Genomic DNA, 115,110 nt, shown 5'->3' with positions numbered 1-115,110 from the left:
GCCGGCCTTGTTGAACGTGAACTGCTGGGGCGTGCCCCAGACACCGCCCGCTTCGGTCGTGGGCGCCATGGCCTGGCCGTCCATCGTGTAGTAGACGTCGTACACGCTGTTGCCGGCGGCATCCGCCGGGCGCTTGACGAAGTACTGCATCACCTGGTGCGAGTTACCCAGCGAATCGAACACCGTCATGGGCGACGCGTTGGTGTAGCTGTTGGACACCGTGGGGTCGAACGGACGGCCGATTTCGGTGACGGCGGCGGTGTAGTTGACGTAGCCGGGGATCTGGCTGATGTCGCCAGAAGTGATTGCACCACCCGCCCCAATTACCACTTCATTCGGAGCCGTGCCATAAGTAGCAGCCGGCGGCACCGCGCCCGACCACACCACCGCACCCAGCGGGTCGCGGGTAAAGGTATAAGCCGTGCCGCCCAGGGACACGCTGCCGTCGACAGCCGGGGCCGTGACGGTATCAACCGGGTAGACCACCTTGGCGTTGGCGTCCAGGTTGGCCACGGTCGTGCCGGTGGCGGTGGCGCGCGGCGCCACGTTGGCCGTCGGCAGTTGCAGTTCGACCGGGTTCGCGCCGATGGCGCCGGCGGGGTAGCCCGTCAGGCGATAGCCCTGCGCGTTGACGATGAAGTTGTTCTTGTCGACCAGGAATTCGCCATTGCGCGAATACATCACCGCGCCGCTGGTGTCCGTCAGGCGGAACATGCCCTTGGCGCCGTCGATGGCGATGTCGTATTCGCCACCACCGCCCTGCACCGTACCCACGGTGAAGCGTTGGTTGATGGCGGCGACCTTGACGCCCAGGCCGACGCGCGAGCTGGCGTACACGTCAGCAAACGAGGCCGTGGCCGACTTGAAGCCGACCGTGCCCGAGTTGGCGATGTTGTTGCCGATCACGTCCAGGTTCTGCGCAGCGGCGTTCAAGCCGCTTAGTCCTTGTCCGAAGCCCATGTTTTCTCTCGCTAATTAATGATGTGGAGCCGTCGCCCGTGCGCCGGCATCGATTCAAATCCGCCCGGTTCAGGCGCCGATAACCTTGCGCACGTCCAACATGCTGGTCTGGCCTTCCAGGCCCAGGTCCAGACGCAGTCCGTTCGTCGAGTAAGCCACGCTCTTGACCTGGCCGTAGCTCAGGACTTCCGCGTTCACCTTCTTGCCGTCGCCGTCGGTTGCCAGCACGGACACGGTGTACGCGCCCGGCTCCAATGCCACGCCGCCGTCGTTCTTGCCATCCCAGTTCAGGGTGTAGACGCCAGTCTTCTGTTCGCCCATTTCAATGGTGCGCACCACGGCGCCGTTCGCGTCGGCGATACGAACCTGGACCTTCTGCGCATCGCTTTGCAGATCCAGGCCGTAGGGGGTGACGACGCGCTCGGCGGCGTTGTCGCCGTCCACGCCGACCTTGACCTTGGAACCCGGGATCAACACGCCCTTGCCGATCATCGACACGGCGTTCATCGACTGGGACACATCGATCTGGCCGCTGATGGCCAGGATGGTGCTTTTCAGGTTGGTGATACCTTCCACCGTTGCGATCTGCGCCATCTGCGAAGTCAGCTCGGCGTTTTGCATCGGGTTCAGCGGGTCCTGGTTCTGCAGCTGCGTCATCAGCAGCTTCAGGAACTGGTCTTGCAGGCCCTGCGACGTGATGGAGCTGCCGGCGCCCGCCTGGGCCAGGCCCAAGCCGGTGGTGCTGGTGTTTTGATCGACGGTGGTCATGGATTCACTCTGAGCGGAAATTAGGATTGACCGATGGTCAACGTCTTTTGCATCAAGGACTTGGCGGTGTTCAGCACTTCGACGTTCGCCTGGTACGAGCGCGACGCCGCGATCATGTTGACCGTTTCGGCCACGGGATCGACGTTGGGCATGCTGACGTAGCCCTGGGCGTCGGCCAGCGGATGCTTGGGGTCATAGATCTGCTTGAGCGGCGACGGGTCCTGGATGACGCCGGCGACGCGCACGCCGCCGATCTCCTGCCCCATGGCCTGGCCGGCGGCCGGGTTGACCTGGAATACAACCTGGCGCGCGCGGTACGGCTGGCCGTCCGGGCCCACCACGCTGTCGGCGTTGGCCAGGTTGCTGGCCGTGACGTTCATGCGCTGCGACTGCGCGCTGAGCGCCGAACCGGCGATATCGAAAATGCTCAACAAGGACATTGCCTGTTGCTCCCTTTATGGATCAATCCTGAATGGCGGTCTGCATGGTCCGGATGCGGCCGGAGATCATTTGCATCGTGCTCTGGTAGTGCAAGGTGTTGTCGGCGAACTGCACGCGTTCGATGTCCATGTCCACCGTGTTGCCGTCCATGCTGGGCTGGTAAGGCAAACGGAACAGCAGGTCCGTCGGGCCCTGCGACACGGCCTTGGCCGGAATGTGGCGCGCGGAGGTCAGCGTCAACGACGTATCGGCCAGGCGCTTGGAATCTTCCATCGCGTTCTGCATCGCCGTCTTGAAGTCGAAATCGCGGGCCTTGTAGTTCGGCGTGTCGGCGTTGGCGATGTTGGACGACAACACTTCCTGGCGCTGCGCGCGCAGTCCCAAAGCCTGCTGGTAGAACCGGAAATCTTCGTTAAGCCTGTCTAGCATCGTGGCGCCTTCGTGCGTTGCAATACGGATAGAGCACGGGACTTCGGACACACCGTTATCCCATTGGGTGACGGAATCATAGGGGCCGACGGTGAAACACAATCAGCCAAATAACCCGCCATTTCTCATCCAATTCACGTATTGCCAAGCGGCCCGGACTCTTACAATTCAGTCATCATGAAAATCTCCGCACGACTTCTCCTCGCGCGCGCAAGCGGCCTTCTTGTCCTGGCATTGGCAGGCAACGAAGCCGCGCTGGCGCAAGACGCCGCCAGCCAGCCGCCCGAGGCCATCGTCATCGCGGCGCAAGACTATCTGCTTGAACAACTGGCCGCCCTGCCCGGCCAGCCTTCGGTGGCGATCGACCCGCCCCGGGTGGACCGGCTGGCGCCCTGCGACGCGATGTCCCCGTTTATGCCGTCGGGCATGAAGCTGCGTTCGCGCATGACGGTGGGCGTGCGCTGCAATGGGCCCAAGCCCTGGACGACGTATGTGCAGGCCACTGTCAGCGTGCCCGGGTACTATTACGTCGCTTCACGCATGATCGCGGCGGGCCAGGCGCTGACGCCGGACGACCTTGCCCCCCGGGACGGCGACCTGGTGTCGCTGCCGCCCGGCGCCATCACCGACCCGCAAACCGTCGTGGGCATGTCGGCCGCCTATCGCATCAACGCCGGCCAGCCGGTGCGCGGCTCGTCGCTGCGCAACGCGCAGTCGGTCATGCGGGGCGCCAACGTGCGCATCAACGCGCGGGGCAACGGATTCGTGGTCAGTAGCGAGGGGCAGGCACTGGACAATGCAGCGCCGGGCGCCACGGTGCAGGTGCGTACCGCCAGCGGCCAGGTGGTCAGCGGCGTGGTGCGCAACGCGGGTCTGGTGGAAATACAACTGTAGGGTCTGTTACAAATCGCGCGACACCATTGGGCAAGCTGCCCTAAAGTTCCTTCCGGCCCTGTCGTTACAGAGACAATAGTAGGCGTATCCGTCGCAAACCGACCCAGGACGCCCTGCGGAGAAAACCTTGAAAATCAATTCGACCACCAACCGGCCCCTGTCGGCCGACGCCGTGAGCCAGCGCCCGGATTCCGCGGTTGCGCAAGCCTATGGCGCAAGCACTCCCTCGGGCTCCAGCAGCTCGCAAGTGGCGTTGAGTTCGGCGTCGCGCAAGATGCTGGCCCTGCAAGACGGTTCGAACGACATCAACGTCGAGCGCGTGGCCGCCATCCGTGCCGCCATTGCCTCGGGCCAGTTGAAGATCGATACCGGCCGCATTGCCGACAGCCTGATCGCCAGCGCGCGTGATCTGCTGAAGTAATCCTGTCCACCGCCCTATCCTCCTTCGAAGCATGACCATGAACCCCGTCGATTCCCTCCAGGCCTGCATGCGTCAGGAAGACGCGCTGATTACCGAGTTTTCAGCCATTCTGGAAGAAGAGACCGAGGTTCTGGTCGGGCCGGGCAACGTCGGCGCGCTGCAAGCCATCACCGAGCGAAAGTCGCGAGTGGCCCAGCAGCTGGTGGACCTGAGCGGCACGCGCGACGGCCTGTTGGCCGAAATCGGGCTGCCCATTGGCCACGCCGGCACCGAGCAGGCGGCCGTGCTGCATCCGCAGTTGTCGGGCATCTGGCACGCGCTGCTGACCAAGTCGGCTTCGGCCAACGAGATCAACCTGCGCAATGGCGCGTTGATTGATGTGCATCTGCGCTATACGCAGCAGTCGCTGGACGCGCTGCGCGACGTGAACGGCGCAGGCGGCAAGAACGCAACCTATGACGCGTACGGCCGAGGTGCACGCGGCGCGCCTAATCGCAAACCCATCGTCGCCGGCTGATCCGGCGAATAGTCCCTGGCGCGGCATGCGCGCCAACATACGTGAATTCTTGTGAAAGCGCGCGGAATCCCTGACGGGATACCGCGCGCTTTTTGTTGGACAGCAGTGCCGGGGCTTCGGCTGGGCTTGAGCCCGGCGCTGGGGCTCTGGGGCTATGGGGCTATGGGGCTATGGGGCTATGGGGCGCTGGGGCGCTGGGGCTCTGGGGCGTTGGGGCGCTGGGGCGCTGGGGCGCTGGGGCGCTGGGGCGCTGGGGCGCTGGGGCGCTGGGGCGCTGGGGCGCTGGGGCTTTGGGGCTTTGGGGCTTTGGGGCTTTGGAGCTTTGGAGCTCTGGGGCTTTGGAGCTTTGGAGCTTTGGAGCTTTCGAGCTTTGGAGCTCTGGGGCTTTGCCTTGGCTTCGGCCCTGGACTTCAGGCCCCCGCAGCCATCTCCAGCATGGCGAACATTTTCAGGATCGCCACGGGCAGCAGGCGGCCCGACAGCTTGCGTTCCGAACCCATGATGCCGGACAGCGGGCCGCGCACGACGGCGGCGGACGGCGAATGCGCCATCTGCCAGCAGGCCGCGCCCAGTTGGCCGGCCATCAATGACTGGCGCGCCAGCGTGTGGGCGCCGTCGACGGTGGGCAGCGCCTGCCACGCGTTGGCCATGTAGCGGAAGCCGGCCTTGGCTTCGTCCTGCAACACCAGCCAGCGCGCGACGGTGGCGGCGTCGGCCTGGGACGCGGGCAGGTTGGTCAGCCCGAACAGCTGTGCGGCGATCTCGCCGCTGACCGTATCGATCAGACGCGCACACACCAGACGGATGGGCGCGGTTTCGGAGCGGCCCGGCAGGGTGATTTCGGTGCCCGACGCCCACAGCGCCAGCGGCACGGCCTGGCCGCCCTGCTCGTGCGTCAGGCCGGGCATGTCGCCGGGCTGGCCCACGGGCAGATAGCCCACGCTTTTGCCGACGGCATTCAGGTTGGTCGGGCATTCGTCCTGCACCACGCGCATGCCGCCCGGGCAGCGCGCCACCCACGAGGCGCCCTGCTCGCTTAACGACTGCCACAAGGCCGACGTGCCGGCCTCCAGCAGATGCACCATCGGCAGCCGCGGCAGTTGTTCGCCCAGCCAGCGCACGCGCGCTTGCAAGGCCGGGCCGGCATCCGCCAGACCCGCCGCGCCGGGCGCGAACGAGGTCAACATGCCGTGGGCCAACGCCAGCTGCTGCGCGGGCGCGGCCAGGGCCACGCCCCGGTCGCTCATCAGCAGCGCCCCCATCAACACACCACCCGGCAAGCCCTCGCCCTTCATGCTGGTCTTGCCGTGCATGGCCAGCAGGTGGCGGTTGCAGGTGGCCGAGAATTCACGCCGCACCATGGCCAGCGGGTCGTCGCCCAAGGCCGCCAGGCTGGCGCCCGCGCCATCGCCGACATAGTCGCGCCAGGACGCCCGGGCTTGTACGCAGGCCGGGTCGCTGTCGAGCATGGCGATCGTGTCATCCAGATTCTGCGCGGCGGCGATCGACGCCGGTCCGCCTTGCGGGCGCAGGATGGCCGAGGCCAGCAATTGGCGGCGGCGGGCAGGATCAACGGCGTCGGCCTCGCGGGCGGCCGGCACCAGCGACGCCAGGTCCGCCTCGCTGGGCGTATACAGGGCGCGCGCGCGCTCGACCATGGCAAAAGCGCGGTCGATCAGCACGTCGGCGCGCGCCAGTTCCATGTGTTCGGGCACCTTCTGCCCCACCGACATGTAGTGGATGGGCAGGCGGTGGCGGATGGCCGTGTCCAGCGCCGCGCCCAGGCGGGTGGCTTCGTCCAGCTTGGTGATGATGCAGCCGGCCACGTCTTCGCCCACGCCGTTGCGGTAGGCGTGCGCCACTTCGTCCAGCGTGTCGCCCTGGCTGGCGGCGTTCAGCACCAGCAGGCGGCGCACGGGCTTGCCGGCGCTGGTCAGCATCGCGGCCTGCTCGGCCACCAGGCGGTCGCGCTGGCTGATGCCGGTGGTATCGATCAGCACGATCTTGCGGTTGCCCAGTTCGGCAAGAATGCGGCGCAGTTCGCCGGCGTCGCGCACGGAATGCGCGGGCACGCCCATCAGGCGGCCGTAAATCTGCAATTGTTCCAATGCGCCGATCCGGAACAGGTCGGTCGTCAACATCGCGACCTGGTCGCGGCCTTCGCGGGCTACGCAACGGGCGGCCAGCTTGGCCAGCGTGGTGGTCTTGCCGACGCCCGTCGGGCCGACCAGCGCGTACACGCCGCCGGCCAGGAATTCGTCTTCGGAGGCCACCACGGGCAGGTGGGTGACCAGTTCATTGCGCGCCCACGCCTGGGCGGCGTCGGACGACAGCCCTTGCGGCAGGCGGTCCACCAGCGTGCGCACCAGCTTTGTGCTGAACCCGGCATCCAGCAGGCTGCGGAACAGCGCGGCGGCGGCGGCTTCACGAGTCGCGCCGGGGCGGCCACCCCAAAGCAATCCGTCCATCCGCGTTTCCAGCGCACCGCGCAAGGCGCTGATGGCATCCTGCAAACCGGCCGTGGTGTCCGGCGGCAACGACGGCGGTGCCTGACGCAACGGCGCGTCCGGCATGCGGGCCATGGACGGCGCGGGTGCGGACGGCGCGGGTGCAGCGGCTGCGGTGACCGCGGCGCGCGCGGTGGTCGAAGACGCGGCGGGTGCATACGCGGCGGGTGCGACGGCCGGGGATGCAGCGGGCGCATAAGCAGCCGGTGCGGCGGACGATGATGCGGCGGGCGCATAAGCGGCGGTTGCGGCGGCCGAGGGCGCGGCGGGCGAATACGCGGCGGTTGCGGCGGCCGAGGACGCGGCGGGCGAATACGCGGCGGGTGCGGCGGCCGAGGACGCGGCGGGCGAATACGCGGCGGGTGCGGCGGCCGAGGACGCGGCGGGCGAATACGCGGCCGGTGCATTGGCCGACGATGCAGCATGCGCGGGGGCCGACGATGCGGGCGCATACGCGGCGGGTATCGCGGCGGAAGTCGCAGCAAGCGGCGACGCGGCAGCAAGCGGCGACGCGGCAGCCATCGACGTGGCGTGCGTCGGCGCGCCTGGACGGGCTGGTGCCAAGGCCGGCAGCTCGACGCGGGTCGCGGCGCCTACCAGCGGGGCGACCGGTGTGGAAACTGGTTGCGAAGCAATAGGTTGCGCGGCCGACGACTGCGCGGTCGCGGGTTGCAGCGGCGTCGGATACGACGCCGCCGAGGGCATCGCTGCCGAACTCGCCTCAACGGGCGAGCCGTCTTCTTCCGGCTGGGCCGACGACGCAAATGCCGATTGATACGCGGCAATCGAGCGCGACGGCGTCGTGTAGCCGGGTTGCGGCATGGCGGGCGGCGCCGCCGTGTAGGGGCGCGCTTCTTGCCGTTCGGGCGCGGCGCCATAAGCTGCGGCGGGCTGCGCGCCATAAGGTGCAGCGGGCTGCGCGCCGTAAGGTGCAGTGGGCTGCGCGCCGTAAGCCGAGGCGGGCTGCGCGCCATAAGGTGCAGTGGGCTGCGCGCCGTAAGCCGAGGCGGGCTGCGCGCCATAAGGTGCAGTGGGCTGCGCGCCGTAAGGTGAGACCGCCGGACCCTGCGGACGCGAATCCGAAGGCGCGGCAGCCGCCGCCCCGGACGCGCCAGCGCGCGACGACATGTCGCGTTGCGGCGTGTCCGACGCAGAATCCTCGAACGCGCCATCCACCGTGGCCAGTACTTCCACGCCGCCGTCCACGCTGCGGTTGGACACGATCAGCGCGTCCGGGCCCAGCGCCAGGCGCACCTGGCGCATCACGTCACGGCTGTTGGCGCCTACAAAGCGGCTTATCTTCATTACCCATTACTCCCGCCGATCAGCGCGGTCACGCGGACCATGCGCTCATCCGGTATTTCCGTATTCGACAACACGCCCAGCTGCGGCAAATGGTGGCGCAGGAAGCGCGACAGCGGCGCGCGCAAGACTGGCGATACCAGCAGCACCGGCGCATTGCCCTGCGCTTCCTGGCGCTCGACCGCCGCCTGCGTTTCGCGCAGCAGCGTGTCGGCCAGGCCGGGCTCCAGGCCGCCGCTGGTCGTCATTGCCTGCGACAGCACGCGTTCCAGCTTCACGTCCAGCCCAATGACCCGTAACTCGCCTTCGCCCGGGAACCACTGCTGCGTGATCGCGCGGCCCAGCGAGCGGCGCGTCAGCATGATCAGTTCGTTGATGTCGGGTTGACCGCCCGTGGCCGCCGCCTGCGCCGCCAGGCGCGGGCCGTGCTCGGACAGCGTATCGATAATGGTGCGCATGTCGCGGATCGGCACTTCTTCCGACAGCAAGCCTTGCAGCACCTTCTGCAACGCCGTCAACGACAGCGTCTTGGGCACCAGGTCTTCCACCAGCTTGGGCGCGTCGCGGCCAATGCGGTCCAGCAGCTGCTGCACTTCCTGGCGACCCAGCAGGTTCGAACCATGGCGGTGCATCAGGTGATTCAAGTGCGTGGCCACCACCGTGCCCGCGTCCACCACCGTGTAACCGGCCACCTGCGCCTGATCGCGCAAGCCCCCATCGATCCACAGCGCCGGCAAGCCGAACGCCGGATCGGTGGTGGGCGTGCCCTTGATCTGAATGGTGACGCCGCCCGGGTCGATGGCCAGCCACTGACCCGGCATCGCCACGCCATGGCCCACTTCCACGCCCGACAGCAAGATGCGGTAATCGTTGGGCTTCAGTTCCAGGTTGTCGCGAATGTGCACAACAGGCGGCAAAAAGCCCACGTCCTGCGCGAACTTCTTGCGCAGGCTGCGGATGCGATGCAGCAGCTCGCCGTTCTGCGCGTGGTCCACCAGCGGGATCAGGCGATAGCCCACTTCCAGCCCCAGCTGGTCCACCATGGACACATCGTCCCAACTGGCTTCGGCGGCTGCCGCCTGCGCTTGTGTGATCGCGGCCGGCGGCACCACTTCCGCGGCTTGCGCAGCAGCCAGGCGCCGCTTGTGCAAGGCCCAGCCACCGTAGCCCAGCGCGGCGGCCAGCGTCAGGAACGCCACGTGCGGCATGTTGGGGATCAGGCCCATGATGCCGATGATGCCGGCCGTCAGGAACAGCACGGCCGGGTTCGAGAACAGCTGGCTCATGATCTGCTGGCCAACGTCCTGGTCGGTCGACACGCGCGACACCACCACGCCGGCCGCCGTCGAAATCACCAGCGCCGGAATCTGCGCGACCAGGCCGTCGCCGATGGTCAGCAGCGTGTAGACGCGGCCCGACTCGGCCATCGACATATCGTGCTGGGCCACGCCCACGATCAGGCCGCCAATTACGTTGATCACCATGATCAGCAGGCCGGCGATGGCGTCACCGCGCACGAACTTGCTGGCGCCGTCCATCGACCCGAAGAAGTCGGATTCCTGGGACACTTCGGCGCGGCGCTTGCGCGCTTCGTCTTCGCCGATCAGGCCCGCGTTCAGGTCGGCGTCGATGGCCATCTGCTTGCCGGGCATCGCGTCCAGGGTGAAGCGCGCGCCCACTTCGGCGATACGGCCCGCACCCTTGGTGATAACGATGAAGTTGATGATGGTCAGGATCACGAACACGATGATCCCGACCGCAAAGTTGCCTCCCACCAGGAAGTGGCCAAACGCCTCGATCACCTTGCCCGCCGCGTCGGGGCCGGTGTGGCCGTGCAGCAGCACGACGCGGGTGGACGCCACGTTCAGCGACAGGCGCAGCAACGTTGCAAACAGCAGCACGGCCGGAAAGGCGGCAAAGTCCAGCGGCTTGCGCGTGAACATGGCCACCAGCAGGATCATCACCGACAGCGCAATGTTGAAGGTGAACAGCAGGTCGAGCAGGAACGTGGGCAGGGGCAGCACCATCATGCCCAGCACCATCACGATCAGGACCGGGCCTGCCAGAAGCCGCGCATGGCCGGCCCCGCTACTCTTCAACATGGTGAGCAAAGCGCTCATACCTTAGACTCCTTGTGCTGCGGTTTTTGCTTGCGGGTCCAGCTCGGCGGGCACGGCCAGACGGGTCGGGGCCGTCGGTTGGACGCCCCATCCCGACCGCCACGAACGCAGCTGGAAGACCCACGCCAGCACTTCCGCCACCGCGGTATATAGCTCGGCCGGGATTTCCTTACCCAGGTCGACGTGTTGATGCAATGCGCGCGCCAACGGCGGCGCTTCCAATGTGGGAATACGGTTTTCGGCAGCCAGCTCGCGGATCTTGGCAGCGATCAGGCCGGTGCCCTTGGCAATCACGCGCGGGGCGCCGCTTTTTTCCTCGTCGTACTTCAACGCCACGGCGTAGTGGGTCGGGTTGGTCACGACCACATCCGCCTTGGGCACCTCCGACATCATCCGGCGCCGCGCCGCCTGGCGCTGCTGCTGCCGGATACGCGCCTTCACGTGCGGATCGCCTTCGCTTTCCTTGTGTTCCTGGCGCACATCCTCTTTGGACATGCGCAGCTTTTTCAAATGGCTCCAGATCTGCCATGGCACATCCAGCAGCACAATCACCAGCAGCGAGGACACGATCAACGCGCAGCAGATCGCCACCAGCGACAGCGCCTTGATCAGCGCGGCCGACGGGGCCACGTGCATCAGGCCCAGCATGTCGTCGTGGTAGCGCCAGATGACCCAGACGGCCACCCCACCCACCAGCAACGCCTTGGCCAGCGCCTTGATCAGTTCGACCACCGTCTGCGACGAGAACATCCGCTTCAGGCCGGCGAACAGGCTCAGCTTCGAAAAGTTGGCTTGCAAGGGCTTGCCGGAAATCACGATGCCGCCCAGCAACACGCTGGACAGCACGGCCACCACCGCCAGGACGCCGAATACGGGCAGCAAGGCGGTCAGGGCGTGGCCGAAGCCGATCACGGCCTGCTCCACCATCACGCCCGGGTCCGTCACGATGCGCTGGTCGAACGCCAGGCCGTTGTGCAGCACGCCGCTCATGCCCTGGTACAGCGAACCGCCCAGCGCCCAGATCACCCCGACACCGGCGGCCAGCATCATGAACGTTCCCAGTTCGCGGGAACGCGCAATCTGCCCCTCCTCGCGCGCCTTTTCCAGGCGCCTGGGAGAGGCTGCTTCTGATTTCTCGAGGTCGCTTTCTTCAGCCATGCTCTGCGGTGTCGTTGCGGCTCGCGGATTTTCGGATTACGAGCCGCCCGCCGAGATTCTAGGATTGCCCGGGGTTGGGCGATAAGCCAAGAAGCGGGAAGAAAGCGGCGCTATTCGCCGTTGCGCGCGATAGCGGGTGCGCGGGCGCCGTCCAGCGCCGCCTGGAAGCGCACGTAGTCCAGCCCGATACGGACGGCGCCCCAGTGTTCCGACCCCAAATAAAGCGGGACAGAAATGTCGTTGACGATCTCGCCGGTATCGCGCGAATAGGTCTGGAACAGCATCGCCCCGGTATTGGCCGCCAGCCGCGCACCAACCGGATCGTCAAAGATGCGCTTGTGCCGCGCCCGCGCAATGTCCTGTTGCGGGTCGCCGGTGGGCGGATGCGAAAAGCGCCCGTTATGGGCGGGCGCATAGCCGCGCGCATCCACCACCAAGGTGTAGATGCCGCCCGGCACGGCGTCCAGCACCTCGTCCAGCAGTTGCGTCAGGGCGTCGTCGATGGCCCGGTCGTAACGCGTGTGATAGCGCGGCGGTTCGCTGCCCGCGATGCGCTGGTAGTGGCGGTCGAACACGTCCACGCCCCGGCGCCGGGCATCGTCCAGCAGGCGCGTCGCCGCATCGCGAAAACTCTCGACCACCTCGCACAGCTGGTCGAAGGCGGTACGGCCGGTGCGCACGTCCGCCAGCACCTCCTGCACGCTTTCCGTCTGGCGGCGGATGCGATCGATCTCGTCCGACATGCTGCCGACGCGGCCCAGCACATCGGCGCTCAAGGCGGCGATGCGGCCCACTTCCTGGCTCATGCCGTGGTTGGTGGCGTCAACGTCGCCAATGGCCTGCACGACCTCGTTCACTTGCAGGTTCATGCTGCCGAAATCGCGCACGAAGCGCTCGAAGTCGGTGCAAGTGCGACCCAGCACGGCGCCGGATGCATCCACGTCTTCGCGCAGCGTGCCGGTTTGCCGCTGGGTGGTGTCCACCAGGTCCAGCATTTCAACCGTATGCCGGCCGATATCGTTGGTCGCGGCGTTCACGCGTTCGGCCAGCCGCCCCACTTCGCTGGCCACCACCGCAAAGCCCCGCCCCGCGTCCCCTGCCCTGGCCGCTTCCACGCCGGCATTCAAGGCCAGCAGCTGGGTTTGCAGCGCAATGTCCTTGATGAGCTTGCTGATGTCCGCCACCGAGCGCGCGCGCACGGTCAGTTGACCCACCACTTCGGTAAACGCGGCCATTTCGCGCGTCATCCGATCGACCCGGGATTTGACGTCGGACAGCTCGTCCAGCGCCGCTTCGGCCGCATGCAGGTTCTTGCCGGATACGTCGGCAATCTGGCGTGCATGTTCGGACGTGGACGCCGACAACGCGGCAATCTGCGCGCCGCTGTCGGCCAACGCGCCCGCCGCCCGCGCCTGCTCTTGCGCCAGGGCCGAGCAGCGCCCCGCCTGGTATTGCGTGCGGGCCGCGTTCAACGCGATTTCAATGCTGGATTGCCTGACGGTGACCACGCGCCCGCGCATGCGCGACAGGAAACGATGCAGGGGAAATACCGCGGGACTTAAGGAAAAGGTGCGTTCCGACAACGTGCCGTCGCCCCGGTTCAAGCGGCGTAACAGTGCCCACATGCCGCCGAGGCGGAATACGGATCTGGCCATGATGGACCTCCTTGTGCTGGCCCGGACCGCCTTCTGTGGGCGTCCGTTGCCTGGCGCGCGGCGCGCGCCTTGTCTCGTACTGCAAGGCCCCCCTGCTTATTCTTCTATGCACGCGCCGCCGGCGGCCAGGCCGGGCGGCGCGATGGGTCGATCAGAACCCCAGGCTGGCCAGCAGGTCATCAACCTGGTCCTGGCTGGTCACCACATCGGTCTTGCCCTGCGGGCTGATCTGCGGACCGTTCAACAGGCTGTTGGCCTCGTCGCGGCGTTCCTGCGGCACGTTGTCCAGCAGCACCTGCAACAGCTCGCGCTCAATCGCGCCGACCACGTCCATCATGCGCATGATGACCTGGCCCGTAAGGTCCTGGAAATCCTGCGCCATGATGATTTCCATCAGCTTGGACTGCGTCTGCTGGGTCTGCTTGGGCACGTCCGCCAGGAAGGCGCGCGTGTCCTTGACCAGTTCGCGCGCTTCGGGCATCTCCAGGGGCTGGTCGTACCACTGCTGCCAGCGGCTATCCAGCGCCTGCGCCGAACGCGACATACCGTCCTGGATGGGGCCGGCCTGCTCGGTGGCGTTCAGCACGCGGTTGGCGGCCTGTTCGGTCATCTGCGCCACATAGCGCAGGCGATCGCGCGCATCGGGGATGGCGTTGGCGGCGTCTTTGATGGCCTGATCCAGGCCCAGCTCGCGCATGCTGTCGCGCAACATACGCGTCAACGAGGCGATCCGATGGATCAAATCAGGGTTTTCGCCGGCGGGTTCTACATGTTCCGTTGTGCTCATTGCACACCTCAGCCCGCAATTTTCTCGAAGATCTTGGTGAGCTTTTCTTCCAGCGTTGCCGCGGTGAAAGGCTTGACCACGTAACCGTTGGCGCCGGCCTGAGCCGCCGCGACGATGTTTTCCTTTTTGGCTTCAGCCGTCACCATCAGCACCGGCAACGAGGCGAGCGATGCGTCGGCGCGGATCTGCTTGAGCATTTCCAGGCCGTCCAGGTTGGGCATGTTCCAGTCGGACACGACGAATTGGAAGCCGCCGTTACGCAGCTTTTCCAGACCGATCGCGCCGTCTTCGGCCTCGTCGACGTTCTCGAAACCCAGCTCTTTGAGCAGGTTGCGGATGATCCGTCGCATGGTGGGGAAGTCATCCACCACCAGAATCTTGATGCCCTTGTCTACCATCTTTCACTCCAGAAGAAATTTGCTTGAGATCGATCGGGGTGCAGTCGCGTTACACGCGGTGCCCACGGTCGCCCAGGCGAGTCAGAATGCGTTCGCTAATTGCCGACAGCGCAACCACTTCGTCGGCCGCGCCAATGGCGATGGCCTCGCGCGGCATGCCGAACACCACGCAGCTGGCTTCGTCTTGCGCGATGGTGTGCGCGCCCGCGCGGTGCATGGCCAGCATGCCGGCCGCGCCGTCCTTGCCCATGCCGGTCAGGATGACGCCGATGGCGTTCTTGCCCGCGGCCACGGCAGCGGAATTGAACAACACGTCCACCGACGGGCGGTGGCGGTTGACCGGTTCGCTGGCTTCCAGTTCGATTACGTAGTTGGCGCCGCTACGGCCCAGGCGCATGTGCGTGTCGCCACCCGGCGCCAGATACACGTGGCCCGGCAGCACGCGGTCGCCATGGACCGCTTCGCGCACCGTCACCGCGCACAGCGCATCCAGCCGCTGCGCGAACGAACGCGTGAAGCCGGCGGGCATGTGCTGCGTAATAAGAATGGCGGGGCTGTCCGGCGGCAAGGGTTGCAGCACTTCGCGGATGGCCTCGGTGCCGCCCGTGGAGGCGCCCACGATCACCAGCTTTTCCGAGCTGGCCAGCGGCCGACGCAACATCGGCGCGGGCGCGGCCGGCGCGGCGTGCGGCGTGGGCGCGCGCAACTTGGCGCGCGAGGCGGCACGGATCTTGTCGGCGATGATCTCGGTGTATTCCAGCAGGCCGTCGCGGATGCCCAGCTTGGGCTTGGTCACGAAGTCGATGGCGCCCAGCTCCAGCGCGCGCAGCGTGATTTCACCGCCGCGCTCGGTCAGCGACGACACCATCACCACCGGCATCGGCCGCAGGCGCATCAGCTTTTCCAGGAAATCCAGCCCGTCCATGCGGGGCATTTCCACGTCCAGCGTCAGCACGTCTGGGTTGTGGCGCTTGATCAGGTCGCGGGCCACCAGCGGGTCGGGCGCGGTCGCAACGACTTCCATGTCCGGCTGGCTGTTGATGATTTCGGTCATCAGCCCGCGCACCAGCGCGGAGTCGTCTACACACAAAACGCTTATTTTTTTCATTGCTTGCTGCCTCGACCCGTTCAGGCCTTACTCGCACATTCGTAGACGGTCTGCCCGCGCAGACGAAAATCACGGCTGATGTAGGTGAAGTTCTCGGAGTGCCCCGCAAACAGCAGGCCGCCCGGCTTGAGCAGCGGCGCAAAGCGCTCCAGGATCTTCGCCTGTGTCGGCTTATCGAAATAAATCATGACGTTGCGGCAGAAAATCACGTCGAACTTTTCGTTGATCGGCCAGCTGGGCGCCAACAGGTTCAACGTTTCGTACCGCACCATGTCGGCAATCTCGGGGCGCACGCGGACTTGGCCGGCGTTGGCGCCACGGCCCTTCAGGAAGAAGCGGCGCAGGCGCTCGTCTTCCATCTTGGCCACGCGTTCGGCCGGATACACGGCGGCGCGCGCGCGGTTCAGCACGTTGGTGTCGATGTCGGTGGCCAGCACCGTGGACGATGCCGCGCGCGGGCCCAGGGCCTCGACCAGCGTCATCGCAATCGAATAAGGTTCTTCGCCCGTGGACGCCGCACAGCACCACACCGACACCGGGCCGCCGCGCTTTTGCGCGAAGTCGGCCAGGATGGGAAAGTGATGCGACTCGCGGAAAAAAGCCGTCAGGTTCGTCGTCAGGGCATTGACGAATTCTTCCCACTCGTGGGCGTCGGGCTCGTTTTCCAGCTGGTCCAGATAGCTGCCGAAGTCGTGGCGGCCCAGCGCGCGCAAGCGTCGGGCCAGGCGGCTGTAGACCATTTCACGCTTGTGCGTGCCCAGCGAGATGCCCGCGCGCGCGTGGATCATCTTGCGGACGCGGGAAAAGTCCGCGTCACGAAAATCGAATTGGCGGTCCACCGAGATGGACGGCGCCTGGGTTGCCGCAGTTGCCACGCGATTCCTCAGTGCCCAAGCGCAAACGCGTCAGGCGCTTGCAAACGAGAGTCTTCATCGGACGGGCGCGCCGAAGACAGGCGATGCGCCGGTACTTCGATGACTTCGCCCGCATTGATCTTGAACACCGCCACGGCTTCCGCCAGGCGTTGGGCCTGCTCTTGCAGCGAGCCCGCCGCGGCGGCCGCTTCTTCCACCAGCGCCGCGTTCTGCTGCGTGACTTCGTCCATCTGCGACACGGCGCGGTTGACCTGGTCGATGCCGCTGGATTGTTCTTCCGAGGCCGCCGAGATCTCGCCCATGATGTCCGTCACGCGCTTCACCGACGCCACGATTTCCTGCATGGTCGCGCCCGCGCGTTCCACCTGCTGCGAACCGGCGCCAACCTTACTGACCGAGTCTTCGATCAAGCCCTTGATTTCCTTGGCGGCCTGCGCGCTGCGCTGCGCCAACGAGCGCACCTCGCCCGCCACCACCGCAAAGCCCTTGCCCTGCTCGCCCGCGCGAGCCGCTTCCACGGCGGCGTTCAGCGCCAGGATGTTGGTCTGGAAGGCAATGCCGTCGATCACAGACACGATTTCCGAGATCTTGCGCGAGCTGGCCGAGATGTCGTGCATGGTGTTGACCACTTCCGACACCGCCGAACCGCCCCGCTCGGCAACGTCCGACGCGCTGGCGGCAAGCTGATTGGCCTGGCGCGCGTTGTCGGCGTTTTGCTTCACCGTGGACGCCAGCTGCTCCATGGACGCGGCGGTTTCTTCCAGGGACGCCGCCTGCTGTTCGGTACGGCTGGACAGGTCCGTGTTGCCGGCCGCGATTTCATGCGAGCCCACGTTGATTTCGTCCACGCCCCGACGCACGGTCGACACCGTGCGCGTCAGGCTTTCCTGCATGCGTTTCAAGGCGGCAAACAGCTGGCCGATTTCATTGGTGTTGCGCACGTCCACGCGCGCGGTCAGGTCGCCGCCCGCGATGCGGTCAAAGTGATGACCGGCCTCTTTCAGCGGCAGCAGCACGCGGCGGCGCAGGAAGATATAGGTGGCGAACACCAGCAGCGCGGCGATCACGCCACCGGCGGCCACGGCGATCAACACAAATTGGTAACGCACCTGCGCCACTTCGTGCGCGTCCAGCATCTTGCTGGCGCGCCAGAAATCAAAGCCTTCGACGGCGCGGGCAAAGCGCCCTTCCAGCGCGTCCTGCACCGTCTGCACCTGCTTCTGGTAGGCGGGCATGTCGGCCTTTTCCAGCGCGGCGACCAGCGGGGTCAAGCCCTGCTGCACCAGCGCGGCGTACGACGCTTCGATTTCTTTCAGCGATTCGGCGGCTTCCGCCGGTTGCGGCAGGCTCTTGTAATACTCGTATTCGGCCTGGCCCTTGTTCATGGACGCCTTGGCGCGTTCCAGCAAACCGGTGGCTTCCGCCGACAGGCCCGTCGTCAGCAAGGTGGCCTGGCCCACGCTGCCCACGATGTCGGCATAGTTGGCGGTGGCGGCGCGGCCCAGGCCGCTCATCGTGTCCTTGTAGCTGTACACGACGCGGCCCACCGCGTCGTCCAGTTCCTGCGCTTGCTTGATTTCGGCCAGGGTGCCATTGCTGATGCGCAGGGACAGCACGCCCAGCGCCGCCCCAATCACCAACATGAATGAGAAGAACGCCAGCACCCACAACAGGCTGCTGCGTATCGTCATGTTCGCGAAAAACTTGCGCATCTCAAGAACCACCCTTTGACTGCAATCGTTAAAGGAAAGCGCCACATCGGATTGAATATGGCGCCTCTACCCCGCGTTCCGGCCGGATTCCGATCAGGAAGCGACCTTCTCCACCAGCGCCATTTCATCGCTGGTCATCATCTTTTCGATGTCGACCAGGATCAGCATGCGTTCGTCCACCGTGCCCAGACCGGTCAGGTATTCGGTGGACAAGGTGGCGCCGAATTCCGGTGCCGGACGAATCTGGCCGGCGTTCAACATCAGCACGTCGGACACGCCGTCAACCACGATGCCGACCACGCGGCGATCCAGGTTGAGAATGATGACGACGGTCTGCTCGTTGTAGTCGACGCGACCCAGGTTGAACTTGATGCGCAGGTCCACGATCGGGACGATGATGCCGCGCAGGTTCGTCACGCCCTTGATGAACGTGGGAACGTTGGCGATACGGGTCACCGTGTCGGCGTCGTAGCCGCGGATTTCCTGCACCTTCAGGATGTCGATGCCGTACTCTTCGTCGCCCAGCGTGAAGACGAGGAATTCGCTGCCGACATCTTCGTTGCGCGCGGATTGCGCTTGCGGTTTGGCTGCCATGATTTTTTATTGCTCCATCAATTCAGAATGGCTTCGGGCTGCGACCAACGCTCACGGTTGGCGCGCGCAAGCGCAAATACGTCGACAATCAGGGCCACGCTGCCATCACCCAGGATGGTGGCGGCCGAGATGCCAGGCACCTTGCGGTAGTTGGATTCCAGGTTCTTGACCACCACCTGGTGCTGACCGATCAGGTGATCCACCAGCAGTGCAAAACGGCGGTCTTCGGCCTGCATGATGACCGCGATGGCCTGCGTGGGATCGGTCTGCGCCTGGGCAACCGAGAACACGCGGTGCATCTCGACCAGCGGCAGGTATTCGCCGCGCACATGCATGACGCGTTCGTTGCCCGCCACCGAGTAGATCTGGTCGTTGGTCGGTTGCAGCGATTCGGTAACGTGGTTCAGCGGCAGGATGAAGGTTTCTTCGCCCACCCGAACCGACATGCCGTCCAGAATGGCCAGCGTCAGCGGCAGCACGATGCGCGTGGTGGTGCCGTTGCCCGGCTCGCACGACAGCTGCACGTGGCCGCCCATGTCCTGGATGTTGCGGCGCACGACGTCCATGCCCACGCCGCGGCCCGAGATGTCCGTGACCTTTTCGGCCGTGGAGAAACCCGGCGCGAAGATCAGTTGCCAGATTTCATCGTCTGGCGAATTCTCGTTGACGGCCAGACCCTGTGCCATGGCTTTCTTCAAGATCTTTTCGCGGTTCAAGCCACCGCCGTCATCGCTGACTTCGATGACGATGTTGCCGCCGTTGTGTTGCGCGGACAGCACCAGCTGGCCAACCGGGTCCTTGCCGGCGGCGATACGCTTTTCGGGCGTTTCGATACCGTGGTCCAGGCTGTTGCGCACCAAGTGCGTCAGCGGGTCGATGATGCGTTCGATCAGGCTCTTGTCCAGCTCGGTCGCGCGGCCGTAGGTCTGCAATTCGATCTGCTTGCCCATCTTGCCGGCGATATCGCGCACCAGACGCGGGAAGCGGCTGAACACGTAGTCCATCGGCATCATGCGGATCGACATCACCGCTTCCTGCAAGTCGCGGGCGTTGCGTTCCAGCTGTTCCATGCCGTTGAGCAAGCGGTCGTGCAGCACCGGGTCCAGCGTGGACGCGGTCTGCGCCAGCATGGCTTGCGTGATGACCAGCTCGCCCACCAGGTTGATGACCTGGTCGACTTTTTCAACGCCCACCCGAATCGACGTGGATTCCTTGTCGGCATGCGCGGGCGCAGCCGGACGCGAGGCGCGGGCGGCGGCTTGCGTGATGGCGTCGGCCGCGGCGGCGGTGTCGGCGACCGACGGCACGGGCTCGGCGGCGACGGGCGCCGGGGCGGCTGCCGGTGCCGGGGCCGCTGCCACGGGTTCGGCCACGGGCGTGGCGGCCTGGGCGGCGGGCGCGGCTTCGCGGGTGATGGACAACTGGTCGCCGTCAACGATGAAGCAGCACACCGCTTCGATATCGTCCGGCGTGCACGTGCTGTCCATCCACACGGTCAAGGCGCCGTTGGCACGTTCGCTGGCGCGCACGTTGCCCAGGTTGCCCATTTCTTCGAGCAGCGACGCGGCGTCCTTGTCGGACACCTTGGTGATCCTGACCTTGAGCGGCAAGTCGCCGGCGTCAGCCGCCGGCGTCTGTACGGGTTCGGGCGCGGGGGCCGGCGCAGCGGCGACAGGCGCGGGCGCAGGGGCCACGACGGGCGCGGGGGCCGCCGGCGCGGCCACGGCCGCGGCGGGGTCCTTATGCTCCAGCGCCAGCTGCCTCAATACGGCGCAGATACGCTCAAACACGGCTTCATCGGGCTCTTCGGAGGCCCGGTAGGCATCCAGTTGGCTTTTGAGCACGTCTTTCGTTTCCAAGAAGATATCAATCATGTCCGTGCGCAGCGCCATTTCGCCGCGACGGATTGCGTCAAGAAGGTTTTCAAGCAGGTGGGTGGTGCCCGCCAGCTGCGTAAAACAGCCGAATGTCGCCGCGCCGCCCTTGATCGAATGCGCCGCGCGGAAGATGGCATTGAGCTGTTCAATGTCGGGAGACCCTACGTCGAGCTCCAGCAGCAGCTGCTCCATCTGCGCGAGCAGCTCATCCGCCTCGTCGAAAAAGGTCTCGTAAAACTGACTGAGGTCCAAACCAGAACTCATGACCCGTACGCCTTCATAAATGAACCTGCTTTACGCGCCGGCCTGCTCATCGAGCAGCTCGGTCGCCAATTCCACCAGCACATCGGGGTCGACCGGCTTGGACAGCCAGCCACAAACGCCCAGATCCCGAGCGGCCATCTTGCTACCCACATCGTCTTCGGTGGTCAGCACCAGCACCGGTACATCCAGGTACTGGTCCAGCTCACGCAGGCCTTGAATCAATTCAAGCCCGCCCTTGACGGGCATATTCCAGTCGCTGACCACGAGGTCCACCGGATGGCTCTTGGCCACCTCCAGCGCTTCCTGGCCGTTGCCGGCCGTCAACACTTTCCACCCCGCGCCCGTCAACGTCGCCTGGACGATCATCCGCATCGTCGCCGAGTCGTCCGCCACCAGAATCGTTGCCGCCATTGCTATCGAACCCCCTGAACCGGCGGCGCGTTCGCCGCTTCGCCTTGATTGGTTGCCGTCGTGGCCTGGGCGGCGGCTTGCACCGCCTCCACGGCCGTCCCCACCTCGCGAGCATCTTTGGCGCTTACGTCCGCGGCTGCGGCGTTCTCGTTTTCGATGCGCTTCTGGGTGTTCATATTGAGCACCACGAGGCTGATACGTCTATTAACGGCTGCATACGGATCATCTTTAACCAGACTCATGCTGGAAGACAGACCCTGGATGCGCATGACCTTGCTTTCGTTCATGCCGCCGGCCACCAATTCCTGGCGCGAGGCATTGGCGCGGTCCGCCGACAGTTCCCAGTTGCTATAGGCGCGCTCACCGCGCGCGTACTGCGAGGCGTCGGTGTGGCCCGAGATACTGACGCGGTTAGGCAGCTCGTTCAGCACCGGCCCCAGTTCGCGCAGAATGTCGCGCATGTACGGCTGCACTTCGGCGCGGCCTGTGGCGAACATCGGGCGGTTCTGGTTGTCGATGATCTGGATGCGCAGGCCCTCGGTCGTCAGGTCGATCAGCAGCTGCGGCCTGAAGCTTTTCAGGACGGGGCTGGTCTCGATGACGTTTTCAAGGCGGCGCTTCAGGTTTTCAAGGCGGTGCTGTTCGCGCCGTTCGGCGTCGCCCATGGGCTGGGATTCGACCCGGTTGCCCTGGCCTTTGCGCACATCGCCCTCGCTGCGCAAGGGGTCGCGGCCGCCGCCGGGCACGGCGCTGGTCTCGGCCGAGCTGCTGGGCCCGCCCGTGATCGCCACGCGCAGCGGCATGCGGAAGTATTCCGCGATGCCCTTGAGCTCTTCGCGCGGCACGATGCTGATCAGCCACATCACCAGGAAGAACGCCATCATCGCCGTGATGAAGTCGGCGTAGGCGATCTTCCAGCTGCCGCCATGGTGCCCGCCGCCCTTGACCTTCTTGCGGCGGATCACCACACGGTGGTTGTTTACGGTGCTCATCGCCCGCTCCGTCAGGCCTTGCCGGTCGACTTGGTTTGCCGGACGTGCTCTTCCAGCTCACCAAAGGTCGGACGCACGGACGAGAACAGCACCTTGCGGCCAAATTCCACCGCCAGTTGCGGCGGGTAGCCGTTCATGCTGGCCAGCAGCGTGGTCTTGATGCATTCCAGCACTTTCATGGCCTCGTCATTGCGGCGCTCGACCCGCGAGGCCAGCGGCCCCACGAAACCGTACGCCAGCAAGATGCCCAGGAACGTGCCGACCATGGCCTTGGAAATCAGGTCGCCCAGGATGGCGGGCGGCTGGTCCACTGCCGCCAGCGCCTTGATCACGCCCAGCACCGCGGCCACGATACCGAAGGCCGGCAGGCCGTCAGCCATCTGTTGCAGCGCGTGCGCGGGCACTTCGCGTTCATGGCGATAGGTCTCGATTTCCTCGTCCATGAGCGTTTCGATTTCAAACGAGCTCATGTTGCCGCTGATCATGATGCGCAGGTAGTCCGTAATGAACTCCATGAGCTTCGCGTCTTTGGCAATGCGCGGATATTCGCTGAAGATCGGGCTGGAAGCCGGGTCCTCAATATGCGATTCGATGGCCATCAGGCCTTCACGGCGCGCTTTATTCAACAACACGTACAGCAGAGCCATCAGCTCCATGTACACGTCCTTGCTGTAGCGCGAGCTTTTAAGCGCGTCAGGCAGCGCCTTCTTGACCAGCATCAGCGATTTTTTGCTGTTGCCGGCAAGGAAAGCCCCAAAGGCCGCACCAAAGATCAGTGTCAGCTCGAAGGGCTGGTAAAGCGCGCCCAAGTGGCCGCCCAGCGCTATGAAGCTGCCGACGACCGACACGATCACCACGAGAAAACCGATAACAATCAACACATCAGGCCCCTGCCAACGAAGTCTAAAACTGGCGTCAATGATCCCCTGTTCCCCCCGACCCAAAAAGGCGGGTTACGGGGAGTTTTCCAGGGCTTTTGATGTATTTGGACGCGCGCCTGGCGCGTCCGGGTCACGGACGGACAGCGCCGAGCGCGGGCACCGGACGGGTGCCGGCACGTGCTTTGGCGGCCGCGCGCGTCTTGCCGGCGCGAGGAGGCGGACGGCAGATCGCGCACACGAAATCCGAGTGCGGATCGTGGGCATGGGCGATGAAATGGCCACCGCATTGGCGGCAGGCGGACAGCTGGAGCATGCCGCTGTCGAAGAAACGCACAAGCATCCAGGCACGGGTGAAGCTCAACACCGGTTCCGAGCTTTCGGCCGTGTCCAGGCCGGCGTTTTCCAGGTAAAGGCGATAGGCGTCGATGATGGCGCGGATGCCTTTGCTGCTGGTGCGCGCGTTCAGGAACGAATAAACGTTGTAGAACAGCGACGAGTGAATATTCGGCAGCCAGGTCATGAACCAGTCCACCGAGAACGGCAGCATGCCCTTGGGTGGCGAGCAGCCGCGAATTTCGCGGTACAAGCGTGCCAGGCGGTCGTGGCTGAGGCTGGTTTCAGCCTCCAGGACCTGAAGCCGCGCTCCCAGGGTAATCATGGAGCTGGCAAGCAGGATGTCGTCCGCTTCCTGAGATACGCTTTTGGAGGCCATTACACGAGTCCGAGTGGGTGTTGGAGCGGCCGTCAGGCCAGTTCTTCTACAGGTTGCTTGGCCAGCAAGATTGTTGCGTGAGCTTGTTGCAGCGCGCCGCCCAGAACATCATGGGTCAGGGCCGACAGCAGGCTGTAGTCATCAAAGCGGAAACGGCACAGCAGCGAACTGGAGCTGGCCAGCTTGACCAGCTGCGCCGGCGACAGGCGCATCAGGATGTCAGCGACTTCGTTACTGAATCCCAAACGAAACATGGATGCTGCATAGTCATCACGCAACATACGTTGCGCAAGTAACAGGTATGACAGATTCACTTCGCGAATGTCTGCCAGCAAAGAATTTTCGACTTGTTGCACGCCCTACTCCCTATCCCAATCCCACCCACGGGGGCTCGATAACCAAAAGCACCGGTGTCTTAGTGACACCTGGTTGCTGCTGCATCCTGTTTTAATGCGAAATGTATCATTTGTTCGCAATTTAAGTAAAATTTACCACAGGTGATGTCATTTTCTATGACTTATATGACAAATCTTTGTTGATATTGCGCAACCTGTGAGTTTCGATACACATTGACATAGAAACTCGTGACGAATTTACGTCAATTTGGCAAATAAGCATTCAAAACGTTGCGTACTTCCGGGAATGAAATGTTGTGCAGTGCCGACAATGTCACCTTGCCGATCACTAAATCCTGGTCGCTTTAGCGCAGCCGCGCGTTTGTCGACAATGTCGCAAATTGACAACGTCTGACGATGCGTCACGATGGACACCGCCTGACATTCCCGCAATGCCCCACGCAGATGACAGCTTGGTCGAATATGCCCCGCTAGTGCGGAAGCTGGCCCTGCAATTGCTCGCACGGCTACCCGCTAGTGTGGAGCTCGACGACCTGATACAGGCCGGCATGATCGGCCTGCTTGACGCCGTAAGGCGCTATCAGGAAACGGCAGACGCCCAATTCGAGACCTACGCCACGACCCGTATTCGTGGCGCGATGCTGGACGAGCTTCGCGGCCAGGACTGGCTGCCCCGCAGCGTCCGCACCAAGGCGCGCAAGATCGAGCAAGCTATCCAGCAGCTCGAGCAGCGCCTGATGCGCGCGCCTTCCGAAGCCGAGATCGCCGCCCAGCTTGAAATGCCGATCGGCGAATACCAATCGCTGCTGCACGACGCCCAAGGCGTGCAGATCGTGCATTACGAAGACTTCACCACCGAACCCGACTCCGCCTCCGGCCAGTCCGACTGGACCGCCACGCTGAACCACGGCTCGGCCGGTGGGAATCCGCTGGATGCGCTACTGGCCGGTGATTTCCGTCAGGCGCTGGTGCAGGCGATTGATGCCTTGCCTGATCGGGAGAAGTTGTTGCTGTCGCTGTGTTACGAGCAGGGGCTGAATCTGAAAGAGATCGGCGCCATCATGAATGTGACCGAGGCACGGGTGTGTCAGCTGAGGTCGCAGGCGACGGCGCGGATACGGGCGAAGTTGAAAGATCTGGCCTGGCAGGAACTGCCGCTGGAAGGGCAGATCGCGCAGATTATTTGATGGGCTCCGTAACGCAGTCGGCACTCGCCCCTGCGCTGCGGAAACCCCTGCAATTCTGGCGCTATTCGGCGCATTTGCGGTAGCGGCGCGCTGCTAGGCTATCGCCATCATTCACCTTGTTACCCGCAGGCCAGGCCATCCGCCGGCACAGCCTCTTTTCGCCCTGGAACCCGTTATGAATCACTCCGATGACCTCGTGCAGGCGCTTTCCGACGCCTATGACGAAACGCCTTACGAATCCTATGCTTTTCCGCTTACGGCGCCCGGCCACCTGCGTGCCGTGGCGGCGTTGTACGGCCTGAATGCGCCGGCGGTAGAGAACGCGCGCGTCCTGGAGTTGGGGTGTGCAGCAGGCGGCAACCTCCTGCCGTTTGCCGCGGCGCATCCGAGTGCGCACGCCACGGGCGTCGACCTGTCGGCGCAACAGATCGAGTCGGGCCAGGCGGTTATCAAGGCCATGGGGTTGAAGAACATCGACCTGCGCGCCATGAGCATTACCGACATCAACAAGGATTTCGGTCAGTTCGACTACATCATCGTGCACGGCGTATTCAGCTGGGTACCGCCCGTTGTGCGCGAAGCCATCCTGCGCGTATGCCGTGAAAACCTGGCTCCCGATGGCATCGCCTACGTCAGCTACAACACCTACCCCGGCTGGAAAGCGTCCGACGTCGTGCGCGACGCGATGATCCTGAACAGCTTTGGTGCCGAAACGCCGCAGGATCGCCTGGTGCGCGCGAAGGACATGCTAAGCATGTTGGAAAACGGGCTGTCGAACACCAACCCGTTGCGCTCGGCGCTACAACATGCGTCGCGCCAATTGCGCAGGCACTCAGACTATTACCTGGTGCACGAGTATCTTGAGGCAGTGAATTCGCCCTGCTACTTCCTGGAATTTGCAGCGGCCGCACAACAAGCGGGCCTGGCTTATCTGACTGACGCCGAGCCGCAATCGTGCATGGCCAGCAATTTCGGCGACAACGTTGCCGTCATGCATAACGCGTTGGCAGCCGACGCCTCAAGGGAAATGCGCGAGCAGTATCTGGACTTCGCCGTAGGCCGCCAGTTCCGCAAGAGCCTGCTGATTCATGAGGAGCGCGCGCAGCAGATCCTGGAAACGCCCGAAGTCAACGTGTTTGAAAAAATGCACTTTGGCGCGCGTCTGACATCGTCCGCCGCTCCGGCCGGGGCTCCGTCCAAAGAACGTCACTATCGGACCGCGCGCGGCCGAGGCATCGCCAGCAGCGATCCCACCTTTGTCGCGGTCGCGGAAGCGCTGCGCCAGGCCTGGCCGCACGCACTTAGCTTTGCGGAACTGCTGGACGCGGCCCGCGCGAAAGCCAAGAAGTCGACCACGCCGGATGAGTTGACGATTGCGGTCCTGACCCACCTGGTCGTATTCCTTAATGCAAACGCGCTGGAATACCGCCATGAACCGCTGGGCTATGTTGCGGATGCCGCGAAACCGCAGTGGATTCCCGGGCTTGCAGCCTTGAGCCAGCTGGCCGAGCAAGACGCCCTGCCCTTGGGCACCTATAACCTGTGGCATCAGCACGTGCTGTTTCCGTCGGATGACATCGGCAAGTTCGTGGTTCGCCACATCGACGGCCAGACCTCGGTGGCGGACCTGCGCACCAAGCTGCGTGATGCATTGGCCAGCGGAGACGTTGCACATCCTTCCGGCAAGTCGCTCAAGCGCGTGCGCAATCTGGACTCCATCGCCCAAACGCTGGTGGCCGAGGCCATGAGCAAGCTGCGCGCGAATGGCCTGTTGATTTAAAGCCTGCCTTGTTACAAGTGACGTGGCCACGGTTGGCCCTTAATCATTGGCCCGTCACTCCCCCTGTTTAGCGAGTAACCGAGTTTCCCAAGAGCAAAAATTTACGGATATCGAAAAAATGCCCTAAAGAATGTTTGGGCCCTGTCGTTATCCTGGCAACGGAAGAGTTTCAGCAACATCGTCGATACCTTCTCGTTACGTTTGGGCGGCCTAGCTGCCCGGTTTGAAGAAGCCTTTCTCTCTTGGGAGCCTAAACATGGCTGCAGTTATCAACACCAACTACTTGTCGCTCGTTGCTCAGAACAACCTGAACAAGTCGCAATCTTCCCTCGGTACCGCCATCGAACGCCTGTCGTCGGGCCTGCGCATCAACAGCGCCAAGGACGACGCCGCCGGTATGGCCATTGCCAACCGCTTCACCGCGAACGTCAAGGGCCTGACCCAAGCCGCTCGTAACGCCAACGACGGTATCTCGCTGGCTCAGACGACGGAAGGCGCTGCCTCCGAAATCAACACCCACCTGCAACGTGTTCGCGAACTGGCCGTGCAAGCCGGTAACAGCAGCTACTCGCAAGAACAGCTGAACTCGATGCAAGACGAAATCAACCAACGTCTGTCGGACATCGACCGCATCTCGCAACAAACCGACTTCAACGGCGTGAAGGTTCTGTCGGATTCGGCCAAGCCCCTGACGCTGCAAGTTGGCGCCAACGACGGCGAAACGATCACCCTGAACCTGTCGGAAATCAGCGTCAAGACGCTGGGTCTGGACGGCTTCAACGTGAACGGCAAGGGCGTGACCCAGAACCGTTCGGCTACCGTTACCGACGTGATCGCCCAAGGCGGCGCCCTGCAAGGCGACGGTTCCTACAAGGTCACCACGACGTTCCAAGCTGCTTCGGCCGAATCCGTGCTGGGCAAGCTGAGCGATGGCAACACGGTCGCAGTGGGCGGCGGTGCCACCTACACGTACGACGCTGCCAAGGGCAACTTCACGTTCACGAAGACGGTTGACACGACCGTTGCCGCTGACGTCACCGCCTTGGCCAACAAGATCAAGCCGACCAGCGGCACGGTGTCGGGCAGCTACGAAATCACGACGGGCAAGACCGCCACGTTCGACGTTGACGCCGCAGGCAAGATCACCATCGGCGGCAACGCTGCCTTCTTGAACGCTGATGGCGAACTGACCACCAACGACAAGAGCGGTGCTCTGACCCAAGCCACGCTGGACGACGTCCTGACCTCGGTCGGCACGGAAGCCAACAGCTCGGTCACCATCGGTGGCACGAAGTACAGCAACAGCAACACTGGCGAGCTGTCGTACACCGCCGTCGCTTCGACCGCTGACGTCCTCAGCGCCCTGGGCTCCTCGACCGCCGCGTCGACCGTGACCATGGGCTCGGGCATCACGTCCGCTTCGGTGACCTTCGCTACCGCCACGACCGACTCCGACAACACGTGGACCGACAACAAGGGCGAACTGACCAAGGTCCAAACGTACGACACGTCGTACAAGATCAACGCCGACACCGGCGAAGTGACCGTGGTTGGCGACAACAGCGCCACCGCCAAGGAATACGCCTCGGCTGCTGGTGCCAAGGTCCTGGTGGGTTCGGACGGCAAGCTGACGACCTCGACGACGTCGGCTGGCGACAAGACCACCGATCCGCTGAAGACGCTGGACGCTGCCTTCACGAAGCTGGACAAGCTGACCGGTGAACTGGGTGCCGTGCAGAACCGTCTGGAATCGACGATCTCGAACCTGAACAACGTGGTCAACAACCTGTCCAACGCTCGTTCGCGTATTCAAGACGCCGACTACGCCACGGAAGTGTCGAACATGTCCAAGGCTCAGATCCTGCAACAAGCAGGTACCTCGGTTCTGGCGCAAGCCAACCAAGTGCCGCAAACCGTTCTGTCGCTGCTGCGTTAATCAACCAGCAACGCCTGACGGCAGGATCGGTGATACCGCAAGGTTGAAACCGATCCACCCTGGCACTAGATCGCAGAAAAGCCGGCGCAAGCCGGCTTTTCTGCTTTTTGCTTTTGGCACCGTAGTCGGCAAGATCCTCGATAGGCCCAGACGCCCCACGTGCGTTGTCATTGCCCAGCTTGCAGTGCCCGTGATCGGAATATGCGTCGCGGTCCCTGGCCAGCGATCAACCAAATATAGAAGGCCGCTTTTTGCCGCCTGCTCGCTTTTTTGAAACGCGTTGCGCACCCTCATAATTTGCCACCGCACCACCTTTGTATCTATATTTTTCAGCCCCATGACCGCCACGCCTCCCGATCCCTACGCTACGCAGCATGACAGCACTACGGATCCTGATGCCACGGCGCCGGTCGATGCGCAGACGCGGCGTTTGCGGGAAGAGAACCGCGCGTTGCGGGAATTGCTGGCGGCCCAGGTGCACGCCGCGATGCCGCAGCCTCAGCCCAGTTGCCTGCGGCGTATCGGCTGGGCGTTGATCTCGGCGCCCGGCGCTGCGCTGGTGGGTTGGCGCGCCCTGTTGGGGCGGGACGAAGGCCAGCCGATGACGGGTCGGCGTGTCGGTTCCGCTACATTGACCGTGCTGTACACGTTGGCAATCTATGGCGCCTTGGTGCTGCTGGTGGTGTCGTGGAATGCGCCTAACAACGGGATCACGGGCGCCAGGTCGGCCAGCCCGGTACGTGTGCCGTTGACGCCGCTGCCGGCACTGCCCACGGAAGAAGCGCCCAGCGAATGGGAGACGACGAAGCCGCAGGGGGGCGTGTCCGTTGATGCGCCACAGACGGCTGCGCCAGCGCAATCAGCGCCGGCAACAGGCGCCCGCGCGCCCTCCACGACCAGCCCTGATGCCGCGCCCGATGCGGGTGCTTTTGCGGCCGCTGGTGCTTCTGCTGATCCCAGTGCCGCTGCTTCTGCTTCTACTGCTTCCGTTTCTGCTTCTACTGCTTCTGCTTCCGCTACTTCCGGTGTCCCGGCAGCTAACGGAACTTCTGATACCGCGGGGGCCTCTGCTGCCCCTCCCCCTGCCGCCGCTGCGCCCACCGCAGCGTCGCCCACAACCGCGAGCGCTCCCGCAGTCGCGGCCCCGACCAGTCCACGATCAACGCTGCGCATCACCGAAATTCCTGCCCGGAACCCGATGGCGTGGGTGGGGGCCCTGGACCGGGAACTGGCGCGTTGCGCCGAGCTTGGGTTTTTTGAACGTCCGGAATGCGCGTGGGCGGCTCGCAAGCAATACTGCGAACCGAATCAGGGCTGGGGCGCGGTGAAGGAATGTCCGGTGCAGCCTTAAGGCGAACACCGTACCGCGCCGATGCTGTCTTGCCTCATGCAGCGGCCAGCACCTCCCCTGTCACATTCCAGCCACGTAAAACACCCATAATCTTTTGCACAAGAAGCGCAAACCTGCGCAATAATGCGACATGTTTGAAGTGGGCTAGCCAATCGACCCAAGCTAATCGACCCAAGCTTATCGAGCCAGTCGTATCGCCCTCCGCAAACACTCTTCCACAAGGACACAAAGACCATGGATTCCATCAGCAGCACCGTCAACGCCGCACTGGCTTTGCAAGACGTGAACCTATCGCAGGAAATCCAGGCCCGCGTGCTGAAGAAGGCGCTGAACGCGCAAGCCGATACCGCGCTGACGCTGATGCAGTCGGTGGCCCCGATGGCCGTTGACGCCACGCTGGGTTCGCGCATCAATACGCACGCTTGATATCGCACGCTTGATATCGCACGCTTGATATCGCAAGCCTGATATGTCTCGGCAGATATCCCGCCCCTGATATTCACGCCTGCCCCCGGACGCCGCCCGCCACGCGGCGGCATCAAAAAAAGCGCTGGTCCTTTTACAAGGCCAGCGCTTTTTGCATTGCGGCGTCATCGTATGCGACCACGTATGCGACGACGTATGCGGCGGCGTGTGCGGCGGCGTGTGCGACGACAACCGCCGCCACACGCTGCCCGCCACACACTTACTTCTTCTTCATCGGCGGCAAGTCCGTGCACACACCCTCGGCCACTTCCGCCGCCATGCCCACCGATTCACCCAGCGTCGGGTGCGGGTGGATGGTCTTGGCGATGTCGACGACATCCGCGCCCATTTCCACGGCCAGGGCCAGTTCGCTGATCAGGTCGCCAGCGTGGGTGCCCACGATGCTGCCGCCCAGGATGCGATGCGTTTCCGCGTCGAAAATCAGCTTGGTGAAGCCTTCGTCGCGGCCGTTGGCGATGGCGCGGCCGGAAGCCGCCCACGGGAACACGCCCTTCTCGATTTTGATGCCTTGCTTCTTGGCTTCGTCTTCGGTCAGGCCCACCCATGCCACTTCCGGATCGGTGTAGGCCACCGACGGAATGACGCGGGCGTCAAAGAACGACTTCTGGCCGGCGGCGGCTTCCGCTGCCACGTGGCCTTCGTGCACGGCCTTGTGCGCCAGCATCGGCTGGCCGACGATGTCGCCAATGGCGTAGATGTGCGGCACGTTGGTGCGCATCTGGCGATCGACATCGATGAAACCGCGGTCGGTCACGGCGATGCCGGCCTTGTCGGCGCCGATCTTCTTGCCGTTGGGGCTGCGGCCCACGGCTTGCAGAACCAGGTCGTAGCGTTGCGGTTCCTTGGGCGCGCCCTCGCCTTCGAAGGTGACGTAGATGCCGTCTTTCTTGGCTTCGGCGCCCACGGTCTTCGTCTTCAACATAATGTTGTCGAAGCGATAGGCGTTTTTCTTTTGCCAGACCTTGACCAGATCGCGGTCAGCGCCTTGCATCAGGCCGTCCAGCATTTCCACGACGTCCAGGCGTGCGCCCAGCGTGGAGTACACCGTGCCCATTTCCAGGCCGATGATGCCGCCGCCCACGATCAGCATCTTCTTGGGCACTTCACGCAGCAGCAGTGCGCCGGTGGAGTCGACGACGCGGTCGTCCTTGGGCATGAAGGGCAGCTTCACCGACTGGCTGCCGGCGGCGATGATGGCTTGCTTGAAGCGCAGCGTCTGCGTCTTGCCGTCGGCGGACGTCACGGTCAGGTGGTAGGGGTCGGCGAATTCGCCCACGCCCGTCACCACGGTGACCTTGCGGGCCTTGGCCATGCCGGCCAAACCACCGGTCAGCTTGGCGACCACGCTGTCCTTGTAGCCGCGCAGCTTGTCCAGATCGATTTTGGGCTCGCCAAAGCTGATGCCATGGGCAGCCAGCTCGCGGGCTTCGTCGATGACCGCAGCGTTGTGCAACAGCGCCTTGGACGGAATGCAGCCCACGTTCAGGCAGACGCCGCCCAGCGTTGCGTAGCGTTCGACCAGGACCACGGACAGGCCCAGGTCGGCGGCGCGGAAGGCGGCGGAATAGCCGCCGGGGCCCGCGCCAAGCACCAGCATGTCATATTCACCGTCGGCCGAACCCTTGAAGCTGGACGCGACGGGTGCGGCAGCCTTGGCGGCCGGCGCCGCGGCGGCTTCGGCCTTCTTGGGGGCTTCGGCAGCCTTGGGGGCATCCTTGGCCGGGGCTTCCTTGGCGGCGGGCGCGGCGGCGGCATCCGATGCCTCCACTTCCAGCACGACCGCGCCTTCGGCAACCTTGTCGCCGACCTTGACGGCAATGGACTTCACCACGCCGCCTTGCGACGCCGGGATCTCCATCGAGGCCTTGTCCGACTCAACGGTGATCAGGCTTTGTTCGGCCTTGATCGTGTCGCCCACGGCGACCAGCACTTCGATGACTTCCACTTCCTTGAAGTCGCCGATGTCCGGCACTTTGATTTGAACGGTATTGCTCATAGGGCTCCCCGTTTACAGCGCGATGCGGCGGAAGTCGGCCAGCAAGGCGCCCAGATAGGCGTTGAAGCGGGCAGCGGAGGCGCCGTCGATGACGCGGTGGTCGTACGACAGCGACAGCGGCACGATCAGGCGCGGCACGAACTGCTTGCCGTCCCAGACGGGCTTGTGCGCGGAACGCGACACGCCCAGGATGGCCACTTCGGGCGCGTTGATGATCGGCGTGAAAGACGTGCCGCCGATACCGCCCAGGGACGAAATCGAGAAGCAGCCGCCCTGCATGTCAGCGGGCGAGATCTTGCCGTCGCGCGCCTTCTTGGACAGGTCCGTCATTTCTTGCGCGATCTGCAAGATGCCCTTCTTGTCGGCGTCGCGAATCACCGGCACCACCAGCCCGTTGGGCGTGTCGGCGGCAAAACCGATGTGGTAGTACTGCTTTAGCACCAGGTTGTCGCCGTCCAGCGACGCGTTGAACTCGGGGAATTTCTTCAAGGCGGCAACCACGGCCTTGATCAGGAAGGCCAGCATCGTGACCTTGACGCCCGACTTCTCGTTTTCCTTGTTCAGCGTGACGCGCAGCGCTTCCAGGTCGGTGATGTCCGCTTCGTCGTTGTTGGTGACGTGCGGGATCATGACCCAGTTGCGGTGCAGGTTCGCGCCGGAAATCTTCTTGATGCGCGACAGCGGCTTGGCTTCGATCGGGCCGAACTTGGTGAAGTCAACCTTGGGCCACGGCAACAGGCCCAGCGCGGCGCCATCGGCCGAACCGCCGGCTGCGGCAGCCGGTGCAGCGGCCAGCGCCTGCTTGACGAAACCGCGCACGTCGTCGGCGGTGATGCGTTCCTTGGGACCCGAACCCTTGACCTTGCTGAGGTTCACGCCCAGCTCGCGCGCGAACTTGCGCACGGACGGCGACGCGTGGGGCAGTTGGCCCGGCTTCAGGTTGGGGTCTTCCAGCGCGGCGGCAGGCGCCGGGCGCGACGCGGGCGCGGCAGCAGGCGCTTCAGCCTTGGCTTCGCTCTTGGCTTCGGCCTTGGCTTCCGGCTTGGCGTCGGACGTGGCTTCGGACTTGGCGGCAGGCGCAGCGCCGGCGTCGCCTTCGACGACGACAACAACCGAACCCTTGGCAACCTTGTCGCCCACCTTGACCTTCACTTCCTTGACCACGCCGCCTTGCGAGGCCGGGATCTCCATCGAGGCCTTGTCGGACTCAACGGTGATCAGGCTTTGCTCGGCCTTGATGGTGTCGCCCACGGCGACCATCACTTCGATGACTTCCACTTCCTTGAAGTCACCGATGTCCGGCACTTCGATATTGACCGGGCCGCTGCTGGCGGCCGGCGCGGCGGCTTCCGCCTTGGCGGCGGGAGCCGCGGCAGCAGCCTGCTTCGGCGCTTCCTTGGCGGCGGCCTTGGGGGCCTCTTCCTTGGCGGCCGGGGCGGCGCCCGAGCCTTCGGCTTCGGCTTCCACTTCCAGCACGACGGCGCCTTCGGCAACCTTGTCGCCAACCTTCACGGTGATGGACTTCACCACGCCGCCTTGCGACGCGGGGATTTCCATCGAGGCCTTGTCGGATTCCACGGTGATCAGGCTTTGTTCAGCCTTGATCGTGTCGCCCACCGCCACCAACACTTCAATGACTTCCACTTCCTTGAAGTCGCCGATATCGGGAACCTTGATTTGCACGATGTTGCTCATGTCTCTTTACCCTCAGGCGTATTGCGGGTTGGCTTTGTTCGGATTGATGCCGTACTTCTTGATGGCTTCCGCCACCTTGGCCATCGGAACCTTGCCTTCGTCTGCCAGTGCGCGCAGCGCGGCAACCACGACGAAGTGGCGATCCACTTCAAAGTGCTCACGCAGCTTGGCGCGGAAGTCCGAGCGGCCGAAACCGTCGGTGCCCAGCACCTTGTATTCGCGGCCCTTGGGCACGAACGGACGGATCTGGTCGGCAAAGAGCTTCATGTAGTCGGTCGACGCGATGATCGGGCCTTCCGTCTTGGCCAGCTGTTCCGTGACGTAAGCCACTTGCGGCTTCTTTTCGTCGGGGTGCAGCATGTTGTGGCGCTCGGCGTCCAGGCCGTTGCGGCGCAGTTCGGTGAAGCTGGTGACGCTCCACAGATCCGATGCCACGCCCCAGTCGGCGTCCAGCAGTTCCTGCGCCGCCATGACTTCGCGCAGGATCGTGCCCGAGCCCATCAGCTGCACGCGGTTCTTGCCCTTGCCGTGCGTCTTCAGCTTGTACATGCCCTTGATGATGCCTTCCTCGTCGCCCTGGGTCAGACCGGGCTGCGGGTAGTTTTCGTTCATCACCGTCAGGTAGTAATAGACGTTTTCCTGGTCTTCCACCATGCGCTTCAGGCCATGCTGGATGATCACGGCCAGCTCATGGCCGAACGTCGGGTCGTACGACACGCAGTTCGGAATGGTGGACGCCAGGATGTGGCTGTGGCCGTCTTCGTGCTGCAAGCCTTCGCCGTTCAGCGTCGTGCGGCCGGCGGTGCCGCCCAACAGGAAGCCGCGCGCCTGCATGTCGCCCGCCGCCCAGGCCAGATCGCCAATGCGCTGGAACCCGAACATCGAGTAGTAGATGAAGAACGGAATCATGATGCGGTTGTTCGAGGAATACGACGTGGCCGCCGCGATCCACGAGCTCATTGCGCCCGCTTCGTTGATGCCTTCCTGCAGAAGCTGGCCGTCGGCCGACTCCTTGTAGTACATGACCTGGTCCTTATCGACCGGCGTGTACTTCTGACCTTCCGGCGCATAGATACCGATCTGGCGGAACAGGCCTTCCATACCGAAGGTACGCGATTCGTCGGCCAGGATCGGCACGACGCGCGGGCCGAGTTCCTTGTCGCGCAGCACCTGGTTCAGGATGCGCACGAAGGCTTGCGTGGTGGAGATTTCACGGCCTTCGGCGGTGGGTTCCAGCACGGCTTTGAAGGCGTCCAGCGCGGGGGCCTTCAACTGCTCGTCGGCCTTGGCGCGACGGCGCGGCAGATAGCCGCCCAGCGCGGCGCGGCGCTCGTGCAGGTACTTCATTTCCGGCGAATCTTCGGCCGGCTTGAAGTACGGCAGGTCTTCCAGTTGGTCGTCCGGAATCGGAATGCCGAAGCGGTCGCGGAATTCGCGGATGGATTCCAGTTCCAGCTTCTTTTGCTGGTGGGTGGGGTTCTTGGCCTGGCCCACGTGACCCATGCCGTAGCCCTTGATGGTCTTGGCCAGGATGACGGTGGGTTGCCCGGTGTGGCTGGTGGCGGCGTCGAACGCGGCGTACACCTTGTGCGGGTCGTGGCCGCCACGGTTCAGGCGCCAGATGTCTTCGTCGCTCATGCGCGAGACGGCTTCCAGCAGCTTGGGGTGCTTGCCGAAGAAATGTTCACGGACGAACTTGCCGTCGTTGGCCTTGTACGCCTGGTACTCGCCGTCCACGGTTTCTTCCATGATCTGGCGCAGGATGCCTTCCTTGTCGTGCGCAAGCAGCGGGTCCCAGTAACCGCCCCAGATCAGCTTGATGACGTTCCAGCCCGAACCGCGGAAGTCGCCTTCCAGTTCCTGGATGATCTTGCCGTTGCCGCGCACCGGACCGTCCAGGCGTTGCAGGTTGCAGTTCACCACGAAGATCAGGTTGTCGAGCTTTTCACGCGCGGCCAGGGCGATGGCGCCCAGCGATTCCGGTTCGTCCATTTCGCCGTCGCCGCAGAACACCCAGACCTTGCGGTTGCTGGTGTCGGCAATGCCGCGGGCGTGCAGGTACTTCAGGAAGCGGGCTTGATAGATGGCCATCAGCGGGCCCAGGCCCATCGACACCGTCGGGAATTGCCAGAAATCCGGCATCAGCTTCGGGTGCGGGTAGGACGACAGGCCCTTGCCGTCCACTTCCTGGCGGAAGTGGTTCAGCTGTTCTTCGGTCAGGCGGCCTTCAAGGTAGGCGCGGCCGTACATGCCGGGCGACGTGTGGCCCTGGAAGTAGACCAGGTCACCGCCGTGCTTTTCGTCTTCGGCGTGCCAGAAGTGGTTCTGGCCGCAGCCGATCATGGTGGCCAGCGAGGCAAACGATGCGATGTGGCCGCCCAGGTCGCCGCCGTCCGGCGGGTTGTGCTTGTTGGCCTTGACGACCATGGCCATGGCGTTCCAGCGCACGTACGAACGGATACGCGTTTCCAGTTCCAGGTTGCCCGGATGCGCGGGCTCCAGGCCCGGCGGAATCGTGTTGACGTAAGCGGTATTCGGCGAGAACGGGATGTGGGCGCCCGAACGACGCGCTTCGTCGATCAGGCGTTCCAGCAGGTAGTGCGCGCGCTGCGGCCCTTCGCGATCAAGGACTGCCGCCAGGGCTTCGAGCCACTCCTGGGTTTCAAGGGTGTCTTCGTCGTTGGCAGCCTGCGGGGCGCCAGCCTGGGCGAAAGAGGACATCGTGTGTCTCCTGTTGGGGTTCGTCGTGACCACACCCGCTTGATGGTTCTACTCGCGGACTCTGCATGGTAGCCGGGATCATCCGGGCTACCATGTCAGGCATGGGTCGGGGTGTTTTTTCTAGAGACCTGCTTTCGGTCGGTTCCCTATCAGCCGGCATTCTAAGAAAGAAGATTAACCGGTCGCAAGGAAAATTTCATGTTGCGGTACGGCATTTCATAATGCGAAATGTTGACCATCCGCTGAACGGCCTCTGACCGGTCTTTTTATGGCCTAGGCCAAAAGCAGGGCTTGATTCCCGGCAATTCCCGCCCAACACGCACTAAAATGCGCGGTCTATCTGGCCCGAATTCCATGTCCAGCGCGCCCAAGTCCAATATTCCTACGCCGTTCCACGATCACGCCCGCACTCGCCGCCGCGGCGTGTATTGGGTCACGCCCGCCATGGTGTTGATCCTGTACATCTGTGTGATGGGGGTGTTCTTCTGGCTGCAACGCATTCATGACGATAGCGTCATGTTTGTGACGATCGACCAGGAAATGCGCCAGCAACGCCTGATATGGGTGGTGCTGGCATTGTCTTGCGTGATCGTCATCAGCCTGTTGATGCTGTGGCGCTATACCCGCTTTCGTTCCACCGCCGAGGCCGCGCTGATCGCCGAGACCGGCTTTCGCCGCGCCATGGAAAATTCCATGTCCACCGGCATGCGCGTGCTGGATATGGAAGGCCGCATCGCCTACGTGAACCCGGCGTTCTGCCGCATGATCGGCTGGAACGAAGCCGACCTGATCGGCCGCAGCCCGCCCTTTCCTTATTGGGTGCCCGGCCGCCATGAACAACACCAGCACACGCTGGACGTGCTGATGTCGGGCAAGACGCCCAGCAGCGGCCTGGAAGTGGAAGCGCAACGCCGCGACGGCTCGCGCTTCACCGCGCGCATGTATGTGTCGCCCCTGCTGGACCCCAACGGCAACCAGATCGGCTGGATGACGTCGATGACCGACATCACCGAACCCAAGCGCATCCGCGAAGCCCTGACCGCCGCGCACGAACGCTTCATGACCGTGCTGGAAGGCCTGGACGACGCCATTTCGGTTACGGCCGACACGCACGATGGCCTGGAACTGCTGTTTGCCAACCGCACCTATCGCCGCGTGTTCGGCGCACAGACGGGCGGCCACGACGAACTGCTGGCCGGCCGCCGGGGCCGTTTCACCGACGAATCGGTGGAAGTGTTCGCGCCTTCTGTACAACGCTGGTTTGAAGTGCACCACCGCATGCTGGCCTGGACGGACGGCCGCCGCGTGCGCATGCAGGTGGCGCGCGACATCACCGAGCGCCGTGGCCACGAAGAAGCGTCCCGCGTGCAACAGGAAAAGATCCAGCTGACCAGCCGCCTGACGACGATGGGCGAAATGGCCTCGTCGCTGGCGCACGAACTGAACCAGCCGCTGACCGCCATCGCCAACTACAGCATGGGCGCGGTCGCCTTGGTCAAGGCCGGCCACACCAGCCCCAACATGCTGCTGCCCGCGCTGGAAAAAGCCGCGTCGCAGGCCGAGCGCGCGGGCAAGATCATCAGCCGCATCCGCGAATTCGTGAAGCGCAGCGAGCCGCGCCGCCAGCGCGTGGCCATTGGCCGCATTGTCGACAACGCCATCGGTTTTGCCGAAATCGACGCCCGCAAGCGCCGCATCCGCATCGACAGCTTTGTGCCGTCGAATGCGCCCGACGTGCTGGCCGACCCCATCTTGATCGAACAGGTGCTGTTGAACCTGCTCAAGAACGGGCTGGAAGCCATGGAAAACAGCGAATCGGACGAATTGAAAGTCGCCGTGATCCTGCACGAGCAGCATATTGAAGTGGCCGTGGTGGACCGCGGCCATGGCCTGGCCGAGCCCGAACGCCTGTTCGAACCGTTCTTCAGCACCAAGACCCAGGGCCTGGGCATGGGGCTGAACATCTGCCGTACCATTATTGAATCGCACCACGGCCGTCTGTGGGCGGACCCCAACCCCGCTGGCGGTACTATTTTCCGCTTTACCCTGCCCTGCGCTGCTTCCCAGCCGCAGGCCCAGAATGATCAGTCCGAGGAGTTGCACGCATGAACACGCCCCACCTGTCGAGCACGGTATTCATAGTTGACGACGACGAAGCGGTCCGCGATTCGCTGCGCTGGCTGTTGGAAGCCAATGGCTATCGCGTTCGCGCCTATGCCAGCGGCGAATCCTTCCTGGAAGACTACGACGCCAGCCAGATCGGCGTGCTGATCGCCGATGTGCGCATGCCCGGCATGAGCGGCCTGGAACTCCAGGAACAGCTCATTGCCCGCAACGCCCCCCTGCCCATCGTGTTCATCACCGGCCACGGCGACGTTCCGATGGCCGTTTCCACGATGAAGAAAGGCGCTGTCGACTTCCTGGAAAAGCCCTTCAACGAATCGGACCTGCGCGAGATCGTTGCGCGCATGCTTGAGCAAGCCACGCAGCGCGTGTCCAAGCACCAGGCCCAAAAGGACCACGAAGCCATGCTGGCGCGCCTGACCGCGCGCGAGCAGCAGGTGCTGGAGCGCATCGTCGCCGGCCGCTTGAACAAGCAGATTGCCGACGATCTGGGCATCAGCATCAAGACCGTCGAGGCGCACCGCGCCAACATTATGGAAAAACTGGAAGTGACTACCGTTGCTGATTTGATGAAAGTGGCCTTGGCCAAACCCGAGGCGCATGCATGACCGCCAGGATTATTGACGGCGCGGCCCTGTCGCTGCGCATTCGTGAAGAAGTTGCCCAGCGCGTGGCCACCCTGGCGGCCAAGGGCACGCGCCCGGGTCTGGCCGTGGTGCTGGTGGGCGCGGACCCCGCGTCCCAGGTTTACGTGCGCAACAAGGTTGCCGCCTGCGAAAAAGCCGGCCTGCATTCCGTCAAGGAACAGTACCCGGCCGACATGACCGAGGCCGAACTCCTGGCCCGCATCGCCGTGTTGAACCAGGACCCGACCATCCACGGCATCCTGGTGCAGTTGCCGTTGCCCAAGCACATGGACGCCCACAAGGTCATCGAGGCCATCTCGGCCGAGAAGGACGTGGACGGGTTTCACGTCAGCAACGCCGGCCTGCTCATGACCGGCCAGCCGCTGTTCCGCCCCTGCACGCCCTACGGCGTGATGAAGATGCTGGAATCGGAAGGCGTGACGCTGCGTGGCGCGGAAGCCGTGATCGTGGGCGCCAGCAACATCGTCGGCAAGCCGATGGCCATGTTGCTGCTTGCCGCCGGCGCCACCATCACCATCTGCAATTCCAAGACGCGCGACCTGGCGGCCCAAACCCGCCGCGCCGACGTCCTGGTGGTGGCCACCGGCAAGCCCGGCATGATCGACGGTTCGATGATCAAGCCCGGCGCCGTGGTCATCGACGTGGGCATCAACCGTGGCGAAGACGGCAAGCTGTGCGGCGACGTGGACTTTGCCTCCGCCAAGGAAGTGGCCGGCGCCATCACGCCCGTGCCCGGCGGCGTGGGCCCCATGACCATCGCCATGTTGCTGGTCAACACGGTCGAAGCCGCCGAACGCGCGGCGGGCTGACGCGTTTCAGACCCATCACAAGGGCAATGCGCAGGCCGGCAACGGCTGCGCATTGCCCTTGCCGCATGTGGGCTTGACGGGCCTTGCTTTCGGGCGGATCGTCCCTATCTGATTCCTATGTCTTTTGCGGCCGTCGGTCCCATTGTTGGCGCCGTCCTGGTCCGCCCCGCCTTTTCACATCCCGATCCCGGTAACACCATGACCCAGAACCCCTTGCTTGCCCCCGTTTCCGATCTGGTCGACTACGCGGCCGTCAAGCCCGAGCACATCGTGCCGGCCGTGGAAGAACTGCTGGGCATCGCCCGCAAGGCCGTGGACCACGCCGCCGACACCACGCTGGCGCCCACCTGGGAAGCCGTGGTTGAACCGCTGGACACAGCCTCTGAACGCCTGTGGCGCGCGTGGTCGGTAGCCGGGCACCTGAACGCTGTCGTCAACACGCCCGAACTGCGCGAAGCCTATAACGCCGCGCTGCCGTTGATCACCGAATTTTCAACCTGGGTCGGGCTGCACGAAGGCCTGTACCAGCAATACCAGCGCCTGGCCGCCGCCCCCGACTTCGCATCATGGTCGCCCGTGCGCCGCCGCATCGTCGACATGGCGCTGCGCGACTTCCGCCTGAGCGGCGTGGAACTGCAAGGCGCCGACCGCGAACGCTACGCGCAGATCTCCGACCGTGAAGCCCAGGCGTCGCAGAAGTTTTCCGAAAACGTGCTGGACGCCATCGACGCCTGGTCGCTGCTGGTGGACGATGAATCGCGCCTGGCCGGCATCCCCGCCGATGTGCTGTCCGCCGCCCGCGCCGCCGCCGAAGAAGACGGCAAGACGGGCTGGAAGCTGACGCTGAAAATGCCCTGCTACCTGCCCGTGATGCAGTACGCGCAAGACCGCGCGCTGCGCGAAGCGCTGTATCGGGGCTACGGCACCGTGGCGTCCGAACAAGGCGATGCCAAGTTCGACAATTCCCCCTTGATCGAAGAACTGCTGTCGCTGCGCGCCGAAGAATCCGGCCTGCTGGGCCTGGGCACCTACGCCTCGCTGCGCTTGCAAACCCGCATGGCGCGCGACGCCGGCGAAGTCACCGTCTTTTTGCGTGACCTGGCCGCCCGCGCCAAACCGTTTGCGCAACGCGACCTGGCTGAACTCAAGGCCTACGCCACCGGCGAACTGGGCCTGGACGAGCTGCAACCCTGGGACGTGGCCTTTGCATCGGAACGCCTGCGCGAATCGCGCTATGCCTATTCCGAAGACGAAGTGAAGCAGTACTTCACCGAACCGCGTGTGCTGGCCGGCCTGTTCGACGTCATCGAAAAACTGTTCGACGTGCGTCTGACCGAAACGCCCGTCTCCACCTGGCACAGCGACGCGCGCGGCGTGCGCGTCGAGCGGGCGGATGGCGGCTTGATCGGCTATCTGTACCTGGACCTGTACGCCCGCTCGGGCAAGCAAAGCGGCGCCTGGGTCGATAGCGAACGCGCCCGCCGCGTCGTCGCGGGCCACGTGCAGACGCCCGTGGTCACCCTGACCTGCAACTTCTCGCGCCCTAACGGGGACCGCGCCGCCGTGCTTACGCACGACGACGTCATCACGCTGTTCCACGAAACCGGCCATGCGCTGCACGCGCTGCTGTCCGAGGTGGACGAGCCCGGCGCGGCGGCCTTTGCCAGCGTTGAATGGGATGCCATCGAACTGCCGTCGCAGTTCATGGAAAACTTCTGCTGGGAATGGGCCGTGGTGCAAAAGCTGTCGGCGCACGTGGACACCGGTGAACCGCTGCCGCGCGCGCTGTACGACCGCCTGGTTGCCGCGCGCAATTTCCAAAGCGGCATGCAGGCGGTGCGCCAGATCGAATTTGCCCTGTTCGACATGCTGATGCACGACCGCGCCAAGGGCGCCACCATTTCGGAAGTGCTGGCGCTGTTGCAAGAAGTGCGCCAGGAAGTGGCCGTGCTGTTCCCGCCGTCCTGGCATCGTCTGCCGCACGCGTTTTCGCACCTGTTCGCCGGCGGCTACGGCGCCGGCTACTACAGCTACAAGTGGGCGGAAGTGCTGTCGGCCGACGCGTACGAGGCCTTTGAGGAAGCAGCGGCCAAGCAGCCGGACAACCCCCTGGGCACGCTGGACCCGGAAACCGGCGCGCGCTTCCGGCGCGAAGTGCTGGCCGTGGGCGGCTCGCGCCCGGCGGCCGATTCGTTCGCCGCGTTCCGGGGCCGCGCGCCCCGCATTGACGCGCTGCTGCGCCACAGCGGAATGAGCGGCAGCTGATCTCCCTGCCCCGCGCAGAAAAAGCCCGCAGCGCTAGCATGGCTGCGGGCTTTTTTACGCCCGCGACTTCGTCCGGGCCTGCGCCAGCGGTTTTTTCTACGCCAGGCTCTACGCCCGGGCCTGCGCAGGCGCCGGCGCCGGTTCCTCCGGACGACGCGCCGACACCACCAGCCAGCGGCCATACACCGACTGATCCGACCCGGCCTGCTTCCAGAAGCGACGCACGTCTTCGTTCTCGGCCCCCTTCACCCGGCCTCGGTAATACAGGCGCGACGGCACGGCCAGCAGACGCTCGATCATGCGCTTGGGCTTGGGCTCGTTGACTTCATGCAGCGTAATGTCCGTGTAGCCGTAATGCGTCAGCAGCAGGTGCAGTTGCGGAAAGCTGAACGGGAAATACGCGATGTAGTCCACGCCACGCTGCCGGCCCACCATGGGGCGAAAGCCGGAATGAAACCCGCGCATCAGGAATTGCCACCGGGACCGCAGGTACCAGGTGTTGGGCGTCGTGACGATCAAGGTGCCCCCCGGCCGCAGCGCCTGGTACAGGCTCTGCGCCAGCACACCGGGGTTTGTCATCAGGTGGATCGCCTCGCAGCACACCACCGCATCGTAGGTGGTGTCCACCTTCAAGGGCGTGTCCAGATCGTGCTCGGTCACCGAGCGATAGCCGGCGTCGGCGGGCGGGAATTCCCACAGGCCCACGCCGTCCACGTCAATTTGCCGGCCGCGCTGGGCGGACAGCATATCGCCCAGCCACCCTGTTCCGCAGGGCGCATCCAGCACGCGGCCGGCGTTGCGGTCATGCAGGATTTCGACCACTGCGGGGTAATACGGGAACAACGGATAACGAATTGCCGTGCCGGATGCCATATCCACGTTCAGGACCTTCCTGTAGCTGTATTACTGACGAGGCTCTGAATATAGACCGCGCGCATCGCCGATGGAACGACTTTGCGACATCTCAAACACACTCCCCACAAAGCTTCACAAATCGGCCCGCGGCCCGAGGCCGAAGCGGATGTTTGCGCCAGGACAAGAACCGGGCGCGCCCAACGCCCCATGCGCCTCGCCGGCCGCCGGCCAGCCCTATCCATGCAGGTAGAATCAACGGGTTTGACCGGCTTGTTCCGGGACGGATTGTTCCTTCAACCCTTTCGGCCTTTCCTGAGACTCATGCGACACCTCATTACCGGCCGCGCCTGGCGTGGTCTGCTGCTGGCCCTTTGCGTGTTTCTTGCCGCCTGCGGCGATCGGAACGTGGACTGGACGCTGTACAACGTCAAAGGGCATTTGCCCGACCTGAAATTCTCGCTGCCCGGCGCGGGGGGCAAGACCATCAGCAGCGACGACCTGAAGGGCAAGACGGTCATGCTGTTCTTCGGCTACGCCAGCTGCCCGGACATCTGCCCCACCACCATGGCGCAGTTGACGGCCGTGCTGCAAAACCTGGGCGACAAGGCCAAGAACGTGCGCATCGTGTTCGTCAGCGTCGACCCGCATCGCGACACGCCCGACATCCTGCAAGCCTACGTCAACGCCTTCAACAACAACGCCATCGGCGTGACGGGCGACGAAAAGCAGATTGCCGACCTGGCTCGGCGCTACCGCGTGGCCTACCAGATTGAAAAGCCGCGCCCCGGCGACGACGCCGACATGTACGAGGTCACGCACAGCCGCGGCGTGTACATTTTCGACAAGGACGGGCATGCGCGGCTGCTGGCCTCGGACACCGACAGCGTTCAGGCGCTGACCAAGGATGTCGCCCAACTGATCGACATTACCTCCTGAGCCGGACACCATCCAGACCCGATGGCCCGACTTGTTGCATGGCCGCGCCACATACCAGTTGTTACAGCCGCCCCCCAAAAAGCGTGGGTATCATCAGTGCACATCGCCCCCTTTTTATTAAAGCAAGGAGTACGCGCATGAGCATTATCATCATGATCATCGTCGGGTTCATCGTGGGCTTGATCGCCCGCGCCATCATGCCCGGAGACCAGAACATGGGGATCATCATGACCACCATCCTGGGTATCATCGGCGCGGTTGTTGCCGGCTTCCTGGGTCAGACGATGGGCTGGTACGCAGAGGGCGAACCGGCTGGCTGGATCGCCTCGGTCGTGGGCGCCATCATCGTGCTGTTCGTGGTTGGCCTTGTCGCCCGCAAGCGCACGTGACACCCTGCCGGGCAAGCATCAAATAGAAAACGGGCCGATCTTTCGATCGGCCCGTTTTGTTTTGGGCGAAGGCGCTACGAACCTGCCGCCGGCGGGGTCTGCGCCGTGACCGTGCGCTCGGTCCAGCCGCCCCCCAGCACCTTGTACAAGGTAACCAGGTTGGACAGCCGGGCCAGCCGCGTATCCACCAATGCCTGTTGCGACGTGTACAGCGAACGCTGCGAATCCAGCACGCTCAGGTAGTCGTCGATGCCCTGGCGGAAACGCTGGTCGGATACGTCATAGGCGCGTTGGTTGGCGTCCACCAGCAAGCGCTGGGCCTGGATCTGGTCATCCAGCGTGCCGCGCCCGGCCAGGGCGTCGGCCACTTCACGAAAGCCCGTCTGGATGGACTTTTCGTATTGCGCCACCTGGATGTTCTTCTGCACCTTGGCCAGGTCCAGATTCGCTTGCAGCGAACCGCCCGCGAAGATCGGCACGGTGATCTGCGGCACGAAGCTCCACGCACCCGAACCGCCTTCGAACAAGCCGCCCAGGCTGGCGCTGGCGGTGCCCGCCTGGCCGGTCAGGCTGATGGTGGGGAAAAACGCCGCGCGCGCCGCACCAATGTTGGCGTTGGCGCCCTTGAGCTGATGTTCGGCCGCGCGGATGTCCGGGCGACGCGCCAGCAAGTCGGAAGGCAAGCCGGCCGGCAAGGTGGTCGGCAGCATGCCGTCGTCCAGCTTGACCGCCTGGTCCAGGGCCGCCACGATTTCCGGCGACATCGGCTGGCCCACCAGCAGCGTCAACGCGTTGCGGTCCTGCGCCGCCTGACGCGTGTATTGCGACAGGTTGCGCTGAGCCGTGCGCAGCGACACTTCCGCCTGGCTCAGGTCCAGCGCGGTGGACAGGCCCTGGTCGTAGCTTTGCTGCGTCAGCTTGAACGAGTCTTCCTGGCTCTTTAGCGTGTCCCGCGTCAGACCCAGCAATTCCTGGTCGGCGCGCAAGGTCAGATAAGCGTTGGCCACTTCGGCAATCAACGCCAGCTGCGTGGCCGTGCGCGTTTCGTCCAGCGCCAGATAGGACTCCAGCGCCTGGTCGCTCAGGCTGCGGATGCGGCCGAACAGGTCCAGCTCCCACGCGGACATCGCCGCGCCCACCTGGTAACTGCGGCTGGTGGTGGCACGGCCGCTGGGCGACAAATCCGCCGGCGTGCGCTGTGCGGATTCCTGCCCCGCCACACCCACGCTGGGGAACAGATCAGCACGCTGGATACGGTACTGCGCACGCGCCGCCTCCACGTTCAAGGCAGCCACGCGCAGGTCCCGGTTGTTGGCCAGCGACAGTTCAATCAGCTGCTGCAACAGCGGGTCGCTGAAGAAATCGCGCCAGCCGACGTCGGCGGTGGACATGCCCTGCGCCAGCGGCGAGCCATCAGCCTTGTAAGCCGGGCCCGTGGGATAGTTGGCGCTGACGGGCGCGTCGGGCCGTTCGTAGGTCGGGGCCAGCGAGCAGCCCGCCAGGGCCGCCGCCAGGGAAACAGACAACAAGGTTCTCATCTGAAGTTTCATTACGGTTGTCCTTCGGCGGACACTTCCTGCGAGCCGTTGGCGCTGGTGTCGTGCTTGTCTTGGTTTTCGCTCATGCGCTTGACCTTGAACACGCGCAGCATGATGACGAAGAAGGCCGGAACAAAGAAGATGGCCAGGAACGTGCCGGTCAGCATGCCGCCGATCACGCCGGTGCCGATGGCGTTCTGGCTGCCCGAACCCGCGCCCGACGAAATCGCCAGCGGCGTCACGCCCAGGATGAACGCCAGCGATGTCATCAAGATGGGGCGCAGGCGTTGGCGGGCGGCATGGATGGCCGACTCCGTCAGGCTTGCCCCGGACTCGAAGTGTTCCTTGGCGAATTCCACGATCAGAATCGCGTTCTTGGCCGCCAACCCCACGGTGGTCAACAACCCCACCTGGAAGTACACGTCGTTGGACAGCCCGCGCGCCAGTGTCGCCAGCAGCACGCCGATAATGCCCAGCGGCACCACCAGCATCACCGCCGTCGGGATGGACCAGCTTTCATACAGCGCGGCCAGGCACAGGAACACCACGATCAACGAAATGGCGTACAGCGCCGGCGCTTGCGACCCCGACAGGCGTTCTTCAAATGACAGCCCCGTCCATTCAAAGCCCACGCCCACCGGGAGCTTGGCCGCCAGCTTTTCCATTTCTTCCATGGCCGCGCCCGAGCTATAGCCCGGCGCTGCCTGACCCTGGATGTTGTAGGACGGCACGCCGTTATAGCGGTTCAGCTTTTGCGGGCCGAAGCTCCACGTGGCTTTCGAGAACGCCGAGAACGGCACCATGTCGCCCGCGTTGTTGCGCACGTACCATTTGTTCAGGTCTTCCGGCAGCATGCGCGAGGATGCCTCGCCCTGCGCGAACACCTTCTTCACGCGGCCACGGTCGATGAAGTCGTTGACGTACGACGAGCCCCACGCAGTGGCCAGCGTGCTGTTGATGTCCGACACGGCCACGCCCAGCGCGCGTGCTTTTTCGCGGTCGATATCCAGTTGGTACTGCGGCGCGTCTTCGATGCCGTTGGGACGCACGCCCACCAGCACCGGGCTCTTTGCGGCTTCCCCCAGCAGCTGGTTGCGCGCGGCAAGCAGCTTTTCGTGGCCCACGCCGGCGCGGTCCATCAGCTGGAAGTCAAAGCCGGTGACGTTACCCAATTCCATCACGGAAGGCGGCGGCACCACGAACAGCTGCGCGCGGCGCTCGGTCTTGCCGAAGTGCGCGTTGGCGCGTGCCGCCACGGCACCGGCCTTCAGGCTGGCGTCGCCGCGTTCTTCCCAGTCGCGCAGCTTGATGAACAGGATGGACGCGTTTTGGCCACGGCCGCCGAAGTTGAAGCCGTTAACCGCGAACACCGATGTCACGGCATCCTTTTCTTCGGTCAGCAGGTACTTGGTGGCGTCGTCGATGACGGCCTTGGTGGCTTCGGCGGTGGCGCCGGCCGGCGTCTGGATCTGGGCAAACAAAATGCCCTGGTCCTCGGCCGGCAGGAAGGCCGTGGGAATGCGCGTGAACAGCCAGCCCATGGCAATGACCAACGCCAGGTACACGACCATCAGCCGCTTGGTGCGGTTCAGCCCGCGCGCAACGGTATTGGCATAGCCGTTGCTGCTGCGTTCAAACGAGCGGTTGAACCAACCGAAGAAGCCCTTCTTGGAACCGTGATGGCCCTTCGGAATGGGCTTGAGCAAGGTGGCGCACAAGGCCGGCGTAAACACGATGGCAACCAGCACCGACAGCACCATCGACGACACGATCGTGATCGAGAACTGGCGGTAGATCACCCCGGTGGAACCGCCGAAGAACGCCATCGGAATGAACACGGCGGCCAGCACCATGGCAATACCGATCAGCGCGCCGGTGATCTGGCCCATGGATTTGCGCGTGGCCTGCTTGGGCGTCAGCCCCTCTTCGGCCATCACGCGCTCGACGTTTTCCACCACCACGATCGCGTCGTCCACCAAGAGGCCAATGGCCAGCACCATGCCGAACATCGTCAACGTGTTGATGGAATAACCGAACGCGGCCAGCACGCCGAACGTGCCCAGCAACACCACCGGCACCGCCAGCGTGGGGATGATGGTGGCGCGGAAGTTCTGCAAGAACAGGTACATCACCAGGAATACCAGGATGATGGCTTCGACCAGCGTCTTGAACACTTCGTGGATCGACAGGCTGACGAACGGCGTCGTGTCGTACGGATAGACGACGTCCATGCCCGGCGGGAAGTACGGCTTCAGGTTGTTGATGGTGTCGCGCACCGCCTGCGCCGTGTCCAGCGCGTTGGCGCCCGGCGCCAGCTTGATCGCCAGGCCCGAGGCGGGCTTGCCGTTGTAGAAGCTGTCGATAGCGTAGGTCTGGCCGCCCAGCTCGATGCGCGAGACATCGCCCAGGCGCACTTGCGAACCATCGGCATTGACCTTGAGCAGGATGCGGCCGAAGTCTTCCGGCTTCTCCAGGCGCGACGGCCCGATGATGGTGGCGTTCAGTTGCTGCCCGCGCACGGACGGCAGGCCGCCCAACTGGCCGGACGACACCTGCACGTTCTGTTCCTTGATCGCCGTCACCACGTCCACCGTGGTCAGCCCGTAGTTCACGAGCTTGGCCGGGTCCAGCCAGATTCGCATCGCGTACTGCGAGCCGAACAGCTGGAAGTCACCCACGCCCTGCGTGCGGCTGATGGGATCCTGCACGTACGAGGCCACGTAGTCGGCCAGGTCGTCCTTGGTCATCGTGCCGTCGGTGGACACGAAGCCCGCCACGATCAGGAAGTTCTTCGTAGCCTTGGTGACGCGGATGCCCTGCTGCTGCACTTCCTGCGGCAACAGCGGCTGCGCCAGCGCCAGCTTGTTCTGCACCTGCACCTGCGCCGTGTCCGGGTTGGTGCCCTGCTTGAACGTCAGCGTGATGGACATGCTGCCGTCGGAATTGCTTTCCGACGAGATGTACTGCAAGCCGTCCAGGCCATTCATCTGCTGCTCGATGACCTGCACGACGGTGTCCTGCACGGTTTGCGCGGACGCGCCCGGGTAGGTCACCGCGATGCCGATCGCGGGCGGCGCGATGTTGGGGTACTGCGAGACCGGCAATTGCAGGATGGACAGCGCGCCGGCCATCATCAGCACAATCGCGATCACCCACGCGAATACCGGCCTATCGATAAAAAACTTTGCCATGCAAGGCTCCCTGATTACTGCTTGGCCGGGGCGGCATTGGCCGCCTGCGGCTGCTGTGCGTTGGCGCCTGCCTCGGTGGCGACGACTTCGACGCCCGGACGCACCATTTGCAAGCCTTCCACGATCACCTTGTCGCCGGCGGCCAGGCCGTCGGTAACCAGCCACTTGTCGCCAATGGCGCGGTCGGTCTTCAGTTGACGCAGTTCAACCTGGTTCTTGGCGTTGACGACAAGCGCCGTCGGCAGGCCACGCTGGTTGCGCGTCACGCCGCGTTGCGGCACCAGCAGCCCGTCGGCGGCCACCCCGTCAGCCAGCCGCGCACGCACGAACATGCCGGGCAACAGGCGACGGTCGGGGTTCGGGAACACCGCGCGCAGCGTGATGGAACCGGTGCCCTGGTCGACCGTGACTTCCGAGAATTGCAGCTTGCCGGTCTGCTTGTATTGCGAGCCGTCTTCCAGCGTCAGCGTGACCAGCGCGGCTTGTTCGCCGTCTGCCTTTTTCAGTTGGCCGCTGGCCAGCGCGTCCTGCAAGCGCAGCAACTGCACGCTGGATTGGGTCACGTCAACGTAGATCGGGTCGATCTGCTGCACCGAGGCCAGGGCGCCGGTCTGGTTGGCCGTCACCAGCGCGCCTTCGGTCACCGAAGAACGGCCGATGATGCCGTCGATGGGCGACAGCACCTTGGTGTAGACAAGATTGATGCGCGCGGTGTCCAGCGCGGCCTTGGCCGACAACACATCGGCGGCGGCCTGGTCGCGCGACGCCACGGCGTTGTCGTAGGTCTGTTGGCTGACGGCGCGCGTGGCGACCAGCGGCTTGTAGCGTTCGGCCAGCAAGGCGGCCGTCTTTTGCTGCGCCTGGGCACGCGCCAATGCCGCCTTCTGGCTGTCGAGGCTGGCTTGGTAAAGCGCCGGGTCGATCTGATAAAGCTGCTGGCCGGCCTTGACCTCGCCGCCTTCGGTGAACAAACGCTTTTGCACGATGCCATTCACCTGGGGCCGCACTTCGGCCACGCGGAACGCGGACGTGCGGCCCGGCAATTCAGTGGTCAGGGAAACGGGTTGCGTGGTCAGTGTCACCACGGTGACTTGCGGTTTGCCCGCCTGCGGTGCGTCTTGTTTCTTGCCGCAAGCGGCCAGGGTGAGAGCCGATGCCGTCAGCGTGAGCACTGCCGCGCTGCGCCACATAGCGCTTTTCTTATTCATAGATATTCCCGATTTCCGACAAAAAAGGAGCCCGCCTCCGCCCACGATAAGGGGGAGGTCTTGTGCTTCGAATGGGTGGATTGGCATTGAAAACGCAAGAGGGCTTTATTGCATTGCTGCATTGCAGAACCCGCATTCTGAGTTATCCCGCCCCAGAAACAAAGGGGCGGATAAAGAAAACATCATTCCATTTATGGGACAATTTCCCGCACCGAGTCTGTGAAAGAATCTCGACATGAAACGCTTACAAGGCATGGAACTCTTCGTCGAAGTGGCCAAGACACGTAGTTTTAGCCGCGCTGCAGCAACGCTGGGCGTGCCTAAATCGACCTTGTCTCGCCAGGTGGCCGAATTGGAAAAGTCGGTGGGTCTGCGCTTGTTGAGCCGCACCACTCGCAAGGTCGAGCTGACCGACGCCGGGCGGCTGTATTTCGAACGCTGCCAGCGCATCGTGGCCGAAGCGCAGATCGCCCATGAAGAACTGCAAAAGCTGGTCGATACGCCGGCCGGGCCGCTGCGGGTCAACATGCCCGCGGATTTCGGCACCGACTTCCTGGCTGAATCGTTCATGGAGTTCTCCCGCCGCTATCCCGACGTCACGTTTTTCCTGGACCTGGCAAACCCGGACCACGCGTCGCGCGTGTTTCAGACCTGCGATATCTCGATCGAAATCGGCGAACTGCCCGACTCGACGCAAATTGCCCGGTTGCTGGGCATGCTGCCCGCCCACCTGTATGCCTCGCACGACTACCTGGAAAAGCACGGAGAACCCAAACATCCCAGTGACTTGACTCGCCATGAGTGCATTGAGTTCCGCGCGGAAGGCGCGGGCCGCGTGACGCGATGGCCGCTTAGCAACGGCGACCAGCACATTGAGTTCACGCCGGGCAACCGGTTTTCGGTCAACGGCGTCGCCATGGCGCGGCGGCTGGCCATGCTGGGCGCGGGCATCGCGGTGCTGGTGGGCGGCCAGACGGCCGAACAGCAATCAGGGCAGTTGCGGCGCGTGTTGCCGGACTGGCAACTGGGCCCCTTCCCTGTCTATGCGGTGACCGAGACGCGGCTGCTGCCGGCCAAGACCCGGATCTTCATCGAATTCCTGATGGAGCGCCTGGGCAGCAACGGGCAAGCGAAGGATACGCCCGCGTTCATGAAATAACGGTGTGTTCGAAACAGACTGAAAAATCTGCTGACGCCCGAATTCACTTGTCGGCCAGAAAGAACAGCCCGGGCGGGCCGGGCTGACTAGTTGCTGAATGATAAGAGGGCTAGAGCCCCCCTAAAAGCCTTCGTCGTCGCGCAGATACCGCCACTGACCCAGCGGCAGGTCGCCCAGCGACACACGGCCGATGCGCACGCGCTTCAAGCCCACGACTTTCAACCCGACCAGTTCGCACATGCGGCGGATCTGGCGTTTCTTGCCTTCGCGCAGCACGAAACGCAGCTGGTCGTGGTTTTGCCAGCGCACGTGCGCGGGCTTCAGCGCCTTGCCGTCCAGCGACAGGCCATGATTCAGCAATTCCAAGCCACGGTCGGGCAAGTCACCCTGCACCCGCACCAGATATTCCTTGTCCACGCTGGAGTCTTCGCCGATCAGGTGCTTGGCGATGCGCCCGTCTTGGGTCAGCACCAGCAAGCCTTGCGAATCGATGTCCAGCCGCCCAGCCACCGCCAGGCCGTCCAGGTGCGCGCGTTCAAAGCGCTGCGGATGGCGGTCGCCGGCAAAGCGCGAGCGCGAGTCGATCAGCGCCACGGCGGGCGTATAGCCTTTTTCGGCCTGGCCCGAGACATAGCCCACCGGCTTGTTGATCAGGATGGTCACGCGCGAGGTCTGACGCGCCTGCGCGGCGCGCTCCAGCGTGATGACCTGATCCGGAAACGCCTTGGCGCCCAGTTCGGACACCACTTCGCCGTCCACGCGGACCCAGCCGCGTTCGATATAGCTGTCGGCCTCGCGGCGCGAGCAGAGTCCGCGCTCGGACATGAGCTTGGAGATTCGTACTTTTTCCATGGGCGGTATTGTATGCGTTGCAAGCCGCGCGCCGCGCGCCGCACCGCCGCTATTCCATTCGACCTGCCGCAGGCACCCCGCCCGGGGCATTGCGACGCAGGCGGGGTGCCAGCGGGTTTGGCATGGGTCTTGGCATGGGTCTTGGCATAATACGCAGCCATGATCAAACCCGCCGCCCATCTCCCCCCGCTTGCTCCCGGCTGGCTGGCCGCCGCGCCGCCCGTCCTGCCCCCCGCCATGCGCCACTGGCTGTTTCGCCCCGGCGCGCTCACCGCCGGCTTGCGCCAGGTAGGCCAAGTGCGCCTGCGCGTGCTGGCCGAATACGCCGACGGCGCACCGGCTGACGAAGCCCTGGCCATGGGCATCGCCCCCGGTTCGCCCGTGTGGATCCGTGAAGTGCTGATGTCGGTGAACGCCGTGGACAGCGTGCCCGCCCGCAGCCTGACGCCGCTGCGCGCCTCGCATGGCGCATGGCAAGGCATGCGCCGCCTGCTGACCCGGCCGCTGGCCGACATGCTGTATCACGACAGCACCGTCATCCGGTCCCCCTTTGCCTGCCGCCGTTTGGCCTCGCCCGTGCCGTTCTACGCCACCGCGCGCGACGTGCTGCCCACGGACGGCCATGCGCAGGACGCCAACCGCGTGTGGGCCAGAAGGTCCGTCTTCTGGCGCCAGGGTCAGCCCTTGCTGGTGGCCGAGTGTTTCTTGCCGGGGTTCTGGAACCTGATCGCGGACCAACCCGCCCCGCCGTTGGTGCCGCATCAACGCACGGCGCGTTAGGCGTTAGGCGTGGCAGCCGGAGTCGGACCTTAACGATTCAAATCTGCCGCCAGCGCGTCATCCGGCAATCGTCGCCCGCCCGGTGTCGCCGGCCTTGAATCGCCGGCGTCGTATCGCGGGCCGTGGCTCACTCGTAGCGCCGCCCCTGCTCCAGCAGTTCAGGCGTGCCGATCACCGCGTTCAGGCCATCGAAATCCAGCATCCGTCCCTGCCACGGCGCGGTTGTGCCGTGCTGGCGCAGGCTGCCGTAATAGCCCTGCAAGGTGTGCGCCACGGCGCGCGCCGTGCCACCCGGAAAAATCACGATGCGAAAGCCCAGCGCGGTCAGCGCGTCCGCGCTTTGCACCGGCGTCTTGCCGCCCTCCACCATATTGGCCAGCAGCGGCACGCGCGCGGCAAAGCGGGCGCAGGCCGCCTGCATGTGCTCGGGCGTACGCAGGGCTTCAATGAACAGCGCGTCCGCTCCCGCTTCCAGATATGACTCGGCGCGGTCCAGCGCGGCCTCCAGCCCTTCAACCGCCACGGCGTCGGTGCGCGCCAGTATCAGCGTGGACGTTGACACCCGCGCGTCCACTGCCGCGCGCAGCTTGCCGCACATCTCGGCGGCCGGTATCACCGTTTTGCCGTCCAGATGCCCGCAGCGTTTGGGAAACGTCTGGTCTTCCAGCTGAATCATGGCCGCGCCGGCCCGTTCAAAGCCGCGCACGGTGCGCTGCGTGTTCAAGGCGTTGCCAAAGCCCGTGTCGGCATCCACGATCACCGGCGTCGCGACGCGTTCGGTGATCCGGGCCAGCGTATCCTCCACTTCCGAATACGTGGTCAGGCCGATGTCCGAGCGCCCCAGCCGCGTGTAGGCAATCGACGCGCCCGACAGGTACAGCGCGTCAAAGCCCGCCTGCTCGGCAATCAACGCCGACAAGGGGTCGTAGATGCCGGGCGCCAGCACAGCGCCCGCCGCCAACTGCATTTTCAATGTCTGCTTCATGAAGGTTCCTGTACAAGTTCGCGGCCCAGCAGCAATGCGGCGGTCGCGGCGGCGATATAGCCGCCCGCCACGGCACTAAGCAATCCATTGCCGGACAGATAGCCCGACACGTCATTGCCCGACACGCCGCGCGCGGCGCCACCGGCAGCCAGCAGGTTTGGCAACGCCCGACCATCGCGGGTCAGCACGCGGCATTGCGCATCGATATCCAGCCCACCTTGCGTATGAAACAGCGCGCCCGTGACCTTGACGGCGTGGTACGGCGCTTGCAGGGTGCGTTCAAAGCGGCGGCCATGGGGGTCGGCCCCAGCCGGGCCGACGGCTTGCAAGGTTTGTTGCAACACGCCGGCATCGCAGCCGATCAGCGCGGCCAAGGCAGGTACATCGGCACAGGTTTTCACCGCATGGCCCGCTTCGGCGGCGACGAAATCCGGGAAGCCGCGCGCCAATGCCAGGGTGCGGTCGTCGAACACGTTCCAGGCGACGCCGCCCGGCTGCGCCAACACGTGCACGGCGGCTTCGGAATAGCCCTGCGTCTCGTCATGAAAGCGCCGCCCGTCGCGGTTGATCTGCACGCCGCCGTCCATCATGACGGCCCAGGAGATCAGCGCGCCTTGTGGCGTCGCCCAGGACCCGTGCCCCTGGTAAGCGCCCAGGTCGGCCAGGTGCGCGCCCAGGGCCTTGCCCCATTCGATGGCGCTGCCGTCGTTGCCGACATGGCCGCCATAGACCGCCTCGCGCATGGCGGGCAAATGTTCGGCCACCATGGCCGCGTTGCCGCCAAATCCGTTGCAGGCCAGGATCAGCACCTGGCAGCCGATCACGTCCACGGACCCGTCGGGCCGCTCGCACCCCACGGCGGTGATGCGGCAGCTGGGGTCCACGACACCGCTAGTCCCCTCGCCCGCTTCCACCCAGATGTCGCGGGCCAGCGCGCGCGTCAACAGATGCGCGCCCGCTTGCGTGGCGGCGCGTTCCAGCGCGGTCACCAAGGCCACGCCCGTGCGTTCCGGCAAGGCGTGCATGCGGCGCGCGCTGTGTCCCGGATACAGAAAACCGTCCAGCACGTCGAACGCCAGGCCATGGCGCGCCAACATGTCCATGGCCGGGGCCGCCGCGCCCGTGTAGGCGGCAACCAGATGCGGCGCGGCCGTGCCGTGGGCCTTGGCCTGGATGTCGGCGGCGAAAAGCGCCGCGTTGTCCTCGATGCCGGCGGCGCGCTGCACCGCCGACCCCGCCGCCGGAATAAACCCCGAGGACAGCGCCGACGAACCGCTGGGCGCGGCGTCGCGCTCGATCAACACGGTTTCAATGCCCGCCCGCGCCAGCCGCAGCGCGGCGGTCAGCCCGCAAGCGCCCGCGCCGATGATCAGCACCGGCACCTGCATCATGTCGGCGTCCACCGGGCCGCCGGCGTTGCCTGCCCCGATGTCCCCGGGCGTTCCCCGCTTGACGACGGCCGCGCTCACGACGCCAGCCTGCCCAAGAAATCTTGGCACGTGATCACGTCCGCCACCGTGCGCAGGTCCGCCAGCGCGGCATCGTGCATGGCGGGCGTAGGCGCGGCGCAGCCGTCGGCCAGCACGGTCACGTGATAGTCGCGCATGTGCGCATCGCGCGCGGTGCTGGCCACGCCACCGTTGGTGACGATGCCTGCGATCACCACGCTGGAGATGCCCGCGCGGCGCAACACCCAGTCCAGCTGCGTGTTGAAGAATGCCGAATACGCCACCTTCCACACCGACACGTCGACCAGCCCGTCCAGCTCGGCCACATTCGCCTGGCCGTTTGAGCCGGCCACGAAATCGCCTTTGGCCAGAAAAGGACGCAGCTGCTTCAGGTGCGGCGAGATCATCGGTTCGCCATGCGCGTCAGGCCACAGCGTGAACTGGCTGGCCGCCACAAAACCGCCTTGCGCCTTCAGCGCGCGGGCAACCGGCGCCACGCGGGCGGGCAAGGCGCGCGCCTCCCGGCTGACGGCGCCGCCCCGGTCATAGGCGCCGCCCGGCGCCAGGAAATCGTTTTGCAGATCGATGATCAACAAGGCCGTGGTACGAGGGTCCGGGACATGCATGGTGGTCTCCTAGGCGTCCTGCCGGGTAATCAGCAAATTGCCAAGCGTGTCTACGCGGCCGGTAAAGCCGGGTTCGATCCAGATGGTGGTGTCGGGCTGCTCAAGAATCGCCGGGCCGGCCACCTCGGCGCCTACCGGCAGGTCCAGCCGCGCATAGCGCACGGCGTCGCGCCACTGGCCCGCGTGAAACACGCGCTGCGTGCCCAGCGCGGCGGGCATGTCGCGGCAGGTGGGCGCCAGCAGCGACAAATCGAATTTTGGACGCTGGCCAATTCGCGCATAGCGCAGGTTCAGGATGCGCACCGCGATGCCGCTCAAGCTGCGGCCGAACGCCGCGCGGTAGGCGCGTTCGAACGCGTCGGCAATGCCCTGGCGCGTCAAGGCGTCACGCGTGACTTCGACGCAGACGGTGTGGCTCTGGCCCACATAAAGCATGTCCAGTTCGATGCTTTCGCGCACACCCTCGAAGGCCACGCCCGCCGAATCCAGACGTTCCTGGCAGGCCGCAGCCAGGGCATCGATACGCGCCAACAGGTCATCGGTATCCAGTGCGTCCAACGCGGTGTTCAAGGTCTGCACGCCGTCGTGCCGCATGTCGGCCATGACGCAACCCAGCGCGGACGTCACGCCCGGGTAGCGCGGCACGATGCCGTGTGCGGCGTCCACTTCATTCATCATGGCGCACACATGCAGGGCGCCGCCGCCGCCGAAGGGCATGTACGCGAACTTGCGCGGATCGTGCCCGCGTTCGATGGACACCACGCGTATCGCGCCGGCCATCTTGGCGTTGGCCACCGTCAGGATCGCTTCGGCTGCCGCGTGCGCGTCCAGGCCCAGCGGCTTGGCCACATGTTCTTCGATGGCCGCGCGCGCCAGCTCTACGTTCATGGTGGCCAGCAGGCCGCCGCCCAGAGGGCGGTCGGCCGAAATGCGGCCCAGCAGCACATTGGCGTCGGTGACGGTGGGCCGGGTATTGCCGCGCCCATAGCAGGCCGGGCCGGGAATGCTGCCGGCGGATTCCGGCCCCACCTGCAACAGGCCGCCCGCGTCCACGCTGGCAATCGAGCCGCCGCCCGCGCCGATGGTTTCGATCTGGATCATCGGCGCGCGCACCACCATGCCGAAGTCGATCACGGTTTGCGCCGACAGCGAGGCCTCGCCGCCCGCCACCAGCGACACATCGAACGACGTGCCGCCCATGTCGCCGGTGACGACGTTGGGAAAGCCGGACGCGCGCGCAATCGCCGCACACGCAATCACGCCGGCCGCGGGGCCCGACAGCGCGGTGCGCACCGGCACGTCGCACGCCGTCTGCCGCGACATCACGCCGCCATTGCTCTGCACGACCAGCAGCTCGCCGTCAAAGCCGTGTTCACGCAAATCGGATTCCAGGCGCGTCAGATAACTGCCCACCACCGGCTGCAAGGCCGCGTTCAGCACCGCCGTCGAGCAGCGTTCGAATTCGCGGATTTCGGGCAGCACTTCCGTGGCGGCCGTCACATTGCCGTTAGGCCAGACCGCGCGCACCCGGGCCACCGCCTGCGCTTCGTTGACCGGGTTTGCATACGCGTTCACGAAGAACACGCACACCGCCTCGCAGCCCTGCTCCAGCAGCGCGCGCGCCGCCGCTTCCACCTGAGCCAGATCCACCGGCGTGTGCACCGTGCCGTCGGCCAGCACGCGTTCGCTGACTTCCAGGCGCAGATCGCGCGAGACGACGGGCTCGTAATTGCCACGCAGGCCCCAGGTCTGCGGTCGGTCTCGGCGGCGCATCTCCAGCACGTCGCGGAATCCCGCCGTGGTGATGATGCCGGTGCGCGCCACCTTGCGTTCCAGCAGCGCGTTGGTGCCCACCGTGGTGCCATGGACGATGGTGTTGATGGCGCCCGCGCCGTCGGCCACCCGCGCAATACCGTTCATGAAGCCACGCGCTTCCTCACCGCGCGTGGACGGCACCTTGACCACGCGCGCCGTGCCGCCCGCCTCGTCCAGCACGAACAGGTCCGTAAACGTGCCGCCCACGTCCACGCCAACCACTAGCCCCCGCGACGCGTTGTTGCCTGGGACGAAACCCCGATCTGCCGTGCTCATGCCAACTGCTCCTTCTTGATGCCGGCGATATCGCCCACATAGCCCATCTTGCGGTCGTGTTCACGCGCGGCCGTCGTGCGGCCGGCAGGGTCGCCATAGCCGCCACCGCCCGGCGTTTCCAGACGCACGCGGTCGCCGCGTTGTAGTTGAATGCCCAGCATCTTCGAGCTCATCGGCGGTGTGCGCCATTGTCCGTCCTGCTGGTACCGGAAGACGTTCAATGCAGCTACGCCGCCGCCCGCGATTCCCTTGGGCGCGCTGCGCCCGCGTTCCCCGAAGATGAACGCTTCGGCGCTGTCTTCCAGCAATTCAATTTCATAGACGGCGCCCAGGCCGCCGCGATGCTTGCCGTCGCCCGCCGAATCCGGGCGCAATGCCCACTGCGTGAAGCGTACGGGATAGGCGGCTTCCAGGATCTCCAGCGGCGGAATGGTGGCGGTGGAAATCGGCGCGTTGCCGTGGCTCAGGCCGTCGCCATCGGAATGGCCGCCGTGGCCGCCACCAAAAAAGCTGAACATCACCCAGCGCTGGCCTTTACGCGCCGCATCGCTGCGATAGCCCGCGATGGACAGCGCGTTGATCGTGCCGTAGGCCTGGGCCATGGCGCGCTCGGGCGCGGCTTGCGCCATTGCGCAGAAAATCACGTCGATCATGCGCAGAATGGTTTCGGTATAGCCGCCCACCGGGCGCGGCCGGTCGGCCGAGATAACCAGGCCATCCGGCAACACCACGTCCACCGCGTCCAGCACGCCCGCGTTGGCCGGCACGTCGGGAAACAGATGCTTCAGCGCCACGTAGCACGCCGCGATGGCGGTGGCGCGCGAGATATTGACGGGCCCCGCGCAGGCGGGCGACGTGCCGTTGAAGTCCAGCGTCAGCCGGTCGCCCTTGATGGACAGCTTCAGCGCGATGCGCAACGCCACGTCCCGCACGCCGTCGTTGTCCAGCATGTCTTCGAACGCGTACTCGCCGTCGGGCAGGCGCGCGATGTGATCGCGCATCAATCGACGCGCGCGCTGGCGCAAGGTGTCCAGCGATTCCAGCACGGTGGCGTCGCCGTATTCGTCCAGCAACCCATCCAACCGGCCCGCGCCCAGTTCCAGCGCGGCCAGTTGCCCGTTCAAGTCGCCCCACAAGCTGTCCGGCAAGCGGGTGTTGGCTTTCAGGATGGCCAGCACGTCCGGGTCCAGCACGCCCGCGCGCACGATGCGCACCGGCGGGATTTGCACCGCCTCTTGCCAGCATTCGGTGGCGGCCGGGTTGTAGTTGCCCGGCACCGCGCCGCCCACGTCGTGCCAATGCGCGGCCGACGCCAGAAAGCAGAACAGCTTCCGGTCGCGGAACACCGGGCGCACCAGCTTGAAGTCGTTAGCGTGCGTGCCGCCTTCGTACGGGTCGTTGAACAGCCAGACGTCGCCATCCACCATGCCTCCACGTTCGGCCGCCGCCTTGGCCGCCGCCTTCACGGCAAACGCCATCGCGCCCACAAAGACCGGCAGGCCGGACTTGCCCTGGATCAGCGTGGCGCCCGTGGCCGCGTCGTACATGCCGTGGCAGGCGTCGTGGGCCTCGGCAATGATGGGGTTGAACGCGCTGCGGTACAGCGTCGCGTCCATCTCATCGGCAATCTGTTCCAGACGGCCTTTCAGGACCGCCAGGGTGACGGGATCTAGCATCGTGTTCTTCCTAGGAGGTTTGGCGCTGTTTCAGCAGATTCAGCAGTCCGCCGGCCCGCACCATGTCCATCAGGAAGTCAGGTACGGGGTCGCAGGGCAATGCAGCAGGGTCGACGTTTGGGGCGCGGCCGATGCGCCCGGCGATGGGGTCGAACGTGATGCGTTCGCCCTCGGCCAGCGCATCCGCCTGCGCGCAGGTCAGCAGCAACAGGCCGACATTGAAGGCGTTGCGAAAATACAGGCCGTTGAAAGACGGGGCGATGACGGCGGCCACGCCCAGGCGCACCAGGGCCGACGCGGCTTGCTCGCGCGACGAGCCGATGCCGAAGTTGTGCCCGGCCACCAACACGTCGCCCGGCTGCACCTGCGCCGCGAATTCCGGGCGGACGCGTTGCAGGCAGTGACGCGCGATTTCGTCGATGCCGAACTTCATGTAGGCGCCTGGGGCCAGCGCGTCGGTGTCGATGTCGGCCCCCACGCGCCAGATGCGATGGGTCGATGCGGCGGGCGTCGACGTGGTCTGCGCCGCGCCGGCTTCGATGGCGGTGGGATTTGTTGCGGTGCGGTCGGTCATGCCATCACCTCGCGCGGGTCTGCAATGCGGCCGGCAACGGCCGAGGCCGCCACGGTGTAGGGCGACGCCAGGTAAACCCGCGCCGTCTCGGAGCCCATGCGGCCCTTGAAATTACGCGCGGTGGTGGAGATGACGCTGGCGCCGTCGGGAATGGACCCGCCATAGCCCGCACAGGCCCCGCATGACGTGGCCAGCACCTGCGCGCCGGCGTCTTGCAGCACTTGCATCACGCCTTCCTGTTCGGCCTGTTGCTGGTCCAGACGGCTGGCCGGCGCCACCATCAGGCTCATGCCCGGCGCCAGGCGGCGCCCGCGCAATACGCTGGCCGCGGCGCGCAGATCCTCAAGCTTGGCGCCCGTGCACGCGCCGATATAGGCCACTTGCACCGGCACATCGCGGTACTGGTCCACGTCGCGTGCGTTCGCCGGGCTGTGCGGCGCGGCCACCTGCGGCGCCAGCAAGGCCGCGTCAAAGTCGTGCCATTCGGCGTCGGCGTCCGCGTCGCTTTGCCAGCGCGCCAGGTCCAGGCTGTCGGTCACGCCCGCCTCGCGCAAGTAGGCGGCTGTGGTCTCGTCCGGCGCGATCAGGCCCACCTGCGAGCCCAGCTCGGCGCTCATGTTGGACAGGGTCATGCGTTCCTGCATGGGCAGCGCGCGCACGGCCTCGCCGCAGAACTCCACGGCTTGGTAGCGCCCGCCGTTCATGCCGTAGCGGCCGATCATGTGCAGCATCATGTCCTTGGCGGTTACGCCGGCGGCCAAGCGCCCGTTCCAGCGCATCATCAAGGTCTGCGGCACCTTGACCCAGATCTTGCCGGTGACGGCCACGCCCAGCATTTCGGTGCTGCCGATGCCGAACATATACGCGCCGAACGCGCCGCCCGTGGGCGAATGCGAATCCCCGCCCACGCAGAACATGCCGGGGCGGATGTGGCCATGCTGCGGCACGACCACATGGCAGATGCCAACCGAGTCATACACATTGGGCAGTTGCTGCCCCGCCGCCCAGTCGCGCGCAATGCGCACGATGCGGCGCGATTCATCATCGGATTCGGGCACGTAGTGGTCGATGACCAGCACGATCTTCTTCGGGTCCCATAGCGACGCGCCCAGCTCTTGCAGCATGGGCTGCAAGCGGCGCGGCCCGCTGGAGTCATGGAACATTGCGAGGTCCACGGCGCAGGTCACGATTTCGCCCTGCTGGACCGAGGCACGTCCGCAGGCGGAAGCGATCAACTTCTGGGCCAGGGTCTGGGGTGAGCGCTGCGGTGAACGCCGGGCCGAATCCGGGGGCCGGAGGGCTTGATCAACAGGCATCGCTACATCCCCAGATAGGCCCGGCGCACGTCGTCGCTGGCCATCAGTTGCGCACACGATCCGCTATAGCGCACCGCCCCGTTTTCCATCACATAGGCACGTTGCCCGGTTTCCAGCGACTGCCCCACGTTCTGTTCGACCAGCAGGATCGCCAGCCCGTCCGCGTGCAGGCGCTGGATCAGCCCGAACAGTTCTTCAACCATCAAGGGCGACAGGCCCAACGAGGGTTCGTCCAGGATCAACAAGCGCGGCTCGGCCATCAGGCCGCGCCCGATCGCCAGCATCTGCTGTTCACCGCCCGACATGGTGCCGGCCAGTTGCGCAAGCCGTTCGCGCAGCCGCGGAAAAATATCCAGCACCTTGTCCAGGTTGGCCGCGCGATGCTCGCGCGCCCGGGTAAAGGAACCCAGCTCCAGGTTTTCACGCACGCTAAGGTTGGGAAAAATACGGCGGCCTTCAGGAACCTGGATCAGCCCGGCGCGCACCACGTCACGGTAATGGCTACCGGTCAGATCGTGGCCGTCGAAACGCACCGATCCGCCCCAGGGCTTGCACAGCCCGCACACGGTGTTGTTCAACGTGGACTTGCCCGCGCCGTTGCTGCCCAGCAGGACGACGATTTCGCCTTCGCCCACCGCCAGGTCCACACCGCGCAGCACTTCCATGCGCCCGTAGCCCGCCCGCAAACCGGTCACTTCAAGCAGCGCGCTCATGACGACGCCCCTTGCGCGGCCAGCCGCGCCGCCGCGCCATGCCCCAGATAGGCTTCCACCACCGTCGGATCGCGCGTGACTTCGCCGGGCGTGCCGGACGCAATCAAACGCCCCTGCGCCAGCACCCACACGTGTTCGGCCAGGCTCATCACGGCGCGCATCACGTGTTCGATCATGAGGACGGTGACGCCATCGTCCACCAGTTTTTTCACCACTGGAATCATCTCGTCGATCTCGCTGGGATTCAGGCCGGCCAGCACTTCGTCCAGTAACAACAGGCGCGGGCGCGTGGCCAGCGCCCGGGCCAGTTCCAGCCGCTTGCGGCCGGCCACCGTCAGGTCGGCGGCGGGCTTGTCCAGCACCTTGTGCAGGTTCACGCGCGCGGCCACCTCTTCAGCGGCGGCCAGCGCCGCGCCCCGATCGCGCAGGCGCAGATGCGCGCCCACCGCAATGTTCTGGCGCACCGTCTGCGCGCCGAACGGCTGCACGATCTGGAAGGTGCGGGTCAGGCCCAGCTGCGCGGATTCGTGCGGCGCGCGTCCGGTGATGTCCTGGCCGGCAAAGCGCACCGACCCGGCGCCCGGTTTCAGAAAGCCGGACAGCAGCGCGAACAGCGTGGTCTTGCCCGCGCCGTTGGGGCCGACCAGCGCGGTCAGCGAGCCCTCGGGCACGGCCAGGTTCACGTCCTGCACGGCCTTCAGGCCACCGAACGAAATGGAAAGGTTGCTGGCTTGCAGCAGGATGTCAGGCACGGGCGCGCTCCTTGCCGAAAAGCCGGCCTAACGATTGGCCGCTGCCACTGATGCCTCGCGGCAGAAACATCACGATCAGAATCAGCACCACGCCATAGATCACCATGCTGATGCCGGGCAATTCGCCAAACAGATTGCGCGTCAGGTCAGCCAGCCCATGCAGGGCGACGGCGCCCAGCACCGGCCCCCACAAGGTGCCCATGCCGCCCACGATGGCGCCCACCAGCGCCTCCACCGATACGGCCGAGCCGAAGGCAATGCCCGGGTCGATGTACTGGAACACCTGCACGTAGAAGGCGCCGGCCGCGCTCATGAACGCCGCCGACAACGCAATGCCGCCCAATTTCACGCGCAAGGGGTTCACGCCGATGGCGCGCGCGGCGTCTTCGTTGTCGCGCACCGCTTGCAGGTACGCGCCGAAGCGCGAATGGCGCAGCCACGCCGTCACCAGCAGCGCCAGCATCACGAAGGCCAGCAGCAGATAGATATACCCACGGCGCGACGCGAACTGCATGTTCGCCGCACCTTCTTGCAGCGGCACCATCAGCCCCACCCCGCCGCCGGTGAACGACGCTGACAAGGCCAGGATGCGAAACACTTCGGCAAACGCCAGCGTCACCAGGGCAAAGTAAGACCCCTTCAGGCCGTAGCGAAACGTCAGCCCGCCCACCGCCATGCCGACCAGCGCGCCCAGTGCAATCGCCACCGGCAACGCCAACCAGGGATTGATGCCGAAGTTCAACTGGCCCAGCGCCTGCGCATAAGCGCCCACGCCAAAGAACAGCGCATGGCCAAACGACAACTGCCCGCCATACCCGCCCAGAATGTTCCAGGCCTGCGACAGCAACGCGGCGTATAGCGACATCATCACGAACGTCAGCAGCACGCCAGACTGCGCAAACGTGGCCAAGGCCGCCAGCGCAAGGCCGAACAGCGCGATGGCGCAAAGATCCCTATTCATGTCAGCCCCTCGCCCCAAACAGCCCCTGCGGGCGCAACAGCAGCACCGCGATAAAGATCGCGAAGATGCCCATCTGGCCCAACGAATCGCCCAGGAACAGGCCGCCGATGGACTCCACCACGCCAATCAACAGCCCGCCCACCAGCGCGCCCACGAAACTGCCCATGCCGCCCAGCACCACGATCGTGAAGGCCACCAGCACGAAGCCGCTGCCCACCTGCGGATTCACGTAGTACGCCGGCAGCAGGAAGCAGGCCGCCGCGCCCAGGCAGGCCATGCCGATGCCGAACGACAGCGCATAGACTTTTTCCACGTCGATGCCCATCAGCTTGGCGCCTTGCTTTTCGCGTGCCACGGCGCGGATGGCGCGGCCCAGGTCCGTACCGCGGATGATCCAGAACAGCACCGCCGCCACCGCCAGCGCGCCAACGAATGCAATGACCTTGGGCAGCGCGATCATGGCGGGCCCGATGTCTACCGTGGACAGCGTGTAGGCGGTGTCGATGCTGCGCGTGTCGGACTTGAACCACACCAGCGCCAGGTTCTCCAGCACGATGGCCAGGCCCAACGTCACCAGCAGGATGTTCTCGTCCTTGCCATGGCTGGCGCGGTTGATGACGAAGCGCTGGAGCGCATAGCCCAGCCCGAACATGCCCGCCACCACCAGCGGCAGCGCGGCATACGGGTCGATGCCCAGCCGGTCCTTGAGCAGATAGACGGCGTACAGCGCCACCATCAGCGCGGCGCCGTGGGCGAAGTTGATGATGTGCAGCACCCCGTAGATCAGGGTCAGCCCCAAGGCGATCAGCGCGTACACCGCGCCGGTCGTCAGGCCGTTCAGCACCGATGAGAAAAGGATGGCCGGGTCCAGCATGCTTGCGCTCAGCCCTTCAACGGAAAAATGGCGTCGGCCTGGCGATATTCAGCCGGGATGATCACTTTGATGTCGCCGCCGATCACCTGCGTCAGCAGCGGCTGCGCGCCGGTGTTCTGGCCGTTGACGAACTTGGTCGGGCCGTAGGGCATCAGGTTGTCGTGGAAGGTGCTGGCCGCCAGCGCGTCCGTGATGGCGGCTCGGTCGGCGGACTTGGCGCGTTCGATGGCATCGGCCAGCAGTTGCACCGCCACGTACGTCATGAACACTTCATAGCTGAAGTACGCGCCCTTTTCCTCGACGCGCGCCTTCAGCGGCGCCACGCGCGGGTCTTTCGGATTGAACCAGTGGTTGCAGTCGATGATGCCGTTGGCGATGTCAGGAAATTCCTTCAGGAACTTGTAGCTGGACGCCGCGCCCCCCAACACCGAATAAATCGCCTTGGGCTGCACCTTTTGCTGCTTCATGGCGCGCAGCAGCAGCGCGTATTCGTTGTAGTAGTTGGCGGGGATGACGATGTCCGGGTTCACCGACTTCATGCGCAGCACGATATTGTTGAAGTCGCGCGTGGGGTTCGGGTGCTTGACCACTTCCTTGACTTCAAAGCCCTGCTGCGGCAACGACTTGGACAACAGCGCCGCCGTGCCGGTGCCAAACAGCGAATCCTCGTGCACGATCATCACGGTCTTGGCCGGCTTGCCGGCAGCGTCGTTCAGCGCCACCAGGTCGGCAATGGCGCGTTCGCTACAGGCGCGGTAGCCCGGCCCGAAACGGAAGGTGTTCTTGAGCCCGCGTTCGACAATCTGGTCGGCCACGCCTACGTCCACCACATGCGGCAGGTTGTACTTGGCCGCCGTCTGCGTGGTGGCCAGGCAGATCGCGGAGGCGTACGCGCCGACGATGGCCGACACGCCCGCCTCGTTCATCTTTTCCACTTCGGCGGAGCCGGCCTCTGGGCGCGACTGCGCATCGCCCAGCACGGCCGACAGCGGCGCGCCGCCCAAGGACTTGATGCCGCCGGCCTTGTTGATGTCTTCAATGGCCAGCAGCGCGCCCAATCGGCATTGCTGGCCCGAATACGCCAAGGCGCCCGTCACCGGGTGCAGCACGCCGATCTTCACCGGTGTGGCGCCTTGCGCGCGCGCCACCCAGGGCGCGGACAACAGCGCCGTGGCGGCGGCGGAACGATAGAGGAAGGTGCGGCGCGAATTCATGGGAGATCTCCGAAGGGTTCAATGAAATTGGGCCGACAGCTCTTCGCTGACCCAGACCTTGGCGTCGATGCTGCCGACGCGCGACAGCTGCAATTGGTATTGGTATCGGTCGGGCCGGTACAGGCCCTGCAACAACTGGACGGGGCGATCGTTCACGTCGCGCACGACCCGCGTCACGGCAAGCAGCGCCGAGCCCACGGACACATCCAGATGGCGCGCCACCTGCGCATCTGCCAGACGCGCTGAAATCGTCTGCGTGGCGCCGCCGAATTCCACGCCCGCCGCTTCCAGCAGCATCAGCAAGGGCTCGCGTTCCAGATCTTCCCGCGTGAAGTCGGCCACCGCTTGCGGCACGTAGGTGGTGATGTGGGAGAGCGGCCCGGCCTCGGTGCTACGCACGCGCAGGCTTTTATGGACAGGCGCGCCAGCAGGAATGCGCAACGACTCGGCAACCGTGGGCGGCGCGGACACGAGCCTGCTGTCCAGCACCTGCACCGACGTGCGCAGGCCCATGTTGACGATGTTCTCAAGCAGCCCGGTCAGGTGCGCCTTCTGCTGCGCATTGGCGGCGGGCGCGGCCTGCGCGGCAGGGGACGCGCGCAACGGCCACGTGCCCAAGCCCGGGCGGCGCGACACCAGCCCGTCGGACACCAGCATCTCCATCGCCTTGCGGATGGTGATGCGGGCCACGTCGAACTGGGCCGCCAGGGCGTGCTCGCCCGGCAGCCCGTCCTGATCGAAACGGCCCTCTTGCAATTGCTCGCGCAACACAAGGTAGATCTGGTGGTACTTCGGCAGAGGCAGTGTGGTTCCCATGCCGGAAACTCTAGGGGTGTCCTAATGTACCGTCAATGGAACAAATGGCCGCATGGGTTGTTCTATCGGGAAAACACCAAGGTCGGGTTCGAGCGATCCCGCCTCGATCCCGCCTCGATCCCGCCTCAATACCGCCAGCGCATGTTCAACGACCCCGCATGCTCCCGATTGCCACCGCCGTACTGGCCGCTGTAGTTCAAGCCCAGCGACGCAGTACGCGCGGCCAGCCCCACGAAACCGCGGGCCGACTACTCCTGTTATCGACAGGTGCGCGAATGAACTTAGGGGGTGCGGCCAGGTTTTTTTATCGAAGGCCGCCCGCCAGACCTGTCACCAACAAAGCGCCGCGCCATGCCGGACTCGGCGGTATCATCGCTTTCCTATGCGCACCCGTCCCCGCTTCCCCATTTCCGCCCCCCGCCCCTGGCTTTGGCGCATCGGCATGGTCGCCCTGGCCGCATGGTTCACGCTGGTTGCAGGCGTGGTCCGGGCCGAGTCGTTTGACCGCCAGCTTGAAAACCAGCGCTACCAGCAATGGCTGGCCGACTTCCGGCAAGACCTGCAAACGTTGCGGCAGTCGCCTGACCCGGCCAACGCCGACATCGACAAGATGTTCGCCAAGACGTTGGTGCCCGGCTCGCGCGCGACGCAGTTGGTCAAGTCATTGGCGAAGGCGCCGGGCGGCAGCACGCACGGCGAAATTCACTTCGTGGGGATCCAGCGGGTCTTCATGGGCGCCTTGTCCCAGTCGGTGGTGGCGGGCGATGGCGGCGTGTATCCCGACACGCACGACACGTACAAATTGCAGACCTTGCGCGTGCGCTACATGCACGTGGACGGCGGTGGAAGGCTGGAGCAGTATTTCAATAACCCGGAAATCTTCACGCCTTACCGGCTGCCGGACAACGGCGTGTATGAGCGCAACGCCTATCCGTTTCTGTTGTTCGAAGACGGCCAGAGCGGGCTGCGCCTGGGCGGCGTGTCGAAGGAATTCTGGGATATGGTGAAGTTCATGGACGCCCTGCAATATGCATAAGCCGCCCAGTAGCCTGCCTGTGCCGCACAGTTTGCACACCGCCCGTACTTCGCACCCTCTGCATATTTCGCGCAGCCGGCCTATTTCGCGCACCGCGCACGCCAGGCCCATTTCGCGTTTGTTGATGCTGTTGTGCGCGGCCGCGCCGATGTTCTTCGCCACCCCGGTCCAGGCCGCGTGCGGCCCGACCGAGACCGACTTCTCGGTGCCGTCCCCCCTGCCCGCCGTGGCGGTCAATCTGGCGCTGGACGACGAGCGCGTGCTGCTGGGCAAGCGCGGTGAGCGCGTGCCGACCCATCCCAGGCTGGCCTGGATAGACGATAGTGGCGACCTGATGCCGCACACCTGGGCGGACAAGGTCGATTGGTCCGCTTACCGCGCCGGCAACAAGGCGGCCAGCGCTGCGCCCACGCGGCTGTATTTCGACCCTGACGGGCGCCTTTGCCGCGTGGAACGCTATCGGCCAATGCGCGGCGAGGCCGTGCTGGACGGCGGCTTTACGCTGGCGTACGACACCACCGGCGCGTTGACCGCGTATACGGAATACGGCGAAGCCGGCGCCCAGCCCCATCAGCCAACGCGGCGCGCGTGCCTGCAACGCGACGCCCAAGGCCGACTGACGGCGTTCTTTGACGATGGCTGTGGCGTCGCCAGCGGCAACAGCGCCGGCAGCACGGCCGCCGCCACCGGCGCCAGCCGTCACTATGTGCGCGATGCGTCCGGCGGCTTGCTGCGCGTGATTGACCTGGTGTCACCGGGGCAGCCCATGGCGGTTCAAACCCTGGATGCGCAGGGCAAGCCCGGGCCGCGTTACGTTCTTCAGGGCCCCAGCTACTTCGGGCCGGGCGGCGGCGATACGCTGGCCGCCTATGCCGCGCCGCCCGGCAAGCCGTCCGATCGCTTGTTCCCCTTGCATCGCGATGCGCTGGCGGCGCTGCCCGTCGAAGTGCCGGAAAACCCCTGGCGCGTTGTCCGCATCAAGGATGACGTGCCGCTGGACGACGACATGTTGTCCTGGGACCCCGAGACGCAGATCGTGCTGGCCGAAGGCGCGCAGAGCACGCCCGGCGGCGCGATCCTGACGCCCGCGCAACAGCAAGCGGTATGGCAGGCGATGGCGCAACACCCATGGCGCGTGTACTTCTACCAAGACCCCGCAAGCCGCGTCATGCTGCTGCCCGCCATGCCGCCGGAACAGTGGAAGGCATGCAGCGACCCGACCAACCCGGCCCCCGGCGCCTGCGTCGTAAGCTGAGGATTGGCCCACCCGGCCAATCAAGCCTTGCCCGGCCGCGTATCCACCGCCAGGCACAGCAGCGCCGTCACCAAGGCCAGCGCGACATGCCCCCCATACAGCGGTGAAAACGCCGCATGGTTCACCGCGCCGTGACCCAGCAGCAACACCGTGATCGCCACCCCCATCACGCCGCCGATCTGCCGCGTGGCCTGGTTGACGGCGCTGCCCACCGCGTAGTGCTGCGCCGGTAAACGGCTGACCGCCGCCGCCGACAAGGACGGCAACACCATTCCCACCCCGATGCCGCTAAGCAGCAGGCCCGGCAACCATTGCGTCAGATAAGCCGGCTGCTCGCCCGGCACCAGCAAAAACCACAGGCCACTGGCCGCGTAGATCAGCGACCCGGTCACCAGGAACGGCCGATGGCCCAGGCGCGCGGCCAGCCGCCCCGTCAGGATCGCCGTCGGAACCACCAGCAAAGGCCCCGGCGTTACCGCCAGCCCGGCACGCGGCAGGCTGTACTGCCACACCCCGGTCATGTAGAAAAAGAACGCAAAGAACATCATCGCGAACGCAATACCAAAGCTCAACGTTGCCAGATTCACGTAGCGATACGTGCGATGCGAAAACAACGACAGGTCCACCAGCGGATGCGGCGTCGCCCGCGCCCACGCCAGGAACGCGCCCAACGACACCACCGCCACCGCTGCCACCACCCCCAATTCCAGGCGGCTCCATGAAGGCGATTCCGACTGCACCGTCGCCAATGCCAGCGCGCCCACCGCCACCATCAACAACGTCATGCCCACGCCATCCACACGGCGGCGCGCGTCCGGCTTCACCGATTCACGCAGCAGGCCCGCCCCAAACCACAACGACAGCGCGCCCAACGGCAAGTTGATATAGAAGGCCCACGGCCAACCCGCCGCGTCCACCACGAACGCCCCCAGGCTGGGGCCGACCGCCGCCGCCAGACCGCCCACCGCCCCCCACAGGCTGACCGCCACCGCGCGCTTGGACACCGGAAACGCCGCCAGCACAATGGACAGCGACGCCGGCGTCAACAACGCCGCCCCTATCGCCTGCCACACGCGCGCGGCAATCAGCCAGCCCACGCTGCCCGCCAAGCCACACGCCGCCGACGCGGCCAGGAACAACACCACCCCGATCATGAACATGCGCTTGCGCCCATGCGTGTCCGCCAACCCGCCCGACGGAATCAACATCGCCGCGTACACCACCGTGTAGGCGTTCAACACCCAGGACATATCCGCAGCGGACGCCTCGGGAAAGCCCGCCCGCAACGCGCCAAACGCCGCGTACAACATCGTGCCGTCCAGCGACACCAGAAACACCGCAATGCTGGCCACCCAGAACACCGGCCAGGGCGAAGCCGCCGCCGGTTCGGCCGCGGGCGACGTAGAAGAATGAGTCGTAGCGTGCATGACAGCCCTAGCCCCGCGGCAGCAAATACACGGCCGGGTTGGCGGACAAACCCTGCTTGACCTGACGCGCCACCGCATCGGCCAACACTTCCTGGGCGCCCGCTTCCAACCCATCAAGCGCCTGCACCACAATGTCTTGCGGCGTGGACTTCGGCGCGTCGATGCCCCTGGTGAAATCGGTATCGACAAACCCCATGTGCAGGCCCAGCACCTGCGTCCCTTGCGCCCGCAAATCGTGACGCAGGCCGTTCGTCATCGCCCAGGCCGCCGACTTGCTCATCGCATACAAGCCCAGCGGCTGCCCATTGACCCAGCTGGCCACCGACAGCACGTTCAGCAACGCCCCGCCGCCATTTCGTGCCAGCACCGGCGCAAACGCCTGCGCCACACGCAACGACCCATACAGGTTGACCTCCAGATGACGCTGGGCCGATTCGATGGCATCCGCATCCAGAAAGCCGCCCAGCGCCGCGATGCCCGCATTGTTGATCACCAAGGTCACGTCCGTGGCCAGCGCCGCGGCCGCCGCCACATCGGCCGCGTTCGTCACGTCAAGCTTGATGGCCTGGACGCCGGGCAAGGTCACGGTGGACGGATCACGCGCCCCGGCGTACACCTTGCGCGCGCCCCGCGCCAACGCTTCGCGCGCAAAAGCCAAACCCAGGCCGCGATTGGCGCCGGTGATCAAAACGACTGCATTTTTCAAATCCATGATGATGTCCTTGGTGACACGTAAGCACTGCTGATGTTGAAGATGATGTTGATGCTGGCGTGGGTGGTGCGGGAGCCGGGTGCCGGTGCCGGGCCCGTCCTTCCCGCAACAATATGATGATCATCATATTTACGCCTGTTAAAAAGGCCGCGCATCGCGGCCCTTGGAAAAGCAGGGATTCAGTGCGCCGGGCTCACCACCTTGTGGTCGTATTGATCCAGAATCGCCTGGCGCGCCGACGCCAACACCGCCCGGCCGTCGGCGTTATCCCCCAACGCACGCGCCATCTGCAACGCCCCGACCATCGTGCTGGTCACCGCCACCGCCGCATGCTCGCCCGCATCCGCCGGCAACACCGTCCGCACCGCTTGTATCAGGCGCTGCACGCGCGCCGCCGATACCTCGCGCACCTCGGTCGACTGACGCGGCATCTCCGACGCCAATGCCGCCACCGGGCAGCCGCTTTCACACCCCTTCAGATGCGCATCGCCCAGATATGCGTCCACCCACGCACGCAACGTGCTGGCCCCCTCGGCTTCGCGCCGAGCCACGCTTTGCATCATCCGCGCCGCACCATCGCTGCCCGCCCGCTCCATCGCAGCAGCCAGCAAGGCATCACGCGACGGGAAGTGCGCATAGAACCCGCCATGCGTCAGCCCGGCTTCCTTCATGATGTCCGCCACGCCCACCCCGGCATACCCTTCCCGCCGGATCGCGCGCGCGGCGGCGTCAACGATCCGTTCGTGGGAAAGCGCTTTGCGGTTGGAAGGGCCAGGCATGATCGGGACTCTGAAATATGATGATCATCATATTAATCCCCAAAAAAACCGGCGCGCAAGAAGAATCGCCGGAAAATATGTAACGCCGGATTCGGGCGCGACGCTTAGCGCCACACCTCGGGCTCGATGCTGACCTCGCCCTTGTCGGCCGAGAAATACACGATGCCATCGGAAATATTGGCATTCAGCTGCATGGTGCGTTCCGCCAACTTGGCCAACGCCCGGCTCTGCTCCGAAGGCAGATTCACCACCTTCAAATTGCGCGTCCGTTCCAGCTTATTGCGCACGCCGTCCCACCAGATCTTGCTGGCGGACCCGCCGTAGCAATAGACGATGACCTCGTCCGCCCGCCCACAAGCCCGCAAGATGCGCCGCTCTTCCGGCTGCCCGATCTCGATCCACAACTTGACCGCGCCGGTCAGGTCCTTGACCCACAGATCGGGCTCATCGGTATCGCTCAACCCTTTGGTAAACGCCAGTTCTTCCTGCGCATGCAGCGCAAACGCCACCAGCCGCACCATCATCCGCTCATCGGTCTCGGAGGGATGACGCGCCACCGTCAGCGCGTGGCTGCCGTAGTAGTGGCGGTCGGTATCGGCAACGTTAAGTTCGGCCTTGTAGATAGTGGCGCGCAGGGCCATGGCAAAAATCCGTATAAGAAAGGGCAAATAGCGTGAAGCCCGCCATGATACCGCCTACGCAAACCCGTCAATAAACCCCAACCGAATGCCGAGCCACAAAATGCCCGTCTCCCACCGCCACCAAAGGCTCGACCAAGGGATCATCCCCCAGCTTCCTCATCGGGCTGGGAATCTCATCCACCAGCAACGACCTCTCACGATGCCGCCTTTGCGGATCCGCGATCGGCACCGCCGCCATCAGCTTCTTCGTATAGGGATGCTGCGGATTTTCAAAGATCGCCCGGCGTGGCCCGATCTCGACGATCTGCCCCAGGTACATCACCGCCACCCGATGGCTAACGCGTTCCACCACCGCCATGTCATGCGAGATAAACAGGAACGACACCCCCAGTTCGCGTTGCAGATCCAGCAGTAGATTCACGATCTGCGCCTGAATCGACACATCCAGCGCCGACACCGACTCGTCCGCGATCACGACCTTCGGATTCAGCGCCAACGCTCGCGCGATGCAGATCCGCTGACGCTGCCCACCTGAAAACTCGTGCGGATAGCGGTCGATCATTTCCGGCAGCAACCCGCACTTATCCATCAGCCAGCGCACCCGTTCTTCCGCTGCCTTGCCCTTGGCCACGTTATGGATCAGCAGTGGTTCCATAATGGAATAGCCGACCGTCATCCGCGGGTCCAGCGACGCGAACGGGTCCTGGAAAATGAACTGAATGTGCTGGCGCAGCGTCTGCATCGCGCTACCGCGCAACGCCCCGATATTCTTGCCATCGAATTCAATCGTGCCGCTCTTGCTCTTGACCAGCTGCAACAGCGACCGACCCGTCGTCGTCTTGCCGCAACCCGATTCACCTACCAGCGACAACGTCTCGCCCGGGTACAGATCAAAGCTGACCTTTTCCACCGCATGCACGCGCTTCTGCACACGACCCAGAATGCCGCCCGTAATGTCGAAACTGGTGGTCAGATCCCGCACCTTCAGCACCGGACCATTCTCGCGACGCACCGTTGACGGCGCCGCCACCGGCGCATCCACCAGCGCCGCCGGGTTCGCCACGTGCGCCGCCTCTTCCACCTTCAGCAGCGGAAACGGCGCCGGCTCATCCGTGCCATGCATCGCGCCCAAGCGCGGCACCGCCGACAACAACGCCCGCGTATACGCATGCCGCGGCCGCGCAAAAATCTCGTCCGAGCCGCCCTCTTCCACCTTGTCGCCGCGATACATCACCAGCACGCGGTCGGCCACTTCCGCCACCACGCCCATATCGTGCGTGATGAAGATCACCCCCATGTCCATCTCTTCTTGCAGCTGGCGTATCAGTTGCAGAATCTGGGCCTGGATCGTCACGTCCAACGCCGTCGTCGGTTCATCCGCAATCAGCAATTGCGGCTTGCACGACAACGCCATCGCAATCATCACCCGCTGCCGCATCCCGCCCGACAACTGGTGCGGATAACGGTCAAGAATCGCGCGCGCCTCGGGGATTCGCACCCGCTCCAGCATCCGCAACGTTTCCGCCCGCGCCGCCGCCGCGTCCAGCCCCTGGTGCAGCTGCAACGCCTCGGCAATCTGGTTGCCCGCCGTAAAGCTCGGGTTCAGCGACGTCATCGGCTCCTGGAAAATCATCGCCACGTCCGCGCCACGCACCCGTTGCAGCGTCGTGTCCGGCGCATGCGCCAGGTCCAGCACCTCGCCGTTGCGGCGGCGCAGGAACATATCGCCATTGACGATCTTGCCGCCACCGTATTCCACCAGCCGCATCAGCGCCAGCGACGTCACCGACTTGCCCGAACCGGACTCGCCCACAATCGCCAGCGTCTCGCCGCGATCGACGTGGAACGACACATTGCGCACCGCTTCCACCGTGCGTTCCGGCGTCTTGAAGCGCACCGTCAGGCCGCTGACATCAACGACGCGTTTGGGATCCATTGTTGCCATAGTCATTACTTTTCCTGACGCGGATCGAGCGCGTCGCGCAACCCGTCGCCCAACAGATTGAAGCCCAGCACCACCAGGAAAATGGCCGACCCGGGGAAGATCGACATCCAGGGCGCCTGGGTCATGAAGTTCTTGGCCGTGTTCAGCATCGAGCCCCACGACGGCGTCGGCGGTTGCAGGCCCAGCCCCAGGAACGACAGGCTGGCCTCGGCAATGATCGCCGTGGCGATGGTGATCGTGGCCTGCACGATCAGCGGCGGCATCACGTTCGGAAACACGTGCCGGCCGATGATGCGCAAGTCCGACGCGCCCAGCGCCCGCGCGCTTTGCACATAGTCTTCGTTCTTGACGGCCAGCACCTGCCCGCGCGTCAAGCGCACGAACTTCGGCGCGGCCGACACGCCGATGGCGATCATCGCGTTCGTCAGGCTGGGGCCCAGAAAGGCGGCCAGCGCAATGGCCAGGATCAGGAACGGAATCGCCAGCAGCGCTTCCGTGGCGCGCGAAATGATGCTGTCCGTCCAACCGCCGAAGTAGCCGGCGGCCAGGCCGAACGGCACCCCGACCACCAAGGCGATCAGCACCGACACCAGGCCCGCCATCAACGACGCCCGGGCGCCATAGACCATGCGGCTGAAAATGTCGCGGCCCAGCTCGTCCGTGCCCAGCCAGTACGACGCCGACGGCGCTTTGCGGATGGTGGTGAAACTGGTCTGCAAGGGATCGTGGTTGGCGATAAAAGGCGCCAGCACCGCCAACAGCACAAAGAACGCGACGATGGCCAGGCCCAGCATCGCGATGTGATTACGTTTGAATTTTCCCCAGGCGCGGTTGCGGCTGCGGGGCGGCGTGACGGCAGCGGCCGTTGCCGGGGTTGTCGTGGTTGCGCTCATGAGTGCCTCAGGCGGGGGTTGACCAGGATGTAGAGAATGTCGGCCAGCAGGTTCATCAAAATGAAGCCCACCGCCACGCAGAGCACCACGCCCTGCACCACCGCGTAATCACGGGTGAACACCGCGTCCACCACCAGCTTGCCAAAACCCGGAATCGTGAAGACCTGTTCCGTCAGCACCGCGCCGGCCAGCAGTTCGCCGAACAGCAGCGTCACCAGCGTCACGATCGGCATCAACGCATTGCGCAGCGCATGGCGCAACACCACCTGGCGCGGCGACACACCCTTGGCGCGCGCCGTGCGCACATAGTCGGCCGACAACGCTTCCAGCATCGATGAACGCGTATGCCGCATCAGGTACGCCGCGATGGCCGTGGACAGCACCAGCGACGGCATCAGCATGGTCTTGATCGACAGCCAGAAATCTTCGGCGGGCGACACATAGCCCGATGCCGGCAGCAGCTTCCATTGCACCGACACCACCATGATCAAAATGATGCCCAGCCAGAAGTTGGGGATCGACATGCCCGACAACGCCGCGATGTTCGCCCCCATTTCAATGGGTTTGCCCTTGCGCACCGCAGCCAGAATCCCCATGGGAATGCCGACCAACAGCGCAAAGAACATCGCCATGGCGGCCAGCTGCAACGTCACCGGCAGCTTCTGCGCGATCAGCGTCGTGACCGGCACGTCGGTGCGCAGCGACTTGCCCAGGTCGCCTTGCAGCACCTGCCCGGCCCAGGCCGCGTACTGCATCGGCAGGGGGTCGTTCAGGCGGTATTTGTCGCGCAGATAATCCAGCACGGCCGGGTCGCGCTCTTCACCGGCCAAGGTCAGCACCGGGTCGCCCGGCAAGATTTTCTGCAGCATGAAGACGATCATCGACACCAGTATCAGTGTCGGTATCGCGACGATCACGCGGCGCAAGATAAGTTTGAGCATGTGGGGAAAACCGTATAACAGGAACGGCGGACGGCATCAGGCCTGCATCACCTGGCGCGCGTCCGCCGCAAAAAGCCAAAGGACGCGTTGCCGCGTCCAACGCGCGCGGCAGCCATGGGGCCGCCGCGCCTCGTTCTTACTTCTGGGCGAACGTCACGCCCTTCAGGCGGATCATGCCATCCGGGTACGGCGTGAAGCCCTTGACCTTCTTGCCCATCGCGAAGGGCCACGGCTGGTAGTAGTTATACACGCCGGGCAGCTCGTCCTGGATGATGGTCATTGCCTGCTCGTAGATGGCCTTGCGGCGCGTCTCGTCGGGGACGGTACGCGCTTCGTTCAGCAGCTTGTCCACTTCCGGGTTGCAGTAGTGGCCGTCATTCAGCGCGCCCTTGCACGTCACGAAGGCGTGGATATTGCCGTCCGGGTCCACCCGGCCCGACCAACCCAGCATGACGATCTGGAAGTTGCCGCCCGACGCTTCCTTTTGCAGCGCCGCGTATTCGGTCGGGCGCAGCGACAGGTCAAAGCCGGCCTCGGACGCCATCGCCTGCACGATCTCGGCAATCGACGACGTGGTCGTGTTGTTGCCGAACACGAGTTCGGCCTTCACGCGTTCCACGCCGGCCTGCTTCAAGAGCGCCTTGGACTTCGCCACGTCACGCTGGGTAACGGGGAATTTGTCGCTGTGATAGGGGCTTGCGGGCGGGAACGGCTGTTGCGCCGGTTCAAAGATGCCGCCGCCGGCCACTTCGTTGATGGCGTTGCGGTCGATGGCGTACTGGAACGCCTGGCGCACCAGCTTGTTCTTGAACGGGTTGTCTTCAGCGCGCTTGCCGTTGCCCACGTTGAACATGAACTGCTGGAAGCCCAGGCCCGCCACCGGCGCAAACGTCAGGCTGGCGTCGGTCTTGACTTGCGGCGCGTCGGACGGGTTCAGGCGTTCAAGCAAGTCCAGGTCGCCGGCGCGCAGGTTCGACAGGCGCACCGTCGTGTCGGGGATCGGCAGGAAGGTGACGCGTTTGAACGCGTAGTCCTTGGCGCCGTAGTACTGGTCAAACTTTTCCAGCACGATGCGGTCGTTCTGGATGCGCTCGACAAACTTGTACGGGCCCGAGCACACGGGCTTGCGGCCCACGGCGGCCACGTCGGCGTCGGTGAAGGTCTTGGGCGACAGCATCATGCCGGCGCGGTCGGACAACTGCGCCAGCAAGGTGGCGTCCGGCTTCTTCAAGGTCAGCACCAGCGTCGTGGCGTCGGGCGCGTCCACTTTTTCCACCGAGCCCAGTTCGCCCTTGCGCAGGCTGTCCGGCAACGACATCGCGCGTTCCAGGTTGGCCTTGGCGGCCGCGGCGTCGAACTTCGTGCCGTCATGGAACAGCGCGTCGTCGCGCAGCTTGAAGGTCAGCACCTTGTTGTCCGGGCTGAACGACCACGACGTGGCCAGTTGCGGCACAAAGTGCAGTTTGGGGTCGATGTCCACCAGCTTGTCGCACAGCGACGTGAACACGATGCGGCCCACGTACGTGCGGGCGCGGTGCGGGTCCAGCACGTCCGGATCTTCCTGCAGGCCGATGCGGATGTTCTGCGCGCTGGCGGCGCCGGCGGCCAGCGCCAGCAGGCTGGCGCCAAAGGTCAAGGTTAAGCGTTTCATTGTGAGTTTTCCCCTTGTAGCTTGCGAGCGATTTGGTCTTAGAAGCCGACCGCCTGGCCGTCGCGACGGCTGTCGCTGGCGGCGACATAGCCCAGTTCGTTGTCGTTTTCCGACATGCGCCAGATGAACTGGCCGGCGCCAAAGTCCATGTACGGATCGTCAACGGACTTCAGAGCATGCCCCAGGTCTTTCAAGCCCGCAATGGTGGACGCCTTCATGTTGGTTTCAATGTCCAGCGTGAAGTCGCGGTTGACCTTCCAGCGCGGCGCGCAGCACGCGGCCTGCGGGTTCTGGTGGTAGTCGATCATGCGCACAACCGTCTGCATATGGCCTTGCGGTTGCATGTCGCCGCCCATCACGCCAAAGCTCATCACCGGCTTGCCGCCGCGCGTGAGGAAGCCCGGGATGATGGTGTGGAACGGGCGCTTGCCGCCTTCCACCACGTTGGCCGACTTGGGATCCATCGAGAAACCCACGCCCCGGTTCTGCATGCTGATGCCCGTGCCCGGCACGACCACGCCCGACCCGAAGCCCATGTAGTTGGACTGGATGAACGAGATCATCATGCCGTTTTCGTCGGCGGCGGTCAGGTAGATGGTGCCGCCGGCATGCGGGCGGCCGGCTTCGAAATGGGTGGCCTGGTCCAGGCGGATCAACTTGGCGCGGCTGTCCAGGTAAGCGTCCGACAGCATCTGCTCGGGCGTCACCTGCATGGCGCGCGGGTCGGCCACGTATTTGTACAGGTCGGCAAACGCCAGCTTCATGGCTTCGATCTGGATGTGCTGCGACTGCACGGAATCCACGGGGATGTCCGACATATCGAAGCGTTCCACGATGCCCAGCGCGATCAGGGCGGCAATGCCCTGGCCGTTCGGCGGGATCTCGTGCAGCTCGTAGCCACGGTACGACTTGGAAATGGGCTTGACCCAGTCCGGACGGTAATTGCGCAGGTCTTCCAGCGTCATCGCGCCGCCGCATTCCTTGCTGAAGGCGGCGATGCGTTCGGCCAGCTCGCCTTCGTAGAAGTCGCGGCCCTTGGATTCGGCGATGCGGCGCAGCGTGTTGGCGGCGTCCGGAAAGCGGAAGTGTTCGCCGACCTTGGGCGCGTGGCCCTCGGGCATGAAGGCGGCGGCATAGCCCGGCTGCGACTTCAATTCGTCGGCGGCGGCGGCCCACTTGTGCGCCACCACCGGCGGCACGGCATAGCCGCGTTCGGCGATTTCGATGGCCGGTTCGAACAGTTGTTCAAACGGCAGCTTGCCCAGCTTTTCGTGCAGCGCGGCCCAGCCGGCCACCACGCCCGGGACCGTCACGGCGTCCCAGCCGCGCTTGGGCTGGATGGCCAGGCCGTCGGGGCCCGTGCCGTACTTGGCCTTGAAGTACTCGGTGTTCCAGGCCGCCGGAGCCACGCCCGACGAATTCAAGCCATGCAGTTCCTTGCCGTCCCAGACGATGGCGAAGCAGTCGCCGCCCAGGCCGCAGGACACCGGTTCCACCAGCACGATGGTGGCGGCGGCGGCAATGGCCGCGTCAACGGCGTTGCCGCCCTTGAGCAGCATGCGCAAGCCCGCCTGGGCCGCCAGCGGGTGCGACGTGGACACCACGTTGCGCGCGAACAGCGGAATGCGTACGGAAGGATACGGATTGACCCAGTCAAAGGTTTTCATGGCTTGTCTCTAAACGGTCTGAACGGTTAAGCAGGCGAAGGTACTCTCGTGATCTAATTAAATCAATTTGATTTTTTGTTCCGTCATAAAAGAATTTTTTATGGGTCACGGCGATGAGCACCATCCGGTTTTTACGCACTTTCCTGGCCGTCGCGCACCATGGCTCTTTTTCCGAAGCGGCCGAGCAGGTGGCGCTGACCCAGGCCGCCGTCAGCTTTCAGATGCGTTCATTGGAAGCCGAGCTGGGCCGGGAACTGTTCGACCGCAGCGGCCGACTTGCCATTCTTAACGCAGCTGGCCGCGAATTGCTACCCGAAATCAAGCATTTGCTGGATTTATACGACCGGATGAGGCTGCCCCGAACCGTGCCGGGTGAACTGGCCGGGTCGGTATCGGTGGGCAGCATCGTGTCCTGCATGGGCACCTTGTCCAAGGTCGTGTCCGGGCTGAAAAAGGCGCACCCCAAGCTGGACGTGCGCATTTTGTCGGGCAAGGCCAGCGAACTGGCCGGCAAGGTCGAAGACGGCGAGCTGGACGCGGCCTTTCTGGTAGAGGCGGGCCGCAAGATGGCCAGCACGCGCTGGACCCCGCTATATGAAGAGCAGCTGGTGGTGATTGCGCCGGCGTCAGCTACCGGCGAGGACGCCCGCCAGGTGCTGGCCAACAACCCCTTCCTGCGCTTTGACCGCACCCAGCGCACCGGCTTGCAGATTGACCGGCTGCTGCGCCGCCTGGCGGTGCCGATCAATGAATTCCTGGAACTGAACGCCATCGAGACGCTGGTGGAACTGGTGCGCCAGGAAGTCGGCGTGACCCTGCTGCCGCTGATCAACGGGTCCAACTGGCAGCACAGCCCCGAACTGCGCATCCTGACGCTGCCGCAAGATTTAGGCCCGCTGTCGCGGGCCGTCGGCATGCTGGAACGGCGCGAACATGCGCGCCAGAGCATTACGGCGGCGATTTGCGAGGCGTGCGCCACGGCCTTCCGGGCGCGCGAACCGCAAACCGCCGCGTAAGGCTTACATGCCCATCGCCGGATCGGTGATGGACGGCTTACCGGTTTCCACGTGGCCGGCAAAGCGGCGCAGGTAGGACGGGTCTTCCGCCAGGCGGGCCGTGAAGTCGTACCAGTGGCCGCTGCCTTCCAGCGCCCAATGTTGTTCGACCTTGCTGCCGGCCGGCACGGTCAGCGTCCAGCGCTCGTTATTGCTGTAGTAGGCGTTGGGCGTGACGTCGAACGTGCAGGCGTCCTTGCCGCTGTTGATGAAGCTGACATAGACGTCGCCATTGGCGATGTCATAGCAGACGCGGATTTCCGGGTCCAGCTGCGACGTGCGCGCCAGCGCCAGGTCGCCCGCGAAATGCCGGTGATAGCCGTTTGGCCCCAGCACCCACAGGTCGTACTTGCCGCCGTCGGCCGCCGTGTCCCAACTGCCTTCCAGCTGCTTGCCCGGCTCCACCGTATAGCGGCGCGGCAGGCGGTCCAGATGCAGGCGGTCATACACATGGAAAACCGCCGCCTGCTTGCCCGTGTTGGAAAACAGCAGCCACATGTTGCCGGTGGTGGGCTGGCTGCGCCCGCTTGTGTGCAGCTCGTAGGGCAGCGCACGGGCGTAGCGGTAGCCCTGCTCCTGCACCGGCTTGGCCTGCGCCGAGGTGTCCGGCAAGGGCACGGCGGTCAGCGCCTGCTGGGCGGTTCGCAGCTGGTCGGCACCGGACCGGGTCAGGATGTTCAGGTCTGGCAGCTTTTCGTCGTTGGGGGTGGCGAAGTTGAAAGCGGACGTCAGGTCGCCCAGCACGGCGCGGCGCCACGGGCTGATGTTGTCTTCCGGCACCCCGAAGCGCGCTTCCAGGAAGCGCAGCACCGAGGTGTGGTCGAACGCCTGGGAATTGACCCAGCCGCCACGGCTCCACGGCGACACCACGTACATCGGCACACGCGGGCCGGGGCCATAGACGCGGTTGTCGGCCGCGTCTTGCGCCGAGGCGTGCGTGTGGCGATCCAGGTCGGTGTTGACGGTGGACGCGCCGGCCATCGAGCCGTCGGGGTTCAGCGACGGCGCGGCGGGCGACGGCACGTGGTCGAAGTAACCGTCGTTCTCGTCGAAGTTGATCAACAGGACGGTCTTGCTCCAGACGTCGGGGTTGGCCGTCAGCGCATCCAGCGTTTCCTGGATGTACCACGCGCCCTGCACCGGGCTGGACGGGCCGGGGTGTTCGGAATACGTGGCGGGCGCCACGATCCACGACACCTGCGGCAAGGTGCCGTTGTTGACGTCATCGCGCAGCGATTGCAGGAAGCCGCCGTCGGGCATGGTATTGGCCGTGCCTTTGTACAAGGGGTTGGCGCCGTCCATGCTGGGCGTCCAGGCCGGGTACGGCGAACCGTCTTCGGCGTTGCCTGCCTGTTCGTTGGCGCGGCGGTATTGCTGGAAACCGGCCAGAGAGTTGTCGCCAAAGTTCTCGGGCAGGTTCTGATAGACCTTCCAGCTGACGCCGGCCTTTTGCAGGCGTTCGGGATACGTCATCCAGGTCCAGCCCGTGGTGGACGCGCCCAGGCTGTCCCACTGGTTGCGGGTCGACGGGCCGTTGCCCTGCGCCAGCGGATCGTTGGTGCCGGTCCACAGGAACAGGCGGTTGGTGTTGGTGCCGCCGTGGGTGGAACAGTGGTAGGCGTCGCACAGCGTGAAGGCTTCGGCCAGCGAAAACTGGAACGCCACCTCGTTCTGGCGGTAATAGCCCATGGACTGGTTCTGCTTGTAGCGCGGCCACTGGTCCATGCGGCCACCGTCCCACGCCATCTGCGCGTCCATATAGTCGTGCGGCGTGCCGGACACGCGCTGCGCGTTGCCCTGCGTGCTGTCCAGGTGATACGGCATCACCACGCGGGTGCCGTTGGTCTGTTCCCACACCGAACGGTTCTGCGGCAGCGGGATCGTCATGCGGTCGCCAAAACCGCGCACGCCCTTGTACGTGCCGAAGTACATGTCGAACGAGCGGTTCTCCTGCATCAGGATCACCACGTGTTCAACGTCGTTGATCGTGCCGGTGCGGTTGTTGGCGGGAATGGCCAGCGCGCGGCGGATGGCCGGCGGGAACATCGACAGCGCGGTCAGGCCGGCAGTGGATGCGGCGGCATTGCGCAGGAAGCGGCGCTTGCCGGCGTGGATCGGGTCTTTTTCGGACTTCACGGATGCTATTCCTAGTGATCGATAAGAAGCGCGGCTCAGGGCGCGCAACGCAGTTCGGGCTTGGCCGGGGTCGGCGGCGTCACCGGCGTTTCGGTGCCGCCGTTGCCGGGCGTGCCGGCGCCGTTATCCGGCTTGCTGTCATCGCCGTCGTCGCCGCCACACGCGGCCAGGGCCGCGGTCAACATTAGCACCGCGCCGGCGCGCACGAAACCGCGCAATATCAGGGACTTGCTCATGGTTTTTCTATCCTTGCCACATCAGGGAAACAGGTCGGAAACGGACTTGCCGGACAGCGCCAGGGACTTCACTTCCGTCTCGGTCAGGGCGCGCGACCAGAAGGCCAGGTCGTCAAAATTCATCGTGTACGGGCCCTTGGTGCCGGCGCAGCAGATGCCGTAGGTGCCCTTGCCGTCTTCGTTCAGGCCGATGTGCGGGCCGAACAGGCCGGCCACTTGCGCCAGGTTCACCGAGCCCGTGGTCACGTTGCGACGCAAGAAACCGATTTCGCTGTCGTACACGTACGCCGTCATCATCTTGGCGGGCTTGTCGATGGTCATGGCGATGTACACGGGCTTGTTCGGCGTGAACTTGATGCCGTTGATATCGGCGCGCGCGCCGCCACCGGCCACGTTGAAGCGCAGCTCGGGGCCGGCCCACTGGGCGATGGTGATACCGGGGTTGCCGCCGGAGTTGTAGTCCTTGTTGCCCAGGATCGAGCGGTCGTTCGCCGTGCCGTCCGACTGATACCAGAAGCCGATGGTGAACACCGGAACGCTGTCCAGCATGCCGGCCGGGTAGTCCAGCTTGAACGCGCCCAGGGCGGCCGAGCCACGCTCGTTCTTGAACATCTTGCCGAACACGCCGCCGTCCGCGAACGCGGGCGCCTGTACGCCGTCATACGGGGTGATCGCGCCGCCGCCCGCCGCGATGTCGGTCACGTTGCCTTCAAACGGGAACAGCATCGTCAGGCCTGTGCGCAGCGACGCCAACAGCGGCACCGGCTTGGCATACACCACCGACGCATGCGTGGCGCTGCTGGCGCGGCCCGCCGACACGGTGTAGGTCAGCGTGTGCACGCCTTCCGTGTCGAACGTGAAACCGCTGTCGGTATAGGCGGCGTCGGTGCCGGGCAAGCGCGCGACCTCAACGCCGTCGCGGCTGACCACGATCTGGCCGTCGGGTTCGCCCACGCGCACCCACGACAGCGTCACGCTCTTGTTGTCCATGGACGTGCGGGCCGACAGGCGGCGCAGCGCCAGGGCTTCGGACAAGGGCGTACCCGCCATGTCGTACTGGCCGGTGGCGGGCAAGGCGCCCAGGTGCGCCAGCATCGTGGGGGCCACGTCGGCGGCGCTAGGCAACGCGTACCAGTTGCTGTCCCACGCGCCGTCGAACGAGGCGTCATCCGCGCTGCCGCCCAACAGCGTGGGCGGGTTGCTGGCCAGGAAGATGGTCTTATTCGCGGACAAGGGCAAGCCATCGGCCACGCCGGTCTTGCCCAGGCCATGGCTGGACGCCACCACCATCAGCCAGTTCTCGTTCGGATGCGCGGCGCGGCGCTCGGCGATCTGCCTGGCCAGCACGCCGATGGCCGCGTCCGTCTGGCGGATCACGGCATCGTAGTTGGCGGTAAAGCCGTTGTCCGAGGCCGCGCGTTCGGGTGCGCCGAACTGCGCAACCACCACGTCATAGCCTTCAGTGATGCGGTCGCGCGCCTGCGAGGCCACGCAATCGTCCACACCCGCGCAGTCCGTCAGCGCTTGCAGGTAACCCGCGTCGCGGTCGCTACCCACCAGACCGGCCAGCAGCGGCGAATTGAATGCGCCGGCCGTGCGCGCGTCAGGGTGCGCCAGCTTGATGCGCTGAAACAGGCTGGCCGCCTTCATCGCCTGCCCGGCCGCGTTCGAGCGCACGCCGTGCACGTCCGCCCACTGCCCCGTCAACAAAGTGGCCCAGCCGGGCGCGGACAACGTGGGCTGCTGCGTGACGTCGCCGGTCACGCCGCCCGTCCAGGCGCGGGTTGCGGCAAGCGCGCCGATGTTGGCCAGGGACTTGTCGGCCACGCCACGGCGCATGGCGTCATAGGTCAGGCCGTCCACGCCGATGAACAGCACCTTGTCGGCGCGCGGCGCGGCCGGTTCGCTGACCGGCGGTTGCGTGGGCGGCGGCGGCGCGCTGGCGTCGCCGTCATCGCCATCGTCACTGCCCCCACAGCCCGCCAATGCGCTGGTGGCCAGCAACACGGCGCACCATCTTCTCCAATCCATTGTTCGCATGCTTCTCTTCTCGTTTCATGAACACGGTTTACGCTGCGCACAGTGTGGCCAGCGAACGTGAAAGGCCCATGAAACAAAGAGCAGAAAGCTTGATCGACGGATCAGAAATTTTTGCAAGGCGGCGGGTGGATCAGGCGCCGATCTTCACCGCTGTCAGATACCCGACGGATGCGCCCCGGCCGTTGCGGTACTTGGCCTTGACCAGCGGTTCCAGCACGGGCCGCACCACATCGTGTACGTCGTTCCAGTCCGCCGTATGCTGGAAACTGCTGGTGATGTAGGTCCAGCCATTGATGTCGTCCACCGCGTGCAGCCCCGTGGATTCCGCCGCCACCGGGCAGGACAACAAGCGCGACAGCACACGCGTATCGACGTTGAACGCCCACAAGAAACTATTGACCCGGCCCATGCTGTCCTCGCCCACGAACAGCGTGCGCAGTTTCTCCGAGAACTTCAGGTTGTCGGGGTTGGATATCCGGTCGCTGCGGTGGCGGTTGCCCAAGGCGTCGGGCGCGGCCAGCATCGCGCCCACCAGTTCGGGCACGGCGCCCATGTCCACCGGCACCCATTCGCTGTCGATGCCCCGCCCGTCCGTGTCCACCTGCCCGGCTTGCAGCCGCAGTTGATAGACCGCGCCCGCGTCCGGGCCTTCTACGTGCAGGTGCGGCGAGGTGCCGTCCACCATGGACGTTTCGATGTGCGCCATCGCGGTGTACGCGATCTTGTCCTGAGCGTTGACCGTGGTGCCCTCCATCTTGGTAAAGGCCAGCGTGCCGCCCGCCAGTGCCGCGTACCGATGCGTTTCCAGAAAGGCAGCGGCCTGGCGACGGCCGGGCTTCAGGCGCACCCAGTTGTTCTTGCCATCAAAACGAATGCGGGTGTAGGCCGGGTTCTTGGGGTCGGCCGTGCGCACGTCCATGATGTCGGCGGCGACCAGCTCGTCGGCCAGTTCCTTGACCTCGGCGCTGGTCGCATGGCCCAGCCGGATCCACGTCAGCGTCCCGGCGCCGGGCCCCTTGCCCGATGTCTGCGTCCAGCGGGCCACGTACAGCGTGCCCGAGGACAGATCCGCGCGGCGGTCTGCCACGAACATGAACAGCCCGCCGTTGGTGGCGTCGTCGCCCATCAAGGCGGTGCGCTGGTCTGGCATGATCTGCACCAGTTCATGCGAAATGCGGCCCATGCAGTAGTGTTTTTTGATGCTGCCGGTGCCGTCCGGCTGCACGGTGATTTCGGGCAGGTGGCCGTAGTGATACGGGTTGGCGCGACGGGCGTCGCCATACAGGTGGCGACTGAATGCGCGGAACGATGCCGAGGTGCGCGCGGTGGTGGCGTCGGGCTCGTATTCTTCGCTGGATAAATGCGTATTCCAGGGCGACAAGCTGGCGCCGCAGGTCACCCACAGGCCATGCACGCGCGAGGTATCCACGTTGCTGTAGCGCACCAGGGTCAGTCGGCCGGTTTGCAGGTCTTGCGACAGCGTCAGCACCGCGATCGGCGATGGCAGCCGCGCCCACATGTCGTCGCCGGCCCGATTGCGCGACAGGTATTCGAACTGCACGACGGCGTAGACGGTGGCGGTGGCAGTGGCGGCGGGCGCGGGTGCCGCGGTCGTCGTCGAAGGTCTCGGGGCCGAGGCCGTCGCTTGTGGGGTCGCCGCTTTCAGGGGGGGTGTCGAAGGCGCGCCGCAGGTCGTCGGCGGACCCGTTGCGCCGTCGGCCTCGCCAAGCGGGCCGGCCAGTGTCAGCAGCGACATGCCATCCGGGCAGTCGGAAAAGAACGGGCGAGCGCGGCCGGGCACGGACGTATCGATGATGGGTGCGCCATGGATATCCAGATATCCGCCCGCCAGCACCATGCCACCCTTGCCGTCCGGCACGCGGTCCCCGGTCATGAAGAAGGCTTCGTAGCCCAGTTGCACGCGGCGCCGCGATCCGTCGGCGAAGACCAGGTCCATCGCGGATTCCACCGTCGTGCGCGCCATGCCTTCCGGCTCGGACAGGCCGGGCGCGGGCATGGAGATGAATTCGGCGGAAACGAACGGCGCCGCGCCCGGCGTGGCGAGGGATGGCCGCGCGATGGGGGTGGCGCTCGGCAATGCGGGGGTGCCGTCCTCTGACGCCCGCGCGGGGTGGCCGGCGAACAAGCTTGCCGCGCCCGCGGCACTGGCCGCGCCCAGCGGCAGCATGGGCGCGCCGCCCAGCATCTTCAATAGTCGGCGACGCTGTGTGTGATCAGGATTTTTCATGTGAACGCTCCCAGGTTCAAAGGCGAACAAGAACCGGCAATGCGCGGACAGGCGCGGGCGGAGGGGCAAGCCCGATTGCAGGCCCGGTTGCAGGCCCGGTTGCAGGCCGGGTTGCAGGCCCGGTTGCAGGCCGGGTTGCAGGCCCGGTTGCAGGCGCAGTCGCAGGGCCGGTTGCAGGCCCCGTCGCAGCCCCAATTGCAGACCCAATCGCGACGCCGACCGCAAACGCCAACGGAATCGCAAACGCCTACGCCAGCGCCAGCGCGACTGGCAACGCATGCCGGAAGACGCATCAACGGCATCAGGCAAGCCTGACGCCGCCGAGTGTAGGAGCGCGCCGACCACAGCATGGTCAGCGTTACACCTGTGAAATGATTGCCGATGCCCGAAATGCATAAGGGACCGGCAAGCCGGTCCCTTATGTCTTCCCTTAAACCGCGCGGCATCCCCGGTGGGCCATGCCGCGCTCGAACGTCCGGTCTATTGGCTATTGGCTATTGGCGGTTGCGTTGGGCCGGGCGCTTACGCGCCGATCTTCACGCCGGTCAGGTAGCCGACCGCCGCGCCAAAGCCGTCCTTGTAGTTGGCCTTGACCAGCGGTTCCAGCGTCGGCCGTACCACCGCGTGCACGCCGCCCCAATCGGCCGCGTGCTGGAAATTGCTGGTGATGTAGGTCCAGCCGTTGATTTCGTCCACCGCCTGCAAGCCGGTCGATTCCGCCGCGACCGGGCACGACAGCAATCGCGACAAGGCCTTGGTGTCGACGTTGTACGCCCACATGAAGTTGTTGACGTGGCCGCCGCTGTCCTCGCCCACGAACAGCGTACGCAGCTTTTCCGAGAACTTCAGGTTATCGGGATTCGACACGAAATCGGCGTTGTGCGTGTTGCCCAGCGCGTCCGGCGTGGCCAGCGGCTTGCCGATCAGCTCCGGCACGGCCGCCATGTCCACGGGCACCCATTCGCTGTCGATGGCGCCGCCATCGGTATCGGCCTGACCCGCTTGCAGATGCAGCTGGTACACCGCGCCGGCCGAGTTGGCTTCCACCTTCAAGCCCGCGACCTTGCCGTCGATCATCGAAGATTCAATGCGCGACATCGCGCTGTAGGCGATCTTGTCCTTGGCGTTGACGGTGGTGCCTTCCATCTTGGTGAAGGCCAGCGTGCCGCCCACCAGTGCCGCATAGCGGTGCGTTTCCAGGAACGCGGCGGCCTGGCGGCGGCCGGGTTGCAGCTTGACCCAGTTGTCCTTGCCGCTGTAGCGAATCTTCGTGAACGAGGCGTCGGCCGGGTCCGTCGTGCGCACGTCCATGATGTCGGCGGCCGTCAGCTGGTCGGCCAGTTCCTTGACCTCGGCGCTGGTCGCATGGCCCAGCTTGATCCACTTCAACGTGCCGGCGCCCGGGCCCGTGCCCGACGTTTGCGTCCATTGCGCTACGTACAAGGTGCCGGCCGACAGATCGGTCGCGCGGTCGGCCACGAACATGAACAGGCCGCCGTTGGTGGCGTCGTCGCCCATCAGCGCGGTGCGCTGGTCCGGCATCATCTGCACCAGCTCGTGCGAGATGCGGCCCATGCAGTAGTGCTTCTTGATCGTGCCGGTGCCATCCGGGTGCACGGTCACTTCGGGCATGTGGCCGTAGTGGTACGGGTTGGCCTTGTTGGGGTCGCCATACACGTTGTTGCTGTAGGCCTGGAACGACGGCGTCGTGCGTGCCGTGGTTGCATCGGGCTCGTATTCTTCGCTGGACAGATGTGTGCCCCACGGCGACAAGCTGGCGCCGCAGGTGATCCACAGGCCGTGCACCGACGACGTGTCCACGTTGCTGTACTTGACCAGGCTGAGCTTGCCCGTATTCGGGTCTTGCGACAGCGTCAGCACGGCGATGGGCGACGGCAGCAAGCCGTACATATCGTTGCCGGCCTGGTCCATCGACTGGTATTCAAACTGCACCACCGCGTACACGGCGTTGCCCGCCACGCCCGGCACCGTGGTGGGCGCGGACAAGGCCAGCAGCGAGGTGCCGTCGGGGCAATTCGAGAAGAACTGGCGCGCGCGCGCGGGCACCGAGTTGTCCATGATGGGCGCGCCTGCCAGGTTGAAATAACCGCCCGCGACGGCGGTGCCGCCCTTGCCGTCGGGCACCGTGTCGCCGGTGATGAAGAACGGTTCGTAGCCCAGTTGTACGGTGCGCTTGGAGCCATCGCTGAACGTCAGCGCCATGGCCGAGCCGACCGTCGTGCGCGCCATCAGTTCGGGGTTGGCCAGCGTGGGCGCGGCCATCGGCGTGAACGATGCCGACGTGAACGTCACCGGTGCGGGCTGCTGCGTGCCGGGGCCGGGATTGGGCTGCGGATTGCCCGTGGCGTCATCGTCATCATCGTCGCTGGAATTACAGCCGGCCAGCAACGCAGCCATGCTGACGCCGCCAATCGGCAGCATCGGCGCGCCTCCCAGCATCTTCAGGAGTCGGCGGCGATTGGCTTGATTCGTGTCTTGCATGCGGGTTCCCATTGGATCGGATAAATGCCCGGCCGTTGACGCCGAGCGGTGCCCGCATGCTAGATAGGCGCCGTGTAATCACAATGACAGAATGCTGTACGCAAGCTGAATCGACACAGCCGGTATGCATCGCGCGATTGTCACGAAGCGCCGCTATAGTCAGGCGCGTTGCTTCACCGATTCGCCGCTTCACCGCTGCACCGCTGCACCGCTTCACCGCTTCACCGCATGACCGCTTCACCGCCTCACCGCTACCCCGCATGACCGCTGCACCGCTTCACCGTTCCATCGCTTATCCGTTCCACCGCCTAACCGCCCAACCGTTTGTGTCCGCCATGCCCCTGTCGTTTCGCCCCGCCCTACCCTCCGCCCCCGCCGCGCTGCGCGTGATTGCCGTGCTGGCATTGGCCGCCGGCTTGGGTGTCTGGGCGTCGATCTTGCTGGCCCCGCGTCCGGGCGCGCTACCGCCCGCCGTGTCCGCGGCCCCGCCGCGCGCGGCCGACAACACACCGGTGGCGCTATGGTTTGGCAAAGATGAAGTGATGCGCACGCAGATCAGCGTGCTGGGCCTGATCGCGGCCGGCCCGGATGGCGCGGCGGTGCTTAGTGTGGATGGTGGCCCGCCCTTGGCGTGGCGCGCGGGCGCCGAAGTGGCGCCTGGCATCGTGCTGCGCGATATCGCAGTAGACGCCGTGACGGTCGAGCAAGGGGGAAGATCGAATCGCCTGCCAACGCCCGCCGCGCTGGCGGCGCCAGCAGGCATTACGCAGGGAAAAGAATGATGCGGGGTTGCAGACCCGGCGGCGCGTCCTTACCGCGCCCGCCGATCAGCGCTTACGGCCTGCGGGACGCCCCATCTGCTTGCGTCCCGCCATGTTCGACAGGGAAGATCCCGTCGGCTTTTGCGTGGCGGCAGCCAGCTTCTTCTGTTGAAGCGCCTTTTCAACCAACGCTGCCAAACCAGTCGAAGACTTCTCTTTTGTAGCCATTACCGCTCCTTGTAGAAGGGCCATGGTAGCAGGCGGGAGGCTTGCACCGATTCCCGCCGCTGATGGCGAAGACACTATCGGGCCCATTCAGGGGCTTCGATCAATATTCCGGTGTGTGCCCAACCGCCGCAGAATCGCCACGGAACCGTCCATTTCGAATGGGATTTGCCAGGACTTGTTGGCCAGCACGTCTATTTTCAGGATGCGCGGGTCAAAGCAGCCGGTGATCGAGTGCATTCTCAGCTTGCTGGGTTGCGGGCAACGCATCAAATCGCGAATGGCGTACGGGCGCACGGCAGATGGCGTAGGCAACATCGGCGGCGTTTCTTGAAATGGCTTCAAAGGTATTGGCCAGCACTTCGTTGCTGGCCACGGTGTCTTCGATAGCGCGCAGCAAGTGCAGCGAACGGCTGCTGTCGGCCCTGGCGCCCTCGACAATGAAGGCGATCAAGCCGCTATGAGAAATGATGGACCGCATGAGCGCTTCCGTTTTATCGGCGTCTTGCGACCCGAAGCAAGACATTTGGAAAGTATAGACACAAAGCCAAAGCCGCCACCCGTTGTGGGAAGCCGCAATGCCCGGGGTTTTTGCCGCCGCCACGCCAACGCAAGCATTACTGTCATATTTCATGTCCACAATCCCGGGCTTCTACTAGAAGACCGGAGTCGTAAAGTGCGTCAGTTACCGCGCGGGCTTGCCCGTCAGCAAGGTTTCACCCTGATCGAGATCATGGTGGTGATTGTGATCATGGGGATCCTGGCGGCCCTGATTGTGCCGCGTGTGCTGGACCGCCCGGACCAGGCGCGCCAGGTGGCGGCGCGGCAGGATATTGCGGGCATCATGCAGGCGTTGAAGCTGTACCGGCTGGACAACGGCCGCTATCCGAGCACGGCGCAGGGCCTGCGCGCGCTGGCTGAAAAACCGGATGGCGCGTCGAACTGGCGCGGCTATCTGGACAAGCTGCCCAATGACCCTTGGGGCCATCCGTATCAATACCTGAGCCCGGGCGTCAAGGGCGACATCGACGTGTTCTCGTTTGGCGCCGACAACAAGCCCGGCGGGGAAAGCGGCGATGCCGACATTGGTTCCTGGGAACTCTGAACGCGGCTTCACGCTGGTCGAGGTGCTGGTGGTGCTGGTGATCGTGGCCATCGCGGCCAGCATGGTCAGCTTGTCGATTGGCAAGCGCGACAACGGCCTGCGGACCGATGCCCAGCGGCTGGCGGACGCGTTCACTGTGGCGCAGAGCGAGGCACGCAGCGATGGCCGGTCCATCCGCTGGTTGGCCGGCGACACGGGCTGGTCGTTTGAACGCGCGGGCCGCCCACCCGGCCCCAGCGCCCAGGAAAACGTGGTCGTGCCAGTGGATCGCCTGGAAGGCGACGACATGCTGCGCCCGCAAACCTGGCGCGCGGGTGCCGTGCAATTGCGGCTGACGCCCGATCGCCCGTTGGTGTTCAACACCGAATGGGTCGCGGATCCGATCAGGCTGACCCTGCACGCGGGCGACGCCACGGTCACCCTGCAACGCGACGCCGCCGGCCGTTATGAGATCCAGTGAATTTTCCCGCCGCGAGGGCGAACGATGCGATGTGGACGTTCCGACGGACTTGGACGCCTTGCCCGATACGGGCGGCTCGCCCGAGGCCCCCGCTCTCGACATGACCCGCGCCATCCCCCCCCGCGCGCGCCGTGAACGCGGCTTCACGCTGATCGAGGTCTTGGTGGCGCTGGCCATCATCGCCGTGGCGATGGCCGCCGCGCTGCGCGCCACGGGCGTCATGACGGCCAACAACCGCGCCTTGCAGGACAAGACGCTGGCGCTGCTCGCCGCGCAGAATGCCTTGACCCAATTGCGCCTGGAACAAAGCCTGCCGCGTGCCGGCTCGCAAACGGTGCCCTGCCCGCAAGGCGGCCGCGCGTTGCAGTGCGAGCTGGTCTTCACCAATTCCATGAACCGCAGCTTCCGCCAGGTATCGGTCAACGTCCATGATGCGGCCTCGGCACGCCCGGACGCCGTGCTGCTGCAATTGGACGGCCTGCTGTCCAGCCTGCGATGACGATGCAACGTCCCGTTTCCCGCGCCGCCCGCCAGGCGGGCTTCACGCTGATCGAAGTGCTGGTCGCGTTGGCCTTGATGGCACTGGTCAGCCTGATGGCCTGGCGCGGGCTGGCCAGCGTGTCCGGCGCGCGCGACTGGATCGAGCAGCAAGCCGAAGACACCGACGCCATCGTCCGCACGCTGGGGCAGATGTCGCGCGATGTGGAACTGTCTTATTCCGGCCCCGGCTTCGACGCAGCGGGCAAGGACGCCGTCACGCTGACCAGCGGCGTGCGCCTGCTGCGCCAAAGCCAGGGCGGCCAGACGCTGGAACTGCTGCGCCCCGACCCGGACGGCAACGGCCTGTGGCAACGCGTGCAGTGGCAGGTGCGCACCGACGGCTTGTGGCGCGTCAGCGGCCCGCCCGCGCCGCGCAGCCCGCTGCCCGCCGCCGTCAACGGCGTACTGCTGCTGCCTGGCGTCAAGACGTTGAGCCTGCGCGCCTGGGTGCCCGGCGTGGGCTGGGCCAACGCCAACGCCAGCTTCGGCGCGCCGCCCACCGGCATCGAAATCGCGCTGGAACGCGGCGCGCCCGGCCAGGCGCAGCGCTACACGCGCATCCTGGAGCTGCCATGATGCGCCGCCGCAACGCGCAGAAAGTTGCCGGTGCATGCCACCCAGGCAAGCGGCAACAGGGCGCCGCCGTGATCAGCGCGCTGATCATTGTTGCCATTGTTGCGGCCTTGACCACCAGTCTGTTCCAGCGCCAGACGGCCAGCACGCGGCGCGTGGAAAACGAAATGGCGCGGGTGCAGGCGCGCGTGATGCTGGCGGGCGGCATCGATTGGGCGCGCCTGGTCATCCGCGATCACGGCAAGCGTGAAGCGACCACGCGCGGCGACCAGATCTGGGCCACGCCCATCCTGGACACGCGCATCGAGCGCCCGGGAGACGATCGCGTTGCCGTGTTCTCGGGGCGTGTGCAAGATGAACAGGGCAAGTACAACCTGAGCAATCTGGCGCGCAATGGCGTGCCGCAACCCGAGCAGGAAAAGGTGTTGCGTCGGCTGCTGGCCGCGCAGCAACTGCCCGATACCCTGGCGCCGCGCATCATCGACATCATTGCCCTGGCGCAGCCGCCCGCCCTGCCCGCCGATGCGCCGTCTGCCCCCAACGGCCAACCCGCCACCGCGCCGGACGCGCGCGCACCGCTGCCACGTGGCGTGGACGACATCGCCGCGCAACTGGGCTTGGAACCGACGGTGCGCGACGAGATGCGCCGCACCATGACCGTGCTGCCCATTGCCACCAGCGTTAACGTCAACACCGCGCCCGCCGAAGTCATCGCGGCGTTGGTGCCCGGCCTTTCGCTGGGGCAGGCGCGCGCGCTGGCGGGCGAGCGGGATCGCGGCAACTGGTTCAACAACGCGGGCGACTTCGCCAACCGGCTGGCAAGCACCGGCGTGGACGCGCCCGCCCCCACCGTCACCACGGCCAGCGGCTGGTTCCTGGCCAGCGGCACCGTCGTCTACGAACGCGCGCGAGTCGCCATGCAAGCGCTGGTGCGCAGCGCGCCGCCCGCAGCGCCCGACACGATATGGACAAGAGAAACTCCTTGAAAAACGCCTTGCGCATCGCGCTTGCCCCTTTGGATGAATTCGGCGCCGATTCCCCGCTGCCCTATGCCTGGTTCGACCGGCGCGGGCGCTGCGCCCGGCAAGGCGAGTTGCCCTTGCACGCCTTGGGCAACGGCTATCCGAACGCGGTATGCGAAGCCGTGCTGCATCCGGCCGACGTGATCGCCACCACCATCCGCGTTCCCTCGGTACCCCGCGCCCGCTTTGCCGCCGCCGTGCATAGCGCGCTGGAACCCCTGGTGCTTAGCGACCTGGACACGCTGGCCATCGGCTTCAGCCCGCGCGCCGCCGATGGCAGCGTGGCGTTGGCGTGGTCACCGCGCGAACCGGTGCGCCGCGCGTGGGCGTTGCTGAGTGCGCACGGCCTGCGTGTCGACGCGCTGATTGCACCGCAGACGCTGGTTCCGACGGTGGCCGGTCCGTCCTCGGAGGCGTCCTCCACCCCTTCCTTCGCCTTCGACGCCGATCTATCCGCCACGCCCCTACGCGATCCGGCCGACCCGCGCTGGCTGGCCCCGTCGCCGTCGTGGTCGCTGGCGATGCCGCGCCTGGCGCCGGTGCGCGCGTCGCGCTGGCGGCCCGTGTGGCGTTGGGGCGCGGCGGCGGCGGTGGTGTGGGTTGCGGGGTTGAATCTCTACGCCTCGCGGCTCAGCGCTGAAGCCGACGCCCTGACGGCGGGCATGCGTCAGCAGGTGCTGGCGGCGTTTCCTGATCTGCCTGTGGTGCTGGACCCCGCGCGGCAGGCGCAGCAAGGCCTGGACGCGCTGCAAGCCAATCGCGGCGCGGCCAGCGCGGGCGACTTCCTGCCCCTGGCGCGCGCCGCCGCCCAAACGCTGCCCTTTGCCGCCGACAAAGTCGCGCGGCTGACGTACGCCGACCAGGCGCTGACGCTGCAATTGGCCGACGCGGGGGCCGACGCGCAGCGCGTCTCCGAAACGCCCGCACTGATCCAGCAAGCCGCCGCCCTGGGCCTGAAGCTGGAACGCGGCGACACCGACAACACCTGGCGCATCACGCGCAAACAACCATGACCGCCCTTGAACGCCTGCATCGCCAGTGGCAAACCGCCGCCGGCACGTTGCGCAACACCGTAGACCCCACCCTGACCCGCGCGCGCCATCGCTATCAGGCGCTGGCCCCGCGTGAGCGGCGGCTGGTGACGGTTGCCGCCGCGCTCGTCGGCGTCGCGGTGATCTTCGTCACGCTGATCGAGCCGCCCCTGAAAACCGTGCGCAAGCTGCAAGTCGAGCTGCCCGCCCTGCGCGGCCAGGCCGCGACCGTGGCCGACTTGACGACGCAAGCCCGCGCGTTGCGGCAACGCTCGGCCACGCCGGTTGCTGTCGCCCCCACGCCCGCTGAATTAAGCGCCAGCCTGGAAGGCGCGGCGCTACCGGCTGCGATGTGGTCCTTGGGCCAGCCTGAATCCGGCAAAGGCGTGCGCTTGACGTTGAACCAGGCGCCGTCGTCCGCGTTGCTGCGCTGGCTGGATGGCGCCGCACGCGATTGGGGCCTGCAAACACAGCAAGTCGAATTGACGCGTGCCACCAATCCCAATGGCCGTCCGCTGCCGGGCCTGGTCAATGGCCACATTACGTTAGCCCCCGCCGGTGCGGGGGCCGGCCGCTGATGCCGACCCTTTCATTCAATATGCGGGGTGCCCGCTGATGGCGCGCCTCGCTTTCAACAAGCGGACTGCCGCCCTGTGGCTGGCCGGCGGCGTGTGTTTTCTGGCGGGTGCCGCCAGCGTGCTGCCGGCGCGTTGGCTGTTGGCGATGCAGCCGGACGATTCCTTGGTTTCGCTGGCGGATGCCGGCGGCACCTTGTGGCAAGGTAGCGCGTGGGTGGCGCTGGGGCCACCGGGGTCGCGGCGCGTGTTGCCGCAACCCGTGCAATGGCAGTGGCGCTGGGGCGCGATGGCGCTGGACATCACGCACCCGTGGTTGCAAGCCCCCCTGCGCGCGCGCGTGGGTTGGACCGGGGTGTCATTGCCCGCGCAATCGTTGCGCGTGCCGGCCACGGTGTTACCGGCGCTGGGCGCACCCTGGAACACGCTGGCGCCCGACGGCATGCTGGAAATCAATTGGCAAGCGCTGCGCCTGGGCGGCGACTTGCCCACCGGCAATATCGCGGACCTGCGCTGGCGTAACGCCGGCACCGCGCTGACATCCATCACACCGGTGGGTACCTACCTGCTGCGTCTGCAAGGCGCGGGAAAGTCCGGTGCAACATTGGCGCTGACGACGGAAAGCGGCCTGCTGACGGTTACGGGCCAGGGCACGGCCGGCCCGCGCGGTGTGCGCTTTGAAGGCAAGGCCACGTACGCGCCGGGTGCCACCGACGCCCAGCGGGCGGCGCTGGACGGCCTGATGTCCACCCTGGGCCGCCGTTCTGGCGATACGGTCGTTTTCAGCACGGGAAAATAGCAAACAGCCCGATCAAGCGTCGCGCGTCACCCGCACGATTTCCTCGGGTGATGTCTGCCCGCTGTCGACCCAGCGTTGGCCGTCTTGCCGCATCGTTCGCATGCCGGCGGCCATGGCGGCCTGGCGCAGTTCGCGTTCGTCGCGGCCTTCGTGGATCAAACGGCGCGCGTCGTCGTCCACGGTGAACAGTTCGTGGATGCCGGAACGGCCGCTATAGCCCGTGTGATTGCACGCCGGGCAACCCACGGGATGAAACACGCGCACGCCATCCTGCATCGACGGCTTCTTGCATTCCGGGCACAGCTTGCGCACCAGCCGCTGCGCAAGCACCCCCAGCAGCGACGAAGCCAGCAGGAAGGGTTCCACGCCCATGTCCGTCAGCCGTGTCACGGCCGAGACCGCGTCGTTGGTGTGCAGCGTCGCCAACACCAGGTGGCCCGTCAACGACGCCTGCACCGCAATCTGCGCGGTCTCCAGGTCGCGGATCTCACCGATCATGATCACGTCCGGGTCCTGCCGCAAGATGGCGCGCAGGGCCAGCGCGAAGCTCATGTCGATTTTGGCGTTCACCTGCGTCTGGCTGATGCCGGACAAGTCGTATTCGATCGGGTCTTCCACCGTCAGGATATTGCTGGTGGCCGAATCCAGCCGGCTCAACGCGGCATACAGCGTCGTGGTCTTGCCGCTGCCCGTCGGCCCCGTCACCAGTACGATGCCGTGCGGCTGCCGGATCAAGCGGTCCAGCTGCGTCAGCACATCGGGGCACATGCCCAGGCGCTCCAGCTGCAAGCGCCCCGCCTCTTTGTCCAGCAGGCGCAACACCGCGCGTTCGCCGTGGCCGGTGGGCAAGGTGGACACCCGCACGTCGATCGGCCGGCCGCCCACGCGCAGCGCAATGCGGCCGTCTTGCGGCAAGCGCTTTTCGGCAATGTCCAGGTGCGCCATGATCTTGATGCGCGAGATCAACGCCGCGTGCAGCGCCTTGCGCGGCGACACCACGTCGCGCAAGGTGCCATCCACGCGATAGCGAACCACCGAGTGCGTCTCGAAGGGTTCGATGTGGATATCGCTGGCGCCGTCGCGCGCGGCCTGCGCGAACAGCGCGTTGATCATGCGGATCACCGGCGCATCGTCCTGCGCTTCCAGCAGGTCGGCCACTTCGGGCATGTCCTGCAACAAGCGGTCCAGGTCGATTTCGTTTTCGGCCACGCCCATGACCGACGCGGCGTCTTCCGAATGGCTATAAGCCGCCGTCAAGAGCGTTTCCAGGGCCTCGTCATCCACCCGAGCCAGCGCAATGTCGCCATGGCAGCGGCGAATTTCGCGCACCGCCCATTCCGGCGTGCGCGGGCTGACGGTCAACTGCGCCTGCCCCGCGCGCAGCGACAGCACGGCGCGCTGCGCGCGTGCCCAGGCATAGGGCAAGGGGTGCGCGCTCATAGCAGCGACTCGGGGTCCACCGCCACGCTGTGCATCAGCGCGCCGGACACGCGGATCGGGCGCGCGGCATCGCGGGTGGCGTTCGCGCCCGGATACTGCCGCACGGCAAACGACTGCACCGTGGTGGGCGGCGGGCGGCGCAGCGTGTCGGCTTGTTGTTCGGGACGCAGGTCATAGGCGTTGTTCGACACCGACGGAGCCGAGCCCGGCGGCGGCAGCATCGGCGCCTGCATGTCGGGCAGCGCCCAATGCTGGCCCGGTTGCGCGGAGCCCTGCGCGCGGCGCATGTAGTCGTAGCGGTCCATCGTGACGCTGGCGCTGCGGTTGGCGTCGCGCACCACGTAGGGGCGCAGGAACACCATCAGGTTGGTCTTGGTGCGCTTGCGCGTGTCGTAGCGGAACAGCGAACCGATCACGGGCAGCGAGCCCAGGCCGGGCACGCTGTTGGACGTCAAGGTCACGTTGTCTTCCAGCAAGCCGCCCAGCACGATGATCTGGCCGTCGTCGATCAGCACGCTGGTATCGATGGCGCGCTTGTTGGTCACAATGCCCGTCGTGGCGTTCGAGCGGCTTTCGTCGATGCTGCTGACTTCCTGGTAGATGTCCAGCTTGACCGCGCCGCCTTCGGAAATCTGCGGGCGGATGTTCAGCTTCAGGCCCACGTCTTCGCGTTCGATGGTTTGGAACGGATTCGAACTGCCGTTGCTGCCCGACGTGACGTATTGGCCCGTCACGAACGGCACCGTCTTGCCCACCAGGATGCTGGCCGACTGGTTGTCCAGCGTCAGCAGGTTCGGCGTGGACAGGATGTTGGCTTCGCCCGTGTTCTGCATGGCGCGGGCCAGCACGCCCAGGTTGATGACCTGGTTGCCCAACACGTCCACCGTGCCCTTGACCACGCCCAGGCTCAGGCCGCTGCCGATGGCGTCGATGGACGTGGGCCCGGTGCCCGTGATGCCGCTGCCGCCCAGGTTGGTGCCGCCGATAAAGCTGGTGCCGTTGCTGTTGATATTGCCGGCGCCCGTCATCCACTGGATGCCGAATTCCGCCGCCTTTTGCTCGCTGACTTCAACGATCAGGCTTTCCACCAGCACCTGCGCGCGGCGTTGGTCCAGCTGGTCGATCACTTCACGCAAGCTGCGATACAGCGGTTCGGGCGCGGAAATGATCAGCGAATTGGTGGCCGGGTCGGCCTGGATGGTGGCGCCGCCGGCCGAATACGACACGGCTTGTGTGCTGTTGTCTTCCCGCGCGATGCGCTCTTGCTCGCCCGACAAGCCGCCCTTGGACGAGCCCGACATGGCCCCCATGCCCTGCCCCGCCGGCACGTTGCCGGCCGAGGTGTTTTGCGCGCGCGCGCCGGGCTGGGCACCGCCCGTGTTGCTGCCTGCCGCGCCGCCCGAGGCGCCGGGCGCCGCATTGGCCTGCCCGGTCAGCAAGCCGCCCAACACTTCGGCGATGCGCGTGGCCTGCGCGTTGCGCATGTAGACCACGTGCAGATTGCCGGCACGGTTTTGCTGCGCGTCCAGCTTCAGGATCAGGTCGCGCGCCAGCCGCGTGCGCGCCGGGCTGCCCGAACGCACCAGCACGCTGTTGCTGCGCGGGTCGGCCACCACCGCGATGCGCTGCGTGGGGTCGCTGCTTTGCGTGTCCAGCAATTGCGAGGCCAGGATGGCGATGTCGGTGGCAATGCCGGACTGCACCGGCACCACGTCGGTGTCGATGGAACTGGGCACGTCGATGCGCGCGATGACTTGCGCGATGCGTTCCAGGTTGTCGGCGTAGTCGGTGACTACCAAGGTGTTGTTGCCGGGGTACGCGTTGATGGGGTTATTCGGCGGCACCATGGGGCGCAGCACCGGCACCAGGTTGGCGGCGTTTTCGTACTTCAACGGAAACACGCGCGTCAGCATCTCGCCGCTGCTGCCCGCACCCTTGGCAAACGCGGACACGGGCACCGGGCCACGCGCGGCGTTGCCAGCTGGCGCGCCTGCTACCGCCTGCGCGGGACGCGTCTGAGCTTGCCGCGCCTGGCTCGGCGGCGTATTGCCCACCACCGCGCTGCCTTGCAGCTTGGCGTCGGCTTCGGGCACGACGCGCGTCACCCCGTCCACGTCCACAATTGCAAAGCCCTGCAGCCGTAACGCCCCCGTCAGCATGGCCAGCGCCTGCCCGCTATCAACGGGTCGGTCCGACACCAGCGTCAGCTTGCCCTTGACGCGCGGGTCCACCAGGAAGTTGCGCTGCGTAAACAACGACAGCGCGCGCAACACGGCGGGGATGTCGGTGTCGACGAAGTTCAAGCTGACACGGTTGTCCGTTTGTTGAGCATGGGCCGTGCTGATCGCCGGTCCGATTTGGCTTGCGATGAGCAAGGCGGCAAGGCTGAATTGCGCGATGTGACGCATGACGAGATAGGTGCCTTCAGACGTGAATGCAAGTGTGAAAAAACGTGAAATCGCGTCGGAGTATACGGGGTGACAGTGCAACACTACGGTCATATTTGACATGCAACATACGGGCTGCAAACCCTTTAAATTCGGGGCTCTTGCGCGTTTTTGATTCGCGCGCCGGCCCCTGCTTTCGCCATGCCTTCCTATCGATACGAAGCCACCGACGCGCTGGGCAAAATCGTGCGCGGCACGATCGATGCCGACACCGAGCGCGGCGCTCGCAACCAACTGCGCGGCCGCGGCTTGTTGCCCTTGTCCACCGCATTGGCGGCGCGCGCGCACGGGCTGGGCGCCGGCTTGCGCACGCGCTTGTCGGATGCAGACCTGGCCTGGTTGACGCGGCAGTTGGCCAGCCTGCTGGCCGCGCGCCTGCCGCTTGACGCCGCCCTGTCCGCCACGCTTGAACAAGCCGAGAAAAAACACATCGCGGCCACGCTGGGCGCGGTGCGCGATGACGTGCGCGCGGGCCATCGCTTATCCACCGCGCTGGCCGCGCGGCCGCGCGACTTTCCCGAGATCTATCGCGCGCTGATCGGCGCCGGTGAAGAATCCGGCGACCTGGCGCAAGTGATGGAAAAGCTGGCCGACTACATCGAAGAACGCAATACGCTGCGCAGCAAGGTGATGACGGCGTTCATCTACCCGGCCGTGGTCGCCAGCGTGTCGGTCATCATCGTGATCTTTCTGCTGGGCTATGTGGTGCCGCAGGTGGTGTCGGCGTTCAACCACGCCAAGCAGCAACTGCCCATGCTGACCCGCGTGATGCTGGCGCTGTCGGACTACGTGCGTGAATGGGGTGCGGTGACGGGCGCGGTGCTGGTGGCCGCCATCGTGCTGTGGCGCTACACGCTGCGCGCGCCGGCGGCGCGCCGAGCCTGGCATGCGCGTGTGCTGCGGCTGCCGCTGGCCGGCCGCTTTGTGCTGGGCGTGAACGCCGCGCGCTTTGCTTCGACATTGGCCATCTTGTGCGGCAGCGGCGTGGCCTTGTTGACGGCGTTGGAGGCGGCGCGTCGCACCTTGGGCAACGATGTGCTGCGGTTGGCGGTGGATGAAGCGTCGGCCCGCGTGCGCGAAGGCGCGGCGCTATCGGCGTCGCTGGGCGCACAGAAGGTGTTCCCGTCGCTGCTGGTGCACCTGATCGCCAGCGGCGAAAAAACCGGGCGCCTGCCCGAATTGCTGGATCGCGGTGCGCAGAACCTGTCGCGCGATCTGGAACGCCGCGCCATGGCGATGACGGCGTTGCTTGAGCCGGCGCTGATCCTGCTGATGGGCGGGTTCGTGCTGCTGATCGTGCTGGCGGTGATGATGCCGATCCTGGAAATGAACCAGCTGATCCGCTAGAAGGCAAAGGGCCAAAAAGACAAAGGCGCCCGCCCCGGTGATGGGACGAGCGCCTTTGACATTCAGCCGATGGCGGTCAACAGGCGGCGCGGATCACAGCGCCTCTTCGTCGGCTTCGCCGGTGCGGATGCGGATGGCTTGCTCAACGGGCGACACGAAGATCTTGCCGTCGCCGATCTTGCCGGTGCGCGCGGCCTTGACCACGGCTTCGATGGCGGCTTCGACCTGGTCGTCGGGCAGCACGACTTCAACGCGGATCTTGGGCAGGAAGTCCACCACGTATTCCGCGCCCCGGTACAGTTCGGTGTGGCCCTTTTGGCGGCCGAAACCCTTGACTTCGGTGACGGTCAGGCCGCTGACGCCGACTTCGGCCAGCGCCTCGCGGACTTCGTCGAGCTTGAAGGGTTTGATGATGGCGGTGACTTGTTTCACGTTGGGCGTCCTGGGTTTTTGATGTGTTGCGGCGCCCTGCCCACCGCTTGCGAGGCAGCCGGGGCGCGATGGATAAGAGAATACCACCGGGGCCCGCCATGCAAACGGGCCGCCGGCGTCATTGCGGGAGAACCCCGATCAGGCGTTGGGCCCGGCATCCGGAATGCGTTCGGCGTCGCGCATCCACACCACGGATTCCGAATCGCTGGGCGCGCGCCAGTCGCCGCGCGGCGACAGCGAGCCGCCCGAGCCGACCTTGGGCGCATTGGGCACGCAGGTACGCTTGAACTGCGTTGTACGGAAAAACCGGTCCAAAAATATCTTCAGGTTGCGCTTGATGGCGGCCAGGTCGTACTGGTTGCGCACCACGTGGCCGGCGTCCGGCCAGGCGCCCGCTTCGCGGTCACGCCAGGCGGCCAGCGACAGGAACGCCACCTTGGTGGGCGCAAACCCATAGCGCAGCGTGTAGTACAGGTTGAAATCCTGAAGCTCGTACGGGCCGATGGAATCTTCGCTTTTCTGCACGGGCTTGTCGTCGGCGCCACCCGGCACCAATTCCGGGCTGACGTCGGTGCCCAGCACGTCCAGCAGCACGCCGGCGCCGTCATCGCCCAGCCGCCCGGATTCCGCCACCCAGCGCACCAGGTGCGTGATCAGGGTCTTGGGCACGCTGGCGTTGACGCTGTAGTGCGACATGTGGTCGCCCACGCCATACGTGCACCATCCCAGTGCAAGTTCGCTAAGGTCGCCGGTGCCGATGACGATGGCGTTGCTGAAGTTGGCGATGCGGAAGAGGTGATTGGTGCGTTCGCCGGCCTGGACGTTTTCAAACGTGATGTCGTAGACCGGTTTGCCTTCCGCGTACGGGTGGCCCAGGTCTTTAAGCATTTGCAGGCAGCTGGGGCGGATATCGACTTCGGACGCCGTGCAGCCCACCACCGCCATCAGGCGGCGCGCCTGTTGCAGCGTGCGGGTGCTGGTGGCAAAGCCGGGCATCGTCACGGCCAGGATGTTGGACCGGGGCAGGCCCAGCGTGTCCATGGCCTGCGCGCAGACGAGCAGCGCGTGGGTGGAATCCAGCCCGCCGGAAATGCCGATGACCACCTTGGACATCTTGCTGGCCGACAGGCGCTGGGCCAGGGCCTGCACCTGGATGCTGTAGACCTCTTTGCAGCGCGCATCGCGCTGTTGCGGGTCGGCCGGCACATACGGAAAGCGCGCCACGCGGCGCTCAAGCGGCAGTTCGGCATCGTCCAGCGGCGGGTTCACCGGCACCGCCACCGAACGGAACTTGCGCACTTCGTCCTGATGGCGGCGCACGGACTGGCCGAACGTCGTCTGGCGCATGCGTTCGCGCGACAGGCGATCCAGGTCCACGTCCGAGAACAGCAGGTGCGAATGGTTCAGGAAGCGTTCGGATTCGCCCAGCAGTTCGCCGTTTTCATAGATGATTGCCTGGCCGTCCCAGGCCAGGTCGGTGGACGATTCGCCCCGGCCGGCCGACGTGTACATATAGGCCGACAGGCAGCGCGCGGACTGCTGCGCCACCAGTTGATGGCGGTATTGCGACTTGCCGACGACGATGTTGGACGCCGACAGGTTCACCAGCACGGTGGCGCCGGCCAGCGCGGCGAATGAGGACGGCGGGATCGGCACCCAGACGTCTTCGCAGATTTCGACGTGGAACTGGAACAGCGGCAGCTTTTCCATCTGGAACAGCAGTTCGGGCCCGAAGGGCACGGTCTGGCCCAGCAAAACGATGTCGGTGACGGCCGCGCAGTCGGCGGCGCTGAATTGGCGGGCTTCGTAGAATTCGCCGTAGTTGGGCAGGTAGCTCTTGGGCACCACGCCCAGCACGCGCCCGCCCGCGGCCACCACGGCACAGTTGAACAGCTGGTGGGACACGCGCAGCGGCGCGCCCACAATCACGGCGATATCCAAGTCGGCCGTGGCCGCCACCACCCGCGCCAACGCCTCTTCGCACTCATCCAGCAAGGCTTTCTGGTGGAACAGGTCGTCGCAGGTGTAGGCCGACAGGCCCAGCTCGGGAAACGCCACCAGCACCGCGCCGCCCTGGGCGGCCTGCTGGGCCAGTTCTATGGTTTGCGTGGCGTTGAAGGCCGGATCGGCGATGCGGCATTCGGGCACGCCGACCGCCACCCGGGCGAAGCCGTGGGAATACAGGTTGAAGAACGGGTTCGACATCGGGAGTTCGCCTGGGGTCAATGAAGACTAAATTCCAACGCGCGGATTATCTCATGGCGCCTGGCCCGGCCAGGGCTAGCCGGGCACCTTGCCGTCGCTGGGGCCACGCGGCCCCGACGCCGCGCCGTGCCCGTCCGGCAGGACCAGGCCGGGGCGATCGCGTTCGGCCGACAGTGCGGCCTGAATCGCGCTTTCGCGCAGCTGGCTGCCCATGGCGCCGAAGTCGGCACCCGACGGTTGCTGGTACAGGCGCAGGCCCAATTCGGGCAAGATGGCCAGCAGATGGTCGAAGATATCGCCCTGGATGCGCTCGTATTCCACCCAGGCGGTCACGGCGGTAAAGCAATAGACCTCGACGGGGATGCCGTCGGACGCCGGTTCCATCATGCGCACCATCATCGCCATGTCCTGGCGCACTTCGTGGTTCTGTTTCAGATACGCCAGCCCGTAGGCGCGGAAGGTGCCGATGTTGGTCAGGCGGCGGCGGTTGGCCGGCACGCTGGCCAGTTCGCCCATGGTCTGGTTGGCTTGGGCGATGTCCAGCGTCTTGGCTTGCAAATAGTCGTGCAACAGGCGGAACCGCATCAGTTGCCGGGCTTCCTCGTCGGTCAGGAAGCGCACGCTGGCCGCATCGATGCGCAGCGTGCGCTTGATGCGCCGCCCGCCGGATTCAAACATGTGGCGATAGTTGCGATAGCTTTCCGAGAACAGCTTGTAGGTCGGCACCGTGGTGACGGTGTTGTCCCAGTTCTGCACTTTGACGGTATGCAGCGCAATATCCTTGACGAAGCCGTCGGCGTTGGATTGCGGCATTTCGATCCAGTCGCCGATGCGCAGCATGTCGTTGCTGGTCAGCTGGGTGCTGGCCACCAGGGACAGCAGCGTGTCCTTGAACACCAGCAACAGCACGGCCGAGAGCGCGCCCAGGCCTGAAATCATCCACAGCGGCGAGCGGTCGATCAGGATGGAAAGCACCAGCACGGTGCACACGGCCATCAGGATCAGCTTGCCGATCTGGATATAGCCCTTGATGGACCGCGTCTGCGCGCGGGTGGTCGCGGAATAGGTGTCCTGCCAGGCGCTCAACACGCCCGAGAACGCCACGAACACGCAGATCCACGCGCCGGCATGCGCCAGCCGGCCCACCACCGACACCGCCCGCTCGGCATGCGGCACCAGGCCGATACCCATCGACACCACGGCAAACGGCACGGCGTACCACAGGTTTTGATAGGCGCGGCGGCGTTGCAGGGCCTTGTCCCAGTCGCCCCGGCCGCTCAGGACCAGCACCCGGTGCGCCAGCAGCAACACCACACGCGCCACCACCCACTGCACGAACAGCGCCGTCAGGACCAGCACGCCGGCGCCGACCAGCGTCTGCGCCCACGCCTCGTGCGGCATGTGGGCGTCCAGCTGGGTCACCAGTTCTTCCCATTCCATGGGCATATGTCTTGTACTCGCTCTACGTTCTAGAAACCAACGGGGGATTATCCGACAAGTGGCGCGCGCCGCGCGTTGCTGCCCCCAAAAATCGCGGCCCCGGCGCCCGCGCGTGCGCCCGCTTGTCGGCAGGCCCTATAATTCCGCCCATCATGGCAAACACTCCCTCCCCCGATCAAAACCAGTTCGCCAACAAGGCGCAGGCCTGGTCCGCCCGGTTCTCGGAACCGGTATCCGAACTCGTCAAACGCTATACGGCGTCCGTGGATTTCGACAAGCGCCTGGCGCGACACGACATCCAGGGCTCGCTCGCGCATGCGGACATGCTGGCCGCCCAGGGCATCATCGGCGCGCAAGACCTGGCCGACATCCAGCGCGGCATGACGCAGATCCTGTCTGAAATCGACGCCGGCAGCTTCCAATGGCTGCTGGATCTGGAAGACGTGCATCTGAATATTGAGAAGCGCCTGGTGGAACTGGTGGGCGATGCGGGCAAGCGCCTGCACACCGGCCGGTCACGCAACGACCAGGTCGCCACCGACATCCGCCTGTGGCTGCGCGACGAAATCGACAACCTGCAAGACCTGCTGCGCCAGCTGCGTCATGCGCTGGCCGCCGTCGCGCTAGACAACGCCGGCACCATCATGCCGGGCTTCACCCACCTGCAAGTTGCCCAGCCGGTCACCTTCGGCCACCACCTGCTGGCCTACGCCGAAATGTTCGGCCGCGACGCCGAACGCCTGGCCGACTGCCGCCGCCGCGTGAACCGCCTGCCGCTGGGCGCCGCCGCGCTGGCCGGCACGTCGTTCCCCATCGACCGCGAACGTGTCGCCAAGACGCTGGGCTTTGACGGCGTGTGCCGCAATTCGCTGGACGCCGTTTCCGACCGCGACTTCGCCATCGAATTCTGCGCCGCCGGCGCGCTCATCATGACGCACGTGTCGCGCCTGTCCGAAGAGCTGGTGCTGTGGATGAGCCCGCGCGTGGGCTTCATCGACCTGGCCGACCGCTTCTGCACCGGCAGCTCGATCATGCCGCAAAAGAAGAACCCCGACGTGCCTGAACTGGCCCGGGGCAAGACCGGCCGCGTCAACGGCAACCTGGTCGCCCTGCTGACCCTGATGAAGGGCCAACCCCTGGCCTACAACAAGGACAACCAGGAAGACAAGGAAGGCCTGTTCGACACCGTGGACACCGTGCGCGACACGCTGACCATCTTCGCGGACATGGCAGCCGGCATCAAGGTCAAGGCCGACAACATGCGCGCCGCCGCCCTGCAAGGCTTCGCCACCGCCACCGACCTGGCCGACTACCTGGTCAAGCGCGGCGTACCGTTCCGCGACGCCCACGAAGTGGTTGCCCACGCCGTGCGCGACTGCGAACAACGCAATTGCGACCTGGCCGACCTGTCCACCGACGAGCTCAAGGCGTATCACGCCCAGATCGGCGACGACGTCCACCACGTGCTGACACTGGAAGGCTCGGTCGCCGCCCGCAAGCACATCGGCGGCACCGCCCCCGAACGCGTCGCCGAAGAAGCCCGCCGCGTCCTGGCGGAAACGGCCCAAGGCTGATTCCGACGCCAAGCGGGTTGCGGTAAAGACAAGGCCCCCGATTGGGGGCCTTGTTGCGTTGAAGGCATGCAGGCGTATCGGCTACGCGATGGACACGTCCAGCCTGCGGCCCAGGGTTTCCAGCGCCGCTTCGACCTGTTCGATGCGTGACGAATGCCGCAGATTCAACAGGCGATCAACCTGGGGCGTATGAACGCCCAGACGTCGAGCCATCTCGGCTTTGCGAACCCCTTGGCGAATAATTTCGTTGGACAGGAACACTTTGCTGGTAACCACGGCGGGCAAGGTGACAGAGTGCTGTGTTGCGCGCGTCGGGCCAGGTAGCGGAATGGGTCGACGCTCATCGAAGTAAATCTCCAGCACGGCCTCCAGCGCTTCCAATGCGTTCTCGGCGGCATCCCGTTCATCGGTTGCGACACTGGCAGCCTCGGGAAAATCGGGAAAGAGCACCAACAACGTACCGTTCGTGTCGGGAGTCAGCGTGTAGGGATAGGTCAGCACAACGGCCTCCTTATTGTCCAGAACCCCGGTTCAGGGCGACATCAAAGCAAAATCCAAAAAACAGACCCGAAAAGCGGGCCGATCGAATCCCCTCCTTGCAGAAAGGTAGGAGATGCCTCCAGTCTGGACCAGAGGCTTTAGCAAAAAAGCGGACCGATTCACCCCCCAGCTCACACGCTTGGCCACACCTGGAAACATCCCACTACGGGCCGGCCTGGCGGCTCCGATATGATCGCAACCTCTTGCGATCCGCCTCCTTTTTTGATGCGCCCTGCTCCTTGATGCGCCCCACTGCCGCCTTACGTCGTCCTGGCCCGCCGCGCCGGCCGAAACTGCTTGTGCTTGCCCTGGCCGGGCTGCTGGCCGCCGGCTGGGGGCTGGCTGCCCAGGCGCAGACGGCGCGCAAGCCGTCGCCCTACGAAAACCAGCGCCCGTTGCGCCCGGATGAACGCGAAGCCAGGCTGGCGGAAAGCGCCAAGCGTGGCGGGCCAGGGTTTCTGAGCCAAATCCGCACAGAGGCCGAATTCCGGCAGTTGGCGCGCGTCTACAACGCCGGGACGCCTCTGGAGATTCCCCACGTGCTGTTCGTCATCGATCGGCAGCGCGGCAACCGCATCTATTACCTGGACACGCCGCGCTACACCTTGCACGAGAACTTTGCGCGTGAACGCCAGCTGCTGCCCGGCATGGACAAGGCCACGTTGATTGCGCAGTACAAGGACCCGGACCGCCGCCTGCTGTTCGGCACGCTGAGCTGGCAGCGGGACCTGCCCGGCTACACCTATGAATTCTGGGAAGGTGATCGCGTCACGCCCGCGCTGTTGCGCCTGACTGAAGATAAGCTGCGCGGCACCTTTTACGAGCCGGTACGCTTCAAGGCGAATTCCACGATGCATGAGCAGACGGCGCAATCGGCCGGACTGGCTTTCGTGACGCAAGAGGCGCTGCTGCGCGAGCAGACCTTTCTGCCACTTAATACCGGCCGCGCCCAGGGGCGTCTGCGTATTGTGAAGTCGGTGGAGGATACGCCCGACCTGGCGCCGACCGACATCGTGGTGCTGGACGAAGTGCCGGTTGCGCTGCCGCCCGTCGCCGGGCTGGTCACGCAGCGCCCGTCCACGTTGTTGTCACACGTGAATCTGCTGGCCAAGGGGTGGCGCATTCCGAACGCCTACGTGCGCGATGCCGTGGCTGTGCTGCGCCAGCATGACGGGCAATGGGTGCAGCTGACCGTGAACAGCAACGGCTATCAGGTCGAGCGCATTGCGCGACCGGACGCGGGTGCGCCGCCCCCGCCGCCGCCGCGCGTCGCCGTGGCGCTGCCCAAGCCGGACCTGTCGGTGCGCGCCATCAAGCCGCTGACCGGCATGGCCACGCGCGACAGCCGGCATTGCGGCGTCAAGGCCGCCAACCTGGGCGCGCTGAAAGCCGCCCTGCCCCCGCTGGCCAGCGTGCCGGACGGTTTTTGCATACCGTTCGCGCAGTACGTCGCGTTCATGGATCGCTTGGGCGTGCCCGAACGCGTCGCAGCGCTGGAACAGCGGCCCGACTTTATCGGCGACGCCAGCGTGCGCCGAGCCGAACTGGCCGCACTGCGCCAGGACATCGTCAACGCCACGCCCGACACCGTGCTTGCCGACGCATGGCGGGAACGCTGGAGAACGCAGTTGAAAGGGCGCGGCGTCTTCGTGCGCAGTTCGTCCAATTCCGAAGACCTGCCGGGGTTCAGCGGCGCGGGCCTGTACACCACGGTGCCCAACGTGACGCAGCCGGATGCCTTGGCGAAAGCGGTGCAGACGGTGTGGGCGTCGGTCTATAACTTCGAGGCCTACGAAGCGCGGCGCGCGGCCGGTATCGGCCAGGGTGGCGTGGTGATGGCGGTGCTGGTGCAGTCGGCGGCCGCCTCGGACAGTTCCGGCGTGATGATTACGCGCGACCCCTTCGATGCCTCGCGCCGCTACGTGACGTACATCTCGGCCAAGCGCGGCCTGGGGATCAAGGTGGTGGAAGGCAAGCGCCAGGCAGAACAGCTGATGTATTCGACGTGGTCCAAGGCGGTGCAGGTGCTGAGCCGGTCGGCCGAGGACACGCAACTGGTGGCGGACGCAGCCGGTGGCGTGCGCGAAGTACCCATCGAAGGGTCAAGACAGGTGTTGAACGATGCGCTGGTCGCGCGGCTGGCTGCCGTGGGCAACCAGATCAAAGTGCGCTTGGGCAACGTGGACCAGGATATTGAATGGGCCGTGCAAGGCGACAACATCATCGTCCTTCAGGCCCGGCCGTATATCGATGGCGGCAGGTGAACACCATCATGGCCGGCGGCGGCCGATAAAGACGGACACGGCCCGCAGCGGCCGGTAAAGACGGACACGGCCCGCAGCAGCGGCCGGTAAAGACAATTCCGGCCGGCGGCGGCAATTGCCACCACCGGCCGTGCATCGACCCGCGCAACAGCCCGCGTCAGATGTGCAGCGCGTGGCCCAGTGCTTTCAGGGCGGCTTCCTGAACGGCTTCGCCCAGCGTCGGATGCGCGTGGATGGTGCCCGCCACGTCTTCCAGCGTGGCGCCCATTTCCAGCGACTGGCCGAACGCCGTCGACAATTCCGATACCCCGCGCCCCACCGCTTGCCAGCCCACGATCAGATGGTTGTCGCGCCGTGCCACCACGCGGACAAAGCCGTCGGTGGACTCCAGCGTCATGGCGCGGCCATTGGCGGCAAACGGGAAGGACGCGGCCAGGCAGTCCAGCCCCGCGGCTTGCGCCTCATCGGGCGACAGGCCCGCCACCACGATTTCCGGGTCGGTAAAGCACACGGCGGGAATGGAGGCAGGCTGGAACTGGCGACGCTTGCCCGCCACCAGTTCCGCCACCATCTCGCCCTGCGCCATGGCGCGGTGCGCCAGCATCGGTTCGCCCGCAATATCGCCAATGGCCCAGACGTCGCGCATCGACGTGCGGCACTGGTCATCGATCCGCAGCGCATTGCCCTTGCGATCCAGTTGCAGGCTTTCCAGGCCCCAGCCCTGCGTGCGCGGTCGGCGGCCCACGGCGATCAGCACGCGGTCGGCCGGCAACAGGGTTTCAGCACCGGACGCATCCTGGATGCGCACCGCGTCGCCCGCGCCGTTCAGGCCCAGCACTTTGCGATTCAGATGCAGGGCCACGCCCATCTTGGCCAGTGCGGTGGCAACGGGCTTGGTCAGTTCGGCGTCGTAAGTCGGCAGGATGCGGTCCTGCGCTTCCACCACGGCAACTTCCGCGCCCAGCTTGCGGTACACGGTGCCCAGTTCCAGGCCGATATACCCGCCGCCCACCACCACCAACTGCTTGGGGATGGACGTGGGCGACAAGGCTTCGGTAGACGACACCACCATGCCGCCAAACGGCATCGACACCAGCGGCGTGGGTTCGGACCCGGCCGCCAGCAGCAGGTGTTCGCACTGGATGCGCAAGGTGGCGCCGTCGGCGGTGGCCACTTCGGCCGTCTTGCCGTCCAGCAGGCTGGCCCAGCCCTGCACCACCTGCACGCCGTTTTTCTTCAGCAGCGCGCCCACGCCGCCCGTCAGCTTGCCCACGATGCCGTCCTTCCAGGACACCGTGCGCGCAATGTCGATGGCCGGCTGGGATACCGAGATGCCCAGGGCAGACTCGCCCGCGTAATGGCGCGCCTTGTCGAATTCCTCGGCCGCGTGGATAAGCGCCTTGGACGGGATGCAACCGATGTTCAGGCAGGTGCCGCCCAGCTGCGCGCCCTCGACCAGGATGGTCGGCACGCCCAGCTGGCCGGCGCGGATGGCGGCCACGTACCCGCCCGGGCCGCCGCCGATCACCAGCAAGGTCGTTGTCTTTGTGATCTGGCTCATGCTTACTCCACGAAAAGCAGCGCGGGTTGTTCCAGCAGCGCGCGCACCGCCTGGATGAAGCGCGCCGCGTCCATGCCGTCCACCACGCGGTGGTCGAACGACGACGACAGGTTCATCAGCTTGCGCGCCACCACGGCGCCGTTGCGGAAGGCGGGCCGTTCAACGATCCGGTTCACGCCGACGATGCCGACCTCGGGGTGGTTGATGACCGGCGTGGTCACGATGCCGCCCAAGGGCCCCAGGCTGGTGATGGTGATGGTGGACCCGGACAGCTCGTCGCGCCCGGCCGTGCCGCTGCGCACCGCTTGCGCCAGGCGCCCGATCTCGGCCGCCATGGACCACAGGTCGCGCGCTTCGGCGTGCCTCATCACCGGCACCATCAGGCCGCCATCGCTTTGCGTGGCGATGCCGATGTGCACGGCGCCGTAACGCGTCACCACGCCGCCTTCGTCGTCATAGCGCGCATTGATCTGCGGAAAATCACGCAAGGCCACGACCATGGCGCGCGCCAACAGCGGCAGCAAGGTCAGCTTGCCGCGTGACTCGCCCCATTTCTGATTCAGCTGCACGCGCAGGTCTTCCAGTTCGGTCACGTCGATTTCCTCGACGTAGCTGAAGTGGGGGATACGGCGCTTGGACTCGGCCATCTTCTGCGCGATCTTGCGGCGCAAACCGATGACGGGCACCACGTCCTGGTCATGGCGTTCCACATACGCCGACCCGCCGCGCACCGCGTTGCCTGTGCCTTGCGCTTGCAGATAGGCGTCCAGGTCTTCATGCATGACGCGGCCGGCCGGGCCGCTGCCGGCAACAAAGCGCAGTTCGATACCCAAGTCCCAGGCGCGCTTGCGCACCGCGGGCGAGGCCAAGGGCTTGTCGCCCGGTTGGCGCGGCACGGCGGGCGCGGTGGAAGAAGCGGATGCGGATCGCGCGGCTTGTTGCCCGGGTTGATGCCCCGCTTGTCGAGAAGATTGCGCACTGGCTTGTTGATTGCCTTTTGGCTGGGCCGGTGCAGCAGCCGAGGCAGACGCCGGCGCCATGGACGCGGCGATCTGGCCCGCGATGCCGCCCGCTTTCGCGCCGGCAGTCCCGCCAGCTTCGGCTTGCGTGGACGTGGACGCGGACGTGGACGCCGACGCGTCGCCGGCCCCCGGCTTGGCCTGAGCCGATGCGCCCTGCCCCGGCGCGCCCGAACCCGGCCGCACATTGCCCTCACCTTCCACTTCCAGGCGAATCAATTCACCGCCCACGGCCATCACCTGACCCACGTCGCCACCCAGCGCAATCACCTTGCCGACGACCGGCGACGGGATTTCCACCGTGGCCTTGTCAGTCATCACATCGGCCAGCGGCTGGTCTTCGACAACCGTGTCGCCCACCTTGACGTGCCAGCCCACCAGTTCAACTTCGGCAATGCCTTCGCCAATGTCGGGCATCTTGATGATATGAATGCCCATGTCACACCTCCATCGCGCGTTTGAACGCTTCGCCAACCCGGCGCGGGCCGGGGAAGTA

General features: G+C 65.4%; 97 protein-coding genes (2 of these 97 running past the window's edge). 31 read left to right on the top strand and 66 right to left on the bottom strand.

All coding sequences use genetic code 11. The features are described 5' to 3' along the window. From V6F88_RS01565 to flgB, 4 genes are all read right to left on the bottom strand, one after another. Positions 1-960, bottom strand: the 5' portion of a protein-coding gene (locus V6F88_RS01565) for a flagellar hook-basal body complex protein (RefSeq protein WP_332607604.1). 510 nt of this gene lie to the left of the window's left edge; only the first 960 of its 1,470 coding nucleotides appear in the window; its start codon is at positions 958-960; the stop codon falls past the left edge of the window. Positions 961-1,029: 69 nt separating this feature from the next. Next, positions 1,030-1,728 carry a flagellar hook capping FlgD N-terminal domain-containing protein gene (locus V6F88_RS01560; RefSeq protein ID WP_046807745.1) on the bottom strand — a complete coding sequence of 233 codons (699 nt, stop codon included), beginning with the start codon at positions 1,726-1,728 and terminating at the stop codon, positions 1,030-1,032. Between the two features lie 20 nt (positions 1,729-1,748). Continuing rightward, complete coding sequence (gene flgC / locus V6F88_RS01555; protein ID WP_046807746.1) at positions 1,749-2,168, bottom strand: flagellar basal body rod protein FlgC; 420 nt, start codon at positions 2,166-2,168, stop codon at positions 1,749-1,751. Between the two features lie 22 nt (positions 2,169-2,190). Next, the gene (gene flgB, locus V6F88_RS01550; RefSeq protein WP_006219042.1) at positions 2,191-2,598 is read right to left on the bottom strand and encodes a flagellar basal body rod protein FlgB; all 408 of its coding nucleotides are present in this window, start codon (positions 2,596-2,598) and stop codon (positions 2,191-2,193) included. Positions 2,599-2,775: 177 nt separating this feature from the next. Between flgB and flgA the strand changes: the two genes are divergently transcribed. The 3 genes from flgA to V6F88_RS01535 all read left to right on the top strand — a co-directional run bounded on the left by flgA (position 2,776) and on the right by V6F88_RS01535 (position 4,430). After that, positions 2,776-3,492 (top strand): flagellar basal body P-ring formation chaperone FlgA, encoded by a 717-nt coding sequence (gene flgA, locus V6F88_RS01545; protein WP_332607603.1) that lies wholly within the window; start codon positions 2,776-2,778, stop codon positions 3,490-3,492. A 127-nt stretch (positions 3,493-3,619) separates the two neighbouring features. Continuing rightward, positions 3,620-3,913, top strand: a complete 294-nt coding sequence (flgM, locus tag V6F88_RS01540) for a flagellar biosynthesis anti-sigma factor FlgM (RefSeq protein ID WP_046807748.1) — start codon at positions 3,620-3,622, stop codon at positions 3,911-3,913. A 37-nt stretch (positions 3,914-3,950) separates the two neighbouring features. Then, on the top strand, positions 3,951-4,430 hold the full coding sequence (locus tag V6F88_RS01535; protein ID WP_332607602.1) for a flagella synthesis protein FlgN: 480 nt from the start codon (positions 3,951-3,953) through the stop codon (positions 4,428-4,430). 410 nt (positions 4,431-4,840) lie between these two features. Here V6F88_RS01535 and flhF read toward each other — a convergent pair whose 3' ends face one another. From flhF to flhD, 16 genes are all read right to left on the bottom strand, one after another. Next, positions 4,841-8,242 (bottom strand): flagellar biosynthesis protein FlhF, encoded by a 3,402-nt coding sequence (flhF, locus tag V6F88_RS01530; RefSeq protein ID WP_332607601.1) that lies wholly within the window; start codon positions 8,240-8,242, stop codon positions 4,841-4,843. Beyond that, positions 8,242-10,359 (bottom strand): flagellar biosynthesis protein FlhA, encoded by a 2,118-nt coding sequence (flhA, locus tag V6F88_RS01525; RefSeq protein WP_332607600.1) that lies wholly within the window; start codon positions 10,357-10,359, stop codon positions 8,242-8,244. Before flhA ends, flhF begins: the two co-directional genes overlap by 1 nt. Before the next feature lie 3 nt (positions 10,360-10,362). Next, the gene (flhB, locus tag V6F88_RS01520) at positions 10,363-11,517 is read right to left on the bottom strand and encodes a flagellar biosynthesis protein FlhB (protein WP_332607598.1); all 1,155 of its coding nucleotides are present in this window, start codon (positions 11,515-11,517) and stop codon (positions 10,363-10,365) included. A gap of 110 nt (positions 11,518-11,627) precedes the next feature. Further along, on the bottom strand, positions 11,628-13,172 hold the full coding sequence (locus V6F88_RS01515; protein WP_442880121.1) for a methyl-accepting chemotaxis protein: 1,545 nt from the start codon (positions 13,170-13,172) through the stop codon (positions 11,628-11,630). Positions 13,173-13,323: 151 nt separating this feature from the next. Beyond that, positions 13,324-13,959 carry a protein phosphatase CheZ gene (gene cheZ, locus V6F88_RS01510; RefSeq protein WP_006219034.1) on the bottom strand — a complete coding sequence of 212 codons (636 nt, stop codon included), beginning with the start codon at positions 13,957-13,959 and terminating at the stop codon, positions 13,324-13,326. 8 nt (positions 13,960-13,967) lie between these two features. Continuing rightward, complete coding sequence (cheY, locus tag V6F88_RS01505) at positions 13,968-14,357, bottom strand: chemotaxis response regulator CheY (protein ID WP_006219033.1); 390 nt, start codon at positions 14,355-14,357, stop codon at positions 13,968-13,970. 49 nt (positions 14,358-14,406) lie between these two features. After that, a complete protein-coding gene (locus tag V6F88_RS01500; RefSeq protein WP_332607597.1) occupies positions 14,407-15,465 on the bottom strand; it encodes a protein-glutamate methylesterase/protein-glutamine glutaminase in 1,059 nt (352 codons plus the stop codon). 20 nt (positions 15,466-15,485) lie between these two features. Next, positions 15,486-16,340, bottom strand: coding sequence for a CheR family methyltransferase (locus V6F88_RS01495; RefSeq protein WP_046806440.1), 855 nt, complete (start codon positions 16,338-16,340; stop codon positions 15,486-15,488). A gap of 8 nt (positions 16,341-16,348) precedes the next feature. Beyond that, on the bottom strand, positions 16,349-18,052 hold the full coding sequence (locus V6F88_RS01490; protein ID WP_332607595.1) for a methyl-accepting chemotaxis protein: 1,704 nt from the start codon (positions 18,050-18,052) through the stop codon (positions 16,349-16,351). A gap of 93 nt (positions 18,053-18,145) precedes the next feature. Then, positions 18,146-18,646: a chemotaxis protein CheW gene (cheW, locus tag V6F88_RS01485; RefSeq protein ID WP_006219029.1), complete on the bottom strand. Its 501-nt coding sequence runs from the start codon at positions 18,644-18,646 to the stop codon at positions 18,146-18,148. Positions 18,647-18,663: 17 nt separating this feature from the next. Further along, on the bottom strand, positions 18,664-20,787 hold the full coding sequence (gene cheA / locus V6F88_RS01480; RefSeq protein WP_332607594.1) for a chemotaxis protein CheA: 2,124 nt from the start codon (positions 20,785-20,787) through the stop codon (positions 18,664-18,666). 30 nt (positions 20,788-20,817) lie between these two features. Then, the gene (locus V6F88_RS01475) at positions 20,818-21,198 is read right to left on the bottom strand and encodes a response regulator (RefSeq protein ID WP_046806437.1); all 381 of its coding nucleotides are present in this window, start codon (positions 21,196-21,198) and stop codon (positions 20,818-20,820) included. A 2-nt stretch (positions 21,199-21,200) separates the two neighbouring features. Beyond that, positions 21,201-22,190: a flagellar motor protein MotB gene (gene motB, locus V6F88_RS01470; protein WP_332607593.1), complete on the bottom strand. Its 990-nt coding sequence runs from the start codon at positions 22,188-22,190 to the stop codon at positions 21,201-21,203. 11 nt (positions 22,191-22,201) lie between these two features. Then, positions 22,202-23,071 (bottom strand): flagellar motor stator protein MotA, encoded by an 870-nt coding sequence (gene motA, locus V6F88_RS01465; protein WP_046806435.1) that lies wholly within the window; start codon positions 23,069-23,071, stop codon positions 22,202-22,204. 130 nt (positions 23,072-23,201) lie between these two features. Then, positions 23,202-23,783, bottom strand: coding sequence for a flagellar transcriptional regulator FlhC (gene flhC, locus V6F88_RS01460; RefSeq protein ID WP_332607592.1), 582 nt, complete (start codon positions 23,781-23,783; stop codon positions 23,202-23,204). 32 nt (positions 23,784-23,815) lie between these two features. Further along, entirely contained in the window at positions 23,816-24,139 is a 324-nt protein-coding gene (gene flhD / locus V6F88_RS01455) for a flagellar transcriptional regulator FlhD (RefSeq protein ID WP_006219025.1), read from the bottom strand. A gap of 431 nt (positions 24,140-24,570) precedes the next feature. Between flhD and V6F88_RS01450 the strand changes: the two genes are divergently transcribed. The 5 genes from V6F88_RS01450 to V6F88_RS01430 all read left to right on the top strand — a co-directional run bounded on the left by V6F88_RS01450 (position 24,571) and on the right by V6F88_RS01430 (position 30,819). After that, a complete protein-coding gene (locus tag V6F88_RS01450) occupies positions 24,571-25,326 on the top strand; it encodes an RNA polymerase sigma factor FliA (RefSeq protein ID WP_332607591.1) in 756 nt (251 codons plus the stop codon). A 175-nt stretch (positions 25,327-25,501) separates the two neighbouring features. Then, positions 25,502-27,106, top strand: a complete 1,605-nt coding sequence (locus V6F88_RS01445; protein WP_332607590.1) for a methyltransferase regulatory domain-containing protein — start codon at positions 25,502-25,504, stop codon at positions 27,104-27,106. Between the two features lie 256 nt (positions 27,107-27,362). Next, a complete protein-coding gene (locus V6F88_RS01440; RefSeq protein ID WP_120154979.1) occupies positions 27,363-29,042 on the top strand; it encodes a flagellin N-terminal helical domain-containing protein in 1,680 nt (559 codons plus the stop codon). Positions 29,043-29,322: 280 nt separating this feature from the next. After that, a complete protein-coding gene (locus V6F88_RS01435; RefSeq protein WP_332607589.1) occupies positions 29,323-30,393 on the top strand; it encodes a hypothetical protein in 1,071 nt (356 codons plus the stop codon). Between the two features lie 234 nt (positions 30,394-30,627). Further along, positions 30,628-30,819 (top strand): putative motility protein, encoded by a 192-nt coding sequence (locus tag V6F88_RS01430; protein ID WP_104144959.1) that lies wholly within the window; start codon positions 30,628-30,630, stop codon positions 30,817-30,819. Positions 30,820-31,078: 259 nt separating this feature from the next. On the opposite strand, the gene lpdA (V6F88_RS01425) is transcribed toward V6F88_RS01430, so the two are convergent. Genes lpdA (V6F88_RS01425) through aceE form a run of 3 tightly spaced genes read right to left on the bottom strand, consistent with a single transcriptional unit; the run spans position 31,079 to position 37,291 of the window. Then, the gene (lpdA, locus tag V6F88_RS01425; protein ID WP_332607586.1) at positions 31,079-32,875 is read right to left on the bottom strand and encodes a dihydrolipoyl dehydrogenase; all 1,797 of its coding nucleotides are present in this window, start codon (positions 32,873-32,875) and stop codon (positions 31,079-31,081) included. A 12-nt stretch (positions 32,876-32,887) separates the two neighbouring features. Continuing rightward, positions 32,888-34,570, bottom strand: a complete 1,683-nt coding sequence (gene aceF, locus V6F88_RS01420) for a dihydrolipoyllysine-residue acetyltransferase (protein ID WP_332607585.1) — start codon at positions 34,568-34,570, stop codon at positions 32,888-32,890. 12 nt (positions 34,571-34,582) lie between these two features. Continuing rightward, positions 34,583-37,291 carry a pyruvate dehydrogenase (acetyl-transferring), homodimeric type gene (aceE, locus tag V6F88_RS01415; protein ID WP_332607584.1) on the bottom strand — a complete coding sequence of 903 codons (2,709 nt, stop codon included), beginning with the start codon at positions 37,289-37,291 and terminating at the stop codon, positions 34,583-34,585. Between the two features lie 354 nt (positions 37,292-37,645). On the opposite strand from aceE, the gene V6F88_RS01410 reads away from it, so the two are divergent. The 4 genes from V6F88_RS01410 to V6F88_RS01395 all read left to right on the top strand — a co-directional run bounded on the left by V6F88_RS01410 (position 37,646) and on the right by V6F88_RS01395 (position 43,136). Beyond that, positions 37,646-39,400, top strand: coding sequence for a PAS domain-containing sensor histidine kinase (locus V6F88_RS01410; protein ID WP_006219004.1), 1,755 nt, complete (start codon positions 37,646-37,648; stop codon positions 39,398-39,400). After that, the gene (locus V6F88_RS01405; protein ID WP_006219003.1) at positions 39,397-40,023 is read left to right on the top strand and encodes a response regulator transcription factor; all 627 of its coding nucleotides are present in this window, start codon (positions 39,397-39,399) and stop codon (positions 40,021-40,023) included. Before V6F88_RS01410 ends, V6F88_RS01405 begins: the two co-directional genes overlap by 4 nt. Further along, positions 40,020-40,871 carry a bifunctional methylenetetrahydrofolate dehydrogenase/methenyltetrahydrofolate cyclohydrolase FolD gene (gene folD / locus V6F88_RS01400; RefSeq protein ID WP_332607583.1) on the top strand — a complete coding sequence of 284 codons (852 nt, stop codon included), beginning with the start codon at positions 40,020-40,022 and terminating at the stop codon, positions 40,869-40,871. The genes V6F88_RS01405 and folD overlap by 4 nt, the downstream gene beginning before the upstream one ends. A gap of 198 nt (positions 40,872-41,069) precedes the next feature. Further along, the gene (locus V6F88_RS01395) at positions 41,070-43,136 is read left to right on the top strand and encodes a M3 family metallopeptidase (protein ID WP_332607582.1); all 2,067 of its coding nucleotides are present in this window, start codon (positions 41,070-41,072) and stop codon (positions 43,134-43,136) included. 108 nt (positions 43,137-43,244) lie between these two features. Here V6F88_RS01395 and V6F88_RS01390 read toward each other — a convergent pair whose 3' ends face one another. Beyond that, a complete protein-coding gene (locus V6F88_RS01390; protein WP_332608916.1) occupies positions 43,245-44,009 on the bottom strand; it encodes a class I SAM-dependent methyltransferase in 765 nt (254 codons plus the stop codon). 303 nt (positions 44,010-44,312) lie between these two features. Here V6F88_RS01390 and V6F88_RS01385 point away from each other — a divergent pair, with 303 nt between their 5' ends. Further along, a complete protein-coding gene (locus V6F88_RS01385; protein ID WP_332607581.1) occupies positions 44,313-44,927 on the top strand; it encodes an SCO family protein in 615 nt (204 codons plus the stop codon). Between the two features lie 137 nt (positions 44,928-45,064). Continuing rightward, the gene (locus tag V6F88_RS01380) at positions 45,065-45,316 is read left to right on the top strand and encodes a GlsB/YeaQ/YmgE family stress response membrane protein (RefSeq protein ID WP_332607579.1); all 252 of its coding nucleotides are present in this window, start codon (positions 45,065-45,067) and stop codon (positions 45,314-45,316) included. A 74-nt stretch (positions 45,317-45,390) separates the two neighbouring features. Here the strand turns inward: V6F88_RS01380 and adeC are convergent, their stop codons facing one another. The 3 genes from adeC to V6F88_RS01365 are packed head-to-tail and all read right to left on the bottom strand — an operon-like array spanning position 45,391 to position 51,235. Continuing rightward, positions 45,391-46,866: an AdeC/AdeK/OprM family multidrug efflux complex outer membrane factor gene (adeC, locus tag V6F88_RS01375; protein ID WP_332607577.1), complete on the bottom strand. Its 1,476-nt coding sequence runs from the start codon at positions 46,864-46,866 to the stop codon at positions 45,391-45,393. After that, positions 46,866-50,045: an efflux RND transporter permease subunit gene (locus V6F88_RS01370; RefSeq protein WP_332607575.1), complete on the bottom strand. Its 3,180-nt coding sequence runs from the start codon at positions 50,043-50,045 to the stop codon at positions 46,866-46,868. Before V6F88_RS01370 ends, adeC begins: the two co-directional genes overlap by 1 nt. A 14-nt stretch (positions 50,046-50,059) precedes the next feature. Further along, entirely contained in the window at positions 50,060-51,235 is a 1,176-nt protein-coding gene (locus V6F88_RS01365; RefSeq protein WP_332608915.1) for an efflux RND transporter periplasmic adaptor subunit, read from the bottom strand. A gap of 271 nt (positions 51,236-51,506) precedes the next feature. Here V6F88_RS01365 and V6F88_RS01360 point away from each other — a divergent pair, with 271 nt between their 5' ends. After that, entirely contained in the window at positions 51,507-52,412 is a 906-nt protein-coding gene (locus tag V6F88_RS01360) for a LysR family transcriptional regulator (RefSeq protein ID WP_332608914.1), read from the top strand. A gap of 120 nt (positions 52,413-52,532) precedes the next feature. On the opposite strand, the gene V6F88_RS01355 is transcribed toward V6F88_RS01360, so the two are convergent. Further along, a complete protein-coding gene (locus V6F88_RS01355) occupies positions 52,533-53,264 on the bottom strand; it encodes a pseudouridine synthase (protein WP_046806415.1) in 732 nt (243 codons plus the stop codon). A gap of 159 nt (positions 53,265-53,423) precedes the next feature. On the opposite strand from V6F88_RS01355, the gene V6F88_RS01350 reads away from it, so the two are divergent. Further along, the gene (locus V6F88_RS01350; protein ID WP_332607573.1) at positions 53,424-54,044 is read left to right on the top strand and encodes a chorismate--pyruvate lyase family protein; all 621 of its coding nucleotides are present in this window, start codon (positions 53,424-53,426) and stop codon (positions 54,042-54,044) included. A gap of 127 nt (positions 54,045-54,171) precedes the next feature. Here V6F88_RS01350 and V6F88_RS01345 read toward each other — a convergent pair whose 3' ends face one another. Genes V6F88_RS01345 through V6F88_RS01285 form a run of 13 tightly spaced genes read right to left on the bottom strand, consistent with a single transcriptional unit; the run spans position 54,172 to position 68,090 of the window. Continuing rightward, complete coding sequence (locus tag V6F88_RS01345) at positions 54,172-55,029, bottom strand: isocitrate lyase/PEP mutase family protein (RefSeq protein WP_332607572.1); 858 nt, start codon at positions 55,027-55,029, stop codon at positions 54,172-54,174. Then, complete coding sequence (locus V6F88_RS01340) at positions 55,026-56,498, bottom strand: FAD-dependent oxidoreductase (RefSeq protein WP_442880118.1); 1,473 nt, start codon at positions 56,496-56,498, stop codon at positions 55,026-55,028. Before V6F88_RS01340 ends, V6F88_RS01345 begins: the two co-directional genes overlap by 4 nt. After that, the gene (locus V6F88_RS01335; protein WP_332607571.1) at positions 56,495-57,103 is read right to left on the bottom strand and encodes a cysteine hydrolase family protein; all 609 of its coding nucleotides are present in this window, start codon (positions 57,101-57,103) and stop codon (positions 56,495-56,497) included. Before V6F88_RS01335 ends, V6F88_RS01340 begins: the two co-directional genes overlap by 4 nt. Positions 57,104-57,112: 9 nt before the next feature. Continuing rightward, entirely contained in the window at positions 57,113-59,194 is a 2,082-nt protein-coding gene (locus V6F88_RS01330; RefSeq protein ID WP_332607570.1) for a hydantoinase/oxoprolinase family protein, read from the bottom strand. Then, positions 59,191-60,870, bottom strand: coding sequence for a hydantoinase B/oxoprolinase family protein (locus V6F88_RS01325; RefSeq protein WP_332607569.1), 1,680 nt, complete (start codon positions 60,868-60,870; stop codon positions 59,191-59,193). The genes V6F88_RS01330 and V6F88_RS01325 overlap by 4 nt, the downstream gene beginning before the upstream one ends. A 10-nt stretch (positions 60,871-60,880) precedes the next feature. Then, a complete protein-coding gene (locus tag V6F88_RS01320; RefSeq protein ID WP_332607567.1) occupies positions 60,881-61,444 on the bottom strand; it encodes a LeuD/DmdB family oxidoreductase small subunit in 564 nt (187 codons plus the stop codon). Then, a complete protein-coding gene (locus V6F88_RS01315; protein ID WP_332607566.1) occupies positions 61,441-62,760 on the bottom strand; it encodes a 3-isopropylmalate dehydratase large subunit in 1,320 nt (439 codons plus the stop codon). The genes V6F88_RS01320 and V6F88_RS01315 overlap by 4 nt, the downstream gene beginning before the upstream one ends. Before the next feature lie 2 nt (positions 62,761-62,762). After that, positions 62,763-63,473, bottom strand: coding sequence for an ABC transporter ATP-binding protein (locus tag V6F88_RS01310; protein ID WP_332607565.1), 711 nt, complete (start codon positions 63,471-63,473; stop codon positions 62,763-62,765). After that, positions 63,470-64,225, bottom strand: a complete 756-nt coding sequence (locus tag V6F88_RS01305) for an ABC transporter ATP-binding protein (protein WP_332607564.1) — start codon at positions 64,223-64,225, stop codon at positions 63,470-63,472. Before V6F88_RS01305 ends, V6F88_RS01310 begins: the two co-directional genes overlap by 4 nt. After that, positions 64,218-65,186 (bottom strand): branched-chain amino acid ABC transporter permease, encoded by a 969-nt coding sequence (locus V6F88_RS01300; RefSeq protein ID WP_332607563.1) that lies wholly within the window; start codon positions 65,184-65,186, stop codon positions 64,218-64,220. The genes V6F88_RS01305 and V6F88_RS01300 overlap by 8 nt, the downstream gene beginning before the upstream one ends. Position 65,187: 1 nt before the next feature. Beyond that, positions 65,188-66,060 (bottom strand): branched-chain amino acid ABC transporter permease, encoded by an 873-nt coding sequence (locus V6F88_RS01295; RefSeq protein ID WP_332607562.1) that lies wholly within the window; start codon positions 66,058-66,060, stop codon positions 65,188-65,190. 8 nt (positions 66,061-66,068) lie between these two features. Continuing rightward, positions 66,069-67,274, bottom strand: a complete 1,206-nt coding sequence (locus V6F88_RS01290) for an ABC transporter substrate-binding protein (RefSeq protein WP_332607561.1) — start codon at positions 67,272-67,274, stop codon at positions 66,069-66,071. Positions 67,275-67,292: 18 nt separating this feature from the next. Beyond that, entirely contained in the window at positions 67,293-68,090 is a 798-nt protein-coding gene (locus tag V6F88_RS01285; RefSeq protein WP_332607560.1) for a GntR family transcriptional regulator, read from the bottom strand. A 442-nt stretch (positions 68,091-68,532) separates the two neighbouring features. On the opposite strand from V6F88_RS01285, the gene V6F88_RS01280 reads away from it, so the two are divergent. Then, on the top strand, positions 68,533-69,126 hold the full coding sequence (locus V6F88_RS01280; RefSeq protein ID WP_332607559.1) for a hypothetical protein: 594 nt from the start codon (positions 68,533-68,535) through the stop codon (positions 69,124-69,126). Positions 69,127-69,250: 124 nt separating this feature from the next. Continuing rightward, on the top strand, positions 69,251-70,381 hold the full coding sequence (locus V6F88_RS01275) for a hypothetical protein (RefSeq protein ID WP_332607558.1): 1,131 nt from the start codon (positions 69,251-69,253) through the stop codon (positions 70,379-70,381). A 20-nt stretch (positions 70,382-70,401) separates the two neighbouring features. Here the strand turns inward: V6F88_RS01275 and V6F88_RS01270 are convergent, their stop codons facing one another. The 9 genes from V6F88_RS01270 to ggt form a co-directional block, all read right to left on the bottom strand. Continuing rightward, positions 70,402-71,808 (bottom strand): MFS transporter, encoded by a 1,407-nt coding sequence (locus tag V6F88_RS01270; protein WP_332607557.1) that lies wholly within the window; start codon positions 71,806-71,808, stop codon positions 70,402-70,404. A 7-nt stretch (positions 71,809-71,815) separates the two neighbouring features. Then, positions 71,816-72,520, bottom strand: a complete 705-nt coding sequence (locus V6F88_RS01265; RefSeq protein ID WP_332607556.1) for an SDR family oxidoreductase — start codon at positions 72,518-72,520, stop codon at positions 71,816-71,818. Between the two features lie 179 nt (positions 72,521-72,699). Further along, complete coding sequence (locus V6F88_RS01260; RefSeq protein ID WP_332607555.1) at positions 72,700-73,299, bottom strand: TetR/AcrR family transcriptional regulator; 600 nt, start codon at positions 73,297-73,299, stop codon at positions 72,700-72,702. A 104-nt stretch (positions 73,300-73,403) separates the two neighbouring features. Further along, positions 73,404-73,940: a YaeQ family protein gene (locus V6F88_RS01255; protein ID WP_332607554.1), complete on the bottom strand. Its 537-nt coding sequence runs from the start codon at positions 73,938-73,940 to the stop codon at positions 73,404-73,406. Positions 73,941-74,007: 67 nt separating this feature from the next. Beyond that, positions 74,008-75,876: a dipeptide ABC transporter ATP-binding protein gene (locus tag V6F88_RS01250; RefSeq protein WP_332608912.1), complete on the bottom strand. Its 1,869-nt coding sequence runs from the start codon at positions 75,874-75,876 to the stop codon at positions 74,008-74,010. Positions 75,877-75,890: 14 nt separating this feature from the next. Next, complete coding sequence (gene nikC / locus V6F88_RS01245; protein WP_310027474.1) at positions 75,891-76,778, bottom strand: nickel transporter permease; 888 nt, start codon at positions 76,776-76,778, stop codon at positions 75,891-75,893. Continuing rightward, on the bottom strand, positions 76,775-77,719 hold the full coding sequence (locus tag V6F88_RS01240; protein WP_332607552.1) for an ABC transporter permease: 945 nt from the start codon (positions 77,717-77,719) through the stop codon (positions 76,775-76,777). Before V6F88_RS01240 ends, nikC begins: the two co-directional genes overlap by 4 nt. A 136-nt stretch (positions 77,720-77,855) precedes the next feature. Further along, positions 77,856-79,370 carry an ABC transporter substrate-binding protein gene (locus V6F88_RS01235; RefSeq protein ID WP_332607551.1) on the bottom strand — a complete coding sequence of 505 codons (1,515 nt, stop codon included), beginning with the start codon at positions 79,368-79,370 and terminating at the stop codon, positions 77,856-77,858. A 38-nt stretch (positions 79,371-79,408) separates the two neighbouring features. Next, positions 79,409-81,037 carry a gamma-glutamyltransferase gene (ggt, locus tag V6F88_RS01230; protein WP_332607550.1) on the bottom strand — a complete coding sequence of 543 codons (1,629 nt, stop codon included), beginning with the start codon at positions 81,035-81,037 and terminating at the stop codon, positions 79,409-79,411. Between the two features lie 113 nt (positions 81,038-81,150). On the opposite strand from ggt, the gene V6F88_RS01225 reads away from it, so the two are divergent. Next, complete coding sequence (locus tag V6F88_RS01225; RefSeq protein ID WP_332607549.1) at positions 81,151-82,053, top strand: LysR family transcriptional regulator; 903 nt, start codon at positions 81,151-81,153, stop codon at positions 82,051-82,053. A gap of 3 nt (positions 82,054-82,056) precedes the next feature. On the opposite strand, the gene V6F88_RS01220 is transcribed toward V6F88_RS01225, so the two are convergent. The 5 genes from V6F88_RS01220 to V6F88_RS01200 form a co-directional block, all read right to left on the bottom strand. Further along, the gene (locus V6F88_RS01220) at positions 82,057-84,228 is read right to left on the bottom strand and encodes a phosphocholine-specific phospholipase C (protein WP_332607548.1); all 2,172 of its coding nucleotides are present in this window, start codon (positions 84,226-84,228) and stop codon (positions 82,057-82,059) included. 35 nt (positions 84,229-84,263) lie between these two features. Further along, complete coding sequence (locus V6F88_RS01215; protein WP_046804613.1) at positions 84,264-84,464, bottom strand: hypothetical protein; 201 nt, start codon at positions 84,462-84,464, stop codon at positions 84,264-84,266. Between the two features lie 21 nt (positions 84,465-84,485). After that, entirely contained in the window at positions 84,486-86,504 is a 2,019-nt protein-coding gene (locus V6F88_RS01210) for an alkaline phosphatase family protein (protein WP_332607547.1), read from the bottom strand. A gap of 130 nt (positions 86,505-86,634) precedes the next feature. Further along, positions 86,635-88,752 carry a PhoX family protein gene (locus V6F88_RS01205; protein WP_332607546.1) on the bottom strand — a complete coding sequence of 706 codons (2,118 nt, stop codon included), beginning with the start codon at positions 88,750-88,752 and terminating at the stop codon, positions 86,635-86,637. Positions 88,753-89,274: 522 nt separating this feature from the next. Beyond that, positions 89,275-91,254 (bottom strand): PhoX family protein, encoded by a 1,980-nt coding sequence (locus tag V6F88_RS01200; protein ID WP_332607545.1) that lies wholly within the window; start codon positions 91,252-91,254, stop codon positions 89,275-89,277. 335 nt (positions 91,255-91,589) lie between these two features. Between V6F88_RS01200 and V6F88_RS01195 the strand changes: the two genes are divergently transcribed. Continuing rightward, complete coding sequence (locus tag V6F88_RS01195) at positions 91,590-92,036, top strand: hypothetical protein (protein ID WP_332607544.1); 447 nt, start codon at positions 91,590-91,592, stop codon at positions 92,034-92,036. A 45-nt stretch (positions 92,037-92,081) separates the two neighbouring features. On the opposite strand, the gene V6F88_RS01190 is transcribed toward V6F88_RS01195, so the two are convergent. Both V6F88_RS01190 and V6F88_RS01185 read right to left on the bottom strand, forming a co-directional pair. After that, entirely contained in the window at positions 92,082-92,243 is a 162-nt protein-coding gene (locus tag V6F88_RS01190; RefSeq protein ID WP_006218955.1) for a hypothetical protein, read from the bottom strand. Positions 92,244-92,454: 211 nt separating this feature from the next. Next, on the bottom strand, positions 92,455-92,874 hold the full coding sequence (locus tag V6F88_RS01185; protein WP_332607543.1) for a hypothetical protein: 420 nt from the start codon (positions 92,872-92,874) through the stop codon (positions 92,455-92,457). 42 nt (positions 92,875-92,916) lie between these two features. On the opposite strand from V6F88_RS01185, the gene gspG reads away from it, so the two are divergent. From gspG to V6F88_RS01145, 8 genes are all read left to right on the top strand, one after another. Next, the gene (gspG, locus tag V6F88_RS01180) at positions 92,917-93,345 is read left to right on the top strand and encodes a type II secretion system major pseudopilin GspG (RefSeq protein ID WP_046804609.1); all 429 of its coding nucleotides are present in this window, start codon (positions 92,917-92,919) and stop codon (positions 93,343-93,345) included. Beyond that, positions 93,317-93,805, top strand: a complete 489-nt coding sequence (gene gspH, locus V6F88_RS01175; protein ID WP_332607542.1) for a type II secretion system minor pseudopilin GspH — start codon at positions 93,317-93,319, stop codon at positions 93,803-93,805. Before gspG ends, gspH begins: the two co-directional genes overlap by 29 nt. A gap of 100 nt (positions 93,806-93,905) precedes the next feature. Then, entirely contained in the window at positions 93,906-94,304 is a 399-nt protein-coding gene (gspI, locus tag V6F88_RS01170) for a type II secretion system minor pseudopilin GspI (RefSeq protein WP_332608911.1), read from the top strand. Further along, positions 94,301-94,921, top strand: a complete 621-nt coding sequence (locus V6F88_RS01165; RefSeq protein WP_332607541.1) for a prepilin-type N-terminal cleavage/methylation domain-containing protein — start codon at positions 94,301-94,303, stop codon at positions 94,919-94,921. Before gspI ends, V6F88_RS01165 begins: the two co-directional genes overlap by 4 nt. Continuing rightward, positions 94,918-95,904: a type II secretion system minor pseudopilin GspK gene (gene gspK, locus V6F88_RS01160; protein WP_332607540.1), complete on the top strand. Its 987-nt coding sequence runs from the start codon at positions 94,918-94,920 to the stop codon at positions 95,902-95,904. Before V6F88_RS01165 ends, gspK begins: the two co-directional genes overlap by 4 nt. Continuing rightward, complete coding sequence (gene gspL, locus V6F88_RS01155) at positions 95,901-96,953, top strand: type II secretion system protein GspL (RefSeq protein ID WP_332607539.1); 1,053 nt, start codon at positions 95,901-95,903, stop codon at positions 96,951-96,953. The genes gspK and gspL overlap by 4 nt, the downstream gene beginning before the upstream one ends. Further along, a complete protein-coding gene (gene gspM, locus V6F88_RS01150) occupies positions 96,950-97,549 on the top strand; it encodes a type II secretion system protein GspM (protein ID WP_332607537.1) in 600 nt (199 codons plus the stop codon). The genes gspL and gspM overlap by 4 nt, the downstream gene beginning before the upstream one ends. A gap of 37 nt (positions 97,550-97,586) precedes the next feature. Next, entirely contained in the window at positions 97,587-98,345 is a 759-nt protein-coding gene (locus V6F88_RS01145; RefSeq protein WP_332607536.1) for a type II secretion system protein N, read from the top strand. Between the two features lie 12 nt (positions 98,346-98,357). Here V6F88_RS01145 and gspE read toward each other — a convergent pair whose 3' ends face one another. Together gspE and gspD are read right to left on the bottom strand one after the other, a co-directional pair. Beyond that, entirely contained in the window at positions 98,358-99,785 is a 1,428-nt protein-coding gene (gspE, locus tag V6F88_RS01140; RefSeq protein WP_332607534.1) for a type II secretion system ATPase GspE, read from the bottom strand. Next, positions 99,782-102,193 (bottom strand): type II secretion system secretin GspD, encoded by a 2,412-nt coding sequence (gspD, locus tag V6F88_RS01135; protein WP_332607533.1) that lies wholly within the window; start codon positions 102,191-102,193, stop codon positions 99,782-99,784. Before gspD ends, gspE begins: the two co-directional genes overlap by 4 nt. A 180-nt stretch (positions 102,194-102,373) precedes the next feature. On the opposite strand from gspD, the gene gspF reads away from it, so the two are divergent. Next, complete coding sequence (gspF, locus tag V6F88_RS01130; protein ID WP_332607532.1) at positions 102,374-103,579, top strand: type II secretion system inner membrane protein GspF; 1,206 nt, start codon at positions 102,374-102,376, stop codon at positions 103,577-103,579. Between the two features lie 93 nt (positions 103,580-103,672). Here the strand turns inward: gspF and V6F88_RS01125 are convergent, their stop codons facing one another. The 3 genes from V6F88_RS01125 to V6F88_RS01115 form a co-directional block, all read right to left on the bottom strand. Further along, positions 103,673-104,011 (bottom strand): P-II family nitrogen regulator, encoded by a 339-nt coding sequence (locus V6F88_RS01125; protein ID WP_046804601.1) that lies wholly within the window; start codon positions 104,009-104,011, stop codon positions 103,673-103,675. A gap of 138 nt (positions 104,012-104,149) precedes the next feature. Beyond that, positions 104,150-106,216, bottom strand: a complete 2,067-nt coding sequence (locus V6F88_RS01120) for an NAD(+) synthase (RefSeq protein WP_332607531.1) — start codon at positions 106,214-106,216, stop codon at positions 104,150-104,152. A gap of 75 nt (positions 106,217-106,291) precedes the next feature. Next, positions 106,292-107,656 carry a mechanosensitive ion channel family protein gene (locus V6F88_RS01115; protein ID WP_332607530.1) on the bottom strand — a complete coding sequence of 455 codons (1,365 nt, stop codon included), beginning with the start codon at positions 107,654-107,656 and terminating at the stop codon, positions 106,292-106,294. A gap of 152 nt (positions 107,657-107,808) precedes the next feature. Here V6F88_RS01115 and argH point away from each other — a divergent pair, with 152 nt between their 5' ends. Then, positions 107,809-109,230, top strand: coding sequence for an argininosuccinate lyase (gene argH, locus V6F88_RS01110; protein ID WP_104144922.1), 1,422 nt, complete (start codon positions 107,809-107,811; stop codon positions 109,228-109,230). An 81-nt stretch (positions 109,231-109,311) separates the two neighbouring features. Here the strand turns inward: argH and V6F88_RS01105 are convergent, their stop codons facing one another. Continuing rightward, a complete protein-coding gene (locus tag V6F88_RS01105) occupies positions 109,312-109,731 on the bottom strand; it encodes a type II toxin-antitoxin system HicB family antitoxin (RefSeq protein ID WP_332607529.1) in 420 nt (139 codons plus the stop codon). A 281-nt stretch (positions 109,732-110,012) separates the two neighbouring features. Here V6F88_RS01105 and V6F88_RS01100 point away from each other — a divergent pair, with 281 nt between their 5' ends. Beyond that, entirely contained in the window at positions 110,013-112,034 is a 2,022-nt protein-coding gene (locus V6F88_RS01100; RefSeq protein ID WP_332608910.1) for a PEP/pyruvate-binding domain-containing protein, read from the top strand. Between the two features lie 157 nt (positions 112,035-112,191). Here V6F88_RS01100 and lpdA (V6F88_RS01095) read toward each other — a convergent pair whose 3' ends face one another. The 3 genes in view from lpdA (V6F88_RS01095) to V6F88_RS01085 are tightly spaced (at most 2 nt apart) and all read right to left on the bottom strand, a layout consistent with a single transcriptional unit that may run on beyond the window. Beyond that, on the bottom strand, positions 112,192-113,595 hold the full coding sequence (lpdA, locus tag V6F88_RS01095; RefSeq protein WP_332607528.1) for a dihydrolipoyl dehydrogenase: 1,404 nt from the start codon (positions 113,593-113,595) through the stop codon (positions 112,192-112,194). 2 nt (positions 113,596-113,597) lie between these two features. Beyond that, the gene (locus V6F88_RS01090) at positions 113,598-115,052 is read right to left on the bottom strand and encodes a dihydrolipoamide acetyltransferase family protein (RefSeq protein ID WP_332607527.1); all 1,455 of its coding nucleotides are present in this window, start codon (positions 115,050-115,052) and stop codon (positions 113,598-113,600) included. Position 115,053: 1 nt separating this feature from the next. Next, positions 115,054-115,110, bottom strand: partial view of an alpha-ketoacid dehydrogenase subunit beta gene (locus tag V6F88_RS01085; protein ID WP_183015013.1) — the 3' portion only. Its footprint extends 987 nt past the window's final position; the window shows 57 of its 1,044 coding nt (coding positions 988-1,044); its start codon lies beyond the right edge, outside the window — the gene reads right to left on this strand; it ends in the stop codon at positions 115,054-115,056.

Source organism: Achromobacter sp. ESBL13 (assembly GCF_036668755.1).
GTDB lineage: Bacteria > Pseudomonadota > Gammaproteobacteria > Burkholderiales > Burkholderiaceae_B > Achromobacter.
The sequence above is the reverse complement of the archived record's forward strand: the minus strand, read 5'-3'. Positions and strand labels throughout refer to the sequence as shown.

What these genes read in the sequence shown, in the direction of transcription:
- V6F88_RS01120 (WP_332607531.1), bottom strand. Translation starts at nt 106,216, where the DNA reads ATGTCGAACCCGTTCTTCAACCTGTATTCCCACGGCTTCGCCCGGGTG.
- cheA (WP_332607594.1), bottom strand. Translation starts at nt 20,787, where the DNA reads ATGAGTTCTGGTTTGGACCTCAGTCAGTTTTACGAGACCTTTTTCGAC.
- gspD (WP_332607533.1), bottom strand. Translation starts at nt 102,193, where the DNA reads ATGCGTCACATCGCGCAATTCAGCCTTGCCGCCTTGCTCATCGCAAGC.
- lpdA (WP_332607586.1), bottom strand. Translation starts at nt 32,875, where the DNA reads ATGAGCAATACCGTTCAAATCAAAGTGCCGGACATCGGCGACTTCAAG.
- cheZ (WP_006219034.1), bottom strand. Translation starts at nt 13,959, where the DNA reads ATGAGCACAACGGAACATGTAGAACCCGCCGGCGAAAACCCTGATTTG.
- V6F88_RS01445 (WP_332607590.1), top strand. Translation starts at nt 25,502, where the DNA reads ATGAATCACTCCGATGACCTCGTGCAGGCGCTTTCCGACGCCTATGAC.
- V6F88_RS01405 (WP_006219003.1), top strand. Translation starts at nt 39,397, where the DNA reads ATGAACACGCCCCACCTGTCGAGCACGGTATTCATAGTTGACGACGAC.
- V6F88_RS01390 (WP_332608916.1), bottom strand. Translation starts at nt 44,009, where the DNA reads ATGGCATCCGGCACGGCAATTCGTTATCCGTTGTTCCCGTATTACCCC.
- V6F88_RS01275 (WP_332607558.1), top strand. Translation starts at nt 69,251, where the DNA reads ATGCTGTTGTGCGCGGCCGCGCCGATGTTCTTCGCCACCCCGGTCCAG.
- gspI (WP_332608911.1), top strand. Translation starts at nt 93,906, where the DNA reads ATGACCCGCGCCATCCCCCCCCGCGCGCGCCGTGAACGCGGCTTCACG.
- adeC (WP_332607577.1), bottom strand. Translation starts at nt 46,866, where the DNA reads ATGAAACTTCAGATGAGAACCTTGTTGTCTGTTTCCCTGGCGGCGGCC.
- flhF (WP_332607601.1), bottom strand. Translation starts at nt 8,242, where the DNA reads ATGAAGATAAGCCGCTTTGTAGGCGCCAACAGCCGTGACGTGATGCGC.
- flhC (WP_332607592.1), bottom strand. Translation starts at nt 23,783, where the DNA reads ATGGCCTCCAAAAGCGTATCTCAGGAAGCGGACGACATCCTGCTTGCC.
- V6F88_RS01165 (WP_332607541.1), top strand. Translation starts at nt 94,301, where the DNA reads ATGACGATGCAACGTCCCGTTTCCCGCGCCGCCCGCCAGGCGGGCTTC.
- flgA (WP_332607603.1), top strand. Translation starts at nt 2,776, where the DNA reads ATGAAAATCTCCGCACGACTTCTCCTCGCGCGCGCAAGCGGCCTTCTT.
- V6F88_RS01515 (WP_442880121.1), bottom strand. Translation starts at nt 13,172, where the DNA reads ATGGCCAGATCCGTATTCCGCCTCGGCGGCATGTGGGCACTGTTACGC.
- flhB (WP_332607598.1), bottom strand. Translation starts at nt 11,517, where the DNA reads ATGGCTGAAGAAAGCGACCTCGAGAAATCAGAAGCAGCCTCTCCCAGG.
- V6F88_RS01260 (WP_332607555.1), bottom strand. Translation starts at nt 73,299, where the DNA reads ATGCCTGGCCCTTCCAACCGCAAAGCGCTTTCCCACGAACGGATCGTT.
- nikC (WP_310027474.1), bottom strand. Translation starts at nt 76,778, where the DNA reads ATGAGCGCAACCACGACAACCCCGGCAACGGCCGCTGCCGTCACGCCG.
- V6F88_RS01380 (WP_332607579.1), top strand. Translation starts at nt 45,065, where the DNA reads ATGAGCATTATCATCATGATCATCGTCGGGTTCATCGTGGGCTTGATC.
- V6F88_RS01295 (WP_332607562.1), bottom strand. Translation starts at nt 66,060, where the DNA reads ATGCTGGACCCGGCCATCCTTTTCTCATCGGTGCTGAACGGCCTGACG.
- V6F88_RS01430 (WP_104144959.1), top strand. Translation starts at nt 30,628, where the DNA reads ATGGATTCCATCAGCAGCACCGTCAACGCCGCACTGGCTTTGCAAGAC.
- V6F88_RS01370 (WP_332607575.1), bottom strand. Translation starts at nt 50,045, where the DNA reads ATGGCAAAGTTTTTTATCGATAGGCCGGTATTCGCGTGGGTGATCGCG.
- gspK (WP_332607540.1), top strand. Translation starts at nt 94,918, where the DNA reads ATGATGCGCCGCCGCAACGCGCAGAAAGTTGCCGGTGCATGCCACCCA.
- V6F88_RS01440 (WP_120154979.1), top strand. Translation starts at nt 27,363, where the DNA reads ATGGCTGCAGTTATCAACACCAACTACTTGTCGCTCGTTGCTCAGAAC.
- aceF (WP_332607585.1), bottom strand. Translation starts at nt 34,570, where the DNA reads ATGAGCAACATCGTGCAAATCAAGGTTCCCGATATCGGCGACTTCAAG.
- V6F88_RS01255 (WP_332607554.1), bottom strand. Translation starts at nt 73,940, where the DNA reads ATGGCCCTGCGCGCCACTATCTACAAGGCCGAACTTAACGTTGCCGAT.
- lpdA (WP_332607528.1), bottom strand. Translation starts at nt 113,595, where the DNA reads ATGAGCCAGATCACAAAGACAACGACCTTGCTGGTGATCGGCGGCGGC.
- V6F88_RS01270 (WP_332607557.1), bottom strand. Translation starts at nt 71,808, where the DNA reads ATGCACGCTACGACTCATTCTTCTACGTCGCCCGCGGCCGAACCGGCG.
- V6F88_RS01225 (WP_332607549.1), top strand. Translation starts at nt 81,151, where the DNA reads ATGAGCACCATCCGGTTTTTACGCACTTTCCTGGCCGTCGCGCACCAT.
- V6F88_RS01350 (WP_332607573.1), top strand. Translation starts at nt 53,424, where the DNA reads ATGATCAAACCCGCCGCCCATCTCCCCCCGCTTGCTCCCGGCTGGCTG.
- V6F88_RS01200 (WP_332607545.1), bottom strand. Translation starts at nt 91,254, where the DNA reads ATGCAAGACACGAATCAAGCCAATCGCCGCCGACTCCTGAAGATGCTG.
- V6F88_RS01335 (WP_332607571.1), bottom strand. Translation starts at nt 57,103, where the DNA reads ATGCATGTCCCGGACCCTCGTACCACGGCCTTGTTGATCATCGATCTG.
- V6F88_RS01205 (WP_332607546.1), bottom strand. Translation starts at nt 88,752, where the DNA reads ATGAAAAATCCTGATCACACACAGCGTCGCCGACTATTGAAGATGCTG.
- V6F88_RS01535 (WP_332607602.1), top strand. Translation starts at nt 3,951, where the DNA reads ATGAACCCCGTCGATTCCCTCCAGGCCTGCATGCGTCAGGAAGACGCG.
- cheY (WP_006219033.1), bottom strand. Translation starts at nt 14,357, where the DNA reads ATGGTAGACAAGGGCATCAAGATTCTGGTGGTGGATGACTTCCCCACC.
- V6F88_RS01355 (WP_046806415.1), bottom strand. Translation starts at nt 53,264, where the DNA reads ATGGAAAAAGTACGAATCTCCAAGCTCATGTCCGAGCGCGGACTCTGC.
- V6F88_RS01280 (WP_332607559.1), top strand. Translation starts at nt 68,533, where the DNA reads ATGGTCGCCCTGGCCGCATGGTTCACGCTGGTTGCAGGCGTGGTCCGG.
- flgB (WP_006219042.1), bottom strand. Translation starts at nt 2,598, where the DNA reads ATGCTAGACAGGCTTAACGAAGATTTCCGGTTCTACCAGCAGGCTTTG.
- gspE (WP_332607534.1), bottom strand. Translation starts at nt 99,785, where the DNA reads ATGAGCGCGCACCCCTTGCCCTATGCCTGGGCACGCGCGCAGCGCGCC.
- flgC (WP_046807746.1), bottom strand. Translation starts at nt 2,168, where the DNA reads ATGTCCTTGTTGAGCATTTTCGATATCGCCGGTTCGGCGCTCAGCGCG.
- V6F88_RS01190 (WP_006218955.1), bottom strand. Translation starts at nt 92,243, where the DNA reads ATGGCTACAAAAGAGAAGTCTTCGACTGGTTTGGCAGCGTTGGTTGAA.
- V6F88_RS01285 (WP_332607560.1), bottom strand. Translation starts at nt 68,090, where the DNA reads ATGGGAACCACACTGCCTCTGCCGAAGTACCACCAGATCTACCTTGTG.
- V6F88_RS01195 (WP_332607544.1), top strand. Translation starts at nt 91,590, where the DNA reads ATGCCCCTGTCGTTTCGCCCCGCCCTACCCTCCGCCCCCGCCGCGCTG.
- V6F88_RS01500 (WP_332607597.1), bottom strand. Translation starts at nt 15,465, where the DNA reads ATGAAAAAAATAAGCGTTTTGTGTGTAGACGACTCCGCGCTGGTGCGC.
- cheW (WP_006219029.1), bottom strand. Translation starts at nt 18,646, where the DNA reads ATGGCAGCCAAACCGCAAGCGCAATCCGCGCGCAACGAAGATGTCGGC.
- argH (WP_104144922.1), top strand. Translation starts at nt 107,809, where the DNA reads ATGGCAAACACTCCCTCCCCCGATCAAAACCAGTTCGCCAACAAGGCG.
- V6F88_RS01560 (WP_046807745.1), bottom strand. Translation starts at nt 1,728, where the DNA reads ATGACCACCGTCGATCAAAACACCAGCACCACCGGCTTGGGCCTGGCC.
- V6F88_RS01100 (WP_332608910.1), top strand. Translation starts at nt 110,013, where the DNA reads ATGCGCCCCACTGCCGCCTTACGTCGTCCTGGCCCGCCGCGCCGGCCG.
- V6F88_RS01475 (WP_046806437.1), bottom strand. Translation starts at nt 21,198, where the DNA reads ATGGCGGCAACGATTCTGGTGGCGGACGACTCGGCGACGATGCGGATG.
- gspF (WP_332607532.1), top strand. Translation starts at nt 102,374, where the DNA reads ATGCCTTCCTATCGATACGAAGCCACCGACGCGCTGGGCAAAATCGTG.
- gspM (WP_332607537.1), top strand. Translation starts at nt 96,950, where the DNA reads ATGACCGCCCTTGAACGCCTGCATCGCCAGTGGCAAACCGCCGCCGGC.
- V6F88_RS01250 (WP_332608912.1), bottom strand. Translation starts at nt 75,876, where the DNA reads ATGGATCCCAAACGCGTCGTTGATGTCAGCGGCCTGACGGTGCGCTTC.
- V6F88_RS01115 (WP_332607530.1), bottom strand. Translation starts at nt 107,656, where the DNA reads ATGGAATGGGAAGAACTGGTGACCCAGCTGGACGCCCACATGCCGCAC.
- ggt (WP_332607550.1), bottom strand. Translation starts at nt 81,037, where the DNA reads ATGAAAACCTTTGACTGGGTCAATCCGTATCCTTCCGTACGCATTCCG.
- gspH (WP_332607542.1), top strand. Translation starts at nt 93,317, where the DNA reads ATGCCGACATTGGTTCCTGGGAACTCTGAACGCGGCTTCACGCTGGTC.
- V6F88_RS01450 (WP_332607591.1), top strand. Translation starts at nt 24,571, where the DNA reads ATGCCCCACGCAGATGACAGCTTGGTCGAATATGCCCCGCTAGTGCGG.
- V6F88_RS01210 (WP_332607547.1), bottom strand. Translation starts at nt 86,504, where the DNA reads ATGCGAACAATGGATTGGAGAAGATGGTGCGCCGTGTTGCTGGCCACC.
- folD (WP_332607583.1), top strand. Translation starts at nt 40,020, where the DNA reads ATGACCGCCAGGATTATTGACGGCGCGGCCCTGTCGCTGCGCATTCGT.
- aceE (WP_332607584.1), bottom strand. Translation starts at nt 37,291, where the DNA reads ATGTCCTCTTTCGCCCAGGCTGGCGCCCCGCAGGCTGCCAACGACGAA.
- V6F88_RS01320 (WP_332607567.1), bottom strand. Translation starts at nt 61,444, where the DNA reads ATGACCGACCGCACCGCAACAAATCCCACCGCCATCGAAGCCGGCGCG.
- V6F88_RS01290 (WP_332607561.1), bottom strand. Translation starts at nt 67,274, where the DNA reads ATGAATTCGCGCCGCACCTTCCTCTATCGTTCCGCCGCCGCCACGGCG.
- V6F88_RS01360 (WP_332608914.1), top strand. Translation starts at nt 51,507, where the DNA reads ATGGAACTCTTCGTCGAAGTGGCCAAGACACGTAGTTTTAGCCGCGCT.
- V6F88_RS01215 (WP_046804613.1), bottom strand. Translation starts at nt 84,464, where the DNA reads ATGAGCAAGTCCCTGATATTGCGCGGTTTCGTGCGCGCCGGCGCGGTG.
- flhA (WP_332607600.1), bottom strand. Translation starts at nt 10,359, where the DNA reads ATGAGCGCTTTGCTCACCATGTTGAAGAGTAGCGGGGCCGGCCATGCG.
- V6F88_RS01490 (WP_332607595.1), bottom strand. Translation starts at nt 18,052, where the DNA reads ATGCGCAAGTTTTTCGCGAACATGACGATACGCAGCAGCCTGTTGTGG.
- V6F88_RS01145 (WP_332607536.1), top strand. Translation starts at nt 97,587, where the DNA reads ATGGCGCGCCTCGCTTTCAACAAGCGGACTGCCGCCCTGTGGCTGGCC.
- V6F88_RS01410 (WP_006219004.1), top strand. Translation starts at nt 37,646, where the DNA reads ATGTCCAGCGCGCCCAAGTCCAATATTCCTACGCCGTTCCACGATCAC.
- motB (WP_332607593.1), bottom strand. Translation starts at nt 22,190, where the DNA reads ATGAGCACCGTAAACAACCACCGTGTGGTGATCCGCCGCAAGAAGGTC.
- V6F88_RS01310 (WP_332607565.1), bottom strand. Translation starts at nt 63,473, where the DNA reads ATGAGCGCGCTGCTTGAAGTGACCGGTTTGCGGGCGGGCTACGGGCGC.
- V6F88_RS01325 (WP_332607569.1), bottom strand. Translation starts at nt 60,870, where the DNA reads ATGCTAGATCCCGTCACCCTGGCGGTCCTGAAAGGCCGTCTGGAACAG.
- V6F88_RS01345 (WP_332607572.1), bottom strand. Translation starts at nt 55,029, where the DNA reads ATGAAGCAGACATTGAAAATGCAGTTGGCGGCGGGCGCTGTGCTGGCG.
- V6F88_RS01300 (WP_332607563.1), bottom strand. Translation starts at nt 65,186, where the DNA reads ATGAATAGGGATCTTTGCGCCATCGCGCTGTTCGGCCTTGCGCTGGCG.
- V6F88_RS01385 (WP_332607581.1), top strand. Translation starts at nt 44,313, where the DNA reads ATGCGACACCTCATTACCGGCCGCGCCTGGCGTGGTCTGCTGCTGGCC.
- V6F88_RS01235 (WP_332607551.1), bottom strand. Translation starts at nt 79,370, where the DNA reads ATGAAACGCTTAACCTTGACCTTTGGCGCCAGCCTGCTGGCGCTGGCC.
- V6F88_RS01090 (WP_332607527.1), bottom strand. Translation starts at nt 115,052, where the DNA reads ATGGGCATTCATATCATCAAGATGCCCGACATTGGCGAAGGCATTGCC.
- V6F88_RS01365 (WP_332608915.1), bottom strand. Translation starts at nt 51,235, where the DNA reads ATGTGGCGCAGCGCGGCAGTGCTCACGCTGACGGCATCGGCTCTCACC.
- V6F88_RS01240 (WP_332607552.1), bottom strand. Translation starts at nt 77,719, where the DNA reads ATGCTCAAACTTATCTTGCGCCGCGTGATCGTCGCGATACCGACACTG.
- V6F88_RS01395 (WP_332607582.1), top strand. Translation starts at nt 41,070, where the DNA reads ATGACCCAGAACCCCTTGCTTGCCCCCGTTTCCGATCTGGTCGACTAC.
- V6F88_RS01330 (WP_332607570.1), bottom strand. Translation starts at nt 59,194, where the DNA reads ATGAGCACGGCAGATCGGGGTTTCGTCCCAGGCAACAACGCGTCGCGG.
- V6F88_RS01265 (WP_332607556.1), bottom strand. Translation starts at nt 72,520, where the DNA reads ATGGATTTGAAAAATGCAGTCGTTTTGATCACCGGCGCCAATCGCGGC.
- V6F88_RS01185 (WP_332607543.1), bottom strand. Translation starts at nt 92,874, where the DNA reads ATGAAATATGACAGTAATGCTTGCGTTGGCGTGGCGGCGGCAAAAACC.
- V6F88_RS01315 (WP_332607566.1), bottom strand. Translation starts at nt 62,760, where the DNA reads ATGCCTGTTGATCAAGCCCTCCGGCCCCCGGATTCGGCCCGGCGTTCA.